This is a genomic window from Bradyrhizobium cosmicum, assembly GCF_032290525.1.
GTDB classification, from domain to species: Bacteria; Pseudomonadota; Alphaproteobacteria; order Rhizobiales; family Xanthobacteraceae; genus Bradyrhizobium; species Bradyrhizobium cosmicum_A.
This window is the reverse complement of the sequence record NZ_JASXTA010000016.1, coordinates 55,488-170,830: the sequence shown is the minus strand read 5'-3', so window position 1 is coordinate 170,830 and position 115,343 is coordinate 55,488. Positions and strand designations below refer to the sequence as shown.

General features: G+C 64.6%; 99 protein-coding genes and 6 pseudogenes (2 of these 105 cut by a window edge). 39 read left to right on the top strand and 66 right to left on the bottom strand.

The window, feature by feature from the left end; all coding sequences use genetic code 11:
- The 10 genes from QSV46_RS26885 to eno form a co-directional block, all read right to left on the bottom strand.
- Positions 1-1,300: the 5' portion of a pyruvate dehydrogenase complex dihydrolipoamide acetyltransferase gene (locus tag QSV46_RS26885; RefSeq protein WP_314958529.1), read on the bottom strand. Its footprint begins 47 nt before the window's first position; the window shows 1,300 of its 1,347 coding nt (coding positions 1-1,300); the start codon lies at positions 1,298-1,300; its stop codon lies beyond the left edge, outside the window.
- A gap of 58 nt (positions 1,301-1,358) precedes the next feature.
- The gene (locus QSV46_RS26880) at positions 1,359-1,811 is read right to left on the bottom strand and encodes a nucleoside deaminase (RefSeq protein WP_314958527.1); all 453 of its coding nucleotides are present in this window, start codon (positions 1,809-1,811) and stop codon (positions 1,359-1,361) included.
- Between the two features lie 2 nt (positions 1,812-1,813).
- Positions 1,814-2,116, bottom strand: a complete 303-nt coding sequence (locus QSV46_RS26875) for a DUF5076 domain-containing protein (protein ID WP_314958524.1) — start codon at positions 2,114-2,116, stop codon at positions 1,814-1,816.
- Positions 2,117-2,119: 3 nt separating this feature from the next.
- On the bottom strand, positions 2,120-3,520 hold the full coding sequence (locus QSV46_RS26870; RefSeq protein ID WP_314958521.1) for a pyruvate dehydrogenase complex E1 component subunit beta: 1,401 nt from the start codon (positions 3,518-3,520) through the stop codon (positions 2,120-2,122).
- 29 nt (positions 3,521-3,549) lie between these two features.
- On the bottom strand, positions 3,550-4,572 hold the full coding sequence (gene pdhA / locus QSV46_RS26865; RefSeq protein WP_314958519.1) for a pyruvate dehydrogenase (acetyl-transferring) E1 component subunit alpha: 1,023 nt from the start codon (positions 4,570-4,572) through the stop codon (positions 3,550-3,552).
- Between the two features lie 315 nt (positions 4,573-4,887).
- A complete protein-coding gene (locus tag QSV46_RS26860) occupies positions 4,888-5,205 on the bottom strand; it encodes a septum formation initiator family protein (RefSeq protein WP_314958517.1) in 318 nt (105 codons plus the stop codon).
- A 166-nt stretch (positions 5,206-5,371) separates the two neighbouring features.
- Entirely contained in the window at positions 5,372-5,923 is a 552-nt protein-coding gene (locus tag QSV46_RS26855; RefSeq protein ID WP_314958515.1) for an NADPH-dependent FMN reductase, read from the bottom strand.
- Between the two features lie 177 nt (positions 5,924-6,100).
- Positions 6,101-7,096 carry an MBL fold metallo-hydrolase gene (locus QSV46_RS26850; protein ID WP_314958511.1) on the bottom strand — a complete coding sequence of 332 codons (996 nt, stop codon included), beginning with the start codon at positions 7,094-7,096 and terminating at the stop codon, positions 6,101-6,103.
- A gap of 116 nt (positions 7,097-7,212) precedes the next feature.
- Entirely contained in the window at positions 7,213-8,346 is a 1,134-nt protein-coding gene (locus QSV46_RS26845; protein ID WP_314958509.1) for a zinc-binding dehydrogenase, read from the bottom strand.
- 34 nt (positions 8,347-8,380) lie between these two features.
- Positions 8,381-9,664, bottom strand: a complete 1,284-nt coding sequence (gene eno / locus QSV46_RS26840) for a phosphopyruvate hydratase (RefSeq protein ID WP_314958507.1) — start codon at positions 9,662-9,664, stop codon at positions 8,381-8,383.
- A gap of 174 nt (positions 9,665-9,838) precedes the next feature.
- Between eno and QSV46_RS26835 the strand changes: the two genes are divergently transcribed.
- From QSV46_RS26835 to QSV46_RS26825, 3 genes and pseudogenes are all read left to right on the top strand, one after another.
- The gene (locus QSV46_RS26835; RefSeq protein WP_314958506.1) at positions 9,839-10,816 is read left to right on the top strand and encodes a lyase; all 978 of its coding nucleotides are present in this window, start codon (positions 9,839-9,841) and stop codon (positions 10,814-10,816) included.
- A gap of 51 nt (positions 10,817-10,867) precedes the next feature.
- Positions 10,868-11,320 carry a preQ(1) synthase gene (gene queF / locus QSV46_RS26830; protein WP_314958504.1) on the top strand — a complete coding sequence of 151 codons (453 nt, stop codon included), beginning with the start codon at positions 10,868-10,870 and terminating at the stop codon, positions 11,318-11,320.
- Between the two features lie 16 nt (positions 11,321-11,336).
- Positions 11,337-12,123 (top strand): annotated as a pseudogene (locus QSV46_RS26825) (extracellular solute-binding protein).
- 26 nt (positions 12,124-12,149) lie between these two features.
- On the opposite strand, the gene QSV46_RS26820 reads toward QSV46_RS26825, so the two are convergent.
- The 3 genes from QSV46_RS26820 to QSV46_RS26810 all read right to left on the bottom strand — a co-directional run bounded on the left by QSV46_RS26820 (position 12,150) and on the right by QSV46_RS26810 (position 15,822).
- Positions 12,150-13,382 carry an HlyD family secretion protein gene (locus QSV46_RS26820; RefSeq protein ID WP_314958502.1) on the bottom strand — a complete coding sequence of 411 codons (1,233 nt, stop codon included), beginning with the start codon at positions 13,380-13,382 and terminating at the stop codon, positions 12,150-12,152.
- Positions 13,375-13,818, bottom strand: a complete 444-nt coding sequence (locus QSV46_RS26815) for a hypothetical protein (protein ID WP_314958499.1) — start codon at positions 13,816-13,818, stop codon at positions 13,375-13,377. The genes QSV46_RS26820 and QSV46_RS26815 overlap by 8 nt, the downstream gene beginning before the upstream one ends.
- A 249-nt stretch (positions 13,819-14,067) precedes the next feature.
- Positions 14,068-15,822, bottom strand: coding sequence for a winged helix-turn-helix domain-containing protein (locus tag QSV46_RS26810; protein WP_314958496.1), 1,755 nt, complete (start codon positions 15,820-15,822; stop codon positions 14,068-14,070).
- Positions 15,823-15,973: 151 nt separating this feature from the next.
- Here QSV46_RS26810 and QSV46_RS26805 point away from each other — a divergent pair, with 151 nt between their 5' ends.
- Positions 15,974-17,557 carry an amidase gene (locus QSV46_RS26805; RefSeq protein ID WP_314958493.1) on the top strand — a complete coding sequence of 528 codons (1,584 nt, stop codon included), beginning with the start codon at positions 15,974-15,976 and terminating at the stop codon, positions 17,555-17,557.
- A gap of 78 nt (positions 17,558-17,635) precedes the next feature.
- Here the strand turns inward: QSV46_RS26805 and glsA are convergent, their stop codons facing one another.
- The 7 genes and pseudogenes from glsA to tpiA all read right to left on the bottom strand — a co-directional run bounded on the left by glsA (position 17,636) and on the right by tpiA (position 25,286).
- A complete protein-coding gene (glsA, locus tag QSV46_RS26800; RefSeq protein ID WP_314958491.1) occupies positions 17,636-19,510 on the bottom strand; it encodes a glutaminase A in 1,875 nt (624 codons plus the stop codon).
- 102 nt (positions 19,511-19,612) lie between these two features.
- A pseudogene (locus tag QSV46_RS26795) lies at positions 19,613-20,820 on the bottom strand (MFS transporter).
- Positions 20,820-21,683, bottom strand: a complete 864-nt coding sequence (kdsA, locus tag QSV46_RS26790; protein WP_314958488.1) for a 3-deoxy-8-phosphooctulonate synthase — start codon at positions 21,681-21,683, stop codon at positions 20,820-20,822. Before kdsA ends, QSV46_RS26795 begins: the two are co-directional and overlap by 1 nt.
- A gap of 122 nt (positions 21,684-21,805) precedes the next feature.
- The gene (locus QSV46_RS26785) at positions 21,806-22,132 is read right to left on the bottom strand and encodes an NIPSNAP family protein (protein WP_314958486.1); all 327 of its coding nucleotides are present in this window, start codon (positions 22,130-22,132) and stop codon (positions 21,806-21,808) included.
- Positions 22,133-22,214: 82 nt separating this feature from the next.
- On the bottom strand, positions 22,215-23,846 hold the full coding sequence (locus QSV46_RS26780) for a CTP synthase (protein ID WP_314958485.1): 1,632 nt from the start codon (positions 23,844-23,846) through the stop codon (positions 22,215-22,217).
- Between the two features lie 166 nt (positions 23,847-24,012).
- On the bottom strand, positions 24,013-24,393 hold the full coding sequence (secG, locus tag QSV46_RS26775) for a preprotein translocase subunit SecG (RefSeq protein ID WP_314958483.1): 381 nt from the start codon (positions 24,391-24,393) through the stop codon (positions 24,013-24,015).
- Positions 24,394-24,530: 137 nt separating this feature from the next.
- A complete protein-coding gene (tpiA, locus tag QSV46_RS26770; RefSeq protein WP_314958482.1) occupies positions 24,531-25,286 on the bottom strand; it encodes a triose-phosphate isomerase in 756 nt (251 codons plus the stop codon).
- 224 nt (positions 25,287-25,510) lie between these two features.
- Between tpiA and QSV46_RS26765 the strand changes: the two genes are divergently transcribed.
- The 4 genes from QSV46_RS26765 to moaC are packed head-to-tail and all read left to right on the top strand — an operon-like array spanning position 25,511 to position 29,786.
- Positions 25,511-27,409, top strand: a complete 1,899-nt coding sequence (locus QSV46_RS26765) for a SurA N-terminal domain-containing protein (protein WP_314958480.1) — start codon at positions 25,511-25,513, stop codon at positions 27,407-27,409.
- 14 nt (positions 27,410-27,423) lie between these two features.
- The gene (gene trpD, locus QSV46_RS26760) at positions 27,424-28,437 is read left to right on the top strand and encodes an anthranilate phosphoribosyltransferase (protein WP_314958477.1); all 1,014 of its coding nucleotides are present in this window, start codon (positions 27,424-27,426) and stop codon (positions 28,435-28,437) included.
- Positions 28,438-28,444: 7 nt separating this feature from the next.
- Entirely contained in the window at positions 28,445-29,266 is an 822-nt protein-coding gene (gene trpC, locus QSV46_RS26755) for an indole-3-glycerol phosphate synthase TrpC (protein ID WP_314958475.1), read from the top strand.
- 1 nt (position 29,267) lies between these two features.
- On the top strand, positions 29,268-29,786 hold the full coding sequence (gene moaC / locus QSV46_RS26750) for a cyclic pyranopterin monophosphate synthase MoaC (RefSeq protein WP_314958473.1): 519 nt from the start codon (positions 29,268-29,270) through the stop codon (positions 29,784-29,786).
- Positions 29,787-29,795: 9 nt separating this feature from the next.
- Here moaC and QSV46_RS41450 read toward each other — a convergent pair.
- Positions 29,796-29,897, bottom strand: a pseudogene (locus QSV46_RS41450) (Flp family type IVb pilin); the annotation flags it as partial.
- Positions 29,898-30,050: 153 nt separating this feature from the next.
- On the opposite strand from QSV46_RS41450, the gene QSV46_RS26745 reads away from it, so the two are divergent.
- Positions 30,051-32,771 carry an EAL domain-containing protein gene (locus QSV46_RS26745; protein WP_314958470.1) on the top strand — a complete coding sequence of 907 codons (2,721 nt, stop codon included), beginning with the start codon at positions 30,051-30,053 and terminating at the stop codon, positions 32,769-32,771.
- A gap of 273 nt (positions 32,772-33,044) precedes the next feature.
- Here the strand turns inward: QSV46_RS26745 and QSV46_RS26740 are convergent, their stop codons facing one another.
- The gene (locus tag QSV46_RS26740; protein WP_314958468.1) at positions 33,045-34,382 is read right to left on the bottom strand and encodes a S41 family peptidase; all 1,338 of its coding nucleotides are present in this window, start codon (positions 34,380-34,382) and stop codon (positions 33,045-33,047) included.
- Between the two features lie 307 nt (positions 34,383-34,689).
- Here QSV46_RS26740 and QSV46_RS26735 point away from each other — a divergent pair, with 307 nt between their 5' ends.
- A complete protein-coding gene (locus tag QSV46_RS26735; RefSeq protein ID WP_314958467.1) occupies positions 34,690-35,823 on the top strand; it encodes an alpha-hydroxy acid oxidase in 1,134 nt (377 codons plus the stop codon).
- A 21-nt stretch (positions 35,824-35,844) separates the two neighbouring features.
- Here the strand turns inward: QSV46_RS26735 and QSV46_RS26730 are convergent, their stop codons facing one another.
- From QSV46_RS26730 to QSV46_RS26720, 3 genes are all read right to left on the bottom strand, one after another.
- On the bottom strand, positions 35,845-36,507 hold the full coding sequence (locus QSV46_RS26730) for a hypothetical protein (protein ID WP_314958464.1): 663 nt from the start codon (positions 36,505-36,507) through the stop codon (positions 35,845-35,847).
- Positions 36,504-37,253 carry a hypothetical protein gene (locus QSV46_RS26725; protein ID WP_314958461.1) on the bottom strand — a complete coding sequence of 250 codons (750 nt, stop codon included), beginning with the start codon at positions 37,251-37,253 and terminating at the stop codon, positions 36,504-36,506. The genes QSV46_RS26730 and QSV46_RS26725 overlap by 4 nt, the downstream gene beginning before the upstream one ends.
- A 147-nt stretch (positions 37,254-37,400) precedes the next feature.
- Positions 37,401-37,607, bottom strand: coding sequence for a hypothetical protein (locus QSV46_RS26720; protein ID WP_314958459.1), 207 nt, complete (start codon positions 37,605-37,607; stop codon positions 37,401-37,403).
- A gap of 136 nt (positions 37,608-37,743) precedes the next feature.
- Here QSV46_RS26720 and QSV46_RS26715 point away from each other — a divergent pair, with 136 nt between their 5' ends.
- The 7 genes from QSV46_RS26715 to QSV46_RS26685 all read left to right on the top strand — a co-directional run bounded on the left by QSV46_RS26715 (position 37,744) and on the right by QSV46_RS26685 (position 43,245).
- Positions 37,744-38,370: an HAD family phosphatase gene (locus tag QSV46_RS26715; protein ID WP_314958456.1), complete on the top strand. Its 627-nt coding sequence runs from the start codon at positions 37,744-37,746 to the stop codon at positions 38,368-38,370.
- A 158-nt stretch (positions 38,371-38,528) separates the two neighbouring features.
- A complete protein-coding gene (locus tag QSV46_RS26710; protein WP_314958452.1) occupies positions 38,529-38,750 on the top strand; it encodes a hypothetical protein in 222 nt (73 codons plus the stop codon).
- 227 nt (positions 38,751-38,977) lie between these two features.
- Positions 38,978-40,189 (top strand): gephyrin-like molybdotransferase Glp, encoded by a 1,212-nt coding sequence (gene glp, locus QSV46_RS26705; protein WP_314958450.1) that lies wholly within the window; start codon positions 38,978-38,980, stop codon positions 40,187-40,189.
- Positions 40,190-40,364: 175 nt separating this feature from the next.
- Positions 40,365-41,066, top strand: coding sequence for a transcriptional repressor LexA (lexA, locus tag QSV46_RS26700; RefSeq protein WP_158670475.1), 702 nt, complete (start codon positions 40,365-40,367; stop codon positions 41,064-41,066).
- Between the two features lie 188 nt (positions 41,067-41,254).
- Positions 41,255-41,455, top strand: a complete 201-nt coding sequence (locus QSV46_RS26695; protein WP_314958447.1) for a hypothetical protein — start codon at positions 41,255-41,257, stop codon at positions 41,453-41,455.
- Positions 41,456-41,645: 190 nt separating this feature from the next.
- Positions 41,646-42,080 carry a hypothetical protein gene (locus QSV46_RS26690; RefSeq protein WP_314958445.1) on the top strand — a complete coding sequence of 145 codons (435 nt, stop codon included), beginning with the start codon at positions 41,646-41,648 and terminating at the stop codon, positions 42,078-42,080.
- A gap of 223 nt (positions 42,081-42,303) precedes the next feature.
- Entirely contained in the window at positions 42,304-43,245 is a 942-nt protein-coding gene (locus QSV46_RS26685) for a GAF domain-containing protein (protein ID WP_314958443.1), read from the top strand.
- Positions 43,246-43,254: 9 nt separating this feature from the next.
- On the opposite strand, the pseudogene QSV46_RS26680 reads toward QSV46_RS26685, so the two are convergent.
- The 4 genes and pseudogenes from QSV46_RS26680 to QSV46_RS26665 all read right to left on the bottom strand — a co-directional run bounded on the left by QSV46_RS26680 (position 43,255) and on the right by QSV46_RS26665 (position 48,022).
- A pseudogene (locus QSV46_RS26680) lies at positions 43,255-45,533 on the bottom strand (ComEC/Rec2 family competence protein).
- A 95-nt stretch (positions 45,534-45,628) separates the two neighbouring features.
- Complete coding sequence (locus QSV46_RS26675) at positions 45,629-45,862, bottom strand: DUF2171 domain-containing protein (RefSeq protein ID WP_314958442.1); 234 nt, start codon at positions 45,860-45,862, stop codon at positions 45,629-45,631.
- An 89-nt stretch (positions 45,863-45,951) separates the two neighbouring features.
- Positions 45,952-46,338: a nuclear transport factor 2 family protein gene (locus tag QSV46_RS26670; RefSeq protein ID WP_314958439.1), complete on the bottom strand. Its 387-nt coding sequence runs from the start codon at positions 46,336-46,338 to the stop codon at positions 45,952-45,954.
- Positions 46,339-46,345: 7 nt separating this feature from the next.
- On the bottom strand, positions 46,346-48,022 hold the full coding sequence (locus QSV46_RS26665) for a glutamine--tRNA ligase/YqeY domain fusion protein (RefSeq protein ID WP_314958436.1): 1,677 nt from the start codon (positions 48,020-48,022) through the stop codon (positions 46,346-46,348).
- Between the two features lie 156 nt (positions 48,023-48,178).
- On the opposite strand from QSV46_RS26665, the gene gltX reads away from it, so the two are divergent.
- From gltX to QSV46_RS26615, 10 genes are all read left to right on the top strand, one after another.
- Positions 48,179-49,606 carry a glutamate--tRNA ligase gene (gene gltX / locus QSV46_RS26660; protein WP_314958433.1) on the top strand — a complete coding sequence of 476 codons (1,428 nt, stop codon included), beginning with the start codon at positions 48,179-48,181 and terminating at the stop codon, positions 49,604-49,606.
- A 156-nt stretch (positions 49,607-49,762) separates the two neighbouring features.
- Positions 49,763-51,067 (top strand): citrate synthase, encoded by a 1,305-nt coding sequence (gene gltA / locus QSV46_RS26655; RefSeq protein ID WP_314958431.1) that lies wholly within the window; start codon positions 49,763-49,765, stop codon positions 51,065-51,067.
- 156 nt (positions 51,068-51,223) lie between these two features.
- The gene (locus QSV46_RS26650) at positions 51,224-53,686 is read left to right on the top strand and encodes a CHAT domain-containing protein (protein ID WP_314958429.1); all 2,463 of its coding nucleotides are present in this window, start codon (positions 51,224-51,226) and stop codon (positions 53,684-53,686) included.
- Positions 53,687-53,750: 64 nt separating this feature from the next.
- Entirely contained in the window at positions 53,751-55,073 is a 1,323-nt protein-coding gene (locus tag QSV46_RS26645) for an alpha/beta hydrolase (RefSeq protein WP_314958427.1), read from the top strand.
- Between the two features lie 212 nt (positions 55,074-55,285).
- Entirely contained in the window at positions 55,286-56,458 is a 1,173-nt protein-coding gene (locus QSV46_RS26640) for an ROK family transcriptional regulator (RefSeq protein ID WP_314958424.1), read from the top strand.
- Positions 56,459-56,515: 57 nt separating this feature from the next.
- Positions 56,516-57,802, top strand: coding sequence for an ABC transporter substrate-binding protein (locus QSV46_RS26635; protein ID WP_314958422.1), 1,287 nt, complete (start codon positions 56,516-56,518; stop codon positions 57,800-57,802).
- A complete protein-coding gene (locus QSV46_RS26630; protein ID WP_314958421.1) occupies positions 57,799-58,722 on the top strand; it encodes a sugar ABC transporter permease in 924 nt (307 codons plus the stop codon). The genes QSV46_RS26635 and QSV46_RS26630 overlap by 4 nt, the downstream gene beginning before the upstream one ends.
- Complete coding sequence (locus tag QSV46_RS26625; protein ID WP_314958420.1) at positions 58,715-59,572, top strand: carbohydrate ABC transporter permease; 858 nt, start codon at positions 58,715-58,717, stop codon at positions 59,570-59,572. Before QSV46_RS26630 ends, QSV46_RS26625 begins: the two co-directional genes overlap by 8 nt.
- Positions 59,573-59,582: 10 nt before the next feature.
- On the top strand, positions 59,583-60,698 hold the full coding sequence (locus tag QSV46_RS26620; RefSeq protein WP_314958417.1) for a sn-glycerol-3-phosphate ABC transporter ATP-binding protein UgpC: 1,116 nt from the start codon (positions 59,583-59,585) through the stop codon (positions 60,696-60,698).
- Positions 60,695-61,459 carry an SDR family NAD(P)-dependent oxidoreductase gene (locus QSV46_RS26615; RefSeq protein ID WP_314958414.1) on the top strand — a complete coding sequence of 255 codons (765 nt, stop codon included), beginning with the start codon at positions 60,695-60,697 and terminating at the stop codon, positions 61,457-61,459. Before QSV46_RS26620 ends, QSV46_RS26615 begins: the two co-directional genes overlap by 4 nt.
- On the opposite strand, the gene lpxB is transcribed toward QSV46_RS26615, so the two are convergent.
- From lpxB to lpxA, 3 genes are read right to left on the bottom strand one after another with little or no spacing between them, the layout of a single operon-like run.
- Positions 61,456-62,637, bottom strand: a complete 1,182-nt coding sequence (gene lpxB, locus QSV46_RS26610; RefSeq protein WP_314958413.1) for a lipid-A-disaccharide synthase — start codon at positions 62,635-62,637, stop codon at positions 61,456-61,458. The genes QSV46_RS26615 and lpxB overlap by 4 nt on opposite strands.
- Positions 62,634-63,491: an LpxI family protein gene (locus QSV46_RS26605; protein WP_314958643.1), complete on the bottom strand. Its 858-nt coding sequence runs from the start codon at positions 63,489-63,491 to the stop codon at positions 62,634-62,636. The genes lpxB and QSV46_RS26605 overlap by 4 nt, the downstream gene beginning before the upstream one ends.
- A 20-nt stretch (positions 63,492-63,511) precedes the next feature.
- A complete protein-coding gene (gene lpxA, locus QSV46_RS26600) occupies positions 63,512-64,303 on the bottom strand; it encodes an acyl-ACP--UDP-N-acetylglucosamine O-acyltransferase (protein ID WP_314958411.1) in 792 nt (263 codons plus the stop codon).
- A 175-nt stretch (positions 64,304-64,478) separates the two neighbouring features.
- Between lpxA and QSV46_RS26595 the strand changes: the two genes are divergently transcribed.
- Positions 64,479-64,823 carry a KTSC domain-containing protein gene (locus tag QSV46_RS26595; protein ID WP_314958410.1) on the top strand — a complete coding sequence of 115 codons (345 nt, stop codon included), beginning with the start codon at positions 64,479-64,481 and terminating at the stop codon, positions 64,821-64,823.
- A 12-nt stretch (positions 64,824-64,835) separates the two neighbouring features.
- On the opposite strand, the gene fabZ is transcribed toward QSV46_RS26595, so the two are convergent.
- The 15 genes from fabZ to QSV46_RS26520 form a co-directional block, all read right to left on the bottom strand.
- Complete coding sequence (gene fabZ / locus QSV46_RS26590) at positions 64,836-65,297, bottom strand: 3-hydroxyacyl-ACP dehydratase FabZ (RefSeq protein WP_008131325.1); 462 nt, start codon at positions 65,295-65,297, stop codon at positions 64,836-64,838.
- Complete coding sequence (gene lpxD, locus QSV46_RS26585; RefSeq protein WP_314958403.1) at positions 65,294-66,361, bottom strand: UDP-3-O-(3-hydroxymyristoyl)glucosamine N-acyltransferase; 1,068 nt, start codon at positions 66,359-66,361, stop codon at positions 65,294-65,296. The genes fabZ and lpxD overlap by 4 nt, the downstream gene beginning before the upstream one ends.
- 149 nt (positions 66,362-66,510) lie before the next feature.
- On the bottom strand, positions 66,511-69,066 hold the full coding sequence (bamA, locus tag QSV46_RS26580; RefSeq protein ID WP_314958400.1) for an outer membrane protein assembly factor BamA: 2,556 nt from the start codon (positions 69,064-69,066) through the stop codon (positions 66,511-66,513).
- Between the two features lie 173 nt (positions 69,067-69,239).
- Positions 69,240-70,391, bottom strand: coding sequence for an RIP metalloprotease RseP (gene rseP / locus QSV46_RS26575; RefSeq protein ID WP_314958398.1), 1,152 nt, complete (start codon positions 70,389-70,391; stop codon positions 69,240-69,242).
- A 44-nt stretch (positions 70,392-70,435) separates the two neighbouring features.
- Positions 70,436-71,659 (bottom strand): 1-deoxy-D-xylulose-5-phosphate reductoisomerase, encoded by a 1,224-nt coding sequence (gene dxr / locus QSV46_RS26570; RefSeq protein WP_314958396.1) that lies wholly within the window; start codon positions 71,657-71,659, stop codon positions 70,436-70,438.
- A gap of 4 nt (positions 71,660-71,663) precedes the next feature.
- Positions 71,664-72,506: a phosphatidate cytidylyltransferase gene (locus QSV46_RS26565; RefSeq protein WP_314958394.1), complete on the bottom strand. Its 843-nt coding sequence runs from the start codon at positions 72,504-72,506 to the stop codon at positions 71,664-71,666.
- Positions 72,503-73,261: an isoprenyl transferase gene (locus QSV46_RS26560; RefSeq protein WP_314958392.1), complete on the bottom strand. Its 759-nt coding sequence runs from the start codon at positions 73,259-73,261 to the stop codon at positions 72,503-72,505. The genes QSV46_RS26565 and QSV46_RS26560 overlap by 4 nt, the downstream gene beginning before the upstream one ends.
- 122 nt (positions 73,262-73,383) lie before the next feature.
- Positions 73,384-73,947, bottom strand: coding sequence for a ribosome recycling factor (gene frr / locus QSV46_RS26555; protein ID WP_314958391.1), 564 nt, complete (start codon positions 73,945-73,947; stop codon positions 73,384-73,386).
- A gap of 63 nt (positions 73,948-74,010) precedes the next feature.
- Positions 74,011-74,727, bottom strand: a complete 717-nt coding sequence (gene pyrH, locus QSV46_RS26550; RefSeq protein ID WP_314958390.1) for a UMP kinase — start codon at positions 74,725-74,727, stop codon at positions 74,011-74,013.
- 58 nt (positions 74,728-74,785) lie between these two features.
- Positions 74,786-75,709, bottom strand: coding sequence for a translation elongation factor Ts (tsf, locus tag QSV46_RS26545; RefSeq protein WP_314958389.1), 924 nt, complete (start codon positions 75,707-75,709; stop codon positions 74,786-74,788).
- Between the two features lie 133 nt (positions 75,710-75,842).
- Positions 75,843-76,841, bottom strand: a complete 999-nt coding sequence (locus QSV46_RS26540) for a 30S ribosomal protein S2 (protein WP_314958386.1) — start codon at positions 76,839-76,841, stop codon at positions 75,843-75,845.
- 209 nt (positions 76,842-77,050) lie between these two features.
- A complete protein-coding gene (locus QSV46_RS26535) occupies positions 77,051-79,720 on the bottom strand; it encodes a caspase family protein (RefSeq protein WP_314958385.1) in 2,670 nt (889 codons plus the stop codon).
- Between the two features lie 170 nt (positions 79,721-79,890).
- Positions 79,891-80,628 carry a carbonic anhydrase gene (locus QSV46_RS26530; RefSeq protein ID WP_409997210.1) on the bottom strand — a complete coding sequence of 246 codons (738 nt, stop codon included), beginning with the start codon at positions 80,626-80,628 and terminating at the stop codon, positions 79,891-79,893.
- A 132-nt stretch (positions 80,629-80,760) separates the two neighbouring features.
- Entirely contained in the window at positions 80,761-84,264 is a 3,504-nt protein-coding gene (gene dnaE / locus QSV46_RS26525) for a DNA polymerase III subunit alpha (RefSeq protein WP_314958378.1), read from the bottom strand.
- Between the two features lie 472 nt (positions 84,265-84,736).
- Positions 84,737-85,459: an outer membrane protein gene (locus QSV46_RS26520; RefSeq protein WP_314958376.1), complete on the bottom strand. Its 723-nt coding sequence runs from the start codon at positions 85,457-85,459 to the stop codon at positions 84,737-84,739.
- Positions 85,460-85,712: 253 nt separating this feature from the next.
- Here QSV46_RS26520 and QSV46_RS26515 point away from each other — a divergent pair, with 253 nt between their 5' ends.
- Both QSV46_RS26515 and QSV46_RS26510 read left to right on the top strand, forming a co-directional pair.
- The gene (locus QSV46_RS26515; RefSeq protein ID WP_314958374.1) at positions 85,713-86,033 is read left to right on the top strand and encodes a DUF3551 domain-containing protein; all 321 of its coding nucleotides are present in this window, start codon (positions 85,713-85,715) and stop codon (positions 86,031-86,033) included.
- Between the two features lies 1 nt (position 86,034).
- Positions 86,035-86,291 (top strand): annotated as a pseudogene (locus QSV46_RS26510) (DUF3551 domain-containing protein).
- Between the two features lie 134 nt (positions 86,292-86,425).
- On the opposite strand, the gene QSV46_RS26505 reads toward QSV46_RS26510, so the two are convergent.
- Positions 86,426-87,424, bottom strand: coding sequence for an ABC transporter substrate-binding protein (locus tag QSV46_RS26505; RefSeq protein WP_314958372.1), 999 nt, complete (start codon positions 87,422-87,424; stop codon positions 86,426-86,428).
- 434 nt (positions 87,425-87,858) lie between these two features.
- Here QSV46_RS26505 and QSV46_RS26500 point away from each other — a divergent pair, with 434 nt between their 5' ends.
- Positions 87,859-89,181 (top strand): MFS transporter, encoded by a 1,323-nt coding sequence (locus QSV46_RS26500; RefSeq protein WP_314958369.1) that lies wholly within the window; start codon positions 87,859-87,861, stop codon positions 89,179-89,181.
- A gap of 14 nt (positions 89,182-89,195) precedes the next feature.
- On the opposite strand, the pseudogene QSV46_RS26495 reads toward QSV46_RS26500, so the two are convergent.
- A pseudogene (locus tag QSV46_RS26495) lies at positions 89,196-89,833 on the bottom strand (HD domain-containing protein).
- Positions 89,834-89,880: 47 nt separating this feature from the next.
- Positions 89,881-90,342 (bottom strand): carboxymuconolactone decarboxylase family protein, encoded by a 462-nt coding sequence (locus QSV46_RS26490; RefSeq protein WP_314958367.1) that lies wholly within the window; start codon positions 90,340-90,342, stop codon positions 89,881-89,883.
- 116 nt (positions 90,343-90,458) lie between these two features.
- Here QSV46_RS26490 and QSV46_RS26485 point away from each other — a divergent pair, with 116 nt between their 5' ends.
- Positions 90,459-91,865, top strand: a complete 1,407-nt coding sequence (locus tag QSV46_RS26485) for a PLP-dependent aminotransferase family protein (protein ID WP_314958365.1) — start codon at positions 90,459-90,461, stop codon at positions 91,863-91,865.
- Positions 91,866-91,914: 49 nt separating this feature from the next.
- Here the strand turns inward: QSV46_RS26485 and map are convergent, their stop codons facing one another.
- From map to QSV46_RS26470, 3 genes are all read right to left on the bottom strand, one after another.
- Positions 91,915-92,664, bottom strand: coding sequence for a type I methionyl aminopeptidase (gene map / locus QSV46_RS26480; RefSeq protein ID WP_314958641.1), 750 nt, complete (start codon positions 92,662-92,664; stop codon positions 91,915-91,917).
- 202 nt (positions 92,665-92,866) lie between these two features.
- The gene (locus tag QSV46_RS26475) at positions 92,867-93,154 is read right to left on the bottom strand and encodes a hypothetical protein (protein ID WP_314958364.1); all 288 of its coding nucleotides are present in this window, start codon (positions 93,152-93,154) and stop codon (positions 92,867-92,869) included.
- A gap of 73 nt (positions 93,155-93,227) precedes the next feature.
- A complete protein-coding gene (locus QSV46_RS26470; protein WP_314958362.1) occupies positions 93,228-94,001 on the bottom strand; it encodes a helix-turn-helix transcriptional regulator in 774 nt (257 codons plus the stop codon).
- A gap of 108 nt (positions 94,002-94,109) precedes the next feature.
- Here QSV46_RS26470 and QSV46_RS26465 point away from each other — a divergent pair, with 108 nt between their 5' ends.
- The gene (locus tag QSV46_RS26465) at positions 94,110-95,189 is read left to right on the top strand and encodes a zinc-binding alcohol dehydrogenase family protein (protein ID WP_314958360.1); all 1,080 of its coding nucleotides are present in this window, start codon (positions 94,110-94,112) and stop codon (positions 95,187-95,189) included.
- A gap of 130 nt (positions 95,190-95,319) precedes the next feature.
- Here the strand turns inward: QSV46_RS26465 and QSV46_RS26460 are convergent, their stop codons facing one another.
- The 8 genes from QSV46_RS26460 to QSV46_RS26425 form a co-directional block, all read right to left on the bottom strand.
- The gene (locus tag QSV46_RS26460; protein ID WP_314958357.1) at positions 95,320-96,024 is read right to left on the bottom strand and encodes an ABC transporter ATP-binding protein; all 705 of its coding nucleotides are present in this window, start codon (positions 96,022-96,024) and stop codon (positions 95,320-95,322) included.
- A 7-nt stretch (positions 96,025-96,031) separates the two neighbouring features.
- Positions 96,032-97,312 (bottom strand): lipoprotein-releasing ABC transporter permease subunit, encoded by a 1,281-nt coding sequence (locus QSV46_RS26455; protein WP_314958355.1) that lies wholly within the window; start codon positions 97,310-97,312, stop codon positions 96,032-96,034.
- 72 nt (positions 97,313-97,384) lie between these two features.
- Positions 97,385-98,704, bottom strand: coding sequence for a proline--tRNA ligase (gene proS / locus QSV46_RS26450; protein WP_314958353.1), 1,320 nt, complete (start codon positions 98,702-98,704; stop codon positions 97,385-97,387).
- Between the two features lie 152 nt (positions 98,705-98,856).
- Complete coding sequence (locus QSV46_RS26445) at positions 98,857-100,419, bottom strand: copper resistance CopC/CopD family protein (protein WP_314958351.1); 1,563 nt, start codon at positions 100,417-100,419, stop codon at positions 98,857-98,859.
- Positions 100,419-100,964 carry a YcnI family protein gene (locus QSV46_RS26440; RefSeq protein WP_409997211.1) on the bottom strand — a complete coding sequence of 182 codons (546 nt, stop codon included), beginning with the start codon at positions 100,962-100,964 and terminating at the stop codon, positions 100,419-100,421. The genes QSV46_RS26445 and QSV46_RS26440 overlap by 1 nt, the downstream gene beginning before the upstream one ends.
- 5 nt (positions 100,965-100,969) lie before the next feature.
- Complete coding sequence (locus tag QSV46_RS26435; protein ID WP_314958638.1) at positions 100,970-101,488, bottom strand: copper chaperone PCu(A)C; 519 nt, start codon at positions 101,486-101,488, stop codon at positions 100,970-100,972.
- Positions 101,489-101,628: 140 nt separating this feature from the next.
- Positions 101,629-103,836, bottom strand: coding sequence for a TonB-dependent receptor domain-containing protein (locus tag QSV46_RS26430; protein ID WP_314958348.1), 2,208 nt, complete (start codon positions 103,834-103,836; stop codon positions 101,629-101,631).
- Between the two features lie 85 nt (positions 103,837-103,921).
- Positions 103,922-104,296, bottom strand: coding sequence for a DUF2946 family protein (locus QSV46_RS26425; RefSeq protein ID WP_314958345.1), 375 nt, complete (start codon positions 104,294-104,296; stop codon positions 103,922-103,924).
- A gap of 481 nt (positions 104,297-104,777) precedes the next feature.
- Between QSV46_RS26425 and QSV46_RS26420 the strand changes: the two genes are divergently transcribed.
- The 4 genes from QSV46_RS26420 (at position 104,778) to QSV46_RS26405 (ending at position 108,895) form a co-directional block, all read left to right on the top strand.
- The gene (locus tag QSV46_RS26420; RefSeq protein ID WP_314958342.1) at positions 104,778-105,182 is read left to right on the top strand and encodes a globin; all 405 of its coding nucleotides are present in this window, start codon (positions 104,778-104,780) and stop codon (positions 105,180-105,182) included.
- Between the two features lie 140 nt (positions 105,183-105,322).
- Positions 105,323-106,345: a sugar ABC transporter substrate-binding protein gene (locus QSV46_RS26415; protein WP_314958340.1), complete on the top strand. Its 1,023-nt coding sequence runs from the start codon at positions 105,323-105,325 to the stop codon at positions 106,343-106,345.
- A 6-nt stretch (positions 106,346-106,351) separates the two neighbouring features.
- Positions 106,352-107,854, top strand: a complete 1,503-nt coding sequence (locus tag QSV46_RS26410) for a sugar ABC transporter ATP-binding protein (RefSeq protein ID WP_314958338.1) — start codon at positions 106,352-106,354, stop codon at positions 107,852-107,854.
- Between the two features lie 12 nt (positions 107,855-107,866).
- Positions 107,867-108,895: an ABC transporter permease gene (locus QSV46_RS26405; protein ID WP_314958335.1), complete on the top strand. Its 1,029-nt coding sequence runs from the start codon at positions 107,867-107,869 to the stop codon at positions 108,893-108,895.
- Positions 108,896-109,215: 320 nt separating this feature from the next.
- Here the strand turns inward: QSV46_RS26405 and QSV46_RS26400 are convergent, their stop codons facing one another.
- The 3 genes from QSV46_RS26400 to QSV46_RS26390 are packed head-to-tail and all read right to left on the bottom strand — an operon-like array spanning position 109,216 to position 111,223.
- Entirely contained in the window at positions 109,216-109,920 is a 705-nt protein-coding gene (locus QSV46_RS26400; RefSeq protein WP_314958332.1) for an L-2-amino-thiazoline-4-carboxylic acid hydrolase, read from the bottom strand.
- A gap of 45 nt (positions 109,921-109,965) precedes the next feature.
- A complete protein-coding gene (locus tag QSV46_RS26395; RefSeq protein WP_314958330.1) occupies positions 109,966-110,352 on the bottom strand; it encodes a RidA family protein in 387 nt (128 codons plus the stop codon).
- A gap of 1 nt (position 110,353) precedes the next feature.
- Positions 110,354-111,223 (bottom strand): VOC family protein, encoded by an 870-nt coding sequence (locus QSV46_RS26390; protein ID WP_314958327.1) that lies wholly within the window; start codon positions 111,221-111,223, stop codon positions 110,354-110,356.
- Between the two features lie 128 nt (positions 111,224-111,351).
- Between QSV46_RS26390 and QSV46_RS26385 the strand changes: the two genes are divergently transcribed.
- Positions 111,352-111,975 carry a LysR family transcriptional regulator gene (locus tag QSV46_RS26385; protein ID WP_314958325.1) on the top strand — a complete coding sequence of 208 codons (624 nt, stop codon included), beginning with the start codon at positions 111,352-111,354 and terminating at the stop codon, positions 111,973-111,975.
- A gap of 246 nt (positions 111,976-112,221) precedes the next feature.
- On the top strand, positions 112,222-112,917 hold the full coding sequence (locus tag QSV46_RS26380) for a hypothetical protein (protein WP_314958323.1): 696 nt from the start codon (positions 112,222-112,224) through the stop codon (positions 112,915-112,917).
- A 572-nt stretch (positions 112,918-113,489) separates the two neighbouring features.
- Here QSV46_RS26380 and QSV46_RS26375 read toward each other — a convergent pair.
- Entirely contained in the window at positions 113,490-114,533 is a 1,044-nt protein-coding gene (locus QSV46_RS26375) for an oligopeptide/dipeptide ABC transporter ATP-binding protein (RefSeq protein WP_314958321.1), read from the bottom strand.
- A protein-coding gene (locus QSV46_RS26370; protein WP_314958319.1) for an ABC transporter ATP-binding protein crosses the window boundary here: on the bottom strand, positions 114,526-115,343 show its 3' portion. It continues 163 nt past the right edge of the window; 818 of the gene's 981 nt are visible here — the last part of the coding sequence; its start codon lies off the right edge, out of view; the stop codon is at positions 114,526-114,528. The genes QSV46_RS26375 and QSV46_RS26370 overlap by 8 nt, the downstream gene beginning before the upstream one ends.

Genomic DNA, 115,343 nt, shown 5'->3' with positions numbered 1-115,343 from the left:
CGATCAGTTCGGCGCCGAGCGCGCCGTCGATGGCGCGGTGATCGCACGACAGCGTCACGCTCATCATGTTTGCGATCTCGATCTTGCCGCCGCGCACGACAGGCCGCTCCTCGCTGGTGCCCACCGCGAGGATGGTCGCATGCGGCGGGTTGATCACGGCGGTGAAGTGGCTGATGCCGAACATGCCGAGATTGGAAACGGCGGTGGTGCCGCCCTGGTATTCCTCGGGCTTGAGCTTGCGCGAGCGGGCGCGGGCGGCGAAATCCTTCATCTCGTTGGAGATGGTCGAGAGCGTCTTGGTCTCGGCCTTGCGGATGATCGGCGTGATCAGGCCGCCGGGCATCGCCACGGCGACGCCGACGTCGGAATGATGGTGCTTGAGCATGCCGCTTTCGGTCCAGCTGACGTTGCAGTTCGGGATTTTCTGGAGCGCAACGGCCATCGCCTTGATGACGAAGTCGTTGACCGAAATCTTGTAGAGCGCCTTCTTCTCCTTGTCCTTCGGAGCAGCCGCATTGATCTCCTCGCGCGCGGCGAGCAGCTTGCCGATGTCGCAGTCGATGGTGAGATAGAAGTGCGGAACGTTCTGGATCGACGCGGTCAGGCGCTGCGCAATCGTGCGGCGCATGCCGTCATGCGGCACGACCTCGTAGGAGCCGGGCTCGAACAGCGACAGGATCTGCTTGTCCGACATGGTCGGCGCGATCGAGGGTGCGCCGGACGGTGCCGCCGCGGGTGCCTTGAGGCCCTTGCCGGACTTGGCCTGCTCGACGTCGCGGGCGACGACGCGGCCGTGCGGGCCGGTGCCTGCCACCATCGACACGTCGATCCCGGCGTCCTTGGCGAGACGCCGCGCCAGCGGCGACGAGAACACGCGGCCGCCATGGCCGTTGCTCTGCGCGGCAGGTGCGGCAGCCTGCGGCGCTGGAGCAGCGGCAGGTGCCGGCGCAGCCTTGGGCGCGGCAGGCGCTGGAGCTGGAGCGGCGGGAGCCTCGGCAGCTTTCGGAGGTGCGGCCGAAGCGCTGGGCTTCGCAGCACTCGCCGCCTTCACATCCTCGCCTTCGCCGGCGAGCACCGCGATCACGTCGTTGACCGGCACGTCCTGCGTGCCCTCGGGCACCAGAATCTTGGCGATGATGCCTTCGTCGATGGCCTCGACCTCCATGGTCGCCTTGTCGGTCTCGATCTCGGCGATGACATCGCCGGATTTGACCTTGTCGCCTTCCTTCTTCAGCCACTTGGCGAGGTTGCCCTTCTCCATCGTCGGCGAGAGAGCGGGCATCAGGATGTTGATGGGCATGCTGACCTCAAGAAGAACTTTGCAAGAGACCGTCTCCGACAGCGAAGACGACCGGGGATTAGTTGCCGATGTCGCCCTGCCACAGGCGCTCATTGGCAGGATTGGAACGCCAATTCTTCATCATGGTGATGGAGCGGTCGTCGGTAAGGTCGATCCAGGGGATTCCGAACCTGTCGAGGATATCCTTGGAGCCCTCGAAGGTGACGGATTCTCCGATCACCACCAGCTTCACTTTGAACAGGGCGAGCGCCCCGGCGCACATCGAGCATGGCGACAGCGTGGTGTACATGACGGTGTCGTGGAACGTGATCGCGCCGGCCTCGCGCAGGCAGCTCATCTCGCCGTGCAGGATCACGTTGTTCTCCTGCACGCGGTTGTTGTGACCGCGCGCGATGATCTTGTTGTCGCGCGTCAGCACCGCGCCGATCGGCAGACCGCCCTGTGCGATCGAGGCCTCCGCCTCGCGGATCGCCTCGAGCATGAAATCGAAGTGATAGGATTCGATCGCCATGTTCAGTGTCCCTTGCCGCGCGGCGTCGTGGCGCCGGTGTCGGTCGGACGCTCGATCTCGGCCTGGAACATCTCGAGGATCCGGCTCAGTGCATCTTCCTCGGTGTATTCGCTCTCGCGCGCATAGGCGCGCGCGGCGTGGCGGGCGAGATCGACCAGCAGCAGGCCCCACATATCGGGCTCTTCGAAAGCCCGCTGGAACGCCATCGACAGCCCGCCATCCAGCACGAACACGCGCAGGATCTCGACCGCGTCCTCGCGGGTCATGACGTCGGGCGGCAGTGGCTGCTCCTTCGGGCCCGCCATGATCTACCTGTAGCAGACGGCTTTGGCGGCCTCGACGACTTCGGCGGCCGAGGGCAGCGCCAGCTTCTCAAGGTTCGCGGCATAGGGCATCGGCACGTCCTTGCCCGAGACGCGCGCGACGGGCGCATCGAGATAGTCGAAAGCGTTCTCCATGATGCGTGCGGCGATTTCGGCGCCGACTCCGCTCTGGGCCCAGCCCTCTTCAACCGTGACGGCGCGGCCGGTCTTCTTGACCGAGTTGATGATGGTCTCGGTGTCCATCGGGCGCAGCGTGCGCAGGTCGATCACCTCGGCCTCGATACCGTCCTTGGCGAGCTCGTCGGCGGCCTTGAGCGCATAGGTCATGCCGTTCGACCACGAGATGATGGTGACGTGGCTGCCGGAGCGTACGATGCGGGCCTTGCCGATCGGGATCACGAAATCGTCGAGCTTCGGCACCTGGCCGGTGTGGCCGTAGAGCATCTCGTTTTCAAGGAAAATCACCGGATTGGGGTCGCGGATCGCGGCCTTGAGCAGGCCCTTGTAATCGGCAGCCGAGAACGGCGCGACGACCTTGAGGCCCGGGATGTTCGAGTACCAGGCCGAGTAGTCCTGGCTGTGCTGGGCGGCGACGCGCGCAGCCGCGCCGTTCGGCCCGCGGAACACGATCGAGCAGCCCATCTGGCCGCCGGACATATAGAGTGTTTTGGCCGCGGAGTTGATGATCTGATCGATCGCCTGCATGGCGAAGTTGAAGGTCATGAACTCGACGATCGGCTTCAGCCCGGTCATGGCAGCACCGACCCCGACGCCGGCAAAGCCATGCTCGGTGATCGGGGTGTCGATGACGCGCTTGGCGCCGAATTCCTGGAGCAACCCTTGCGTCACCTTGTAGGCGCCCTGATATTCGGCGACTTCCTCGCCCATCACGAAGACGTCGGCGTCACGGCGCATCTCTTCGGCCATGGCATCGCGCAGCGCTTCGCGGATGGTCTGCGTCACCATCTCGGTGCCGGCAGGCACTTCCGGATCGGGCTCAGCGACGGCCTGCGGCGCCGGCGCGGCCTTCTCGGAAGCCTTGGGCGCGGGTGCCTCAGCCTTTGCAGCAGCGGGCGGAGCGGACTCCGCGGCCTTCTCCTGCTTGGCGGGCGCGGACGCCCTGGCAAGATCGGCGGCGCTTTCGCCATCGGCGAGAATGGTCGCGATCGGCGTGTTCACCGCAACGTCCGCGGTGCCCTCCGGGATCAGGATCTTGCCGAGCGTTCCCTCATCGGTCGCCTCGACCTCCATCGTCGCCTTGTCGGTTTCGATTTCGGCGATTACGTCGCCCGACTTGATCTGCTCGCCCTCTTTCTTCAGCCATTTGGCGAGGTTGCCCTTTTCCATCGTGGGCGACAACGCGGGCATCAGCACTTGAATTGGCATATCGACTCCAAAAGGAAGCTTGCGCGCGTTCAGCGGTAAATGTCGGTCCAGAGCTCGGCGGCTTCCGGCTCGGGATCATGCTGGGCAAAGTCGGCGGAGGCATTGACGATGTCGCGCACCTCGGCGTCGATCGCCTTCAGGTCCTGCTCGCTGACCTTGGCCGCCAGCAGACGGTTGCGCACCTGCTCGATCGGGTCCTGGTCGTGGCGAACCTTCTCGACCTCCTCGCGCGTGCGATATTTTGCCGGATCCGACATCGAGTGGCCGCGATAACGGTAGGTCTGCATTTCCAGGATGAAGGGGCCCTTGCCGGCACGGCACCAGGCCGCCGCCTCCTCGCCCGCTGCCTTCACGGCACGAACGTCCATGCCGTCGACCTGCTTGCCCGGGATGTTGAAGGACGCGCCGCGCTTGGAAAAATCCTGCTGCGCCGAGGCGCGCGAGACCGAGGTGCCCATGGCGTAGCGGTTGTTCTCGATGACGTAGATCACCGGCAGCTTCCACAGCTCCGCCATGTTGAAGCTCTCATAGACCTGGCCCTGGTTGGCCGCGCCATCGCCGAAATAGGTGACGCTGACATTGCCGTTTTCACGATAGTTGTTGGCGAACGCGAGACCCGTGCCGAGCGAAACCTGCGCGCCGACGATGCCGTGGCCGCCGTAAAAGTGCTTCTCCTTGCTGAACATGTGCATGGAGCCGCCCTTGCCCTTGGAATAGCCGCCGCGGCGGCCCGTGAGCTCGGCCATGACGCCGTTGGCGTCCATGCCGGTGGCGAGCATATGGCCGTGATCGCGATAGCCGGTGATGACCTGATCGCCCTGTTTCAGGGCCATCTGCATGCCGACCACCACGGCCTCCTGGCCGATATAGAGATGGCAGAAACCGCCGATCGCCCCCATGCCATAGAGCTGGCCGGCCTTTTCCTCGAACCGCCGGATCAGGAGCATCTCGCGGAGCGCTTTCAGCTCCTGCTCCCTGGTGAATTCCGGGGGCGAACCGCCGTCGGTCTTGTCCTGTGGAGTGCTTGCGGCGGCTTTCTTGGGTGCGGCCATGGGAATTCCGGGTCAGAGAAAACTTTCGACCTCTCTAACCCAGTTCAAATGCGCTTGGAAAGCACCACAGCGATGCATCGCAGGTTTGATTATGCCGCACTGCAACGTAGTCGAAATATTGCACAGTGTTTGGGTTCGATCAGGCAACTTTAGCTCCCTTCGCTCACGACGAGGTGTGTGGAGTGCCAGATTGCAGACATGCTGGCGCCATCAGCATGACGGCAACGCGCTCCGCCGATGTCTCGGTCGGCTCGGATCAACGGAATCAGTGAGGTGGCCGTGCTCGCGCAGGCGACAGCGGAGGCTGACGGCGTCCTACTTCGCCGGGGTCATCCGAACGAGATCGTGCGGATTGACATAGTCGAGCTGGTAGCGCGCCCGCTCGTCCAGCATGTCCGGATCGATCCGCGAGGTGCGCAGCAACGACACCCGCTGCTCGCTCCTGGCACGCTCACGCTTGAGCTGGGCCAGCTCGCTCGTCAGCGCGATGATCTCCTGGTCGAGTTCCTGGCGGGCGTTGAGGCCGTATTTGCCGGTGTAGGCGTTGACGCCGAAATAGCCGACGATGGCGGCCGCCATCGCGTAGAGGGCAAGGCCGGTCAGGATCGATTTCAGGCGCGCGCGGGAGACCATCCTGGGAAGATGGGATAGGTTGGTTAAGGGAGTGCTAATTGCCACCACCCCTGCCACCAATCGTCATTGTCATGCCCGGGCTTGTCCCGGGCATCCACGATCTTCGTCACCGTTGGCTAAGGCGTGGATGGCCGGGACGAGCCCGGCCATGACGGAGAGCGCAATCTCAGCCGTGGTGCTTCGCCACGTGCGCGGCGAAGGCTTCGATATAGGCCTGGAGCACGGGCTTCAAGGAATCCTTGGTCAGGTTACCTTCGGCATCGAAGGCGTCACCGACCGCATTCAGATAGGCTTCCGGCTGCTGCATGATCGGCCCGGCAATGCCCGGCAAAATGGTCTGCAGCGTCTTGGCGGCGCTGACGCCGCCGAGCGGGCCCGGCGAGTTGGAGATGATGCCGACCGGCTTGCCGTTGAACGAGCTCTTGCCATAGGGGCGCGAGGCCACGTCGATGGCGTTCTTCAGAACGCCCGGGATGGCGCGGTTGTATTCGGGGGTGACGAAGATCACGCCATCGGACTTCTGGAGCTTGTCGCGGAAGGCCAGCCAGTCCGCGGGCGGCGCGCCCTCGAGGTCCTGGTTGAAGAAGGAGATGCCCGCGGGCGTGATGGCCTCGAGCTTGAGCGAAGCCGGCGCGAGTTTGGCGAGCGCGTTGGCGATCTTCAGCGAGAAGCTGTCCTTGCGCAGGCTGCCGGCGATCACGACGATGTTGTAGGCCATGGGTGTCCTTGAGAAGCTTGAGCGGGGGTGCCGTAACGGCACTTAAGCGATCCGGCCCGATGGATGCAAGTGCATGGACCGGCACGATTTGGAAACGCTGAGTTTCTGAAACGGTTGCCCCAAACAATCAGGCCGCCATGCGGCGGCCCGATCTTTCGCGCAGACCCGCAAACCGGCTCAGATCGTCGGATTCCACGCCGACGGGATCAGGCGGTACTTGGCGCCGCCCTTCTCGACATGGCCGACCGAAGGGAAGGTGAAGTGGAAGCCGATCACGGTCGCCTTTTCGGCCGCCGCCATGTCGTAGAATTTGTGGCGCGTCTCCTGCGCCAGCGCGGCATCGGTGTCGAACATCACGTGCCAGTCCGGATTGCGCAGGAAGAATTCCGGGATGTTGGTGACATCGGACTGGATCAGGACCTTGGCATCGCCCGAGGCAACCGCGAACGAGGTGTGACCCGGCGTGTGGCCCGGTGTCGCGATCGAGGTGATGCCGGGCGCGACCTCCTTGCCCCATTCGTACTTCGTCACCTTGGACTCGAGGCCGGCAAAGGTCTTCTTCACGTTCGCAAAATTGTTCTTCATCATCGGGTTGGACTCGGCCTTGGCCGTGTTGTCCTCGCTGGTCCAGAACTCCCAGTCCTTGCCGGGCACCATGATCTCCGCATTCGGGAACGCGAGCGCACCGTCCGCGAGACGAATGCCGTTGGTGTGATCGGGATGCAGATGCGACAGCAGCACGACGTCGACGTTCTTGGGATCGACGCCGGCGGCCTGGAGATTTTGCAGCGTGCGGCCGACGGCCCCCTTGCTCGCCTCGAAATTGGCAATGCCATTGCCGGTGTCGATCAGCACGAGCTTGGACCCGGTGTTGATGAGCTGCGGGTTGAACGGAATGGTCACCATGCCCTTCGGCATGTAGGCCGCCTCGCCCGCGGCGAGCGCTTCCTCCTTCGGCGCATTGACGACGAACTTGTCCGGCATCGGGAAGGTGCGCGCGCCGTCGTTCATCGAGGTGCACTCGTAGCTGCCGACCTTGTAGCGGTAGAAGCCCGGCGCCTGCGTGCCGGCTTGCGGTACTGAGGCATTGGCGGTCGGTCCAAAGCCGGTCACGGCAGCCGCACCGAAGGCGGCGGCGCCTGCAAGCAAATGGCGGCGATTAAGATCGGTCATGAGGTCCCCTTCTGAGCGCCCCGCGGTTTTCCCGCGTGCAAATGGCGGCGGAATAATCCCCGGCTTCGCTCAGAAGGCAAGACCTTCTTTCAGTGACGTGCCGTCGCACATCACGATTATTTATTCGGGTTGATGAGGAATTTTTCGCCGGTGGCGCGTTTGGCGTAGACCGCGATATTGGCGGGATCGAGCGCCTCGGAAAGCGACACCACCTTGGTGTAGTGGCTGGCGAAGGTGGTCTTCAATTCGTCGACCACGCGCTGGCGCAGCCTGGCCCCGTCCGCCTGCCCGATCTTCATCAGGAACGGAAACAGCAGCCAGCCGCCGACACCCCAGGCCATGCCGAAGCCGCGCGGCAGCTCGATCGGACGAACATCGAGCCCGCCGTAGATATAGACCTGCTTGTGCACGTTGGAGCCGTAGCGGCTGTATTCCTTCGCGGTCTTGTTGATCGCGGCTTCCATGCAGTTGAGGATGTCGCCGGCGAGCTTGCCGCCGCCGATGGCGTCGAAGGCAATGGTGGCGCCGCTCTCGACCAGCGCGGCCGTGAGATCGTCGAGGAAGCTCGGTGCGGTGGAATCGACGACATATTTGGCGCCGATCTTGTGCAGGATATCGGCCTGCTCCTTGCTGCGCACGATGTTGACCAGAGGGATGCCGTCCTTGATGCAGATCCTGTTCAGCATCTGGCCGAGATTGGAGGCGGCCGCAGTGTGCACCAGCGCCTTGTGACCCTCGCGCCGCATGGTCTCGGTCATGCCGAGTGCGGTGAGCGGATTGACGAAGCAGGACGCGCCTTCCGCCGATGTGGTGCCTGCGGGGAGCGGCAGGCACTCGCGCACTTTCAGGGTGCGGTACTGCGCATACATCGCCCCGCCGATCATGGCGACGGTCTTGCCCATCAGCGCCTTGGCGGCATCCGACGAGCCGGTCCTGATGACGACGCCCGCGCCTTCGTTGCCGACCGGCATGGATTCGTCGAGCCGGCCCGCCATCGCCCGCATCGCGCCTTCCGGCACCTTCGCGGTGATGACGGGGGCGTCCTTGGTGCCCGACGCCTTCGCCGTGCTCATGTCGGCTGCGCCGATCAGGAGCCCGAGGTCGGACGGGTTGATCGGCGCCGCCTCGACGCGGACGACGACCTCATCCGCGGCGGGCTCGGGGGTCGGCACGTCCAGAAGGGAGATCTCGAGCTCTCCGCTCTTCCTGATCAGCGAACGCAGTTGCAGGCCGGTCTTGCCGTCGCTCATGTCGATCCTCCCCTGTCCTCGTTGAAGCGCCGGCTTATGCCAGCGCCTTCAGTGCCGCCTTGCCGCCGTAGAGCGCCTGCTTGCCGAGTTGCTGCTCGATGCGCAGGAGCTGGTTGTATTTGGCGGTGCGATCGGAACGTGCAAGGGAGCCGGTCTTGATCTGTCCGCAATTGGTGGCGACGGCGAGATCGGCGATGGTGGAATCCTCGGTCTCGCCGGAGCGGTGCGACATCACGGAGGTGTAACCGGCCTTGTGCGCCATCTCGACGGCGGCGAGCGTCTCGGTCAGCGTGCCGATCTGGTTGACCTTGATCAGGATCGAGTTGGCGCGGCCGGCCTTGATGCCTTCGGCGAGGCGCTTGACGTTGGTGACGAACAGGTCGTCGCCGACCAGCTGGCACTTCTTGCCGACCAGATCGGTGAGCTCCTTCCAGCCGTCCATGTCGTCTTCGGACATGCCGTCCTCGATGGTGACGATCGGATAGCGCGAGACGAGGTCAGCCAGATACTTGGCCTGCTCGGAAATCGAGCGGGTCTTGCCCTCGCCTTCATAGACGTATTTGCCGTCCTTGAAGAACTCGGTCGAAGCGCAGTCGAGGCCGATCACGATGTCGGAGCCCGCCTTGTAGCCCGCCTTGCCGATCGCGTTCATGACGAATTCGAGCGCGGCATCGGCCGACGGCAGGTTCGGGGCGAAGCCGCCCTCGTCGCCGACATTGGTGTTGTGGCCGGCCTTCTTCAATTCGGATTTGAGGGTGTGGAACACTTCCGCGCCATAGCGCAGGCCCTCGGCGAAGGAGGACGCGCCCACGGGCAGGATCATGAACTCCTGGAAGTCGATCGGGTTGTCGGCATGCACGCCGCCGTTGATGATGTTCATCATCGGCACCGGCAAGAGCCGCGCCGAGGTGCCGCCGACGTAGCGGTAGAGCGGCATGTCGAGCGAGTTCGCGGCCGCCTTGGCGCAGGCCAGCGAGACCCCGAGGATGGCGTTGGCGCCCAGCCGGCTCTTGTTCGCTGTGCCGTCGAGGTCGATCATGATCTGGTCGATCTGGACCTGCTGCTCGACGTCGAGGCCGCTCAACGCCTCGAAGATCTCGCCATTGACTGCCCCGACCGCCTTGGTGACGCCCTTGCCGAGATAGCGGGCCTTGTCGCCGTCGCGCAGTTCCACCGCCTCATGGGCTCCGGTGGAGGCACCGGAGGGCACGGCAGCACGGCCGAGCGCACCATCTTCCAGCACGACGTCGACCTCGACGGTCGGATTGCCCCGGCTATCGAGAATTTCGCGGCCGATGATGTCGATGATGGCGGTCATGATGTGCACTTCCGTTCGTTAGGGCTGATCGGTGCCGCGGGTCTTACACGGGCCGCAAGCAAATGTGAACGCTTGGACGCCTCGCCTCGACTGACGCGCGAAGGGGCCCGGACTATGCTTGAGGCCGCCTGCGCTGCGCGTCCAACCTCAATCTGAAACAGTCGGGGTAACGCCATGAATCGCCGCCAGTTTCTTGCCTCGAGCGTCGCCATCCTCGGCGTCCGCCCAAGTTTTGCGCAGGAAGGCCCGTTCCGGACAAGATATTTCCCTGTCAGCTCCGGCATCGGCCTGCACGACCTCGCCCCCGCCCCCGACGGCACGGTCTGGTTCACGGCCCAAGGCAAGGGCCTGCTCGGCAGGCTCGATCCCAAGGATGGCACCTTCAAGACCGTTGGCCTCGGTCAGGGCGCCGCCCCGCATGGCGTGACGATCGGCCCCGACGGCGCGCCCTGGATCACCGAGGGCGGCCAGAATGCGATCGCACGGGTCGATCCCGGCGATCTCAAGGTCACGCTGTTCCGCCTGCCCGAAAAATTCGCCTACGCCAATCTCAACACCGGCGTGTTCGACAAGGACGGCACCTACTGGTTCACCGGCCAGTCCGGCTATTACGGCCGGCTCAAGCCGAAGTCGGGCGAGATGGACGTGTTCAGGGCGCCCAAGGGCGTCGGCCCCTACGGCATCACGGTCACGCCCAAAGGCGATGTCTGGTACGCCTCACTCGCCGGCAGCTACATCGCGAAGATTGACCTTGTGACCGGCAATGCCGCTGTGGTCGAGCCGCCGACGCCGGGACAGGGATCGCGGCGCATCTGGTCGGATTCGAAGAGCCGGCTGTGGGTCAGCGAGTGGAACAGCGGCCACGTCTCGGTGCATGATCCCGCAGACGGCTCCTGGAGGACCTGGAAGCTGCCGGGCGAGCGTCCGCGCGCCTATGCGGTCTATGTCGACGACAAGGACAAGGTCTGGCTGACCGATTTTTCGGCCAACGCCATCGTGCGCTTCGATCCTGCCAACGAGAAGTTCACTGCCTTCGCGAGCGACAAGGCCAATGCGAACGTCCGTCAGCTCGACGGAAGGCCGGGCGAGCTCTGGGGCTGCGAGTCCGGCAACGACCGGATCGTCATGATCCAGACGCTCGCGGCTGGTTGACGACGAGCACAATTGCGTCCATCCCGGCATCCGAAACAGGATGTGACGACGATGGCGAAAAAATCCCTCCAGCTTGGCCGCGCGGTCGAGTGGCCGCACACGCCGGAAAAAGCCCAGCTCGACCGCGTGCCCAATCCGCAAAAGGACACGGACTATCTGGTCCGCTTCACGGCACCGGAATTCACCTCGCTCTGCCCGGTCACGGGACAACCGGATTTCGCGCATCTGATGATCGACTACGCGCCCGGCCCATGGCTGCTGGAGTCGAAATCGCTCAAACTCTACATCGCGAGCTTCCGCAATCACGGCGCCTTCCACGAGGATTGCACCGTGATGATCGGCAAGCGCATCGCCTCGGAGATCAAGCCGAAATGGCTTCGCATCGGCGGCTATTGGTATCCGCGCGGCGGCATCCCGATCGATGTGTTCTGGCAGACCGGGCGGGTGCCGAAGGGGCTGTGGGTGCCGGAGCAAGGCGTCGCGCCCTATCGCGGGCGGGGCTAGTTGGAGACGAACGCCAATGAGATCGACCACAGCAACATTCCGTAACCTTGCCTTGGGCCTTCTGGGCGTCCTGTGGCTCACTGGCGCATCCGACGCTGCCGAAGTCCGGGTGATGATCTCGGGCGGATTGACGGCTGCCTACAAGGCGCTCGTACCGGAGTTCGAAAAAAGCCACCGGCAACAAGGTGTTGACGGAATATGGCCCGTCGATGGGGACCACTGCCAATGCGATCCCGGTCCGGCTGGAGCGCGGCGAGCCCGCCGACGTCCTGATCATGGTGGGCTATGCCCTCGCCGACCTCGCCAGCAAGGGCAAGGTCGTTGCCGGCAGCCAGGTCGACCTGACGCGATCGCCGATCGGGGTTGCCGTGAAATCGGGTGCGCCGAAGCCGGACATCAGTTCGGCGGAGGCGGTCAAGCGGGCGCTGCTCGCGGCGAAGACGATCGCCTATTCCGACAGCGCCAGCGGCGTCTACGTCTCGACCGAGATGTTCGACAAGCTCGGCATTGCCCATGTCATGAAGGACAAGGCGCGCAAGATCCCGGCCACCCCGGTCGGCGAGATCGTCGCGCACGGCGAAGCCGAGCTCGGCTTCCAGCAGATCAGCGAGCTGAAGCCCGTGAAGGGCATCGATATCGTCGGGCCGCTGCCGAATGAACTGCAGAAGATCACCATCTTCTCCGCCGGGATTGCGACCGGCTCCAGGGAGCCCGAGGCCGGCCACGCGTTGATCAAGTTCCTCGCCTCTCCCGCAGCCCGCGATGCGATCATCGCGAGCGGCATGGAGCCGATCGGAAACTAGCGCTTGTGCCGGCGCGCTCGGGCGGATCAATGCCCGCTCAGCACCAGCGTCTTGACCGGCAGCAGCAGGGCCTGGATCCGCAACAGCATGGCGTGGACAAGTCCGGTCGCATCGACGACATGCAATGCGAAGCTCTTGAGCGCGCCGACCTTCCCCGACGAGATCAATTCGTGATTGCTGGTATAGGCGTTGGCGATGCAACTGCTGCCTGGCGTCACGCCCTGGAGACCGCCCTGGTATATCGGCTCCATGAACACCAGAATCGTGCCGGGTCGAACGGTATTCTGCACCTCGAGCAGTTGCTCTCCGCCCCTGAACTGGCCCGCCGCGATGTAATCCTGCACGTCGGTGATCACCATCGGAATGATCGTCCACGGCTTTGAGATGCAGGTGGCCTCCGCCACCATTCCCACCTTCATGACCTGCGCTTCGATCTGTCCGAACCCCGCCGATAGGGCGCGTTGCCCGGCGCCCTCGGGGATCAGCACGCCCGCGGACCGTATCATGGGATTGACCACATCGCCCGGCCGCAGCAGGAATTGCTCGACACGACCATTCACGCCGGCGCGAATGAAGGTCTTGTCCAGATCGACCTGCGCTTCGGCCAGCGCTGCTTCCGCGCTTGCCTTCTCTGCCGGAAGAAGCGCATTGACGCGCGTCGTCGCCGACTGTTTGGACGCGGTCGCGGCATCGACCGAGCCTTGCCGGCCGGCGACGACCACTTCGAGCTTTTCGATATCCCGCTGCGGCACGATGCCCGGATTGCGCTTCTGCAGTTCGCGCTTGACGTCGAGTTCGTCGTTCGCCTGTTGCAGCGCGCTTCTGGCTTCCTGAAGCTGGCCCTCCGATTTGAGAATATCGGCCTGCGCCGTCAGCATCGAGGCATCGACTTCGGCAATCTTGCGTTTCGCCGTCTCGAGTGACGCCTGCTGCTTGGAATTGTCCAGCCTGAAGATCACGTCGCCCTTCTTCACCGGCGCGCTGTAATCGACGTGAACCTCAGCCACGCGGCCCGTAATCTCGGGGACGATCGGGACGGTCCGATAGTACAACGTCGCCGAATTGGTCGACGGGTGATAATAGAAGATCATGGTGATCAGCGAGACCGTCAGCATCAGGCAGGCGATGATGCCAAATCGCAGTTCGAACCAGACCGAGAAAAGCGTGATCTCGCGCCCGATGCGCTTTCCCTGCCGATAGCGGCGGTAGAGGTAGTCAGGAAATATCGTCAGAAGCGAGCAGAGCAGCAGCTCAAGCATGGCTGGTCACCTCTCTCTTGGCCGTATCGCCGGCCACGGGAGGCTGCGCGACAACAGCTTCAGTCCGTGGCTCGGTGGGATCGCTCTCCGGCGCCACGCCTGCCATCTTCTCGACCGATCCGGCAATCTTGTGCAGCGGCGTGGTGAAGTCAGGCAGATCGATCATGGCGAGGAACAGGCCGATCACCCAGAACAGGTGATTGTGCGTGAACAGCGCCAGCAGTCCCAGCACGGCCACGATCTCGAACTGGAGTTTCTGCGACTTGTGGGCCATCCGCTCCGGCATCGTGTGCAGGTGCAGATAGAAGTTCCCGACCGCGAGAACGGCGCCGATCAGGACGATGCCGACGACGAGCATCAGGACATCGGTGTCCCCGGGCGCGGTGATGAAGGAAGGCAAATGATGCGGTGCAGCCGGATGAAGCGGCTCGCTCACGCGTCTCTCCCTGAAATTGTGTTGGGAGCCGACTGCTCCAAATTCATTCTTTCACGTTGCGCGAACTTGGCAAGCCCAAAACCGTACGCGTCGGCGCAGCCCGCCAGCTCTGATGCGTCTGAAGAGGTCGATTTTGGCATTCGCGAGCAACCGCTAGACCGCCGAAATGGGCAAGCGCACCGATCGGTCTTGGAGCAAGCGTCGCGCCGCACTGCTGAGAAGGCTAGCCTCGCCATGAGGCCATACGACTTATTCAGGCAAACCGGCCAGTCTCAAGCCCTCATAGAAGCGGTTGCGCTCCAGCCAGAACGTCGGGTCACGCGAGTACTCGGATGCTTTCAGGCCGCCGACGGTGTGACCCGGAATGCGTTTTTGATACTCGACCAAGTTGGCTTTGGCCTGTTCGCTGCGCCCGTGCAGGGCATCCATCGCAGCGAGCCATTGCCAGGCAAATCCGTTCTGCGGACTACTGATCGCCGCCTGGCGCATATGCGCGTAGGCCAGATCGTCGTGGTGCAGGTGAAATTCGGCCATCCCCAGCGTAAAGTAGCCCAGACTTACCTGCTCGGAGTTCAGCGGATCGAGGCGGAGCGAGAGCATGACCGGTCCGGCGACCGCTTCCGGACGGCCTTGCTGCAACCTCAGAAAGCCAAGTCGCTGCAGCGCCCGCGGCTGGTTCGGATGGAGCGCGAGTGCGCGCTGAACCGCGTGTTCCGCATCATCTATCCGGCCTTGAACAGACAATACAAGGCTGCGGATATAGTTTGCGCGAGCATCGTTGGGCTGGAGCGCCAATGACCGTTCGATCGCTTGCGCTGCAAGTGCGGTCTGGCTGTCGGGTGCCGTGCTCCACCTGTTCAGCACCTCCGTGACATGACTGAGCGCAAGACCCGCTAACGCAGAGGCGGAGGCGGGATCTATTTGCAGCGACTGTTCGAACAGGGCGCGCGCTCGCTGCGGCACGTCGCGCGTATGGATTCGTTTCAGCAAACGCCAGCCCTGGAGCGTCGGATCGATGGCGGCGAAGCTGCGACCGGCATAAGGCTTGTCGAGCGGTGTTTCGGCCTCGTCGATGCGGACCTTCAGCTCATTGGCGATGCGCGCGCTGACGTCCTGTCGCCAATTCCATCCGGCTTGTTCGGCGTAGTCGAACCGGCCCGACCACAACAGCACGTCGTCGGCACTCGCCTGCAATTTCAAGGCGATCGAGACCGCTTCGCCTCGGCGCAGCACGCTGCCGCTTAGGACATAAGCAACATCCAATCGGCGGCCGAGCTGCAGCGCGTCACCAGCGAGATGGGAATACCCGACCGGAGCTCCGATCACGAGCGTATCAGGAAGGCGCGAGATTTCGATCGTGAGATCTTCACCAATGGCCTCGGCGAGTTCGCCGGCGTTTTCGCCACCGACGCCAGCAAGGGGCAAGATGGTGATCGTGTTCTTGCTCATGAGGCTGCGGGTCTGTGCACGGTTCGGAATTCCGAACCAGAGCGCGCCGGCGATCACGACGGTGCAGGCGGCCCCCAGTGCAACCAGCCATGGCAATGATCGGGAGCGCATCGTCAGGGATGGTACCAATCCGGAGCGACTGGCGTGCTCCCTGGCGCCTGCCCCTTCAGAGACGAGCGACGCATCGATGCATCGAGCATCCAGCAAATAGCCGCGGCGAGGCACGGTCTTGATCACCTGTTGACTGCTATCCTCGAATGCCGCTCGCAGTTCGCTGATGCACTGCACCAGGGAATCGTCGCTGACCACCACGTCAGGCCAAACCGCCTCGATCAGCTCATCCTTGCTCAACAGCCGGCCGGGACGACGGGCGAGATAAACCAGCAGGGCAAAGCTCTTTGGACGCAAGGCAGTCACGGAGCCGCGGACGAGCAATTCGCCGCGCTCCACGTTGATGTCAAAATCCGCGAAATGAAGAACGGCTGGCGAAGCTGCCGCCGCCGCACCGCCAGCAGCGATACCCGGCTTGGTTTTCGTGCCAATTTCGGCGTTCATTCGGCACTCTTTCGGGTGTGCCGGCGCCAACGCGCCTAGCGTGTCCCAGATGGGCCGTGGCGGTACGGTCACTAGCCCGGTCCGGAATGCTAGTCCAAATCCATCGTCACGGGAATGGCAGTCGGAATCACAGCGGCCGCAGGAGGTCTCCATGGCCATAAACCGACGTATGTTTCTGGGTGCGGCTGCCGGGGCAATCGCGCCCTTGGCAGAGACATCGCGTAAGCCGGCTTTTGCCGAGGGAGCCGCGGCCCCGTCCCTTTCGGAGGAAGGTCTGGCTTACTCCAATGTAGGCGAGCTGCGCGCATTGCTCGATTCACGCAAGGTCTCGGCAACCGAGTTGCTGGAGCACGCGATCGGCCGGATCGAGACTCTCGACTCCCGCATCAATGCCGTGGTCGTGCGGGACTTCGAACGGGCCCGGACCGCGGCGCGCGAGGCGGACGCGGCGCTTGCGCGCGGCGAGCGCCGGCCGTTGCTGGGGATACCCATGACGGTGAAGGAATCCTTCAACGTCGCTGGCCTGCCGACCACGTGGGGTTTACCGATCGGCCGCGACTGGCGGGCTGCCGAGGATGCCATTGCGGTCGCCCGGCTGAAGGCGGCAGGCGCCGTGATCCTGGGCAAAACCAACATCGCCTTCTCCATTGCCGACTGGCAGAGTTCAAATCCCATTTACGGGACGACGAACAATCCATGGGATCTCAAGCGCTCAGCCGGCGGCTCATCCGGCGGATCGGCCGCAGCGCTGGCGGCCGGCTATGTGCCGCTGGAGCTTGGATCAGATCTCAGCGCTTCGCTGCGCGTGCCCGCGCATTTGTGCGGCGTGTTCACCCATAAGCCCACGTCCAATCTGGTACCACAGCGCGGCCATGCACCGCCACGCTCGCCCGCTTTCGCAACCGATTTGACCAATGGAATGGGCGTCTGCGGGCCGATGGCCCGCACTGTTGCCGATCTTTCGTTGGCGTTGGACGTCATCGCCGGGCCTGACGACAACGAGGCTGCTGCCTATCGGCTCCAACTTCCTTCCGAACGGCACGCCGTGCTGAAAAACTTCCGCGTTCTGGTTCTCGATAGTCATCCTTTGTTGCCGGTGGCGCAGGAGATACGGAATACGATTAACCAACTCGCGAACCGACTGGCGGCGACCGGCGTGATAGTTGCGCGATCCAGCCCGCTGCTGCCCGATCTCGCCGAGTCCGCGCGCTTGCACACGCGCCTGGTGCGCAATTTTGCCGCGTTCGGTCGCGGTCCCGAATTCTTCAAGGAGATTCAGGACAAGGTCGCAGCGTTGAAGCCGGACGACGACAGTCTGAAGGCCTGGCGGACGCGTGCGCCGCTGCTGAGCCACCACGAGGTGATGGCGGCGGAAATCGCCCGCGCCCGTTTGCGTCTGCAATGGGCCGGTCTGTTCAGGGAATTCGACGTCGTTCTCTGTCCCGCTTTTGCCGTGACCGCATTCCCGCACGACCACACGCCGGATCAGGAGCAGCGCACGATCGACATCGACGGTGAGATTCATGCGTATCTGTCCCTCGTCGTATGGGCGACGCTCGCGACGCCGCCGGGCCTGCCGGCAACGGTGATACCGGCAGGACGATCGAAGACCGGCCTTCCGATCGGCGTCCAGATCATGGGCCCGCTGTACGAGGACCGCACCACGCTTGCCTTCGCCCAATTGCTCGAAAGGGAGTACGGTGGCTTCACGAAGCCGCCCGAAATGGCTCGATAATCAGGCGGATTTCGCGTCGGCGAGCAGCGGAATTCAGGCCGGTGCTTGCGCGTATTGGAGCGCTCCGTAGCAGCAGGTCTAATACGCGCTGAGCAAATCGACCTTCGCATTTGCGAGCACCAGCCGCCGCGCCAGAATGGCGGCGAGGTTGCGCATGATCTTCAGCGACGTCTCGGGGTGCACGCGTCGATAGTCGGCAAAACTGTCGAGCGGCAGTTCGAGGCAGCTGACGGGCGCGTCGGCGAAGACGTCGGCGCTGCGGCTTCCCTCCAGGATCGCCATCTCGCCGAACGCCATGCCGGGTCCGAGCGAGGCGAGCCGCACGCCGCTGCGCAGCTTGACGCTGACCATGCCGCTCTGGAGGAAGAACAGCGAATTGGCGGGCTCGCCGGCAGCGACGATGCGCTGGCCGGGGGCGTAATGGCGTGTGGTGGACAGCTTGACGATGGCGGCGATCTCGTCCGCGTCGAGGTCGGCCAGCAGCGCCTGTTCGCCGAGATGTGCGCGCTCCTTCGCGTCGGTGAAGCCGCCGAAGCGGTAAATCACCTGATCCTCGGCCCATTCGATGGCATCGTCGAGCAGCGCAAACCGTCGCAGCCGGCGCGGCTCCGCTGTACGCGCCGAGATCGCCGCCCACACCGCGGCGGTCTCGTCGAGACCCGACAGAATGGCGACGACCCCGATATTGCCGAGCGCGGTCAACGTCTCACCCAAAAGCTCGGCGCCGGCCGCGGTGATATCGGGGACACGGCGGAAATCGATGATCAATAGCGGCGCATTCGGCGGCTCGCTGGCGAGCTTTCGCGTGACGTAGTCGATGGTGCCGAAGTTCATGGCGCCGACCAGCTCGAGCACCCGGATGTCGCTGTGGCGCTCGTCGAGGATCTGCTGCTCGTGCGGCTGGCGGCTGCGCCGCGAGGAGATGCCGTAGATGTCGTAATCCGCCATGACGCTGGTGCGGACGTCGGCGTTGCGGTTGAGCATGTGCAGGTCGAACCGCGCCGAGAGCGCCTCGCAGACCTTGAGACCGCGCGCGCTGTTGAAGTGGTCATCGAGCAGCGGAGAGAACGTGCCGAGCCCGAGCTGCGAGGGCAGCGCCGCGACGATACCGCCGCCGACGCCACTCTTGGCGGGAATGCCGACGCGATAGGTCCACTCGCCGGCGTAATCGTACATGCCCGAGCTCGTCATCACGGACAGCGTGCGCGCGACGATGAGCGGCGTGATCACCTGCACGCCGGTCACCGGATTGATGCCGCGGTTGGCGAGCGTTGCCGCCATCACGGCCAGATCGCGCGCGGTGACCAGGATGGCGCATTGGCGGAAATAGACGTCGAGCACGGCGTCGACGTCATCCGGCAGCACGGCGTAGTTTCGGAGCAGCCAGGCAATGGCGCGGTTGCGATTGCCGGTCGCGGTCTCCGAGGCGTGCACGGCCTCGTCGACGCCAAGCTCGCGGCCGGCGAACTGGCTGAGCTTTGAGCGGACGCGCTCGAAGGCGCCCTTCCCGTCCATCCCATAGATCAGGCCAGAACAGGCGATGGCGCCGGCATTGACCATCGGGTTGAAGGGGCGGTTGTCGTTGGTGAGCCGGATCGAATTGAAGGCCTCGCCGCTCGGCTCGACGCCGATGGTGGCGGCGACGCGCTCTTCGCCGACCATCTCCAGCGCCAGCGCGAACACGAAGGCTTTCGAGACCGATTGGATCGTGAACGGCACGGCGCTGTCGCCCACCTCGTAGACATGTCCGTCGATGGTGACGAGCGCGATGCCGAAATGATCGGGATTGGCGCGCTTCAACTCGGGAATGTAGTCGGCAAGCTCGCCGGACTTGTCGGTCCGGAATTCCTCGTGGCAATCCGTCAGGAAACGCCGCAGCGGTGGCTTGCTGGGATAGCCGGTCGATCGGGTGACGCCGGCTGCGCTGGGCGAACGGCTGGTCTGGGCGTCCACGATCTCACACCTCGATTTGCTCAAAATCAAAGCAAACCGCGTGCCATGCATGCGAGAGCCGGGCGTCGCGCGGTGACGTAAAGCGGTAGCCTGATACTTCCGTCAGGCCCGCGCGTCTGAGGGAGCCCGCTGCTTGAGCAGCCGGGCGCAGACGAGACCCAGCACCACCATGATCGCGGCGCTTGCGAGCAGCGTCGGCATCTTGCCGCCATGCTGGAGCCCGAGGCCATAAGCGAGCGGCCCGACCGTCTGCCCCATGAAGAAGAAAAACGAGTGCAGCGACAGCGCGGTCGCCCGGGCCTCGACTGAGAGCTCGCTGGCAAACACCTGCAAGCAGCCATGGGCCATGTAGAAGCCCCAGCCCATCACGATGAGATTCAGTGCCTTGACCTCCCAGCGCGGGCCGAATGCGACCGAACGAGCTGTGAGGCGACCAGCGTCATGCCCGCGATCATCATGCCCTTGACGCCGAGCCGGGGCAGCATGCGCGACACCGTCAGCGTGTAGAACAGGCCGCCGACCGCGAACCCTGCGATGACGAGACCGGCGATCGAGAGCGAGGTCTGCCCGAGTTCGAACAGGAACGAGGCGATGTAGGGAAACAGGCCGAGCACGCAGCAGCCTTCGACGAACACCGCCGAGTAGCACACATAGGCATTGGGATTGGTGAAGATGGTGCGATAGCCGGCCTTCAACGCCGACAGGCTCGTCTTCGGCGAATGCTTGACCTCGGCGCCGCGGAATCCGGCGGCGACCGCAATCGAGGCGGCGATCCCGAGCGCGCCGAGCACCGCCAGCACGCCGCGCCAGCCGAGGACATCGCCGATCAGGCCCGAGGCCGAGGCGCCGAGCAGATTGCCGGTCATCGCGCCGGCCAGCGTGCGGCTGATCGCGACCTGGCGTTTCTCCGGCCCGACCAGATCGCTGGTCAGGCTCAACGCCACCGGAAACACGCCGCCGGAGCCGATGCCGGCGAGGACACGCGTGGCAAACAGCACCGAGAACGACGTCGAGAGCGCGCCCAGGATGTTGGCAAGGCCGAGCAGCGCGAGGCAGCCGATCATCAGCCGCGTCTTGCCGAACAGATCGGCGGCGGCGCCGACGATCGGCTGGATGATCGAGAAGGTGAAGGCGAACACCGCGGCAAAGCCCGCAGCGGTCGCGATGCTGACGCCAAAGTCCTCGGCGACGTGCGGCAGCACCGGATCGAGCGCACGCGCCGAGAGCGCCGCGGCGAAACTTGCGCCGGAGATGACGTAGAGCGCGGCCGGCAGGCCGTGATCGTGCGGCCGCGCCTCGCCCTGCTGCATCAGCGCGGGTCTGCTTTGCTGGAATCCTTGGCGAGCGCGTCGAACGCCATCAGCCTGGCAATCAGCGCTTCGAAATCCCGCAGCGGCACCATGTTGGGACCGTCCGACGGCGCGCGATCGGGATCGGGATGGGTCTCGATGAAGACGCCGGCAACCCCAACCGCCACGGCCGCGCGCGCCAGCACCGGCACGAATTCGCGCTCGCCGCCGGAGGACGTCCCCTTCCCGCCCGGCTGCTGCACCGAATGGGTGGCGTCGAAGATCACGGGCGCGCCGGTGGTGCGCGCCAGGATCGGCAGCGCGCGCATGTCGGAGACCAGCGTGTTGTAGCCGAATGAGGCGCCGCGCTCGGTCACGAGCACGTTGGGATTGTCCGCGCTGATGATCTTGGTGACGACGTTGGCCATGTCCCAGGGCGCGAGAAACTGGCCCTTCTTGACATTCACGACCTTGCCCGTCGCGGCGGCCGCGAGCAGCAAATCAGTCTGCCGGCATAAGAAGGCGGGGATCTGCAACACGTCCACGGCCTGCGCCACCTCGGCGCATTGCGCGGCGTCATGCACATCGGTCAGCACCGGCAGGCCAAGCGAGGCGCGGATCTCGGCGAAGATCGGCAGCGACTGCGCAAGGCCAAGGCCGCGCGCAGCGGATGCGCTGGTGCGGTTGGCCTTGTCGAACGAAGTCTTGTAGACGAGGCCGATCTTCAACCGCGCGGCGATCTCCTTCAGCGCGGAGGCCACCTCCAGCGCATGCTGGCGGCTTTCGAGCTGGCATGGCCCGGCAATGATCGAGATCGGCAGATCATTGCCGAACTTGACCGTGCCTACGCCGACGAAAGGCGCCGCTGATGTCGAAGAGCTCAAGGCCAATTCCCTCGTTTCGCCGCGACCATAGCGGTGGTGAGAGGCGGATCAACCCCATTCGGCCCGGGCTGTCAGAATATCAGGGTTGCGCCGGGGTTCCCGGCGCGCCGTGACGGAAGCTGCTATTTGACCGAGGAGAAGGCCGTCGGCGCCAGAATCTGACTGACGATGTTGCCGACGATCTGGCCATCGGCTTCGCTCTCAGCGCGCGCTTTCATCCAGTCGGGGTCGGTCATGAACGCGCCCCACTTCTTCTCGCGCTCGGCGAGCGACTCCCAGGCCAGGAAATAGGTCAGCTCCTGGTGGGATTCGCCGATCAGCGTGGTGAAGAAGCCGGCCTGCTTGATGCCGTGCTTTTCCCAGATCTTCAGCGTCGCCGTCTCGAACCGCTTCAGCAGCGCCGGCAAGCGGCCGGGCACGCAGCGATACACGCGCATTTCGTAGATCATCGGAGTTCACTCTCTGCATTGTTGTTCTTGCGGCAGGGAGTTGTCGCAACAAACGGCGCAATCGTCAAAGGAAGAGAATGCGCTATACCAGCCGGCTCTGCACCATCGCGGCCTGGATGAACGAGGCGAACAGCGGGTGCGGCTCGAACGGCCGCGACTTCAGCTCGGGGTGGAACTGGACGCCGATGAACCAGGGGTGATCCTCGTACTCGACGATCTCCGGCAGCACGCCATCGGGCGACAGGCCGGAGAATTTCAGGCCGTGCTGCTCGAGGCGGTCCTTGTAGGCGGTGTTGACCTCGTAGCGGTGGCGGTGGCGCTCGGAAATCTCGGTGGCATCGCCATAGACCTGCGAGACGCGGCTGCCGCGGGTGAGCGCGGCGGGATAGGCGCCCAGACGCATCGTGCCGCCGAGATCGCCGGCCTTGGAGCGCTTCTCGAGCTCGTTGCCACGCAACCATTCCGTCATCAGGCCGACCAGCGGCTCGTTGGTCGGGCCGAACTCGGTGGAGTTGGCCTCCTCGATGCCGACGAGGTTTCGCGCGGCCTCGATCACCGCCATCTGCATGCCGAAGCAGATGCCGAAATACGGCACGTCGCGCTCGCGCGCGAACTGCGCCGCGCGGATCTTGCCTTCGGCGCCGCGCTGGCCGAAGCCGCCGGGCACCAGGATGCCGTTGACGTGCTCGAGGAACGGCGCGGGGTCTTCCTTCTCGAAGATCTCGCTCTCGATCCAGTCGAGATTGACCTTCACCTTGTTGGCGATGCCGCCATGCGAGAGCGCCTCGATCAGCGACTTGTACGCATCCTTCATGCCGGTGTACTTGCCGACGATGGCGATGGTGACGTTGCCCTCGGGATTTCGGATGCGTTCGTTGATCTGCTGCCAGCTCTTGAGCACCGGCGGGATTCGCGAGCCGATTCCGAAGGCGGCGAGCACTTCGTCGTCGAGGCCCGCGTTATGATAGGCTTCGGGCACGGCGTAGATGCTGTCGGCGTCGCGCGCCTCGATCACGGCGCTCTCGCGCACGTTACAGAACAGGCCGAGCTTGCGGCGCTCTTCCTTCGGAATCTCGCGGTCGGTCCGGCAGAGCAGGATGTCCGGCTGGATGCCGATCGAGCGCAGCTCCTTCACCGAGTGCTGGGTCGGCTTGGTCTTGAGCTCGCCGGCGCTCGGAATGTAGGGCAGCAGCGTGAGGTGAATGTAGATGGCGTGATCGCGCGGCAGCTCGTTCTTGAGCTGGCGGATCGCCTCGAAGAACGGCAGCCCCTCGATGTCGCCGACGGTGCCGCCGATCTCGACCAGCACGAAATCGTAATCCTCATTTCCGTCGAGGACGAATTCCTTGATGGCATTGGTGACGTGTGGAACCACCTGGATGGTCGCGCCGAGATAATCGCCGCGGCGCTCCTTGGAGATGATGTCCTGATAGATGCGCCCCGTGGTGATGTTGTCGGCCTTGGTCGCCGGACGGCCGGTGAAGCGCTCGTAGTGACCGAGATCGAGATCGGTCTCCGCGCCGTCATCGGTCACGAACACTTCGCCGTGCTGATACGGCGACATCGTCCCGGGATCGAGGTTGAGATAGGGGTCGAGCTTGCGGAGGCGGACCTTGTAGCCCCGGGCCTGCAGCAGGGCACCCAGTGCCGCTGAAGCCAGACCCTTGCCGAGCGAAGAAACCACGCCGCCGGTGATGAATATGTACCGCGCCATGGGACTTAACCTCTAATCCCTCGAATTCGATTCGCCAAAGCGATTCGTATTCCGCCCCAAAGATTCTGCGGGCCTGTGGGTGATCCGAAACTGAGAGTGGTGACAGAGCCTTGATGGGGATTGTTGATGCAGGACGGTAGAAGCCGCCCTGCATGGCCCCCCTGCTTTATTGCGAGCGCGGTACCTGCGGGCCGCTCGGAGCCGGCGCCTGCTGCTGCTCGTCCGCCTTCTTCAGCGAATCCAGGATGCCGCCCGAGGTCGGCGGCGCGACCGGCGATCCGGGCTGGCTTTGGGACGCGGGCGCGCCGATGAGCGATGACGGCGCGCGGTTGTACCCCGCATACCAGGACAGGAACAGGCTGGTCAGGAAGAAGCCGGCGGCGAGGACCGCAGTGGTCCGCGACAGGAGATTCGCAGTGCCGCGGCTCGACATGAAGCCCGCGCCACCGCCCATACCGAGGCCGCCGCCTTCCGACTTCTGGAGCAGGACGGCGCCGATCATGACGGCGACGATCATGAGGTGAATGACGATGACAACGGTCTGCATAATGTCCTTCCGTCACAAGCGGGCGGCGCCTGACGGCAGCCGATCGCGCTTCGCGGGTTTTCCTGAAGTTGCGCGGTGTTACACGATCGGAAACGGCATTGCCACCCCGATCGGGCCCGGTCGCGCTTGGCAATTAGCTAGGGGCAGCCCTTCGCAATGGCAAGGAAATCGGCCGCCTTCAGGCTGGCGCCGCCGACCAGCGCGCCGTTGACGTTCCTCACGGCCATTAGCTCGGCTGCGTTCGAGGGCTTGACCGAACCGCCGTAGAGAATGCGCATCCTTGAACCGTCGGCCTTGAACTTGGAGTTCAGGAACTCCCGGATAAAGCCATGAATTTGCTCGACATCCTGCGCCGTGGGGGTGAGCCCGGTTCCGATCGCCCAGACCGGCTCGTAGGCCACGATGAGATTGGCGGCGGTCGAGCCGTCCGGGAGCGAGCCGTCGAGCTGGCCGCGCAGGATATCCAGGGTCTGGCCGGCATCGCGCTGGCCTTGCGTCTCACCGATGCAGACAATCGCGGTGACGCCGGCCCGCCAGGCGGCTTCGGCCTTCTGCCGGATCAGGGCATCGCCCTCGCCGTGGTCGGCGCGGCGCTCGGAATGGCCGACGATGATGGCGCTCGCGCCGGCATCCGCGAGCATTTCGGCCGCGATATCGCCGGTATGGGCGCCGGAGCCCTTGGGGTGGCAATCCTGGGCACCTACCGCGACCTTCTTGCCGCGCGCCTTCTCGGCAAAGGCGGCGATCAGGGTCGCCGGCGGGCAGACCAGTAGGTCGGCCTTGGCGGCCACGTCTGCCGCACCATTGAGCATGGCGTCGAATTCGGCAGCGGAGCCCTTCAGCCCGTTCATTTTCCAGTTGCCGGCGATCAGCGGTCGGATGGCGTCGGTCATGTCAGTGTCCAGCAGAATGAGGGTTGTGCATGCGCTAGCAGAGGAGCCGCGGCAGTTCCAGAGACCCAGGGGCTTTTAACCGCAGCTTCGAGGGACCGCGTGACCTGAGGTTGCGGGGGGAAAGCCGCCACTTTATGATGATTGATCAATTTGGTGACGCGCTTTTGCGGAATCTGCATTAAGACGCGCTCCCGTTCCCCTCCTGACCAAACAAGTTGGACCAAATGCTTCGAGGAATGCGCAAGGCCTCATCAAACTGGCTCGGCAAGACCATCATGGCCATCGTGATGGGCGTGCTGATCATCAGTTTCGGCGTTTGGGGCATCGCCGACATCTTCAAGGGCTTCGGGCAGTCCACGGTGGCCAAGGTCGGCAGCACCGAGATTTCGCTGAATGAGTTCCGGCAGACCTATACCGACCGCCTGCAGCAGATCGGCCGCCAGGTCGGCCGGCCGCTGACGCCCGACCAGGCGCGGGCCTTCGGCCTCGACCGTCAGGTGCTGCAGCAGACGATCGCGGAGGCCGCCCTCGACGAAGAGTCGCGCCGGCTCGGGCTCGGCCAGTCCGACGAGCAGATCCGCCAGGTCATCATGAACGATCCCAACTTCAAGGGCGTCGGCGGCGGCTTCGACTCGAACCGCTTCCAGGCCGTGATCCGCAATTTCGGCTACACCGAGCAGCGCTATGTCTCCGAGCAGCGCAAGGTGTCGCTGCGCCGGCAGATCACCGGCACGATCAGCGCCGGGCTCGAGCCGCCGAAAGCGATGATCGACGTGCTGACGCGCTTCCAGAACGAGCAGCGCGCGATCGAATTCGTCAGGCTCGACGCCGCGCAGGCCGGCACCATCGAGGCCCCCTCGCCCGAAGCGCTCGCCGCCTATTTCGAGGATCACAAGGTCCAGTTCCGCGCGCCCGAATACCGCAAGATCTCCTTCGTCGTGGTCTCGCCGGAGGAAATCGGCAAATGGAGCGAGATCTCCGACGAGGACGCGAAGAAAGTGTTCGAGCAGCGCAAGGACCGGCTCGGCACGCCGGAGAAGCGCCAGATTCACCAGATCGTATTCCCCAACGCCGCCGACGCGCAGGCCGCTCGCGAGCGCCTCGCCGGCGGGATGTCGTTCGAGGATCTCGGCAAGGAGCGCGGGCTGACTGCCTCCGACGTCGATCTCGGGCTCGTGACCAAATCCTCGCTCGACCAGGCGGTTGGCGATGCCGCCTTCGCTCTTCCCGCAGGCGAGATCAGCCAGCCGATCCAGGGCCGTCTCGGCACGTCCATCGTCAAGGTCGACAAGATCGAGCCGGGCAAGGAGGCGAACTACGCGAGCCTCGCCGGCGACATCAAGCGCGAGATCGCGACCGAGCGCGCGCGCGTCAAGGTCAATGATCTCCGCGACAAGATGGAAGACGAGCGCGGCGGCGGCTCCAGCGTGATCGACGCGGCGCAGAAGCTCGGCCTCGCCGCCGTGACCATCGACGCCGTTGACCGTTCCGGCCGCGCCCCGGACGGCCAGCCAGTCACCAGCATCCCGCAGGGCCTCGAATTGGTATCGCAGGCCTTCAACTCCGATGTCGGCGTCGACAACGACTCGATCTCGTTCAAGGGCGGCTATGTCTGGTACGACGTGCTTGCCATCACGCCCTCGCGCGACCGCAACCTCGACGAGGTCCGCGACCAGGTCGAGGCGCGCTGGCGCCAGGACCAGATCGGCGCCAAGCTGAAGACGAAGGCGACGGAGATGGTGCAAAAGCTCGAACAGGGCGGCAAGCTCGCCGACGAGGCCGCCGCGATCGGCGCCAAGGTCGAGACCGCCACCGGCTTCAAGCGTGACGACTCGCCTGCCGGCGTGCCCGCCAACGTCGTCTCCGCCGCCTTCCGCACCGCCAAGGACGGCGTCGGACAGACGGCCGTGAGCGGCGGCAGCGAAGTGATCGTCTTCCGCGTCACCGACATCGTCGAACCCGCGGTCGATGCCGCTTCCGAGGCCGTGAAGAAGCTGAAGGACAGCCTCGACCGCGCGCTGACCGACGAGCAGGTCGCCTCCTACGTCAACAAGCTTGAAACAGACATCGGGACCACCATTAATCAGGCCGCCTTCGCGCAGGTGACCGGCGCGAACCAGTGAGTTGAAAGCACGCGATGGACGACCTGAAATCGATCATTGGAAAAGTGGCGACCGGCGCCAGCCTGTCGCGTGACGAAGCAGCGTCGGCCTTCGACGCCATGATGTCGGGCGAGGCCACGCCCTCGCAGATGGGCGGCCTGCTGATGGCGCTGCGGGTGCGCGGCGAGACCGTGGACGAAATCACCGGCGCTGTTGCGGCGATGCGCTCGAAGATGCTCACGGTCGACGCGCCCCCGGAAGCCGTCGACATCGTCGGCACCGGCGGCGACGGCTCCGGCTCGGTCAACGTCTCGACCTGCGCCTCCTTCATCGTCTCGGGCGCCGGCCTGCCGGTGGCCAAGCACGGCAACCGCGCGCTGTCGTCGCGCTCGGGCGCCGCCGACGTGCTGGCCTCGCTCGGCGTGAAGATCGACCTCAGGCCCGAGCAGGTCGGCCGTTGCGTGCGCGAATGCGGCATCGGCTTCATGTTCGCCCCCGCCCACCATCCCGCCATGAAGAACGTCGGCCCGACCCGGGTCGAGCTTGCCACGCGCACGATCTTCAATCTGCTCGGCCCGTTGTCCAACCCGGCCGGCGTGAAGCGCCAGATGGTCGGCGTATTCTCGCGGCAATGGGTGCAGCCGTTGGCGCAGGTGCTGAAGAATCTCGGCTCCGAATCCGCCTGGGTCGTGCACGGCTCCGACGGCCTCGACGAGATCACCCTCACCGGCCCGACCTTCGTCTCCGCGCTTCAGAACGGCGAGATCCGGAATTTCGAGGTGACGCCGGAGGAGGCGGGCCTGCCGCGCTGCGAGCCCGGCGCGCTCAAGGGAGGTGAGGCCGACGCCAACGCGATCGCGTTGCAGAGCGTGCTCGACGGCAAGCCGAGCCCCTATCGCGACGTCGCGCTGATCAATGCGGCTGCGGCGCTGGTCGTGGCCGGTCGCGCCGGAAATCTCAAGGAAGGCGTCGCGATCGGCGCGAAGTCGCTCGACAGCGGCGCGGCGAGCGCGCGGCTGAAGCATCTGATCTCGGTCTCGAACGGCTGAGCCTGACATGTCGGACATCCTGACCAAGATCGAAGCCTACAAGCGCGAGGAGATCGCCGCGGCCAAGCGCGCGAGGCCGCTCTCAGACGTCGAGGCCACGGCCAGGGCGCAAGGCACCCCGCGCGGCTTCCTGCGCGCCATCAAGGCCAGGCACGCCAATGGCGACTACGCCCTGATCGCAGAAGTGAAGAAGGCATCGCCGTCGAAGGGGCTGATCCGCGCCGACTTCGATCCGCCGCTGCTCGCCAAGGCCTACGAGGCGGGCGGCGCCGCCTGTCTTTCGGTGCTGACGGACACGCCTTCGTTCCAGGGCCATCTCGACTTCATGGTGGCGGCGCGCGCGGCAACATCGCTGCCCGTGCTGCGCAAGGACTTCATGTTCGACACCTACCAGGTCGCCGAGGCCCGCGCCCACGGTGCCGACTGCATCCTGATCATCATGGCCGCGCTCGACGATGCCACCGCCAAGGATCTCGAGGACGCCGCCCTCGCCTTCGGCATGGACGTGCTGATCGAGATCCACGACCACGCCGAGCTCGACCGCGCGCTGAAACTCCGTTCGCCGATGATCGGCGTCAACAACCGCAATCTGCGTACCTTCGAGACCACGCTCGCGACCAGCGAGGCGCTGGCGCCGCTGATCCCCTCGGAGCGGCTGATGGTCGGCGAGAGCGGCATCTTCACGCCCGCCGACCTCGCCGGGCTCGAACGCGTGGGCATGTCGACCTTCCTGGTCGGCGAAAGTCTGATGCGCCAGGCCGACGTTACCGCCGCCACGCGCACGCTGCTCACGCGCGAGGCGACGGCGCCCGCCACGGGTACGCGCTGACATGGCGCGCAAGCCCAGGGCGACCAAGCCGCCGAAAGCGAAAGCCGGCCCTGCCCTCACCCATATCGGCGCCTCCGGCGAGGCGCGCATGGTCGACGTGTCGGAGAAGCCCGCAACCGAGCGGCTCGCGGTCGCGGAAGGCCGCGTCATCATGACCAGGGCGACGCTCGACCTGATCGTCTCGGGCAACGCGAAGAAGGGCGACGTGCTCGGCACCGCCCGCATCGCCGGCATCATGGCCGCCAAGCGCACCTCGGAGCTGATCCCGCTTTGCCATCCCCTCGCGCTGTCGAAGGTCACGGTCGACATCGCGCCGGACGCAAAGCTGCCGGGCTGCCTCGTCCGCGCCAGCGTCAAGGTGACAGGCCCTACCGGCGTCGAGATGGAGGCGCTCACCGCCGTCTCGGTCGCCTGCCTCACCATCTACGACATGATCAAGGCGGTGGAGCGCGGCGTGCGGATCGAGGGCATCCATCTGGTCGAGAAGCTCGGCGGCAAGTCGGGCCATTACCTCGCCTGACCGGGCCGGTTATTTCAGCGACGTGCTGATCGATCCGAATTTCGCGCTGAGCCTGCTGCCCATGCCGTTCACGACGGTGATGATCGCGAGCGCGATACCCGCGGCGATCAATTCCTGCATGTCGCGCATCGATCGCTTTTGTGCGCGGCCATTCATGTCGCATTAACCGCGCTTGCTAACTTCGTCTCCACCCCGTCCCCGTAAACCAACGGATGTTTCCGGGGCCAAGAATTGACCCTGACGTGTGCACGGCAATGATCCAGCATGATGACGAGATTCGGCAGTCGCTTCCTTGACCAGGCCTTCGTGCGCAGCGGTCCGATCCGCTGGCTGGTGGTGGGCGGGACGCTGCTGATCGCCGCGATCGCCGTCGGCTCGGTGCTGATGGCGCAGAATTTCCGCGAACGCGCGCTGCGCAACAGCGGACGCGAGCTGGAAAACACGGTGTTGCTGCTCGCCCATCATTTCGACCAGCAATTGCAGGACTTCGCGGTCATCCAGAAAGATTTCGTCGATCACGTTCGCACGACAGGACTAGCGACCGCCGAAGACTATCGCAGGCGCCTCGCCGGCCAGGACATCCACCGGATGCTGCGCTCGAAGATCGAGGCGCTCCCCTACATGGGCGGCGTCAACATCTTCGATGCCGAAGGCAATTTGGTCAATTCGTCGACGACATGGCCGGCGCCGAAGGTGAACGTGGCCGATCGCGCCTATTTTCGCACCTTCAAATACGACCCCTATTCGCCCGACGTGCTGATCGAGCCGCTCCATAGCCGGGTCTCCGGCGCATGGACGATCCTGATCGTGCGCAAGATCGTCGGACCGAACGGCGAATTCATGGGCGTGGTCGGGCGCGGCATCGAGCCCGCCAATTTCGAAAAATTCTTCGCCTCCGTCGTGCTCGGCGAAGGCGCGACGATCTCGATGCTGCATCGCGACGGCACCCTGCTCGCCCGCTATCCCCATTCCAGCGAATTGATGGGCAGGAATTTCAAGAACGGTCCGTTCGAGCATCAGAGGGTCTTCGGGCTCGATCACTTCGCCGGGCGTTTCGTCAGTCCGGTCGACGGCGACGACCGGCTGATCTCCTCGCGCGCCCTGCCGCACTTCCCGATCCTGATGATGGCCACCACGACGCGCGCGGCGGCCCTGACCGACTGGCGCGAGCAGATCGGCCTCCTGCTCTCGGTCGCCGGCGCCTCCGCACTCGCCATCGCGGGCGTGCTGACAGCAATCGTGCGCAAGCTGCTGGAGCAGCACCGCGCCTCGCGCGAGCGGCTGACGCTGGAAAAGCAACGCCTCGACCGCGCCGTCAACAACATGACGCAGGGTCTTTTGCTGTTTGACGCCGAGCGGCGGCTCGTGGTCTGCAACCAGCGCTACATCGAAATGTACGACCTGTTGCCCGAGGTGGTGAAGCCCGGCTCCAGCTTCCACGACATCATCGCTCACCGCAGGGCGACCGGCTCGTTCGCCGGCGACGTCGACGACTATGTCGCCCGCGTGCTGCGCGACATCCACGTGCGCAATTCCATGGTGGTCAACACCGCCGACGGCCGCTCCATCGAGATTGTCAACGAACCGCTCGCTGACGGCGGCTGGGTCGCGACCCACGAGGACATCACCGAGCGGCGACGCACCGAAGAGCGCATCACCCACCTCGCTCATTACGACGCGCTGACCGACCTGCCCAACCGCACCATGTTCCACGAACATCTGCGTGCGGAGCTCGCCGCTATCGCCGATGGCGAAGAGATCGCGGTGCATTACATCGATATCGACGAGTTCAAGGGCGTCAACGACGCGCTCGGCCATCTCGTCGGCGACGAGCTGTTGAAATCGGTCGCAGCGAGCCTGCGCCGCTGTGCGGGTCCGGCGGACTTCGTGGCGCGGCTGGGCGGCGACGAATTTGCCATCGTGCAGAGCGCGGTGACCTCGCGGGACGCCGTCGACGATCTCGTCGCGCGGGTGTTCGAGACCATCCGCACTCCGATCGACTGCATGGGCCATCACCTCACCACCGATGCCAGCATCGGCGTCGCGCTGGCGCCGGGACACGGCACGGTGCTCGACCAGATCCTGAAGAATGCGGACATGGCGATGTACGCCGCCAAGGCGGCCGGGCGGCGCACCTATCGCTTCTTTGAGCCGGAGATGGATGCCAAGGTCCGCGAGCGGCGCCAGCTCGAGAGCGATCTGCGCCACGCTATCGCCCATGACGGACTCGAGGTCTACTACCAGCCCTGCCTCGGTCTGAAGGACGACCGCATCACCGGCTGCGAGGCGCTGGTGCGCTGGCGCCATCCCGAGCGCGGCATGGTCTCGCCTGCCGAGTTCATCCCGATCGCCGAGGACACCGGCCTGATCAACGAGATCGGCGAATGGGTGCTGGCGACCGCCTGCCGCGATGCCGCCGACTGGCCCGACGATATCCGCCTCGCCGTCAACGTCTCGCCGGTTCAATTCAAGAGCGGCACGCTGGCGCTGAAGATCATGGCCGCGCTCGCCGCCTCCAATCTGCCGGCGAGCCGGCTCGAGCTCGAGATCACCGAGGCGGTGCTGATCCGCGACGACGACACCGCGCTGGCGATCCTGCACCAGCTCCGCGCCATCGGCGTGCGCATCGCGCTCGACGATTTCGGCACCGGCTATTCCTCGCTGAGCTATCTGCACCGCTTCCCGTTCGACAAGATCAAGATCGACCGCTGCTTCGTCAACGACATCGCCGGTCCCGACGGCTCCGCCAGCATCGTCCAGGCCGTCGTCAACCTGGCGGCGGCCCGCCGCATGACCACCACGGCCGAAGGCGTCGAAACCGAGGAGCAGCAGCGCCTCTTGCGCGCGCTCGGCTGCTCCGAGATGCAGGGCTATCTGTTCAGCGCCGCGAAACCGGCCGACAAGGTGTTGGAGCTGTTCGCAGCTCATCGCAGCCGGCTCGCCCAGCGAGATGGCAGGGAGAGCCGCCGCCGCGAGGCGGGCTAGGTCTTCACCCGCGTTCTGACTTGACGGTCACGGCCGGGCCACACCCGGCACCAGAGCTATCGCATACGAAGAAAAGGCGCGGCGGGAGGCTTGCCTGTTAAAGCCTCATGGTGAGGAGCCCGCGAAGCGGGCGTCTCGAACCATGCAGGCCGGGCAGGTCCGCTGCGAGGCGACTTTTGTGGCATGAACATTAACTGAGACAGCGTCCACAAACGAAATCGCCCGGGAGCGGTGATCCACTCCCGGGCGATCGGTATCCCGAAGTCGTAAAGCCTAGTTCGGCACAGCAGCCTTCAGCGCGGGCTTGGCCGCCACCGCATTCGCGGTGACGCCGTGCAGGAAGTCGTAGGCCGCGTGCAGGGCCTTGTCGTCCTTCTCTTCCGGCGGGACGTAGGACTGCGATCCGGTCTGTTCGGTGCCGTCGGCGGCCTGCAGATGGCCGCGCATCTGGGACTCCGCCATGGTGTCCATCCGGCCCTTCAGCTCGGGCGGCACCTCCTGCAGGATCTCGATGTCGGGCGCGATGCCCTGGGCCTGGATCGAACGGCCCGAGGGCGTGTAGTAGCGCGCCGTGGTCAGCGCCAGCGCACCGTTGCGGGCGCCGAGCGGAATGATGGTCTGCACCGAGCCCTTGCCGAACGAGCGCGTGCCGATGATGGTCGCGCGCTTGTGGTCGTGCAGCGCGCCGGCCACGATCTCTGAGGCCGAGGCCGAGCCGCCGTTGACCAGCACGACCAGCGGCTTGCCCTTGGTGAGGTCGCCGCCATGCGCGGTGAAGCGCTGGGTCTCTTCCGGATTGCGGCCGCGGGTCGAGACGACCTCGCCGCGCTGGAGAAACGCACTCGACACCGACACGGCCTGGTCGAGCAGTCCGCCCGGATTGTTGCGCAGATCCACCACATAGCCGACCAGCTTCTCCGGCGGGACATCCCTGGAGATCGAGGCGATCGCCTTCTTCAGGCCGTCGGTGGTCTGCTCGTTGAACGAGGTGACGCGGATGTAGCCGATATCACCGTTCTCGACGTGGAAGCGCACGGGGCGCACATGGATGATCTCGCGCTTGATCGCGACGTCGAGCGGGGCGTCGGCGCCCTTGCGCACGATGGTGAGCTTGGTCTGGGTATCGACCGGCCCCTTCATCTTGTTGACGGCCTGCTCGAGCGTCATGCCCTGCACGGCATCGCCGTCGATCTTGCTGATGAGGTCGCCGGACATGATGCCGGCCTTGGACGCCGGCGTGTCGTCGATCGGGGAGACGACCTTGACCAGGCCCTCCTCCATCGTGACCTCGATGCCGAGCCCGCCGAACTCGCCGGAGGTGGTCTCCTGCATCTCGGTCCAGGCCTTGTCGTTCATGTAGCGCGAGTGCGGATCGAGCGAAGTCACCATACCGGTGATCGCGCCCTCGATCAGCTTGGAATTGTCGGGCTTCTCGACGTAGCTCGCCTTCACCCGCTCGAACACTTCGCCGAACAGATTGAGCCGGGAATAGGCATCATCCGCGCTCGCTGCCGCCCGTGCCGCCCATACTCCGCCGTGCGGGCTGGCTACCAGAAGGGTCAGACACGCTCCCGTGAGCGCGCCCAGGGGGAACAGCAGGGATTTCCGCATGGATAGGCTGGCCTTCTTGCTTGGAGCTTTGCTTTGGGCTGGGCAGGCGCCGTGCAAATGGCGATCCAGCCAACTGTTCACAATACCATTCTGGTTTCTTCAAGGCCGGGACGCCCGGTCGGCGGGGCCACCGTAAAAATCCCTTCGCCCGGACCTAAACTTTTGGCAACGTTCCAAAACCGTTTCGCGCCGCCAGCAGCATCGTCGGCCGGCCCACGCCTTGCAGCTATGCGATTTTAGGATGGTTTTGCAGGGCCGGACACGATAGGCGATGACAATAAGGCTTCAAATTCTCGGGAGGACAACAATGAACGAAGCGCCCCGCATCCAGCCGGAACGTAACGTCGAGCTCGGCGCCAGCACCGAGCCGTTCCAGAACCTGCACGAATTCGTCCGCAAGGCGCGCGCCAATCTCAACCAGAACGCCTGGGACTATATCGTCGGTGCCGCCGAGACCGAGACCACGATGCGGCGCAACCGCATGGCGCTGGACGAGATCGCCTTCCGCCCGCGCGTGCTGCGCGACGTCCGCAAGGTCGACGGCTCGGTCAAGCTGTTCGGACGCAAGCTGCGGCTGCCGGTGGTGCTGGCCCCTGTCGGCGCCCTGGAGATATTCGATCCGGATGGTGCGGCGAGCGTCGCGCGCGCCTGCGGCACTTTCGGTGCCGCCCACATGCTAAGCTCGGTCTCCGAACCCGGCCTGGAGAAGACCGCCGAAGCCGCTCCCGATGCGCTGCGGCTCTATCAGCTCTATGTGCGCGGTGACGACGACTTCGTCGCCGATGTCGTCAGCCGGAGCGAGAAGAACGCCTACGCCGCCTTCTGCCTGACCGTCGACACCGCCCATTACAGCCGTCGCGAACGTGACATCGCCAAGCGCTATGTTCGCGAGAGCCGCCTGCGCGCCACCGGCGGCGATTACCAGAAGGGCCTGGAGTGGCGGACCGTGAAGATGGTCAAGGACAGGTTCAAGATCCCGCTCATCCTGAAGGGTATCGCGACGCCAGAGGACGCGCAGATTGCGGTCGATCACGGCGTCGAGTGGATCTACGTCTCCAACCATGGCGGCCGCCAGCTCGATCACGGCCGCGGCGCCATGCATGTGCTGCCCGAGATCGTCGACGCCGTGAAGGGCCGCGCAAAAATCATGGTCGATGGCGGCTTCTGCCGCGGCACCGATATCGTCAAGGCGATCGCGGCCGGCGCCGACATGGTCGGCATCGGCCGGCTGCAGTGCTGGGCGCTGGCGGCGGCCGGCGAAGCCGGCGTGACGCGGATGCTGGAGCTGCTCGAGGACGAGGTGCTGCGCTGCCTTGGCTTGCTCGGCGCGACCTCGTTCGCCGAGGTCGACAAATCCTGCCTGCACCCGGCGACCGCGACCAATGCGCCGAGCGTGTTCAGCGCATTCCCGCTGTTCGACCACGAGCCGTACCGATACTGAAGGATACGATCACGCCCCTCGCTAGTCTCCCAAAATGCTCGCCATCGTGGCGCCCCCATCGAAGCTCGCCGCGAACATCGTGATCGTCGCCAGTGCTCCGCCGGCGACGATCACAATGACTGCGTTTCTAAACGCACCCTGCGCCACGAACAGAGTCTGCGACTGCACGTTGTTCGCCTGGTAATTCGAGACGGTGTACCGGAGGACCTTGCATGCGACCAGGCGGTCATACGGCGATGCCGTAGTATCGGCCGGATCCCGATTCACGATGGGCAGGTCGGATGGGTCGAGCGTGCTGCGGAAGACCTGGCCATGGATGGCGAAGAGCAGGACCGTCGTTCGGGTGAGGTAGACCAGGGCCAGCACGAGGGTCGCCAGGACGATCCAGCGGGCTCCCACGAAAATCGTCGCATCCTTGAGGATGGTGAAGCCGACGCCCGTCACAAGCGTAGCCGCAAGCCCGAGCGCGGGCATGAGCGCTGCCGCGCGCGCATCAATCGTGCCCCGGCGCGCGGCCTCGTTGTCGAACATCTTCCAACTTTGCGCCAGGAGCTTGGGGTCGTCGGCCGAAGGCTCACCGCGCTCGATCGCAATGATCGCGTTCTTGTATGTATCGAAGTACTCCCGGGGATTGATCGTCTCGGGAGCTCCCACCCTGCGCCACAGGACATCACAAAGGCTCATGCTGCTCCCCTCGCAAGGCTATCCACGATCGCTTCGGTAATTCGGGCCCCGGTGGCGTCCTCGATCCAGCCCCATTGGCCGGAGGGATTTATTTCGAGAAAGACATGGTCGCCATCGGGTGTGACGATGAAATCAAGAGCGCCGAACACCAGGCCGCTGGCCCGTACGAAGGCAATGCAGGCCGCCTCGAACGACGGCGGGAGCCGGTGCTGCTCATAGGTCACGTCGGCGGGATCTGCGGCTCGCCAATCCGGTCGGGCCTGATCGGATTTCGATAACAGGATTCGCGACGCAAACACGCGGGTGCCGACGACCGTGACGCGAAGGTCGAATTGCCTGTCGATGCGCTCCTGGTAGATCGCCGGCGCCGATTGAGCCGCGCCATCCGTGAGATCGGCAACCGTCACGGGACTTGTGTGGATGTCGTATGTGCGGCCGGATTCGACGAAGCTCCCGCCTGAAACCGGCTTGACGATGCTCGCCTGCTTGGCGACGAAGCTGCGCACTGCCGCCGCATCGTTCGAGACGATCGTCCGTGGCACACGAAATCCATGCGCATTCGCCAAGGCGAGCTGCCGCAACTTGTTCTCCGCGAGAAGCACTGCGGAGGGACGATTGATCCAGAACCAGGGCAATACATCCCAGAAGCCGAACAGAAACGCGGCTCGCTCGCGAAGAAGGAAATCGTCCCCGCTCTCCGTCGCCGACGCCCCATCGGACCTTGCCGCAGTCAATCCTGCCGCCATCGGTTTCGATCTCCGCCGCAGCATCGGCGTTCGGCCAGGTAATCCCGATCGAGCCCGGATAGTCCTCCAGGTTGAGGCGAACGAACGAAAGACCGCGGCGGCTCAAACTAAGAACGACGAGATCCGCCGTGAGATCCGACTTCGACGTCACCAGTATGACGCACAAGTATTGTCCTCGACCACACCTTGCGTCTTCAGGAGCGAGATTCCGGGCGTCATCAGCACAGGAATCCTCTGCTGATCGGTCACATTGAGCTGTTGGACCACATCGTAATGGTAACTCAAGCCGCTGAGGAGCTGCCGCTCCTTTGCATGGCGCAACAATAAAGGCCGAGACGCAGACGCATGGCCCATGGCGAAGCCTCCTTCCTCAATTGCAGTATCGGAGGATAGCACACCGCCAACGTCGCCGAAAGGTAGTACCCCTCCAGGACGCAACCGCGGCCCGATCGATTTGCGAGGGTCGTTCGCTTCGGGTAGAGAGACGCGGATGACATTCCTCTCTCCCGGCAGCGCGGACGCGCTTCTGTTCGATCTCGGGCGCGTGGTGCTCGATATCGATTTCTCCAAGGCGATCGCCTGCTGGGCGGGACATGCCGGCTGCAAGCCCGACGCCATCGTCGCGCGCTATGTGCGCGACAGCGAGGCCTATCGGCTGCACGAGGTCGGCAAGCTCAGCGACGAAGATTATTTCGCCTCGCTGCGCGCCTCGCTCGGGATCGATATTTCCGACGCGCAGTTCCTGGAAGGCTGGAACGCGATCTTCACCGGCGAGATGCCCGACATCGCCGAGCTGTTGCCACGCGCGGCAACGCAGATGCCGCTCTATGCCTTCTCCAATACCAACCGGCCGCACGTCGACCATTTCTCGAAGGAGTATGCTGGCGTGCTCGGACATTTCCGCGAGCTGTATTTGTCCTCCAGTATCGGACTGCGTAAGCCGGATGCGGAAGCCTTCGACCACGTCGTTGCCGCGATCGGCGCGCCGGCGAACCGTATCGTGTTCTTCGACGATCTTGCCGAGAACATCGAGGGAGCGCGGGCGCGCGGATTGACCGCGGTCCACGTGACCTCGCCGCGCGAAGTCGGAAACGCACTCAAGGCGATGGGCATCTGACCGGCCCTTTTGACGGGGAGCGGGCCGATTCCCGGTACCTATTTTGAGCAAAATTTGGAACCGGATCCCTTTGTACATTTTTATACAGAGTTCCGGGAACGGAATCCCGCGTCCGGACTCTACAGTCCGTTGGGATTTCTACAAACGGACGCATCATCGTGCTGGGCAAAACCTACCTCACCAAGCAGGCCTCTCTTCTTCTTGAATTCGCCAAGACCACCTCGGACTCGGAACTTTCTGCCAAGCTGGTGAGCAAGGCCGCCGACCTGAAATCCCAGGCCGATCCTTTGCCCGACAGGGATCAAGGCCTCAGGGCTCCCGACGTCACGGCTCCTGACGTCACACTGGGCATCGGTCCGGACCGGCAGACGGGGAGTTGACCGATGCTGGCCGCGAGCCCCGTCATTCTCATCCTCGCCACGGCGATCCCCGTGCCGGTCTGTCTTGCCTTCCAAACCATGCCCCGGCGGAGCTGATAATCCTTCACCATAGATCGGACGACGCAGGATAACCCTCTCGCGCGGCCGCTGCTTTGCCTCTGCGCCCGCGCTCGGCTAGAACTCTCGCCGCCGATTTGCCCGAACGGGCCCAGCAGGAGTTTTCACCCGTGGCCCTGATGCCGGTTTCTGACGCGCTTGCCGCTGTGCTGGCGGGTGCAGAGCCGCTGCCTGAAGAGATGATCGCGCTCGACGCGGCCTATCATCGCGTGCTCGCGCGCGACGTTGCGGCCCGGCGCACGCAGCCGCCGCAGGCGATGTCGGCGATGGATGGATATGCCGTGCGCGCCGCAGATGCGGCAAAGGTCGATGCCCAGCTCACGCTGATCGGCGAGGTGGCGGCCGGCCGGCCGTTTGCGGGAACGGTCGGCGCAGGCGAAGTGGTACGGATCTTCACCGGCGGTGTCGTTCCCGATGGCGCGGACGCGGTCGTGATCCAGGAGGACACGGTCGCCGACGGCAACCGCATCACGATCAAGGAAGCCGCCGTCGCCGGGCGGCACATCCGTCCCGCCGGCGTCGACTTCTCCGAGGGCGACGTGCTGCTGCGCAAGGGGACCCGGCTCACCGAGCGCGACATCGCGCTCGCCGCCGCCATGAACCACCCGCATCTCGCCGTCTGCCGCCGCCCGAGGGTCGCCATCCTCGCCACCGGCGACGAGCTGGCGATGCCGGGCACCACGCCCGGTCCCGGCCAGATCGTCTATTCCAACGGTTATGCCATGCACGCGCTCGCCCGCAGCGAGGGTGCCGAGACAATCGACCTCGGGATTGCCGCCGATACGCTGGAGGCCACCACCGCCGGCATCCGCCGCGCCCGCGACAGCGGCGCCGACATCCTGGTCACGATCGGCGGCGCGTCGGTCGGCGACCACGATCTGGTCCAGCGGGCGCTGAGGGACGAAGGCATCTCGATGGCGTTCTGGAAGATCGCGATGCGGCCGGGCAAGCCGATGATGAACGGGCAGCTGGGGGCGATGCGCGTGATCGGCCTGCCCGGCAATCCCGTGTCATCTTACGTTTGCGGTTTCTTGTTCCTGGTGCCGCTGATTCGCGCGCTCGCGGGTCGTTCAACGATTCATCACCGCCGCGAGCGCGCGGTGCTCGGCCGCGATATCGGTGCCAATGACCAGCGCGAGGATTACCTGCGTGCGCGCCTTGACGAGCGCGACGACGGTGCGCTGATTGCCCTTCCGGTCAATCACCAGGATTCCTCGCTGCTTGCGAATCTCGCTGCGGCACAAGCACTTCTCGTGCGCGCACCGTTCGCGCCAAAGGCCGAGGCCGGCACACCTTGCGAGGTGTTGCGACTGCCCGTCTGACCGCATCGTTCGCGTGCGTTCCGCCTACTTTGTCGCGTTCACGGTAAATTAAGCAGTTGCGGAACATGTATCGAACATATAGTGTCCGTTCATGATTTGTTTCGAGCGTGTAGCAGCTTATCGCTGGACTCACCGTCTCGGAATCGAACGACATCAACCGGGGGATTTGGTCGAGATGTTAACGCGCAAACAATACGAGCTCCTGCGGTTCATCAGCGAACGGCTGAAGGAAAGCGGTGTGCCGCCTTCCTTCGACGAGATGAAGGACGCGCTCGACCTGCGCTCGAAATCGGGCATCCATCGCCTGATCACCGCACTCGAGGAGCGCGGCTTCATTCGCCGCCTACCCAACCGCGCCCGTGCCATCGAGGTCATCAAGCTGCCGGAGCTCCAGGCGGCCGCCGGCAACCGCCGCGGCTTCACTCCGAGCGTCATCGAGGGCAATCTGGGCAAGGTGCGCGCGACCTCCAGCCCGCCTGCCGACGAGGGCGAGCGTCCCGTCGCGGTGCCCGTCATGGGCCGGATCGCGGCCGGTACGCCGATCGAGGCCTTGCAGACCCGCAGCCACACCATCAGCGTCCCGCCCGACATGCTCGGCTCGGGCGAGCATTACGCGCTCGAAGTGCGCGGCGATTCCATGGTCGAGGCTGGCATTCTCGACGGTGACATGGCGCTGATCCAGCGCAACGAGAGCGCCGACACCGGCGACATCGTCGTGGCGCTGATCGACGACGAGGAAGCCACCCTGAAGCGCTTCCGCCGCCGCGGCGCCTCGATCGCGCTCGAGCCTGCCAATGCGGCCTATGAGGTCCGCATCCTGCCGCCCAACCGGGTGAAGATCCAGGGCAAGCTGATCGGGCTGTACCGGAAGTACTGATACCGAAGGCACCTGCCAATCCGCGGCGATCATGATCGCTGTCAACGATCGGAGCGGACGATTGTCCGCTCCCGCTGGATAGTCTTTCTGGTTTCGCGCAGATTATCCGGCCCCTTCTCCGGCGCTACATCCTCGGCACGCCGCACCAGGCATCCATGCTTCGCGGCTTGAGAGACTGAGGAGACATCATGCGCAAGGTCATTCTGAGCACCGTCGCGGCGGCATTGATGGCAGCATCGGCGTCGCAAGCCTTCGCCGCACCTTCGCGTCACCATGTCCGCAAGGAGGCGGCGACCAGCGAGCAGGTTCGCAACGCGCGTAATGCGATCGATCGGCCCTCGCAGCCGGACTGGCGATACGCTGGTTGGTCGGCGCCGGCGGGGCGTTGACACGCGCGCCCCAAATGCTCGCGCGCAAGCTTTGTTCCTAAAGGATTCGGGAAAGATAATGTGATCGCGGCCTGCGGCGGCGAGCCGCAGATTTGCCTACAAGCGGGCAGAAGTTTTATGCTTCCACTCTGATAGAGGCCTGCGCCTCGACAAGAGGCGCGGGCCGCTATCGTCGCATGAGGAGCACCCGATGTGTGACTACAGCCTGCATGCCGTCGCGTCGCGTCCCGCCGAAGTCGGCGAGACGGTCGTCACGACAACCTTCCGCGGCACCTCGACGCGCGGCTTTGCCTCCGCGGCCGATCCGACCGTCGCGGTCTGCCTGCTGCCGGGAACGGAGCTCGCCTTCGCCGACAACGTGCGCTACGACAATCGCTGGATCTGGACGCGCACGGTCAACTCGCGTGTCGGCAAGTTCGGCAAGATCGATCCGCACATTCCCGACCGGCATCATGATGCGATCGAATTCCCCGATGGCAAATACGTGCTGGTGACGCAGCTCGTCGAAGGCCAGCGCGCGACCGTGCTGCAACTGCCCGTGACCCAACCGGTTGGCGAGCGCGAGCACAAGCCGCAGATCATCTCCGATAGCCAGCCGGCGAGTCCGCGCCTGCCGATCGGCTGACATAGCTCTCCGGCTCACAGGTCGGGACCGGGATTGAAATCGCCATCGCCGGCCGAGGCCGGCGAGGTGGATTGGTTTGAGTGTCCGGAATCCGGGCCGGCGGGATCAGCCCGCCACGTCTGCCCGCCGCACGAAGTTTGCGCTGTCCTGCCTGAATTTTGAACGTCCGTTCCGCAGCCAAATAGCCGATGCTGTTTGCGGCTCGAGGCGGCGGACACGTTCGATGAAAACCTTCATTCGCGTCGTTGAACTCTGGGTGCCTGACCGCACGCGCATGCGGCTGGAATTCGGCGGCGGCCTCTACGGCGAAGGGCTGTCCGCGTTCAAGGCCGTGAGCGAGTATTTGCGCTTCGGATATGACGAGGGCCTTCCCGGCAAGGCCTGGGCCAGCGGCCACCCCGTGATCCTCACCAAATTCGCCAATTCCTACTTCAAGCGGAGCGATCAGGCGCTCGCAGCCGGCCTCACCTGCGGCGTCGCGGTACCGGTGTTCGCCGGCGAATTCCTGCAAGCGGTGATGGTGCTGTTCTGCGGCGACGACGAGGCGCATGTCGGCGCGATCGAGCTCTGGCACAATGATGCCGAGATCTCCCACGAAATGGGACTCGTCGACGGTTATTACGGTGCGGCGGAGATGTTCGAATTCAACTCCCGCCACACCAAATTTCCGCGCGGCTTCGGCCTGCCCGGCCGCACCTGGAAAGCCGGACTGCCGCTGATCATCAAGGATCTGCACGATGCCAAAAGCTTTCTGCGCTGGGAGGACGCCGCCAAGGTCGGGATCAATCTCGGCGTCGGCGTGCCCTACCGGACCGGCACCGACCACACCTGGGTCCTGACTTTCCTGTCAGCGCAGGCAACCCCGATTGCGCGACGCTTCGAGATCTGGGTCCCGAACGAGGCCCGCACTGCGCTGGTATTCCGCGCCGGCGATTGCAGCGCGCAGACCGACCTCGCCGCCCTCTACGCAATCAAATTCATCACCAAGGGCGAGGGCAGCATCGGCGGAGCCTGGGCCACCGGCATGCCCGCGCTCAACGACGATCTCTCGGATGACGGCTCGATCGCGGGCTCGGAGGCCCGCGCATCCGGATTGACGCGGATGGTGGCCCTGCCGGTGATGGGGAGCGCAGCGTTGGACGCCATGCTGGTCTGGTATCTGTAGCCGATCCGCTCATTCCTCAGCTTGCAGGTCCGCCTCGGACGGTGTGGCGTCCCGGTTGCGGGAAGCGGCCGCCTGTGGCGCAAGGCTCGTCCCGAAATCACTCTCGCCGGCGGTCGCCGGCGACCACGGGCGGTCGGGGCCTTTCGCCTTCACCGCCTGGACGGCAAACCCGTTGCCACGCCGTGTCAGTGCCAGCGCGCCTTGCGCCGCCAGACGCGGCCGATCGATCACCATCGCCGCGCAATCCGGCGGCGCCAGCCTTGCCGTCACCACCAGCGCGGCCCGGCTGCAATCGTCAGCCAATGAATCGATGCGTAGGCCCAGCGCGACCAGACGGCCGTCGGCAAGCGGCGTCACGCAGCCGGCCTCGTCGCAGGACACGCCCTCGGCCAGCGAAGCACTGCCGGCATCGCGCGGATCGGCATCGGCAGCCAGCCACTGCTTCAGCAGAAAGCTGTCCTTGCTCGCCCGGATCAAATGCAGGCGCCCGTCCCCGCCACGCACCGCCACGCTCTGGCCGTCGCCGGCAATCAGGATGTCGGGCTGACGCGCCGACAGCCCCCACATGATCGCAACCATCAGCACCAGCGCGCCTGACCAGCGTAACGGTGTGCGCAACAAGCCCATCACGATGATTCCGAAGCTTGCCGCGATCAGCGGCGCGATGCCGAAAGCCGGGATGCGGCCAACTGCCCCCGGCAGCGATGCCACCCAGCGCGAGACCGCGATCATCCAGTCGATGCCGATCCCCATCAGCCACCAGAACACGCCATCGAGTCCGAACGGAGCTGCGAGCAGTCCGAGCAGCCCCGCCGGCATCACCAGCGCCGAGACCACCGGCATCGCGCCGAGATTGGCGAGCACGCCGAACGGCGTGACGCGATGGAAGTGGAACGCGGCATAGGGCGTGGTCGCAAGCCCCGCGATCAGCGAGGCCAGGAACAGCATCGCGATCTCGCGGCCGCCCCACATTGCGATCCGCGCGGTCGCCGAATGATCAGGGGATGCAAACAGGTTCGGCATGCCGATCTGCACCAGCGCAACCAGCCCCAGCGTCGCCGCAAACGACATCTGGAAGCTCGGATGCACCAGCGCTTCCGGCGCAACCGCCAGCACGATCAGGGCGGCCACGGCAAGCGTGCGGAAGGTGATGGCGCGGCGATCGACCATCACCGCGATCAGCACCACCGCCGTCATGAAGAACGATCTCTGCGTGGCGACCTCCGCGCCCGAGAGCAGCAGGTAGAACGCGGCCGCGACCAGCGCGGCGGCGGCCGACCATTTCTTGATGGGAAAGCCGACCGCCAGTCCCGGGACAAGGCCAGCAGCGCGCGCACCGCGAAGAAGACGACGCCGGCGACCACCGCCATGTGATAGCCGGAGATCGACAGCACGTGACCAAGACCCGAGATGAACATCGCGTCATTGACGGGCGTGGTGATGGCGTCGCGCCGGCCGGTCAGCAGCGCGGTCGCGATCGCGCGATTGTCACCCTCGAGCGTGGCGCGGATGCGCGCATCGATCGCATCGCGCAGGCCCTGCATGAAGGCGGCATAGCGCAGCCGCAAGCCACCGGGATCCGGCGGCACGGATGTCGCGATCGCGCCCATCACGAATCCTGACGCGCCGATACCCTGAAAGAACATGTCGCGCGAAAAGTCGTAGCTGCCGGGACGCACCGGCGAGATCGGCGGCATCAGCCGCGCCTTCAACTGCACGAAGCTGCCGACCTCGGGCGCCGTGCCCTTGCGCACCGACAGCCGGACACGCTCCAGCTTGACGTCGCTGCGCTGCGCCTCCATCGCGGTGACGCGCAGCACGAAGCGATCGGTGCGCTCGCGGATGTCGCGGGCCTCGACGAAGCCCGACAGAGAAACGGAATAGAGTGGCTTTGCCAGCACGGTGTGGGCGATGCGCGCCGTCTTCCAGGTCGCCACGGCAAAGCCGGCCGCCACCGCCGCAATCATGATTGCCGGGGCGAACAGCCGGGTCCTGCGCAGCACGAGGGCGCCAAGCATCAGCGCGACCGCCGTCGCGGCGACGACCCAAAGCACCGGCTCATGATCGGCGGCAAAGTAGAGCGCGATGCCGCCGCCGAAGGCGACCGGCACCCAGGGCAGCAGCCGCCCGGCACCGGTCTCGGCCCTGGCCCATTGGCGCAACGTCTCGACGATCGCGGGCCAGACGCCAAAGCCGGCCGGCACCAGGCCACCAGTCGGTGCGGCGCGGCCGACCGGCCACGTCCCGGCAACTCCCTGGGAGCGTACTGGCCGGCCTAACTCCGCCATTCCCCTGCACCTTACGATACGCGACGGGTGCAGAGGCTACCGGAACGTGCGGTTGCGCGAATAGCGGTACGGATCAGGAACGAAGCGATGCGCCCCTACTTTTCCTCTTCCATCGTCACGGCGACGTCCGCCTTGGCCGACAGCCGAACCTTGTTGCCCTCGACGTCGGCGACGAGCCCCTTGTCGATGAAGTGATGATGGCCCCTGTGGCTGCCCTCGCCGCTGTCCTTCTTGGTCAGCTTGATGCGGTTGCCCTCGACGCGGTCGACTGTTCCGACATGGACGCCGTCGGCGCCGATGACTTCCATATGCTCTGCGATGCTCTGCATGGTGGGATTCCCTATTGGAACCCCATCAACGCGCGGCGCGCACGTTGGTTCTCTCACGGCAATGACGAAGCTGTGTGCCGCCCGCCTGCTCAGATCAGCGGCGCTTTCGATGAAGCGTGGTGATTGACGATCTTCCAATCGCCATCCTCGCGGATGATGACCCAGCTCATCTTGACGACGAGATCGGGGCGTTCCCCGCCGAGATCGAACGAGATGGTTGCACCCATGTTGATCAGATCAGGACCGGCCTGCGCCATGTTCACCTCGGAAAACACAGCGCTCGGCCTATGCCAGCGCGGCAGGCCGTTGAAGTAGTCGGCGACGCCGTCCCTGCCCCGATAGAGCTTCGGGTTGGAGCCGAAGAAGAACGCGTTGTTCGAATAGAGCGACGACAGCGCGGCCGCATCGAGCGCCGCGAAGCCGGCGCACCATTTCGCGATGATGTCGGAAACGACGGCGTCGGATTCACTGCTCATGCGCGCATCAACCTTTCGCGACTTCCTTCGCGAACGTGTCGCGCAGGCCGATGGTGCGCGAGAACACCGGCTTGCCAGGCGTCGAGTCCTTGTCGCGCACGAAATAGCCCTGGCGCTCGAACTGCATCGGCTCGGTCGAATTGCTCTCGGCGACCGATGCCTCGATCCGTGCGTCCGACAAAATCTCAAGCGACTGCGGATTGAGATCGGCGGCGAAGTTCGCCGCGTCCGGGCTCGGGTTGGCGAACAGCTGGTTGTAGATGCGGATCTCGGCCGGCACCGAATTTGCCGCCGGCAGCCAGTGCATGGTGGCCTTGACCTTGCGGCCGTCGGGCGCGTTGCCGCCCTTGGTCGCGGGATCGTAGGTGCAGCGCAGCTCCACCACTTCGCCGGCATCGTTCTTGATCACGCCGGTGCACTTGACGAAATAGGCGTAGCGCAGCCGCACCTCGTTGCCGGGCGACAGACGGAAGAACTTCTTCGGCGGGTTCTCCATGAAATCGTCCTGCTCGATATAGAGCTCGCGGCCGAACGTGATCTTGCGCGTGCCGGCGCTGGGGTCGTCCGGGTGGTTGATCGCCTCGAGCTCCTCGGTCTGCCCTTCCGGATAATTCTCGATCACGACCTTGAGCGGCTTCAGCACGCCCATGCGCCGCTGCGCGGTGCGGTTCAGCTCCTCGCGGATGCAGAATTCGAGCATGCCGACGTCGACCACGCTGTTGGCCTTGGCCACACCGATGCGCTTGACGAATTCGCGAAGGGCCGCCGGCGGCACACCGCGGCGGCGCATGCCCGCCATGGTCGGCATGCGCGGATCGTCCCAGCCCGCGACATGGCCCTCGCGCACCAGCTGAGTCAGCACGCGCTTCGACAGCAGCGTGTAGGTCAGGTTGAGCCGCGCGAACTCGTACTGATGCGGCTTCGACGGCACCGGCAGTTTTTCGATGAACCAGTCGTAGAGCGGCCGGTGATCCTCGAACTCCAGCGTGCAGATCGAATGCGTGATGCCCTCGATCGCGTCCGACTGGCCGTGGGCATAATCGTAGCTCGGATAGATGCTCCACTTGGTCCCGGTACGCGGATGGTGCGCATGCAGGATGCGGTACAGCACGGGGTCGCGCAGGTTGATGTTGCCCGCCGCCATGTCGATCTTGGCCCGCAGCACGCGCGCACCGTTGGGGAATTCGCCCGCCTTCATGCGGCGGAACAGGTCTAGATTCTCGTCCACGCTGCGGTCGCGGAACGGCGAGTTCTTGCCGGGCTCGGTCAGCGTGCCGCGCGAGAGCCGGATCTCTTCCTGGCTCTGATCGTCGACATAGGCGAGCCCGTCGCGGATCAGCGTCTCCGCCCATTCGTAGAGGCGATCGAAATAATCCGAGGCGAAGAACAGGTTCTTGCCCCAGTCGAAGCCGAGCCAGCGCACGTCGGCCTGGATGGAATCGATGTATTCCTGCTCTTCCTTGACCGGGTTGGTGTCGTCGAAGCGCAGGTGGCAGCGGCCCGGAAACTCCTGGGCGATGCCGAAATTGAGCGCGATCGACTTGGCGTGGCCGATATGCAAATAGCCGTTCGGCTCCGGCGGGAACCGGGTCACGATCTCCTTGTATTTGGCCTGATCGAGGTCGGCCTGGATGATGTCACGAATGAAATCGCGCCCAACCTCAGTCGCCACCGGTTCTGTCATTACGAAAATCCTGTAGGGAAATCAGCGGCCCTTCTGCCAAATTCCCTTGGCTGAGCCAAGGGCTCAAGCAAGGCCTTAAGCGGTCCGCTGCCGGGGTTTAGTTATGCTCCGGTCCTGTTATATACCACCGCCTCCAATGCATAGGCCCTGCCAAGAATGACCTCCTCCGTCGTCACCCGCTTTGCTCCCTCCCCGACCGGCTTCCTCCATATCGGGGGTGCCCGCACGGCGCTGTTCAACTGGCTCTATGCGAAGAAGCACGGCGGCAAGATGCTGCTCCGGATCGAGGACACCGACCGGGAGCGCTCCACGGAGGCTGCGATCGGCGCGATTCTGGAGGGGCTGAAATGGCTGGAGCTTGGCTGGGATGGCGACGTCATCTACCAGTTCAGCCGCGCCGCCCGCCACCGCGAGGTCGCCGAGCAGCTGCTCGCCGACGGCAAGGCCTATCGCTGCTACGCCACGGCCGAGGAGCTCACCGCCATGCGCGAGAAGGCGCGCGCGGAGGGCCGCACCCGCCTCTATGACGGCCTGTGGCGCGACCGGGATCCGGCGACGGCCCCGGGCGACGTGAAGCCCACGATCCGCCTGCGCGCGCCTCAGACCGGCGAGACCGTGATCGAGGACCAGGTCCAGGGCCGCGTGGTCTGGCAGAACGAGAACCTCGACGACCTCGTCCTGTTGCGCGGCGATGGCAACCCGACCTACATGCTGGCAGTGGTCGTGGACGACCACGACATGGGCGTCACCCATGTGATCCGCGGCGACGACCACCTCATCAACGCCGCCCGCCAGAAGCAGATCTATGATGCGATGGGCTGGGCGCTGCCGAACATGTCCCACATCCCCCTCATTCACGGCCCGGACGGCTCGAAGCTGTCCAAGCGCCACGGCGCGCTCGGCGTCGATGCCTACCGCGCCATGGGATACCTTCCGGCCGCGCTCCGCAATTACCTCGTCCGGCTCGGCTGGAGCCATGGCGACCAAGAGATCTTCTCGACCGAGGAGATGATCGCTGCGTTCGACCTCGCCAGCGTCGGCCGTGCCGCCGCCCGCTTCGATTTCGCCAAGCTGGAAAACCTCAACGGCCACTACATCCGCCACGCCGACGATCAATCACTCGTGAAGATGTTCGAGGAAGTGCTCGACCATCTCGTGCCCAGCCGCGACGAGATCAAGGCCAAGTTGAATGACACCACGCGCGCGCAGCTTCTCAAGGCCATGCCGGCCCTGAAGGAGCGTGCCAAGACGCTGATCGAGCTGATCGACAGCGCCTATTTCATCTTCGCCGACCGCCCGCTGGCGCTCGATCCCAAGGCGGCAGCCCTGCTGACGCCCGAGAACCGCAAGCTGATCGGCCAGCTACATTCCGCGCTGGAGAAAGTCGAGACATGGAGCGGCGCCACCACGGAAGCCTCGCTGCGCGCGTTTGCCGAGGAAAATAGTCTCAAGCTCGGCGCGGTCGCCCAGCCGCTCAGGGCAGCGCTGACCGGACGAACGACGTCGCCTGGTATATTTGAGGTTTTGGACGTGCTGGGGCGCCAGGAAAGTTTGGGCCGGCTGAAGGACCAGGCTGAGGACTAGGCTAGACGTAAGTCGAGCATGCGCGGCGCCATCTTGCAGCGCACACAGCAATAATATACCCATCTCACCCGTACCTTCTGGAACATCCGGCCTGCCCCACCATGTCATCGGGGCCTTCCGGGTCCGGCCCGTTTCACCATACATCGGGGACCTCTGATGGACGCCAAACCAAGCAATAAGACCGCCACGCTGACGGTTGGAAACAAGAACTACGATCTCCCGATCCACAGCGGCAGCGTCGGGCCTGATGTCATCGATATCGGCAAGCTCTACGGCCAGTCCGGGCTGTTCACCTACGATCCCGGCTTCACCTCCACCGCGAGCTGCCAGTCCAAGATCACCTATATCGACGGCGACGCGGGCGTGCTGGAATACCGCGGCTATCCGATCGAGCAGCTTGCCGAGAACGGAGACTTCCTCGAGACCTGCTATCTCCTGCTCTACGGGAGCCTGCCGACCGCCTCGCAGAAGAAGGATTTCGACGATCGCGTGATCCATCACACGATGGTGCACGAACAGATGGCCCGCTTCTTCCAGGGCTTCCGCCGCGACGCCCATCCGATGGCCGTGATGGTAGCATCCGTCGGCGCGCTCGCCGCGTTCTACCACGACAGCACCGACATCAACGACCCGAAGCAGCGCATGATCGCGTCGATGCGCATGATCGCCAAGATCCCGACGCTGGCGGCGATGGCCTACAAATACACGATCGGCCAGCCCTTCGTGTATCCGAAGAACTCGCTGAAGTTCGCCGAGAATTTCCTGCACATGTGCTTCGCCGTGCCGTGCGAGGAGTACAAGATCAACCCGGTGCTGGCTGACGCGCTGGACAAGATCTTCATCCTGCATGCCGACCACGAGCAGAACGCCTCGACCTCGACGGTGCGTATCGCCGGCTCCTCCGGCGCCAACCCGTTCGCCTGCATCGCCGCCGGCATCGCCTGCCTGTGGGGCCCCGCGCATGGCGGCGCCAACGAAGCCGCGCTCGCGATGCTCGCCGAGATCGGCTCGGTGGACAAGATCCCCGAGTTCATCGCCAAGGTGAAGGACAAGAACAGCGAAGTCCGCCTGATGGGCTTCGGTCACCGCGTCTACAAGAACTACGATCCGCGCGCCAAGATCATGCAGAAGATGTGTCACGCCGTGCTCAAGGAGACCGGCCATGGCGACGATCCGATGCTGAAGGTGGCGATGGAGCTCGAGAAGATCGCGCTCAGCGACCAGTACTTCATCGACCGCAAGCTCTACCCGAACGTCGACTTCTATTCGGGCATCACGCTGAAGGCGATGGGCTTCCCGGTCTCGATGTTCACTGTGCTGTTCGCCGTCGCCCGCACCGTCGGCTGGATCAGCCAGTGGAGCGAGATGATCGAGGATCCGCAGCAGAAGATCGGCCGTCCGCGCCAGCTCTACACCGGCGTCACCCGCCGCGACTACGTCGCGATCAAGGATCGCAAGTAAGTTCGGACTCCATGGTCCTTGCCAACGGCGTCATCCCAACGGGTGACGCCGTTTTCATTGCGTGCGGTCCAGATCGCCGGCCGGCATCATTTTCTTTCTATTTACGCGAGTTTTCTGGCATCATGCATCCGTGGTCGCGAGCCCCGGAGACCGGTCATGTCCGCGAAGAGAGTAGCGCCCTCACGAGCGAAGGCCGGCAGCCGGAAAGCCAGGAGGCCCGCCAAGGCGCGAGCGCGGCGCCGCACGACCGACGCGACGGCCACCGACGCCGTCCAGAACCCGTCGCCCGCGCCCGCCGTCTCGCCTGAGTACGAGGTACGAATTCGCTATAGCGGCAACAGGGGCCTGGACGAGCTCGTCATTCCAATTGACGATCGGAAATTTTACCCGTCTGTCCAGCGCTGGCGCTACGTGATCGCCAACCGGCGACGGATCGTCCGTTCGACGCGCGACGACCTCAGCCGGGACCTTCAGAAGCTGATCAACGATCACGCTCGCATTTACGACGAAAGCCAGATCCTGTCGCGGATCAAGGAGATCGCAGCTGCCAAGCTCGTCGAGGTCAGAATCCCTTACAACGGGGAGAACGTCGGGTGGTCGGCAAGACTGTTCCCGTGGGAGAGCGCGCTGTGGTTGGCGACCGCGCCGTATCGCAGCGAGCCGAGCGAATTCGCCGTCGTCCGCCATCTCGTTGTTGAACCGCCATACAATCATCGGCTGACGCCTACGACAGCGCTCGCAGTTGACAGCGGCCCCGGAAAACTGCGCTCGCTCTACGAGTTCGCGCGAGAGATCGAGATGGTCACGGGCGCGCTGAAGGAAATTCAGACTGAGCCCCTTCGAGATCCCGACCGTCAAGGACTTCGCTCGAGGATCGAGGCTCTTTCTCCTTCGATCGTGCATCTTGTGGGTGTAGACCCAATGTCTCTGGTGGAGCAAAAGCTCATTGACCAACCGACCAACGAAGAGGACGGCTTTGTCCTCCGCGCGAGCCAGCAAGTAAGCCCCCAAGGAAACGCCCAAACTTATGACGCTGTGGGATCGGTCGACCTCGCCAATATTGTCACGGCCGGAGCGCGGAAACCCTTGCTGGTGGCAATCAGCAGCTGCTACAGCGCGCAGCGCATTGCTCCCCTTGCAACAGCGCAAGGCGCCCGGCACGCAATCGGTTTTGTCGATACCATTACCGATGCCGACGCCATGCTGTTCTTCAGCGTATTCTACCGAACCTTGACGCAGGACTGGAACGTCAAGGACGCTTTTCTTCGTGCCCGGCAACAGTGGATGTCCCAGGCCGGCAGCGACAACGAGCAGCGCTCGGGAGTCGCGCTTTGGAGTCAGGTTTCGCTCCTCGACAGCCCTCAGGCTGGAACGATCGCGGGGCGCCATGCGCCGTCGAAAAGAGCCGCGAGGGGCGGCGCGACCCACCGGGACCTCAAGCTCGACATCACTTTGGTCCAGGACAAGTCGATTCCTGGCCGCATGCGCAAAACCTCGAGCGCGAGCTTGAACTACTCGTTGCTTCATAACGACCGCCCGCCCTTCAGTATCTTCACGGTCCACAAGACCAAGGCGGGTCCGCTCGACCTGCTTCAAGTGGAAATCGTGCTGGAAGTCGGCACGGAATCATGCCGCTGCCGCTTCTCGGAGGAGCTGCCCGAGGAAGACGCCACGCTCGACCTTCTCGACAAGATCCGGCTTCCCCTCGTTGCGGGCATGCTGCGGCAGACAAGCGAGAGCTTGAGAAGCAATCTCTATATCAAGGTCCAATGCGGCGACCGGATATTGCGCGAGTCCAGCGAGCGCGTGACCGTGCTTCCGGCAGACGAATGGCGGGACGACGGCGAGGACCATCGCTGGCTGCCGAGCTTCGTTCTGCCTCGAGACCCGACGGTGCTGAAGGTCGTCGCCTGTGCGCAGCGTTATCTGCAAACATTGCTCGATGACTGTTCCGCCGGCTTCGACGGCTATCAGCAGGTGCTTGAAGACGACTCCAATGCGCCCAACGTGGTCGATCCTCAAGTGCAAGCGATCTGGGCGGCCCTCCAGCACGATCTGCCCGTCAGCTATATCAACCGGCCGCCATCCTACACGAGCCAGTCGCAGCGGCTTCGAACGCCGACTGAGATCTTTAAGGGAAATGCAGCGACCTGCATCGATCTTGCGCTTCTGTTCGCATCCTGCCTGGAATTCGTCGGCATCTATTCGTCGGTATTCCTGATTACCGGACACGCATTTCCGGCCTACTGGAGAAGCAACAAGGCCTGGTGGCGCATGAAGAGCTTCCGATTCGACCAGAACGAGCAGCAACTGCCTGGGCAGATCGGCCGAAGTCAGGATGGCTTCACCAGCACGGTCCAGTCGACGAATACCAAGGGCCAGACCGAGAGCTGGATGTTCACCGGTACCGACAATCTCGCGGAGCTCCTGAGCTACGTGCAGAAAGGTGAACTCGTGCCATTCGAGAGCACCTTTGTCACAGCGCGGAAGGGTTTCTTTCAGGCCCTGGAGCGGGGCGCGAGCAATCTCCATCCGCAGAGCTTCGACGCAATGATCGACATTCAATCCGCCCGCGGCGAAAGCGTTACCCCACTTCCCTTGCTGGACCGACTTGGCTAGCGCCGGCGACAAACACGGAGCCCGCATGACTACGCCCCCTCCTTTCGACGATTGGCTCGCCTCGATGCCGGAAATCGAAGGCGTCCGGCCGGTCGATCGGCTGACAGACGTGATGCGGATGCAATCCTACCGGCCGACTTATCGGCGCCAGCGCCCGCCGACCGATCCGACGGACCGGATGCCAGAGCAGCAGATCATTTCACTCGTGCGCGACGGCGGGATCCTGAGATGGCGCCTCGGCGCCGCCATTCCCATGATGTCCAGTCGCGCCGGATCGCGCGCCGCGCTCCCGACGGGACAAATCGTAAAGCAATACGCCTTTGAGACTCTCGAAACATCGCAGGTCTATGATGCGCTCCTCAAGCTCGACAGGACGCTGACACCGGATGCGTCCTATGCGGTCAAACCATCGACGGGCCTCAGTCGGCTCGTGCAAGGCCAGCTCCAGCCGCTGACACTGGCGGACGTGCCTCAAGTTGCAGGCAAGCGTGTATTGTTGCTGATCCATGGGACGTTCAGCGGATCTGCAGCTCTCATCAACAATGGACTGGCAAAGATTCCCGAGGGGCAACAGCTGCTGACGAGAGCGCAGGCGAAGTATGACTTCGTGCTCGCCTACGACCACCCGACGCTCAGCGTGAGCCCGGTGATGAATGCCTTCGATCTGGCCGCGTTGTTGCGACCGGCGCCGAAGGAACTCGACATCGTCTGCCATAGCCGCGGCGGGCTCGTGGCCCGTTGGCTGTGCGAAGGATTTTGCGAGCCAGCGCTGAAGCGCAGGGTGATTTTCGTCGGCTCGCCGCTGGGTGGCACCAGCTTGGCGGCTGCTCCGCGTCTGCGTAGCACGCTTGACCTCTTGACGAACATCGCAGACGTCCTGCGGGCTGGCGCGGATCTCGCCGCCGCCAACCCCTTCTTCCTCGCAGCGAGCGGATTGCTGCGGGTGTTCAGCACCGTCACTAACCTCGCCGCCAAGACACCGGTATTCGATGCCGCGCTGGCTCTCGTTCCCGGGCTCGATGCACAGTCACGGACCGGCAACAACGAGGAGATCCGCCGGCTGCGCATGAATACCGGGAGCGGCGAGTTTGGCGCCCTGCCGATCCAGTACTTCGCGATCAAATCGAATTTCGAGCCGACGGAGATCGGCTGGAATTTCCTCCGGATCTTCTCCAAGCCGATGCAACGTCTCGGCGACCTCGGAGCCGACATCATTTTCGAGGCCGAAAACGACCTGGTCGTCGACACCTCGTCGATGTCCGAAGTCGCGGACCTGCGCCAGGTGCAGATCGTCCATGATTTCGGCACGAACCCCAACGTGCACCACACCAACTATTTCGTTCAGAAGGAAACGGCTGCGGCTATCGCACAGGCGTTTACGATCTGACACGCGTGACGATATCGCGTCATCGCGGGACATCTTCACCGATTTTCTCACGTCATCGCAGCAGCTCGGAACAGACGTCGGCGAGCCCTAGCGACCGGTTTCGCTGCCACGCACAACATCAAGTCAGCGGATTTAACCGCAAGTGTCTTGACAGTCGAAACACTCCGCGCGCAAATTCTTACACTAAGTAAGAATGACGACAGGGATGGAAAATGCCGGAGCAGCCGAGAAGTCGGCGGCAGACGCGTGCTGCCATTTTGACTCATTTGCTCCAGTCCGGTGGCTCGTTCCGGCCGCCGCTGGCCAAGGCCGTTCGCCTGTCCGAGGCGAGCTTGTCGCGCATTCTGTTCGACCTGAAAGCCGAAGGCCTGATCGAGGAAGTCAGGCGCCCTGCCCCTTATGTCGGCGGCCCGACGGGCCTCGTCTCGCTCGACGGCTCGGTGGCGCTCGCGGCGCTCGAGCTGAACAGTCAGTGGCTCAGCGTCGGCGTGGGCGGCCTGTCGGGCGAGCTGCAGTACGCCGAGCGTCTGTCGCTGCCAAAGAAGGCGACCGTCGAAGCCGTCGGCCGGGTGTTTCGCGAAGCGCTCACCTTGCTGCGCGACTGGACGCGCCGCCGCCGCATCACGCTTGCGCAGATCGGCATCACCATTCCCGGACTCGGCCGCTTGAGCGAGCTTGGCAATCCGATCATTCCCTGCGACGTCGAACGTATCGGCGACATGTTCGGCGCGATGTTTGCCAGCGTGCCGATCGAGTTCACCAACTCGGTCGTCGCGCATGCCATTTTTCACCGCTGCCGCACGCAAGACTATCCATTCAGCGGCGCGCATCTCTTCGTCTTTGTCGGCCAGGGCGTTGCGGGCACGTGGATGGACGACCCGACTGAGACCGATGCCCTGCAGCCGGTCGAGCTCGGTCATATGGTGTTCAATACCGACGGCCCGCGTTGCCGCTGCGGTCATCATGGCTGCGTCGAGGCCTATACGTCGCTTCCGGCCCTCGCCGAGCTCCTTGGCGTGACCGAGGCCGAATTGCTCCAGCCCGGCAACGATTGGGGGAGCACGATCCCGCTGTCGTCGCGCGCGCGCCAGGAGTTGCGCGCTCGGCTGTTCAGGCTTGGTCTCGCCATCGGCAACACGCTCAACGTGAAGCCGTGCAACGGCGTTGCGATCAGCGGCTGGCCATCTCTTCTCGCTGAAGAGGATCGCAAGGCGGTGGTCGAAGGGATCGACGCCTGCCTGCTGGGCGGGCGGAAACTGGCGCAGGTGTCGCTTGCCTTCGTGCCGCCCTCGAACGGCAACGATCCGCAGGCCGCGCTCGCCTTCGCCGCGTTTTGTCTCGCCGGCCGTGGCGGCATGCCCGCGGCCTCAACGGAGGCCGCCTGACATGCGCTGAGCCGCGCGGCCTCGACACGCAAGAAGTTCACACCGGGAGGAACTGCCATGCCGATCACAACAACAAGGCGCCGTCTGCTCGCTGGATCTGCTGCCGCACTCGCACTGCCGGCGTTCGCCCGCGCACAAGGCGCGGTCAAGCCGCGCCTGACCGCGATCTCGCAATGGTCCGCGGGCAGCGATGGGGCGGCCATCACCGCGCTCGGCAAGAAGTTCGAGGAGAAAGGCGGAGTCTGGCAGCACTCGCCCGTCCCCGGGTTCACCACGGAGATGATGAACAAGCTGCGTGCCCAGATCATCGCCGGCGATCCGCCGGCCTGTTCGCAGCTCAAGGGCCCTGAGATTGCGGCGTGGTCGAAGATCGCCCCGACCGTCGATCTTGATGCTGTCGTCGCTGCCGCCGGTTACGAAAAGGTTGTCGCGCCAGACCTTGCAAAATTGCACAAGCCGGGCGGCAAGTGGATTGCGCTGCCGCTGCAGATCTACAGCACCAACATGCTGTTCCTGTCCAAACGCGCGATGGACAAGGCCAAGGCCGACAAGATCCCCGTCACCTGGGCCGAGTTCAATGATCTCGCCGACAAGATGAAATCAGGCGGCGTCGCATATCCCGTCGCCAACGGCGGCACCCGCCCCGACGATGGGCAGAAGTTCGAGGCCGCTTTGGCGGGCATCAGTCCCGCCGTATACCGCGCGGCCGTCATGAATCTCGACGACAAGGCCCTGAAGGCGCCTGAGATCAAAGCTGCGTTCGCGCAGGTCCGCAAGATCGCCGACTGGATGGACCCCAATGTCGGCGCCCAACATTTTTCGACCAACCTGAAGCGCTTCGTCGACGGCGACATGGGCATGATGATCATGGGGGGCTGGGCGCAGGGCGTGTTGCGCAACGCCGGCTTCAAGTTCGACGACTTCATGATCGCCCCGGGCCCGAGCGACAATGGCAAGCCGGTCTTCCTGTTGAATGCCGACGCCTTCATCTTCTGGCAGCGCAAGGAGCCCGACCTGCAAGCCGGCCAGACGCTGATGGCGCAGCTCGTCATGGATCCGGCGATTCAGACAATGTATTCGCAGATCACCGGATCGATCCCCGTGCGCACCGATGTCGATCTGTCCGGTGAAGGCTGGTCGGACGGTCAACGGCGGACCGCAGCAGCCCTGAAAGACGCGATCGCCAGCAATCAAGCCGTCCTCAGTCTCGCGCACAACATGGCGCAGGAAAACGGCATGACCGCAGCGATGATCGACGTGATCACGGAATACGTGAAGAACAAGACCATCAAGCCGGAGCAAGCGGCCACACGCCTCGCCGAGGCCGTCGAGAGCTCACGTTGACCATCGCCGCCTCGACAAGACCGGGCCGGCCGGCGGCCCCCAACTGGGTACGCCGGCTGCCCGAATATTTGACGATCTGGGTGCCGCTGCTGTTGTCCGCCGCGCATCTCATTGCGTTTACGCTGTGGACGATCTGGATATCGTTCACACCGTCCACTCTGGTCCCGGTCTCGGGCTGGGTCGGTTTACGCAACTATTCCGCGGTTGCGGCATCGCGAAACTGGCAGATCGCCTTGGACAATCTGCTGTTGTTCGGCAGCGCCTTCGTGTTGCTGAGTCTGGTGACTGGCCTCGTCCTTGCCATTCTGCTCGATCAGCGCATTCGCGGCGAGAACGTGCTGCGCTCGATCTTCCTCTATCCGCTGGCGGTGTCGTTCGTGGTCACCGGCACGGTCTGGAGCTGGCTGCTCAATCCCGGCCTTGGAATCCAGAAGCTGGTCCACGACCTCGGTTGGACCTCCTTCCGGTTCGACTGGCTGATCGACCGCGATATGGCCATCTGGACCATCGTGATCGCTGCGATCTGGCAGTCCTCCGGCTTCGCCATGGCGCTGTTCCTCGCCGGCCTCCGTTCCGTCGATGCCGACCTGATCAAGGCCGCGCAGATCGACGGCGCCGGACCTGTCAGGATGTACCGGCGTGTCATCCTGCCGACGCTTTGGCCGATCACCATTACCGTCATCGTCATCCAGCTGCAGTTCGCGATCTCGACCTTCGACCTCGTCCGCGCGCTCACCAATGGCGGGCCCGGTATCGCGACCCAGCTGCCTGCACTTGTCGTCTATGACCTGATGTTCCAGCGCAGCCTGCTCGGACGCGGAGCGGCGGCAGCCGTCCTCATGTTGGTCATTCTTCTCGCCGTGCTGCTGCCGTATGCAGCCTGGCGCTATGTCCGGCGGCGGCGGGCAATCCATGCGTGAGCGAACCTTCGCACCAAGCCGGATTCTGATCTATCTCATCGTTTCGCTGGTCGCTGTCGCATGGCTCGCGCCGCTCGCCGTCGTCGTGCTGAATTCGCTCCGCACCAACGAGGAGATCGCGCAGGGTTCGATGATCGGCTGGCCGCAACATCTGGCCTGGAGCAATTACGCAACGGCCTGGAGCGGATTCTGCGTCGCCGAGACCTGCGCGGGCATCCGGCCGTATATGCTGAATTCCGCGCTCGTGACCATTCCCGCAACGATCTTCTCCACCCTGCTTGGAGCGATCGCCGGTTACGCGATTTCGCTCTGGCGATTTCGCGGCGATAGCTGGATTTACGGGATCGTCACGCTCGGCATCTTCCTTCCGCAGCAGATGCGTTTGCTGCCCTGGACCATCGTGCTGCGCGATACCGGCCTGATGAACACGCTCACGGGCCTCGTCGTGATCCACACGATCCAGGGACTCTCCTTCACCACGCTGTTCTGCCGAAACTACTATGTCGCCATTCCACATGAATTGATCAGGGCTGCGCGCATCGATGGCGCCGGATTCTTCCGTATTTTCTGGCGCATCATCCTGCCGCTCTCGCCGCCCATCCTGGTCGTCACCGTGATCTGGCAGTTCACGCATATCTGGAACGAATTCCTCTATGGCGTGACGTTCACGACCGGCCAGCAGCAGCCGGTCACCGCCGCGCTGATCGCGCTCTCCGCCGCGGTCGCCGACATCCCGCAACATGGTGTGCAGAGCGCCGCGGTGATGATCGCCGCCCTGCCGACCTTGTTGATCTATCTGGTCGGCGGCAAGTACTTCGTACGCGGCCTGACCGCCGGCGCCGTAAAATGATGGATTTGTCATGGCAGCACTGAGCATTCGCGCCCTCTCGAAGCGCTACGCCAATCTGGAGGTGCTGAAAGGCATTGATCTCGACATCGAGAGCGGTGAGTTCACCGTGCTGGTCGGGCCGTCCGGCTGTGGCAAATCCACATTGCTGAATATCGTCGCCGGGCTCGATCGGCCGAGCGCAGGCACCGTGGAAATCGGCGGGCGCATCGTCAATGACATCCCGCCAAAGGACCGCGACATCGCCATGGTGTTCCAGTCCTACGCGCTCTATCCCTCGATGACGGTGCGCCAGAACATCACCTTCGGCATGGAATGCCGGCACGTAGCCAAGGCGGAGCAGGAAAAGGCGCTGGCGAACGTGGCCAAGCTGCTCCAGATCGAGCCGCTGCTCGCCCGCAAGCCGTCGCAGCTCTCCGGCGGCCAGCGCCAGCGCGTGGCGATGGGCCGGGCGCTGGTGCGCGATCCCCTGCTCTTCCTGTTCGACGAGCCGCTCTCCAATCTCGATGCCAAGCTGCGCGTCGAGATGCGGATGGAAATCAAGCGGCTGCACCAGCGGATCGGCGCCACCATCGTCTATGTCACCCACGACCAGATCGAGGCGATGACGATGGCGACGCGGATCGCCGTGATGCATCGCGGCGTGGTGCAGCAGTTCGCCGACCCCGACACCGTGTACCGCTATCCGGCCAATCTGTTCGTCGCTCGCTTCATGGGCTCGCCACCGATGAACACCATGCCGGCGCGGCTCGAGGCCGATAGCGACGGCCCGGTGGTCGTGATCGGCGCGGGACGGCCGGATCAGGTTCGTCTGCGCCTGCAGGACTACGGCGCAGCTTTGTCCTATCTCGGCCGCGAGGTGGTGCTCGGGATCAGGCCGGAATGCATCGCAGAGGGCGACCGCGTATTCTCTGGTGCCGCGGGCGCGCCTGTCATCGTCGCCGCGCCGGTCGAGATGGTCGAGCCCACCGGGGCCGAGACTATCGTCCTGCTGCGGCTCGGCGGCGAGCCGGCGCAGGCGCGCATCTCCCCGGACATCCGTCCGACACCGGGCGCCACTGCTTCCTTCGCGCTCGATACCCGCCGCCTTTGCCTGTTCGACCCCGAGACGGAGCGACTGATCGCATGATCCCGACCACCTATTCCAGCCTTGCCGGCCGCGTGGTGCTGATCACCGGTGGCGCCAGCGGCATCGGCGCCGCCTTCGTGCGCGCCTTCGCGGCGCAGAAGGCCCGGGTTGCGTTCCTCGACATCGATACGGAAGCGGGCAATGCGCTGGCAGCGGAAGTGGCGGGCACGTCGGGCTCCGCACCGCTGTTCGTGCCGTGCGATCTCCTCGACATCGACGCTCTGCGCGCCGCGATGGCAGAGGTGCATGGATCGCTCGGCGATGCCTCAGTCCTCGTCAACAACGCCGCCAATGACCAGCGCCAGGTTCTGGCCGAGGTGACCCTCGCCGAGTTCGACCGGATGATCGGGGTCAACCTCAAGCATGTGTTCTTCGCAGCTCAAGCCGTCGTGCCGCAGATGCAGGCGCGCGGCGGCTCGATCATCAACATGTCGTCGGTCGCATGGATGCGCGGCGCGCCGGCGCTGCCGGTCTACGCCGCGGCCAAGGCGGCGATCGTCGGCTTCACCAACTCGCTGGCGCGGCTGGTCGGCCCCGACCGCATCCGCGTCAATGCGATTGCGCCGGGCATGGTGATCACCGAACGCCAGCGCCGGCTCTGGTATCCGAACGAGCAGAACATCGCCGAGCTGCGCACCCGCCAGGCCATCCCCGATGCGGTGACGCCCGAGGACATCGCCAGCATGGCGCTGTTTCTCGCATCCGACGAGAGCCAGCGCATCACCAGCCAGTGCTTCCGCGTCGATGGCGGCTTGGCTTAGCTCCGCCTGCCCTTCCGCATCGTCGCCAGCACGATGTCGGCGGCAAGCACGCTCGGCGGTTTGTTGCCCGTGGACATGATGGTGTCGAGCCGTGCAAAGGCTTCGACCTGCCGCTTGCGCAGCGGCGTATCCGTGAGCAGCTCCGCCAGCGCGGGCGCCAGCTTTTCCGGCGTGCAGTCCTCCTGCAAATATTCCGGAATGACGTCCTCACCGATCACGAGATTGGCAAGGATCACCGAGGAGACGCGGATCGCGCGGCGCAGGATGAAGGCTTCGATCGCGCCGACACGATAGGCCGTCACCATCGGAATGCCCGACAGCGCGAGCTCAAGCGTCACGGTTCCGGATTTGGCCAGCGCCGCGCGCGCGGTTCGGAAGGCGGCGCGCCTCTCGTTTTCGCCGATCACGATCTGCGGCCTGACCGGCCAGCTCGCGATGCCCTCGCGCACACTGGCCTCGAGATGCGGCATGGTCGGCAGCATCAGTTCGAACGCGCGCCCCTCCGCCTGCAACCGGCCGAGCGTGGCGCCGAACACCTCGAGATGATGCCTGATCTCGCTGCGGCGGCTGCCCGGCAGCACCAGCAGAACCGGCGGTTCTCCATCGCGTCGTGCCTGCTCCTCCGCATCCGGCCGCAGCGCCGGCAATTGCTCGATCAGGGGATGGCCGACATAGCTGCACGGCGGGCCGCCGAGTTTGCGATATTCCTCCGGCTCGAACGGCAACAGGCCGAGTACATGGTCGACATAACCCAGCATGGTCCGCGCCCGTCCCGGCCGCCAGGCCCAGAGCTGCGGCGAGACATAGTCGACGATGGGAATCGCGGGATTCGTCGCGCGTACGCGGCGGGCGACGCGGTGGGTGAAGTCGGGACTGTCGATGATGACGAGCGCGTCGGGCGCAGCCTCGGCGACGGCATCCGCGGTCTCGCGGATCAGCCGCAGGATCTTCGGCAATTGCCGCACCACCGCCGCAAAGCCGACGATCGATAGCTCCTCGATCGGGAACAGCGTCTCCAGCCCCTCGCGCGCCATGGTGCGGCCGCCGACGCCGACGAACTGCACGCCGTCGCCGAGCCGCTGGCGCAGCACCTTCATCAACGCGCTGCCGAGCCGGTCGCCGGATTCCTCCGTCGCGATCAGAAAGATCTTCCGCTTGGGATCGCGGGTCTGCATCACGCCGGCAGACCGATCACGAAGAGATACTTTGCATCGGCGAACGCGATCATCGCCTGCGGCTCGGCGGCGATGGTGTTGCCGGCGACGACGGCGATGCCGGCAAGGCCCGCCTTGGCGACGCCTTCAAGCGTACGCGGGCCGATCGTCGGCAGGTCGAAGCGCAGGTCCTGGCCGCTCTTCGGCGCCTTCACCAGCACACCGCGGCCGCTGGCGGCGCGGATGCGGCCCTCCTCGCGCAGCCGCGCGACGCGTGCGAGCAGTGCGTCGGTGCCCTCGATATCCTCGACCGCCACCACATGGCCGTCGATCACGACCGCGGCCTGGCCGATATCGAACGGACCGAGCGCGTCCAACACCGCGCGTCCGCGCGCGATGTCCGTCTTGCTGTTGTCGCTCGGCCAGGCGCGGCTGATGCAGCCCTCGGGCATCAAGAGATCGGGCGCGACATCCTTGATGCCGACCATGCGAAAGCCGCCTTGTTCGAGAATGCGTCCGACGCCTGACAGCAGATGATCGTCGCCGCCGCGAAAGGCGCGGATGACGTTGCCGAGCAGCCGCAGCGTCGTGACGTCGAAGCGGATCTCGGACAGCGAGGGCCGCACCAGCGTGCCGATGAAGATCAGGTCGCGGCAGCCCTCCTCGTGGAACAGCCGCATGGCACGGCCGAGCTGGCCGACCGAGATCCAGCGATGGCGGAACTTCTCGACCCGCGCCGGATCGCAGGCACCGCGCAGCGGGAACAGCACCGGTGTGATGCCGCGCGCGGCGAGCGAGTCGGCGACCGCGAACGGCATCGCGCCGCCGCCTGCGACCACGCCGACCGGCGATGAAATCTCCGCTGCCGCCGATGTCATGTCCGCGGCCATTCCGTAAATCATTTCTCGATGGCGGGCAGACAGAGCGGGCGCTTGCCCTTGCCGATGAAGCCGAGGATCTCGGCGATCGCCGGATCCTCGGCGGCGAGCGGCCGCACCGTCTCCAGCCGCTCGGCGAACGTGCCGGCGCCGTGGAAGAGCTTTTGGTAGAACGCACGCACGGTGGCGAGCCGCTGCTTGGTGAATTTGCGCCGCTTCATGCCGATGATGTTCAGGCCCTCGAGCACCGCATACTGGCCGTTGACCAGCCCGAACGGAATGATGTCGTCGCGCACGCCACACACGCCGCCCACCATGACTTGCGGCCCGATGCGCGTGAACTGGTGCACGGCGGAGAGGCCGCCGATGAAGACGAAGTCGCCGATCTCACAGTGACCGCCGAGCGTCGCCGAGGTCGCGAAGATCACGTCGCTGCCGACATGGCAGTCATGGCCGACATGGCTGCAGTTCATGAAATAGTTGCGGTCGCCGACCTCGGTGATGCCGCCACCCGCGACGGTGCCGGCGTTCATGGTCACGGACTCGCGAATGGTGCAGCCCGAGCCGATCGTGAGCTTCGTCAGCTCGCCACGATAGCTGAGCGACTGCGGCGGCGTGCCGAGCGAAGCGAACGGATAGATGGTGCAGTCGTCGCCGATCGTGGTTTGCGCCGTGATGTGCACATGCCCGATCAGCTTGCAGTTGCTGCCGATCGCGACGTGCGGGCCGATGATGCAATAGGGCCCGATCTCGGTACCCTCGCCGATCACGGCGCCGTCCGCGACCCGTGCGGTGGGATCAATCTTACTCATCAAGCAATCTGACTCATCAAGAAGGGCTGCTTATGTGTTGAAGTCGTTCGAATTTCCGTGGTTAGCGCGACTATGCCCGATCTGTCCAGTGACGTATCATATCGGCCTGTTTCAGATGCCGGATGAGCCGGCCGGCACAGTTCTTCAACGCGTTCATGCGGAGCTTGAGGTCATCATGGTCAGGGCCCTGGCAATCCTGCTCGCACAGCTTGCGACCGCACCGATCGTGTCCGAGACGGTCGAAACCGGCGAGCGCCGTGTTGTCGATCTCGGGACATTCGAATGCCGAGACATCACCCGCAGCACGGTGCTTCAGCGGGTCTGTTACGACCGCGCGCAACAGGACCTCATCGTCGGCGTCGAGGGCGGCTATGACCGCTATTGCGGCGTGACGGCCGCCACGGTCGAGCGCCTGCTGGACGCGCCGTCCATGGGTCAGTTCTTCAACCAGAACATCAAGCGCGAGGTCACGGGCCACCGCTATGCGTGCGGGGCGCGTGAGCGTATCCAAAGGAGCTGATCCTGCTCCCGCTCAGTCCGTCAGCATGGCGCCGACGTCGGCTTCCGCGACGACCTGGCCGTTGACCTTGGCATCGCCGTGAAACCACCACATCGCCTTGCGGCGGCCGATCGAACGCATGTGATATTCGATGGTATCGCCGGGCAGCACGGGCTTGCGGAACTTGCACTTGTCGATGGTGAGGAAATACACCGCCCGCGGCTTCTCGGTGCCCTCGACCGAGGTGATGCCGATCACGCCCGCGGTCTGCGCCATCGCCTCGATCATCATCACGCCCGGATAGACCGGACGCTCCGGGAAATGCCCCTGGAAGGCGGGCTCGTTGAACGTCACGTTCTTGATGCCGATGCCGCTGTAGTCGGCGCGGATGTTGATCACCCGGTCGATCAGCAGCATCGGAAAACGGTGCGGCAGCGTCCGGAGGATCGCGTTGATGTCCACCAGCTCGAACTTGATTGGTGATTCCGCCGTCATTCCCGTCCCTCGTTCTTCGGATCGGCCTTGCTGTCGCGTACCAGGCGCTCCACCGCGATAATTTCCTTGAACCATTGCTTGGTCGGCTTGGCAAAAAAGCCGCCCCAGCGTCCGTTCGGCGGGATGTCGTCCTTGACGCCGCTCATCGCGGTGACCTGCGCCCCGTCGCCGATCTTGAGGTGATTGTTGATGCCAACCTTTGCTCCCAGCGCCACGTTGTCGCCGATCGTCAGGCTGCCCGCGAGCCCGATCTGGGCCGCCAGCAGGCAATTCCGGCCGATCGTCACATTGTGGCCGATCTGGACCTGATTGTCGATTTTGGTCCCCTCCCCGATCACGGTGTCGCGCAGGGATCCGCGATCGATGGTGGTGCCGGCGCCGACCTCCACATTGTTCTGGATCAGCACACGGCCGGTCTGGGGCACCTTCAGATGGCCCTCGGGGCCGAAGAAGATGAAGCCATAGCCGTCCTGGCCGATCGAGCAGCCGGGATGGATCAGCACGTTGTTGCCGATCAGCGTGCACTGGATGGCCGTACGGGCGCCGACATTGCAGTCCCGGCCGATCTTGACGCCCGGGCCGATGACCACACCGGAACCGATCACGCTGCCGCTGCCGATCTCGACATCAGGACCGATCACGGTCAGCGGCTCGACGACGACGTCGTCCTCGAGCCGGGCCGAAGGATCGATGACGGCCGACGGCGCAATGCCGTCATTGCCGAACCAGGACTGCGGGCGCAGCGCATCGCCGTGCCATTCCCTTGCGATCCCGACGAAGGCACGGAACGGCTGCGCCACCCGCAGCACGGCCACATGGGCGGGCACCTGGGCCTCGAAGCGCGGGCTCACGAGGCAAGCGCCGGCCTTGGTCGCCTTGAGCTCGTCGGCATATTTGAGGTTGTCGAAGAACGTCAGATGCATCGGGCCGGCTTCGTCGAGCGAAGCCAGGCCCGTGATGATCTGGCCACCCCTGGTCGGATCAACCAGCTGCGCCCTGGTCTGCGCGGCAATGTCGGCCAGCGCTGAGGCCGGCGGTTTTTTGAAGAAGGTCGGCTGCGCCATTCCACCCCGTCGCGGTCCGGCTTCGGCATGAAGCGATCAAGCCGCATCATGCCTTATCTCATGGATTGAGCACGATCTTTTTGGAAACCGGCCCCCAAGGGAAACCCAAGGGAAAACCCAAGGGGCCGGATCATGCCCTGCTGATCGAATTAGAACGAGGTACCGCCGCCGAACCGGAATTCCTGCGTACGGTCGTTCTTGCCCTTGGTAAGCGGCACGGCGTAGTCGAAGCGCAGCGGACCGAACGGCGACTGCCAGATCAGGCCGACACCGACCGAGGAGCGGACGACATTGCCGTTGTCATACACCAGGCCGGTACAGGTTCCAGCCGTGGGCGGATTGACGGTCGACGCCGTGCAGCCCGAATTGCCGGGTGTGGTCATTTCGTTGGTCACCGACCACGTCGTCGGGCCCTGATAGTCGAACAGACCGCCGGCGTCAGCATAGACCGCGCCCTTCAGACCCACTTCCTTCGGCAGGAACCAGAACGGCATCTGCAATTCGAGCGATGCGCCCCAATATTTGGTGCCGCCGAGCGCGTCCTGCGAGCCGAAGGGATTCAGGTCGCGCGGGCCGATGCCGTTCGGGGCGAAACCGCGGACGAGGTTCGGGCCCATCTGGAAGTGATCGAGCATGCGCAGATCGCTGCCCAACTTGTTCAGCATGCCGCCCTGCAGGCGGACCAGGCCGACGATGTCGGACACCAGCGGAGTGTAGTACTTCGCGTCGACGACGGACTTCATGTAGGAGACGTCGCCACCGACGCCGGCGAAATCCTGACGGAAGTCGACGAGCAGACCGTCGGTGGGGTTCTTGTTGTTGTCCAGCGTGTTGTAGGTCAGCGTGTAGCCGAGCGCCGAGGTCAGGGTCTTGCCGTTGGCAAGCTCCTTGCGCACCGGCAGCGAGGCTTCGCCGTCGACGTAGCAGCCGAGGCCATTGGTCGCGGCGAAGTTGAAGCCGCTGGATGCGATATCCGCAGCACCCTGCGCTGTGTTGGCGTACGCAGGTGACGGATTGAACGCCGGTCCCAGGTTGTTGTTACAGTTCGCCAGGTAGTACGGCAGCGTGATTTCCTGCCGGTAGATCGAGTAGCGCACCTGGAGCGCCAGATCTTCACGCAAGGAGAAGCCGAGGCGCGGCGAGAAGCCGAGCGTCTTGGTGCCGTAGGAGATGTAGCTGTTGGACTTCTGCTCACGCTGATAGAGGTCGAGACCCAGCGCGACGCGGTAGTCGAGCAGATAGGGCTCGACGAACGACAGCGAATAGCCGCGTGCATACTGGCCGTAGGTCACCGATGCCTTGGCGAACAGGCCGCGGCCGAGCAGGTTGCGCTCGGAGACCGAGACTTCGGCCAGCGCGCCGTCGGTGGTGGAGTAACCACCCGAGACCGAGAAGTCGCCGGTCGATTTCTCTTCGAGATCGACGATCAGGACCACGCGGTCGCTGGAGGAGCCCGGCTCCGTCGTGATCTTCACGGTCTTGAAGTAGTCGAGGTTCTTCAGGCGGCGCTCGGCACGGTCGACCAGCGCGCGGTTGTAGGCATCGCCCTCGGAGATGTCGAACTCGCGCCGGATCACGTAGTCGCGTGTGCGGGTGTTGCCGCGAACGTTGATGCGCTCGATATAGGTGCGCGGGCCTTCGTCGATGTTGAACACGACGGAGACGGTGTGCGCCTCGAAGTTGCGGTCGCCGCCGGGGCGGACCACGGCGAAGGCATAGCCGCGGCGCGACGCCTCGATCTGCATTTCCTCGACCGACTTCTCGACCGATTCGACGTTGTAGAGCGCGCCGACATTGACGCGCGAATAGGCGCGCATCGACGTGGGATCGAAGTTCGGAATGCTGGAGCGGAAGTCGACGGTGCCGACACGGTACTGCGAGCCTTCCTCGATCTTGAAGGTGACGAGGAAGCCCTTCTTCTCCGGATCGTATTCGGTCAGCGCGGCGACCACCTGGACGTCGGCGAAACCGTTCTTGAGATAGAAGCGGCGGATCAGGTCGCGGTCGGCCTCGACGCGATCCGGATCATAGATGTCATTGCTGGCGAGGAAGCTCAGCAGGTTGGATTCGTGCGTCTTGATGACGTCGCGCAGGCGATAGGACGAGAATGCGTTGTTGCCGACGAACTCGATCGACTTGACGCCGGTCTTGGCGCCCTCGTTGACCGTGAAGATCAGGTCGACGCGGTTGTTCGGCTGCTCGATGATTTCGGGCGTGACGCGCACGTCGTAGCGGCCGGAGCGGCGATAGATCTCGGCGATTCGCAGCGTATCGGACTGCACCATGGCGCGGGAGAAGGTGCCGCGCGCCTTGGACTGGACTTCAGTCGTGAGCTGCTCGTCCTTGATCTTCTTGTTGCCCTCGAAGGCGACGCGGCCGATCACGGGGTTTTCCACCACGGAGACGACGATCTGGCCGCCGGCGCCGCGGTTGATTCGCACGTCCTGGAACAGGCCGGTCTCGATCAACGCCTTGAGGCCGTCATCGATGGCGCCCTGATCCAGTCGGCCACCCGGGCCCGGCTTGAAATAGGAGCGGATCGTCTCCACCTCGACCCGGCGATTTCCCTCGACGGAAATCGACTGGACGGTCTGGGCAAGCGCAGACGAAGACACAAACACAGCCCCAACCGGGGCAAGCACCGGCGCGCCGAACAAGATCAGGGTTGCGAGCAAGCCCCCCCGGAGTCGCAGTCCAAACTTCATTGCGCAACGCGCCCTTATCAGTGCCAGACCCAACCCCAACGCCGGTCCGGAGATTCCCCAAGTTCGAAGCCGCTTGTAGCCAATTTCCTCGGTGCCGCAAACGGCAGCAGACACCGCAATTTCAATTTCATTCCAAGACGTTGCTGATCAGCAACGCCACAAAAAAGCCCCTATCAGGAAGCCGCCATCCGCAAGATGTCGTTGTAGGTGGCAAACACCATCAGCATCAGCACCAGACCGAGACCGATCCGGAATCCCATCTCCTGGGTCCGCTCGGACAAGGGCCGGCCGCGCACCACCTCCGCCGCATAGAACATAAGGTGACCGCCATCGAGCAGCGGGATCGGGAACAGGTTCAACAACCCGATCGACACCGACAGCACCGCACACAGGTTGATCACGAACTGGAACCCGGCGCTGGCCGCCTGCCCTGACATCTTGGCGATGCCGAGAACGCCGCTGACCTCGTTGGGATTGCCGTTTCCAACGAACAGCGAGCCAAGGAACTTGAAGGTGCTGGTGATGATGAACCAGACCTGCTCGACCCCGATCTTGAGCGCTTCGCCGACGCCGACCGGCGCGGTCGAGGCCTCGCCCGCCTGCGACTTGTGCTCGACACCGAGCACGCCGAGGCGGTGGCTGTTGCCGAATGGATCCTTGCGTTCGAGCAGCGCCGGCGTCGCCGTCAGCGAGACAATGGCGCCGTCCCGCCTGACCTGGAACGCAAGCGCCGAACCGGCATTCATCGCAACGATTCGCTGCATGTCGGCAAAGCTCTCGATCGGCTTGCCGTCGATCTGCACCACCACGTCGCCGATCTTGAAGCCGGCCGCGGCCGCAACGCCGTCGGCGACGACACCGTCGACGCGCGCGATCGTGCTCGGCTTGCCGTAATACAGCGCCATGGCGGCGAAGATCAGCGCGCCCAGAATGAAATTGGCGATTGGGCCGGCCGCCACGATGGCGGCGCGCGGGCCGACCTTCTTGTGATGGAAGCTGCCAGCACGTTCCTCGGCCGACATGGCCGCCAGCGCGTCGGCCGACGGGGTCGAGGCCTCGCTCTCGTCGCCGAAGAACTTGACGTAGCCGCCGAGCGGGATCGCCGAGATCTTCCAGCGGGTGCCATGGCGATCGTTGAAGCCGACCAACTCCGGTCCGAAACCGAGCGAGAAGGTTAACACGCGAACGCCCGCCCAGCGCGCGACCAGGAAATGGCCGAGCTCATGGAAGAACACGACGATCGTCAGGACGAATAGGAAGGGAACCGCGTACCCGATGAGCCCATGGCTCAACGTATTGAAACTATGGACAAAAAAGTCGATCATTGAATTCCCTCATCCAGCGCCGCAAGGCCCTGGCCCGGAGCCATCTAGGATGCCTTTAAGGCAATTTGAGGCAATAGGGCGGCAGCTCTATTTCGCGCAACATGGTCAACAGAGATTGCATCGTCGGCGGAAGTCAGGGGAGCCTGATTCCCGCCGCGGATCCAGTCGTCCAACGTCGCCTCGACCAGCCGGGCGATCGCGCCGAACCGGATCTTGCCGGCGATGAAGGCGGCGACCGCGACCTCGTTGGCGGCGTTGTAGACGGTGGTCGCTCCCTTCCCGGTCCGGAGCGCGTCAAAGGCCAGCCGAAGTCCCGGGAAGCGCTCGAAATCCGGCGCCTCGAAGGTCAGCTGGCCGATCTTGGCGAGGTCGAGCTTGGCTGCCGGCCCCTTGATGCGGTCGGGCCAGCCGAGGCAGTGCGCGATCGGCGTACGCATGTCGGGAGCGCCGAGCTGCGCCATCACGGAGCGGTCGGAGAACTCGACCATGCCGTGGATGATCGACTGCGGATGAACCAGCACGTCGATCTCGTCCGGGCTGAGCGCGAACAGATAGGACGCCTCGATCACCTCGAGGCCCTTGTTCATCATCGAAGCCGAATCGATCGTGATCTTCTGGCCCATGCTCCAGTTCGGGTGCTTCAGGGCTTGCGCGAGCGTCGCCTGCTCGATGTCGGCGGGCTTCCAGGTCCGGAACGGGCCGCCCGAGGCCGTGATGATGACGCGGACGAGCTCGTCGCGATTGCCCGAGGCGAGCGCCTGGAACAGCGCATTGTGCTCGGAATCCGCCGGCAGGATGCAGGCGCCCGCCTTCGCCGCGCGCTGCATGAAGAAGTCGCCGGCGCAGACGAGACATTCCTTGTTGGCGAGCGCGACATGGGCGCCGCGATCGACGGCGGCCAGAGCCGGCTTCAGCCCCGCGGCGCCGCTCACGGCGGCCATCACCCAATCGGCCGGACGCGCGCCGGCCTCGATCACCGCGCTTTCGCCGGCGCCGCATTCGGTGCCGGTGCCCGCGAGCGCGGCCTTGAGCTCGGCGAGCTTGGACGTGTCGGCGATCGCGACGTAGCGCGCGGAAAACTCCTTGGCGAGCTTTGCCAGCGCTTCGACATTGCCGTTCGCCGTCAAGGCCTCGACGCGGTAGCGCTCGGGAGAGGCGCGCAGCAGGTCCATCGTGCTGTCGCCGATCGAGCCGGTGGCGCCGAGAACCGTGACGCTGCGGACGGTCGACGCCGCAGCCTTGTTGTTACGCAATGGGACCGCGCTCATATCCTCACCAAACCATAAGACCGCTTCCGGCGCTATGCACGCCGTGACGGAGAAAGCCGATAATCCATGCCACCAGGATGGCGGCGACAAAGCCGTCCAGGCGGTCCAATAGACCGCCATGGCCGGGAATTAAGTGACTGGAATCCTTGACCCCGAAGCGCCGCTTCACCGCGGATTCGAACAGATCTCCGAGTTGCGACGCCACCGAGAGGACGGCGCTGACCAGCAGCAATGGAACCACCTTCCCAATTCCGCAAGCGGCAAAACCGGTGGCGACCACAAGGCTCGCGGCGAAACCACCAAGGGCTCCGGACCAGGTCTTCTTCGGGCTCACGCGCGGCCACAGCTTCGGTCCGCCAACGCTGCGCCCGGCAAAATAGCCGCCGATATCGGTCGCCCACACCACCAGCAGCACGAACATCAGTGCGGCGAACCCGTTCAAGAGATCCTGCCGTACCAAGACCGAAGCCAGCAGCGCCGCCGACGCATAGGCGAAGCCGGTCGCCGCCCAGATGAACTTGCCGCGCGCGATCAGCGTCACGATCGCACCGCCAATAAGGCCGGTGATGACCGCGGTCTTGAGCGCGCCGAAGGCAACGCACAAGCCCATCATGGCGATGACGATGGTCCCTGCCCCCGTCAGCGCGGTCGAGCCTGCGCCCACCACCATCAGCCATTCCGCGAACAGCCCGATCGACACCAGGGTAACGAGAAGCGCCCACAGCCAGCCGCCGGCATAGGCGAGCGCTATGGCGAGCGGCGCCAGCACCAGCGCCGCGAGGACTCGCATCACCAGATTGCTCGGGGCGGGCTTGGCGCCCGCCGATGCGGCGTCGGGCTCACTCACGAGGCGGTTTTCGCGACCAGGCCGCCGAAACGGCGCTCGCGCCTGGCAAATTCTGCGATCGCGTTTTCCAGCGCCGCCTTGTCGAAATCGGGCCAGTGGATCGGCACGAAGACAAGTTCGCTATAGGCAGCCTGCCACATCAGGAAGTTGGAGAGGCGCTGCTCGCCGCTGGTGCGAATGATCAAATCGGGATCGGGAATGTCGGGCGCATCGAGATGGCTGCCAAGCGTCTCGGCGTCGATCGTATCAGGGTCGCGCTTGCCGTCCGCAACTTCCTGCGCGAGCTTCTGCGCGGCTTTGGCGATTTCCTGCCGCGAACCGTAATTGAAGGCGACGACCAGCGTCAGGCGTGTGTTGTCGCGCGTCAGTTCCTCGGCCTCGTTGAGAAGCGCGCAGATGTCACCCTCGAGCCCGTCGCGCTCGCCGATGATGCGGACCTTGACGCCGTCGCGATGCAGGCTCGCCAGATCGTTGCGGATGAAGCGGCGGAGCAGACCGAAGAGATCGCCGATCTCGCTCGCCGGTCGCGACCAGTTCTCCGAAGAGAAGGAGAAGATGGTGAGATAGCGGATGCCGAGCTCGTGCGAGGCGCGCACCACGCGGCGCAGCGCCTCGACGCCGCGGCGATGCCCTTCCGCACGCGGCAGGCCGCGCGCAGCCGCCCAACGCCCGTTGCCATCCATGATGATGGCGACATGCGCAGGCGCGTCGGACCGGTCGGGTCCTTCCGTTGCTGGCGCGGCGGCGTTGGACATGAAAGCGGCCCTAAAGCATGATCCGGACCCGAAGGGCCGCATTAGCGCAAAGTGCGAAGCGGTTTTCCGGAAAGATCATGCGCGAACAAATAACCTGAAGAGCGATGACACTTCACCGCGCGTCAGACGGTGAGGATTTCTTTTTCCTTGGCGGCCAGCAACTGGTCGATCTCGGCGATGATGCCGTCGGTCGCCTTCTGCACCTCGTCGGCGTGACGCTTCTGATCGTCCTCCGACATCTCGTGATTCTTCTCGAGCTTCTTGAGAACGTCGAGGCCGTCGCGGCGGACGTGGCGGGCGGCGACCTTGGCGGCTTCGGCGTATTTGTGCGCGACCTTCACCAGCTCCTTGCGGCGCTCCTCGTTGAGCTCGGGGATACGCAGGCGCAGCACCTGGCCTTCGGTCGCGGGCGACAGGCCGAGATTGGAATCGACGATCGCCTTCTCCACCGCCTTGACCATCGACTTGTCCCAGACTTGCACCGAGATCAGGCGCGGCTCCGGCACACTGACGGTGGCAAGCTGGTTGAGCGGCATGTGGCTGCCGTAAGCATCCACCTGGACCGGGTCGAGCATCGAGGCCGAGGCGCGGCCCGTGCGCAGGCCGCCAAGCTCGTGCTTGAGCGCCTGAACGGCGCCCTGCATGCGACGCTTCACTTCGTTGAGGTCGAAATTACCCGTGGACATCACGTTTCTCCTTCAAAATCCCGGCGACCGCTCCCGCGCCCTCTCGGGCGCGACGACGAGCCGTCAGCCGGCGACGATGGTTCCGTGGCCGCCGCCACGCAATACGGCGCCGATCGACCCAGGCTCCGCGATCGAGAATACGATGATAGGCAGAGACGTCTCGCGGGCAAGCGCGAAGGCGGTCGCATCCATCACCTTGTAGCCGCCCTCGATCGCCTGGGAATGCGTCAGACGGTCGAACCGCGTCGCCGTCGGATCCGTCTTCGGGTCGGCCGAGTAGACGCCGTCGACATTGGTCGCCTTCAGCACGGCCTCGGCGCCGATCTCGGCGGCGCGCAGCACTGCCGTCGTATCGGTGGTGAAGAACGGATTGCCGGTTCCGCCGCCGAGCAGCACGATCCGGCCTTCGGCGAGGTATTTGTGCGCCGCGGTGCGGGTGAACAGCTCGGAAATCTCGGGCATAACGAAGGCCGACAGCGTGCGCGCCGGCGTGCCCTTGCGCTCGATCGTCGCCTCCAGCGCGAGGCAGTTCATCATGGTGGCGAGCATGCCCATGGTGTCGCCGGTCGGGCGCGACACGCCGCGCGAGGAGACCTCGACGCCGCGAAAGAGGTTGCCGCCGCCGATCACGACCGCAACCTCGGTGCCGAGCTGGCGGGCGGCGATCAGATCATCGGCAACCCGGTCGAGGGTCGGCTGATCGATGCCAAACCCCTGCTGTCCCGCGAGATATTCGCCGGACAGCTTGATCACGACGCGACGATAGACCGGATCAGTCATGAGCACTTTCCTTGTCCGGGCGCCGCTTCCGGCGGCACGCCGGAAGGAACGTTCCGGCTTACTTCTTGCCGCTGGCCGCCGCGACCTCGGCCGCGAAGTCGCTTTCCTGCTTCTCGATTCCCTCGCCGAGAGCATAGCGCACGAAGCCCGCGATCTTCACCGCGCCGCCGACCTTGCCCTCGGCTTCCTTCACCGCCTGCGCCACCGACTTGCCGGTGTCGTGGATGAAGGCCTGCTCGAGCAGGCAGACTTCCTTGTAGTAGGTCTTGAGGCCGGACTCGACGATCTTCTCGATCACGTTCTCGGGCTTGCCCTGCTGGCGATATTTGTCGGCGAGGACGTCCTTCTCGCGCTTGACGACCGCCGGATCGAGGCCGGACGGATCGAGCGCAAGCGGGTTGGTGGCCGCGATATGCATCGCGATCTGGCGGCCGAGGGCCGCGAGCTCGTCGGCCTTGCCGGGCGATTCCAGCGCCACGATCACGCCCATCTTGCCGGCGCCCTCGACGACCGCGCCGTGGACGTAACTCGACACGACGCCCTGGCTCACTTCGAGCGAAGCGGCGCGGCGCAGCGTCATGTTCTCGCCGATGGTGGCGATCGCATCATTGATCGCGGTTTCGACCGCGACGTCGCCGACCTTGGCGGCCTTGATCTTCTCGACATCGGCGCCGACGTCGAATGCGACCTGGGCGATCATCTTGACGAGGCCCTGGAACTGGCCGTTGCGCGCGACGAAGTCGGTCTCGGAGTTGACCTCGACCACGACGCCCTTGGTGCCCTTGGTGAGCGCGCCGATCAGGCCTTCCGCAGCGACCCGGCCGGACTTCTTGGCGGCCTTCGACAGGCCCTTCTTGCGGAGCCAGTCCTGCGCCGCTTCCATGTCGCCGCTGGTCTCGGTGAGCGCGGCCTTGCAGTCCATCATGCCCGCGCCGGTCGACTCGCGCAGGTCCTTGACCATCGCAGCTGTGATCGTTGCCATCGTTGAAAATCCTTCTTGCCTGCCGGTTCGCCGCGGCGTGGCATCGACTAGCCCCGCCGCGGTCCATCTCAGGAATTCGCGTCAACTGAAATGGTGGCCGGATCCTATCCGGCCAACCCGTCGCTCTTTTTGACTATTCCGCTTCCGCGGTCAGCGCCTTGGCCTTGGCCACCCAGGCGTCCGCACGGCTCGGCAGACCGACCTCTTCGCCGATCTTGTGCGCAGTGTCGTGGTCGAGCTCGGCGAGCTGCCAGAAGTGGAAGATGCCGAGGTCGTTGAACTTCTTCTCGATCGCACCCGACACGCCCGGGAGCTTCTTGAGGTCGTCGGCAGTGCCGCGGGGACCTGCAAGGCCCTGGAAGCCGCTCGACGATGCCGCCGGCAGCTCTTCGGCAACCACCGGACGGGCCGACGCACCGATGTCGATGCCCGAATCGCCCTGGGCGCGCGAGATGCCGTCGATCGCCGCACGCGCGATGAGATCGCAGTACAACGAAATGGCGCGGCCGGCGTCGTCATTGCCCGGCACCACATAGGTGATGCCCTTCGGATCCGAATTGGTGTCGACGATCGCGGCGACCGGGATGTTGAGCCGCTGGGCTTCCTGGATCGCGATGTCTTCCTTATTGGTGTCGATCACGAAGATCAGGTCGGGCAGACCGCCCATGTCCTTGATGCCGCCGAGCGAGCGGTCGAGCTTGTCGCGCTCGCGCTGAAGCGTCAGGCGCTCCTTCTTGGTGTAGGAATTGGCTTCGCCGCCCGCGAGCACGTCGTCGAGGTGACGCAGGCGCTTGATCGAGGCCGAGATCGTCTTCCAGTTGGTCAGCGTGCCGCCGAGCCAGCGCGAATTGACGAAGTACTGCGCGCAGCGCTTGGCAGCGTCAGCGACGCCATCCTGCGCCTGGCGCTTGGTGCCGACGAACAGGATGCGGCCGCCCTTGGCGACGGTGTCGCTGACCGCCTGCAACGCGGTGTGCAGCATCGGCACAGTCTGCGCGAGGTCGACGATGTGGATGTTGTTGCGAGCGCCGAAAATGAACGGAGCCATTTTCGGATTCCAGCGGTGAGACTGGTGACCAAAGTGCACGCCAGCTTCGAGCAGCTGACGCATGGTGAAATCGGGTAGCGCCATAGTTCTAGTTCTCCGGTTGGTTCCTCCGGAAACGTGTGAGCAAAACGGAGCGTTCTCGCCCCGGTTGCCACCGGACGGCCTTGTGAGCCATGTTTCCGTGTGAGATGGCGCGCTGTATAGCGCCATTTCGGCCAGAAGCAAGGAAATAAGGGCCTTTCGGGGGCGGTTTTCGCTGGCCCGAAGCCCGTTCCGTCAAGACCACGCTGCGCCTAGCACTTCGGCTGGTTCGGCGGGCACCTCTTTGCCGCAGGCGGCGGAGGTGCTGCCGGGCGAGGCGGTGGTGGCGGCGCGACCGCCATCCGGGGCGGCGGCGGTGGTGCCGGCCGGGCGACCGGCGGTGGCGGCGCGGGACGAGCCATTGGCGGCGGCGCAGGCCGAGCCATCGGCGGAGGCGCCGGCCGAGCCATCGGCGGCGGCGCCGGCCGGGCCATCGGCGGAGGCGCAGGCCGGGCCATTGGCGGAGGCGCGGGCCGAGCCATCGGCGGAGGCGCTGGGCGCGCGACCGCCGCGGGCGGGGCCACCCGCGCCGGCGGAGGCGATGCGACATGCGGCGGCGGCGCCGGGCGCGCGACGGCCGCCGGCGGCGGAGGCGCAGGCCTCGTCACGGTCTGGGGCCGCGCTGGTGGTGGCGCCGACGGGGCCGGCCGGGCGGCCTGGGCGGGCGCAGCCGAAGGTAAATTCTGTGGCCTGACCGGCTCGCGCGCGGCCGAGGGCGGCGGCGTGACCGGCCTTCCCGCGACGCCTGGAGGCGTTCCGGGCGGGCCCGCAGCGGGCGGCGGTGAGCCGGCCGGCTCACGCGTTGCGGACTTGGCACCATCAGCAGGCCCGGTCGCGGATGGGGTCTGGGCCACCGGCGGCTTCGGCGGTTGGCCGGGCGGAACGGCAGGGTTTGTCGCGGACGGTGCGACCGTCGCCGGAGCGGCAGCCGTTGGCGCACCGGGACGACCGGGCGACGGTGTGCCGGGAGCAGCCGCGGTCGGCGCGCCCGGATGCGTCGGCGGTGTCGCACCCGGTGCGGTTGCCGTCGGCGGCAAAGGCCTGCCGCCGGGGAGCGTCCCGGCCGGCGGCGGGCCGCCCCGAGCGCCGGGAACCGGAAGCGTATTGGCTTGAGGCAACCTCGCCGGCGGCGCGCCTGGCGGTGTGCCGGTCGGCACGGCGGTCGGCGCGACATTGGCCGGTGTCGCCGGAGGCGTCCCGGGCCTTGCTATCGGCTGCATCGTTGCGCTCGGCGGCATCGGCGCCTTGCCCTGCTGAATCAGGGCGGCGCGCTGTGCGACCGCTTGCGGCACGGCCGGACCCACCGGGTTGGCGCGGCCAGCGACGGCTGGCGCAAGGTTGCCAGGACCAGGTCCAGCACCAGGACCAGGACCAGGTCCGGGTCCTGGACCTCCGGGCCCGGCTCCAGCCCCCGCTCCCGGCGGCGGCGGCAACGGTGGCCGGTTAATCACGGTGTTGATGACCGTGGTGTTGTGGATGTTCTGGTAGATGATGTTATTCGGCGGCGGCGCGACATAGACCGGCGGCCTGACGAATACCGGGATCGGCACGAACATCGGCTGCGGCAGCACGAACAGGCCGACCACCGGCAGCGGCGGCTCCAGCACGACGAAATCCGGCGGCGGCGGCGGCAGATAGTAGACCGGCGGCGGCGGTGGCGGCGCGAAGCCAAAATCGGGATCGCTGAAATACAGCACGGGACGGTCGACATAGACCACCTCCTCCGGCGGCGGCGGCGGCACGTCATACTCGATCATGGCGAAGCTCGGCGGCGGCTCGGCCGGCGCAGTGAGGATGGCCAGGCGCCGGCGCGCGTCGGCCGCATGCGGCCCGCGCGGATAGCGGCGCAGATACGACCAGTACGCTTCCGGTGTGTCGGTGCGATAGGTCCGCCGCCAGGTGATCGCCTCGCGGCGCGCCGCGACGATCGCCATCACGCGCCTCGACAGCGGATCACCGGGATAGGCGGCGAGAAATTCCTCATAGGCCGGCAGCGTGTCGCGCTGCAGCGCGGCCGCATAGGCATCCTGCGCGCCGAGATCGCGGATCGGCTTGTTGCGGATCGCGGCCACCTGGTCGGGCGTGGTCTCCGGCGGCGGCGCATCGGGCCCACGCTCGAAGAACGCGAACTGCGCCGATATCTTTTGCTCGTTCCAGGGCACCTGCGCGCCCTTGCTGGCCTCGTTGACGCGCAGGCGAACGCGGTCGAACACTTCAGGCAGCGGCAGGCCGCCGGTGCGGATCATCTCGGCCAGCGACTGCGCGTAGATGCCGTACGGGCCGGGCTCTTCCGGCGCCACCGTGCCGGGCGCGGCGTTGAAGGCGATCAGCATGTTCGGATCCGGCTCGACCAGCGCCAGCCCACCCGCGATCGGCTGGCCGCCCTCGATGAAGGGCTGCGCGCGGGCCGCGTCGAGCACGACGATATTGGCCTTGAGCTGAATGGCCGCAAGCTGGCGCGCATAGTCGCTGATGCGCAAGGCCTCGGTCGGAATGTCGGTGTCGCGGCTGATGTTGGAATCGACCGGGATGAAATAGTTCTCGCCCGCAAGCTGCACGCCGTAGCCGGCCAGATAGATCATCGCGACGGTGCCGGGGCCGGAGGCCTGCGCCTTCTGGATGAAATCGCGAAAGCTCTTGCGCAGCGTGTCGCCGTCGAGATCACGCGCGCCGACCACGTCGAAGCCTGCCGCTTGCAGCGTCTGCGCGATCAGGCCGGCATCGTTCGCCGTCGTCGCCAGCGGCGACTTGGCATAAGCGCCATTGCCGACCACGAGCGCGATACGCTTTTCCTGCTGCGCGCGCGCGGCACCCGGCGCCGCCGCGGCGAAGGCCAGGATCGGCAAGAGAACGCAGATGAAGACTTTGAACGTCCCACGCATGGCTTGCTTGCCCACTATCGTTGTTGAGGTGCCACCACGCATCAGACGCGCGTCCGGCTGAACGGCACTTGAACGAAATGCTAGAATAACGAAAGGCTTGGATTGAGGCAGCGGCGTGGCGCCCGGCGCTAGCGCCAGGCGTCCGCGTCAGCCTCATGATCGACCATGGTTCAGCCCTGCGCAATCAGGTCGACCGTCCCCGTTGTGAGCCGGTAGATGCCGCCCAGGACCTTCAGCTTGCCCTGCTCCGCGGCCGCATTGAGGATCGGCGCCGCCGACTTCAGCTTCGCGACGTTGTCGATCACGTTCTGCCGGATCGCCTGATCGAGCACCTCCCCGCCCTGCTGCATTGCCGCCTTGGCGGCAGGCGCGATCGCATCCACGAGCGTGGGGATGTGGCCCGGCGGCGACTTGTTGTCCCTGATCGCCTTCAGCGTCGCATCGACCGCGCCGCAAGCGTCATGACCGAGAACGAGGATCAGCGGCGCGCCCAGCACCGCGACCGCATATTCCATGCTGGCGATGGTCTCGACGCCGGCGAAATTTCCGGCGACACGGCAGACGAACAGATCACCGCGGCCGGCGTCGAAGGCGTATTCGGGCGCGATGCGTGAATCGGCGCAGCTCAGCACCGCCGCGAACGGGTTCTGGCCGCCGGCCAGCGCCTCACGCTCGTGCTTGAAATCGTGTCGCAACGCCACGCCCTGGACGTAGCGTGCATTGCCTTCCATCAGACGCTTCAGGGCGGCATCCGGTGAAAGCACGTTCTGCGGCTTGGGCGGCGCTTTCGTCTCCTTGGCGAAGGCTCCGCCGGTGAAGGCCAGGCCCATCGCGGCGGCGCCAAAGAGCATCGCGGACCGCCGTGACGGTACGAGCTTGTCTTGGGATTCACAGCATTTGTGGCACATGTCTCGCTTCCTCCCGGTACGGTCGAAACTGTCGGCACACACAACCGACCAGGCCGCGATCGTAACCGCGATGACGTGGCAAAACCAGAACATCTGCTGTCCGAACCCGGCCCTGCCGGGTGCTGCGCTCGGTCAGAGCTGCTGCACGTCCACCACTCCCGCGACCGCCTTGATCGCGCCGGCGATCTGCGGCGAGACCTTGAAGCGGCCGGGCAGCTTCATCTCCACCTCGGTCTCGAGGTCGAGCATCATCACCAGCGAGACCTCGCCGTCGCCGTTCGAGCGTGGCGCAAGGCCGGGACTGCCGACCTTTGGGGTCGCGCCGTTCGACGCCGCCATGTCGGGTCCGGCCAGACGCTTGGCGATCGAGTCCAGCGGTTTGGTGTCGCGCACGAAGATGCGCAGGCCCTTCTGGGTCTTGGCGGCGGCGGCGTCGAGCGGCTCGGCGTGCAGCACGCGGGCGCGAACGTCCTCGCCCTGCAATTCCGCGCCAAGCTGGAGCAGCACGGCGGCGCCCGGCTCCAGCACGTCGCGATACTGCGCAAGGCCTTCGGAGAACAGCACCGCCTCGAAGTGGCCCGTGGGATCAGAGAGTCCCATGATCCCCATCTTGTTGCCGGTCTTGGTGCGCCGCTCCATGCGCGAGACCACGGTGGCCGCGACCTTGCCGGCGGTGGCGCCGGTCTTCACCGCCCGCGAGAACTCCGCCCAGCTCTGCACCCGCAGGCGCTTCAGCACGGTGGCGTAGTCGTCGAGCGGATGACCCGACAGGAAGAAGCCGATCGCGTCGTATTCGCGGCGAAGTTTTTCGGCCGGCAGCCACGGCTCGATCTGCGGCAGCATGATGCTGGGCGCATCCGCCGAGCCGCCGAACATGTCGTTCTGGCCGATGGTCTCGGCCTGATGCGCGCGCTGGCAGGAGGCGAGGATCGCATCCGCGCCGGCGAAGACGCGGGCGCGGTTCGGCTCCAGCGTGTCGAAGGCGCCGGCGGCGGCGAGACTTTCGATGATGCGCTTGTTGATCGCACGCGGATTGACCCGCGCGGCGAAGTCGGCGAGCGAGGTGAACAGACCGCGCCTGGTGCGCTCCTCGATGATCTGGTCGATGGCCTGGATGCCGACGCCCTTGAGCGCCGCAAGCGCGTAGTAGATCGTGTTCTCGCCGACCTCGAAGGTCGCGCCCGAACGGTTGATGTTCGGCGGCTCCACCTTGATGCCGAGACGCTGCGCCTCGGAGCGGAATTCCGAGAGCTTGTCCGTGTTGTTCAAATCGAGCGTCATCGACGCCGCGATGAACTCCACCGGATAATGCGCCTTCATGTAGGCGGTGTGGTAGGATACCAGCGCGTAGGCGGCCGCGTGGCTCTTGTTGAAGCCGTAGTCGGCGAATTTCGCCAGCAATTCGAAGATGGTGTCGGCCTGCCCTTTCGGCACGCCGTTCTTCACCGCGCCCGCGACGAAGATCTCGCGCTGCTTCTCCATCTCGGCGCGGATCTTCTTGCCCATGGCGCGGCGCAGCAGGTCGGCGTCGCCGAGCGAATAGCCCGACATCACCTGCGCGATCTGCATCACCTGTTCCTGGTAGATGATGACGCCGAAGGTTTCCTTGAGGATCGGCTCCAGCACGGGGTGGAGGTATTCCGGCTCCTCCTCGCCATGCTTGCGCGCGCAATAAGTCGGGATGTTCGCCATCGGACCCGGGCGATACAGCGCGACCAGCGCGATGATGTCCTCGAAACGGTCGGGGCGCATGTCGACCAGCGCGCGCCGCATGCCCTGGCTTTCAACCTGGAACACGCCGACCACCTCGCCGCGCGCCAGCATCTGGTAGCTCTCGGCATCGTCGATCGGGAGCGTCGCGAGATCGACATGGATGTTGCGCGGCTTGAGCAGCTTCACCGCGACGTCGAGCACGGTCAGCGTCTTCAGGCCGAGGAAGTCGAATTTGACGAGGCCCGCCGGCTCGACCCATTTCATGTTGAACTGGGTCACCGGCATGTCCGACTTCGGATCGCGGTACATCGGCACGAGCTCGCTGAGCGGGCGATCGCCGATCACGATGCCGGCCGCATGGGTCGAGGCGTGGCGGGTCAGGCCTTCGAGGCGCTGGGCGATGTCGAAGGCGCGCGCCACCACCGGATCTTCGTCGCGGAACGCCTGCAGCTTCGGCTCGCTCTCGATCGCAGCCGCGAGCGTCACCGGCGCGGCCGGATTCTGCGGCACCAGTTTCGTGAGCTTGTCGACCTGGCCGTAGGGCATCTGCAGCACGCGCCCGACGTCGCGCAGCACGCCGCGCGCCTGCAGCGTGCCGAAGGTGATGATCTGCGCGACCTGGTCGCGGCCGTAGCGCTCCTGCACGTATTTGATCACCTCGCCGCGGCGGTCCTGGCAGAAGTCGATGTCGAAGTCCGGCATCGAGACGCGCTCGGGATTGAGGAAGCGCTCGAACAGCAGGCCGAACCTGATCGGATCGAGATCGGTGATGGTGAGCGCCCATGCGACCAGCGAGCCTGCGCCGGAGCCGCGGCCCGGCCCGACCGGAATGCCCTGCCCCTTCGCCCATTTGATGAAGTCGGAGACGATCAGGAAGTAGCCCGCGTATTTCATGCGCATGATGACGTCGAGCTCGAACGCCAGGCGCTTGTTGTAGTCCTCTTCGGTGGTGCCCTGCGACAGGCCGTGCACGCGCAGGCGGTTGGCGAGCCCCTCCTCCGCCTGCCGCTTCAGCTCGGCCGCCTCGACCGCGGCGGCATCGGAGCTCGCGGCGGCGCCGACCGTGAAGAACGGCAGGATCGGCTTGCGCGTCATCGGACGGAACGAGCAGCGCTCGGCGATCTCGACCGTCGAGGCGAGCGCCTCGGGAATGTCGGCGAACAGCACCGCCATCTCGGCGCGGGTCTTGAAACGGTGATCGGGCGTGAGCTGCACGCGATCGGTCTCGGCGATCAGCCGCCCGCCGGCGATGCACAGCAGCGCGTCATGGGCCTCGTAATCGTCGGTCGAAGCAAAATACGGCTCGTTGGTCGCAACCAGCGGCAGGCCCTTCGCATAGGCGATATCGATCAGGCTGCTTTCGACGCGCCGCTCCCGGTCGATGTTGTGGCGCTGCAATTCGACGTAGAGGCGGTCACCGAACAAATTGGCGAGCCGCTCGCAGCGGGTCGCCGCAAGCTCGGTCATTCCGCCGGCAAGCGCCAGCGAGATCGGGCCGTCCGGACCGCCCGTCAGCGCGATCAGGCCTTCGGTCTCGCCTTCGAGCCAGTCGAACTTGATGTGCGACGCATGGGTGTCGGGTGTCTCCAGGAACGCGCGCGAGTTCAGCCGCATCAGGCTGCGGTAGCCGCGCTCCTGCGCGGCCAGCAGCACGATTCGCGAGGGCGGAAGCGCGTTGCGCGCATTGGGATCCTGGTCGCCGAAATCGATCGCAAGCTCGCAGCCGACGATCGGCTGGATGCCGGAGCCCGCCATCTTGTCGGAGAACTCCAGCGCGCCGAACATGTTGTCGGTGTCGGTCAGCGCCAGCGCCGGCTGGTGGTCTTTCTTGGCAAGCTCGGCGAGCTTGGCGATCTTGATCGAGCCCTTGAGCAGCGAATAGGCCGAGTGAACGTGAAGGTGGACAAATCCGGCGCTCGGCATGGTCGCGTGACGGCCTCTTGCAGATGAGATGGAGCGGTCGCCGGCCTTGGGGGATCGCCAAGAGCATTCTCCACCCGCCCGGCCGACTCGCCTCGCAATGGTGGGGCGTCACCGCTTCAGAGTCCACGCCGGAGCAGCCGATCGGCCGTGCCATCCCGCTTTTCCCCAAGGGGCTTCAAGGGGGCCTTGCGGCAGGCGGCCTCAGAGCTGCGGAATCACCTGCGCCCAGATCGCGATCATCCCGACGAACAGCGAGATCGAGGCGAGCGCGGCGGCTTCTTCAACGAAAATCCTGAACATGGCTTGCTCCATCACCAGAACGTATGAAGAACATTGTTCTTATTTCGTTCTCGGGAGTCAAGCGGTCTCAGCCGTCTCGAAAGTTGATGGTTAACTCGCTAAGTTCAAACAACAAAAAGCCCCGGCGCCAGGCCGGGGCTTTTCGACGATCGCTCGAAACGAGCGACCAGTCTCAGTAACGGCCGAGCATCGGGCCGCCGAACTTGTAGTTCAGGCGGACGAGGCCCATGTCGACGTCCTGCTTGACGTGGACCGGCAGAACACCGATGCCGCCGGTCAGGTTCCGATCGTTGCCGCCCAGGAAGATGTGGTTGTATTCGGCGCCAATCGACCAGTTCGGAGCGAAGCCGTACTCGAGGCCGGCGCCGATCGTGCCACCCCAACGGGTGTCGTTGCCGGATGCAAGCGACACGCCGCCGAAAGAGGCGTCGTACTTGGTGCCAACCACAGCCGCACCACCCTTGACGTAGAGCAGCACGTTGTTCCAGGCATAGCCGACCTGACCGGTGATCAGACCGAACGAATCGATCTTGGTGTTGTTGGTGAAGCCGGAGATCGCGCCAACGTGGCTGCCGGAGAAGTCAGCCCAGTTGCCCTGGCCTTCCACGCCGAAAACGAACTGGCCCGACTGCCAGCGATAGCCGATCTGGCCACCGACCGTGCCCCCGGTCGCGTCATGCGAGCCATCGCGGCCGAAACCGACCAGGTCCCAGGTCGCGTGCGACGAACCGCCGCCACCGTTGATGCCGATGTAGAAGCCGCTCCAGTCATAGATCGCCGCGACCATCGCGGGCGCCTTGGTGTAAGGACGCGCGGCGAGGTCAGCAGCCAGCGCCGGCGCAGTCGCGCTCAGCGCAACAAGGCTCACAGCGGCAAGCAACAGATTCTTGTTCATTTGATTCCCGTTCCAGTTTCGTCATTAGGCCCCCGGGCCGTGACGTCGTCATATCAGCGCTCGACGGAATTGCTGTAACCTTGACGCAACAGTCAGAGCCAAAGGCCCACGCTGCGTTAATGGATGTTTAGCAGCGCGCGCGGGAAACCCTTTGAAACAGGTGTTTTCATGAGTTCCAATGTCGACTACACGACTTGCACGGCATGCGCGCGTGCACACTGACGCACGCACAATCCCGTGATCGGAGAATCCAATGCGCGGACAAATCACCCTCCCCATTGTCGCCATATTTTCGCTCGCAATCGCCACATTCGCGTTCACGCTGGACACAAGCACGCCCGCACGTGCGTTCGGTACGCATCATGCATTCTGCCTCACCGGCGACGAATGGCCGGGCTTGAGCAATTGCACCTTCGACACCTACGCACAGTGTCAGGCGAGTTCGTCGGGCCGCGCGCTCACCTGCATCGCGAACCCGTATTTCGCAGGCCAGAGCGATGATCCCTATGCGTATCAGAACAGGCCGCGCGCGCAGACGCCCGGCTATTCGCTCGGCACCTACCTGTCGCGCTGAGATGCACAGCGCCTGCCTCACCCTCGTTGCGGCCAGCACGCTCCTCGTCGTCAGCGCGCCGGCGCGCGCACAGACCTATGATCCGAGCTATCCGGTCTGCATGCAGATCTACGGCCAGGTGGGCTATTTCGACTGCCGCTACACCTCGCTCGAGCAGTGCAAATACCTCGCCGTCGGCCGCTCCGCGACCTGCGTCGTGAACCCGCATTTTCGCAGCAGAGACCGCCGCCGCCGCGTAGGTCGAGGCGCTCCGACTAGAGCGTCTATCGTAAATTCCCATTGCACTTCGTACGAGGTCCGCTCTGCCTCTGACAGCGGCGCGTTGGCGCACCTCACTCCAGGTCCGAGTTGGGCCATCACCGGTCGTAGCAGCCGCGGCAACCCTTGGATCGTTATTCGATCACCTCGTCGGCGCGGGCGAGCAGCATGTCGGGCACCGTAAGACCGAGTGCCTTTGCCGTCCTTAGATTGATGACGAGGTCGAGCCGGGTCGGGAACTCAAAGGGTAAATCGGCCACGGGGGTGCCTTTGAGTATCTTGTACACGTAGGTCGCAGCGCGGTAATTGCATGCCCGAAGATCAATTCCATAGCTAATGAGCCCGCCCGCATCCACGAGTTCGCGGTATCCATAAAGGGTCGGGAGCCGAGTTGCCGCTGCGGCAGCGGCGATCTGAGCCCGATCCAAGAGTAGGAAGTTCGCCTGTAGAACGATGACGACATCAACGCGCTCCGCATTAAACCTTCTGAACGTGGGTTCAACATCCTCGGTTCTCTGAACATCCGCACCGACGATCTTGATTTCAAGTTTGGCGGCGGTGGCGTTGATTTCGTCCCACTGCGGAGCTGTCTTGATGTCGCTCGTGTCATTTACGATCCCAACCTTTTGCGCGCCGGGAACGATTTGCCGCGCGATCTCAAGCTGCTTTGCAGGCAGCCCACGCACGTAGGGCATGATGCCGGTCAGGTTGCCAGTTGGGCGGCGAAGATCGTTTTCCGACAATCCAAGCGCGGTCAGGTTTCCCAACGCTGCAACAACGATCGGGATGGTCGATGTTGCCTGCTTGGCGGCAAGAGCATTGGCGCTGGCGGCGGCAAATATGACATCGGGGCTGAGCTGAACCACCTCCCTCGCTACCTCTGGCAACTTCTCGGTAGACGCGGCAAGTCGGAACGTTATGTCGAAATCGCGCTCCTCGATGTATCCGAGTTCTTGCAACCCCCTCAAGAACGATGGCCACGCTGCGTAACCTTTGCGCTGAGCTGGTGTACCCGATCCAAATGTGCCGATAACGGGCCGTTTCCTCGGAGTCTGGGGAGCCTGGGCTTGTGCGACGTACGGCCACGCAATTGCTGCGCCGCCAAATAGCGTGACGAACTCGCGTCGTCTCATGTGTCCACTCCGGGCCCAGGAGAGGGAGACTTGTCACGACAGATCATAGCACGCTGAGAGGGGCGGGGCTACTTTCGTTAGATCTGTTGCGTAGCTGTCGAGGTCCGTTTCGGGTCACAGGCCGCAGATCACGCTCAAGTTGGGAGACTTCCGCTTTGCGTTGGTCAGCCGACGTTTATGAGTACACGCCCAAGCCAGGGTGGCGCGTTCAACGACGGCGCTCCTGTTCCTGCACAACGATGTGATTTGCGCGTTTGATGACCCGCACGCGCGAGCCGTGGCCACACGCAAATCGGGACGCTGATATGCGATCTGCCTTGCGTTTGAGCTTCAGTGTTGACGCGGACTGATCCGGGTTTAAGTACGACGGACAAATCTTGCAGGGATGGCGACGTTCGCTGGGCTGGTTCGTTGACGCCACCGATGCAGGACACATGACGACCTCACCTCTCGCGACCTCGCCAAGCGCGAACTCAGCGCCGGCTTCTGCGCCCCCTCATCTCGCCGTCCTGGTCTCGCTCGCGATGGGCGGCTTTGCGATCGGAACCACCGAATTCGCATCGATGAGCCTGCTGCCGTTTTTCGCCGCCGACCTGAAGGTCGACGAGCCGACGGCGGGTCACGCGATCAGCGCCTATGCGCTCGGCGTCGTGCTGGGCGCGCCGCTGATCGCCGTGCTCGGCGCGCGGTTCGCGCGGCGCACGCAATTGCTGGCGCTGATGGCCGTGTTCGCGGTCGGCAACGCACTCACCGCGCTTGCGCCCGGCTTCGGCTGGATGATCGCCGCGCGTTTGCTTTCAGGTTTGCCACACGGCGCCTATTTCGGCATCGCCGCGCTGGTCGCAGCCTCGCTCGTTCCGCAACATCGCCGTTCGCAGGCGATCGGCCAGGTGATGCTCGGCTTGACCGGCGCCACCATCATCGGCGTGCCGCTGGCCAATCTGATCGGCCAGGCGGTCGGCTGGCGCGCGAGCTTCGGCCTCGTGTCGCTGCTGGCGCTGCTCACGGTGCTGCTGTGCGTGATGTTCGCGCCGCGCGACCAGGCCGGCCGGTCGGACCCGCTGCGCGAGCTCGGCGCGCTCAGAAGCGGCCGCGTCTGGATCACGCTGGCGATCGGCGCCATCGGCTTCGGCGGCATGTTCGCCGTCTATACTTATCTGGCGACGACGCTGATCGAGGTCACCAAGGTCAGCCCCGCGGTCATCCCGCTGTTCCTGGCCGTGTTCGGCATCGGCGCCACGCTCGGCAATCTGTTCGTGCCGCGCTTTGCGGACCGCGCCTTGATGCCGACGGCGGGCATCATCCTGCTGTTCTCGGCGGTCGCGCTGCTGGCGTTTCCGCTCGTCGCCGGCGATCCCTGGCTGCTCGCCGTCGACATCTTCGCCATCGGCACCGGCGTCTCGCTCGGCGCCATTCTGCAGACACGCCTCATGGACGTCGCGGGCGACGCGCAGGCGCTCGCTGCCGCGCTGAACCATTCGGCCTTCAACACCGCCAACGCGCTCGGCCCGTTCCTGGGCGGTCTTGCCATTCGCGAAGGGCTGGGCTGGACCGCGACCGGTCCCGTCGGCGCCACGCTCGCCCTTCTCGGCTTCCTGATCTGGATCGTCGCCTGGCGCGACGCCCGGGCCGCTGCAGTCGCGGTCGCCTCAGGCGGCCGTGCTGCTTCGCTGAAGAACGCGACCGCACGACCGGCGCCGCCCCTGGCGCCGGATCACCGCAGCCGTACGGATTCCGCCAGGGATCCGGTCGCATAGCAGCTTACATCGGTTCAGCTTTGCCAGGGCGTGTTGCGGATGCGTGTGCACGCATTCGGCTTGCGGAAGCTGGGATCGTGATCCTCGATGTAGTCGAAATTGACCGTCCCGAACGTCGTCTGCGGCTTCTTCAGCGCCGAACAGGTCTGCACCTTCAAGAACTCGTTCTTGAAATCGCCGCGCGGAAACGCTGATATCACCTGATCGCGCTGCTCCGGCGTGTAATCGTCGTAGTCAACGCCGACCACATCCATCAGAACGCCCGCGTTGGTGAGCGCGATTTCCGGCCGCATATATTGCGGAATCCCGGGCGTGGTGTGCAGCGCGATTGCCTCCCACACAAGATCGGCTTGCGGCTCGGCAATGCCGCGCGCCCGGAGGAAATCGCGCGCAGCATCCGCCCCGTCGACCCAAATCGCTTGGTCTGCGTGTGGTAATGATCGACAAGGCCGAGGTCGTGAAACAGCGCCGCGACATAGAGCAGCTCGGAATCGAATTTCAGATTCTGCCGCAGCCCTTTCATCGCGCCGAACACGTAGACGCGAACCGAATGGTTGAACAGCATCTCGTCCTCGTAGCTGCGCACCAGCTCAGCGGCCTCGCGCGCCAGCTTGCTGTCGGGAATTTTGATGCCGGAAATCACGCTCGTCATTTTCAAGCTCCTGCTTTGCATTTCCGCTGACGAGATATGGCGGTCCGTCAAGCAGCCTTCTCAATGGCGGCCTGCGGCGTGTTTCGGAAGCTGATCGACATGCGATTGTATGCATTCATCAGGCTGATTGCGATCGTAAGATCGACCAGTTCGCGCTCGTTGAAGACCTTGCGGGCTGCCTGATACGCCTCATCCGGCACGCCAGTCTCGGCAACGCGGGTCACCGTGTCGGCCCATGCAAGCGCCGCACGTTCACGTTCGTCGAAAAGATGGCCCGCTTCGCTCCAGGCCTGCAGCAGTGCGAGCTTTTCGATCTTCACACCGCTCTTGAGCAGGTCGCGCGTGTGCATATCGAGGCAATAGGCGCAGTTGTTGATCTGCGAGACGCGCAGGTAAGCAAGAGTCACCAGCGTCGTGGGCAGTCCACTCTGCATGACATAGCCATACACGCCGCCCAGCGCCTTCGCGCCTGCCGGTGCGATGCGGTTGTAGTCGAGACGTTCACTCATCTGCATTCTCCTTGATGATCGAAAGGAGCGGAGCGCTCCCCTTTGCCTCCTCAGATGCCCCTCCTCTGGTCCACAAAAAAGCACCAAGAACGTACAAAATTCGTGTACCAAGAGGCATGACCAAACCGCTGCGGCTGGAGCTCGACCGATCCGCGAATACGCCGCTGGCCGAACAGATCCACAGAGGGATCAGGACCGCCATCGAACGGGGTGTGCTGGCCCCGGGCGCGCGCCTGCCGTCCTGGCAAGATCTCGCAGCCCAGCTTGGCGTTGCGCGCGGCACAGTGCGCTCGGCCTACGAAAAGCTCTCCGCTGCCCAATTGATCGTCGCGGCACGCGCGACCGGAACACATGTCGCGGACCGGCCGCCCTTCCCGATTCGGCGGGACCGAGCGCCGGACGCTGGCTCGTTCATGCAGATGTACCAGGAGCTCACGGCAGGCCCGGCCGTCTTCCAGATGGGAGTGCCGGCGCAGGAGACCTTTCCTGCCAAACTTATCGCGAGGATGCGCGCGCGGGCGGTTCGCGTCGAGGCGGGTGCGCCGGCAATTTATCCGGACCCGCGTGGCGAACTGCATTTGCGCCGCGAGATCGCGGCTTACCTGGCGTTGGCGCGCGGAATCGAGTGCGCGCCGTCCCAGATCATCATCACCGGCGGTTTCAGCGGCGGCCTCGGCCTGGCACTTCGTGTGCTCGGCCTCGAGCGGAAGAAGGTGTGGGTGGAGGATCCGGGCTTTCCGTTCACACGACACGGCCTCGAGCTTGCGCGCCTATCGCTCGCGCCGGTCCCGGTTGACGCCGATGGCATCGACATCGGCTACGGACTGCAACATGCCCCTGACGCCGCGCTGGTTGTCGTGACGCCCGGACAGCAGGCGCCGCTCGGATCGACACTCTCGCTGGAAAGGCGCTCACGCCTGCTCGACTGGGCCGCACAAAGCAAGGCGTGGGTGATCGAGGATGACTATCTCAGCGAACTTCAGCTCAAGGGGCGGGCCACGCCTGCGCTTGCCTCGCTCGACCGCGCCGGCCGCGTCATTCATATCGGCTCCTTCAGCAAGACCGTTACGCCTGCCTTGCGGCTCGGCTTTGTCGTCGCGCCCGCGGCTCTCGCATCGCGTTTTGCCGAGGCTGCGGCATGCCTTGCGCCGGCGCCCGGGCCCGCGGTGCAACTCGCGATGGCCGATTTTATACGGGAAGGCCATTATCTGCGGCATCTGAGGCGCACCAAGCGAGTCTACGCGGCGCAAGCCGACGCGTTGTTGAAATACCTTCGCCCGCGCGCCGCAAACGTTGCACTTGCCGGATTGGCGGCGGTCCTGCCATTGCCGAAGGGAGCACCGGACCTCTCGATCGCCAGGCAAGCCATGTCGTTCGGACTGGCGCCGACTCCACTCTCGCTCTGGTATGCCGCGACGGCTTCGGCCCAACCCGGTCTGTTGCTGGGCATCGCGACATCCTCACACAAGAGGATCGAAGCGGCATGCGACCGGCTGCTTCAGATCATCCACGACCTGACGTGACCAGGCGCTCTGACGGTCTCTGCCGCGCCTGCTCTGCCCCGGGGCGGCCTTAGCCGGCCAGCGTCACGATCAAAGGTCCGTTCCGGGTTGCGATCACCGTGTGCTCGTATTGAACGGTCGGCGCTTCGGGGCTGCTGTAGAGCGTCCACGGATCATCGCCATCCTGCGCCCACTCGGCGCCCAAGGACAGGAACGGCTCGACAGTGAACACCAGGCCGTCGCCCATTATGCGGCGTTCGGAGCGGTCGGGCCATGTTGCGATCTCCGTCGGCTCCTCATGGAGCGAGCGGCCGACACCGTGGCTGGCAAGATTCCTGACCAGGCTGTAGCCGTTCTTCCGCGCAAACGTCCCGATGGCCTTGCCGATGCCGGCAATCGGTTTGCCGGATCCGACCTGCTGAAGGCCCGTCCACATCGCTCGCCGGCCATCCTTGCAAAGGCGTTCGACCGCGCGGCTCACGGGCGGAACGGCGAACGAGGCTCCCGTGTCCGCAAAGAAGCCGCTCTTCTCGGCTGAAACATCGATGTTGACGAGGTCGCCGCGCGCGATCCGTCGGTCGCCCGGGATGCCATGGGCGATCTCCTCGTTCACGCTGATGCAGGTCGCTCCGGGGAAGTCGTAGGCCAGCTCCGGCGCCGAACGCGCGCCGGCGACCTCCAGGAGTTTTCGTCCGATCCGGTCCAGTTCGCCTGTGGTCATGCCGGGCTCGAGCGCCTTCCCCATCGCCTCGAGGGTATTGGCGACGATGCGGCCGATGTCTTTCAGGTGCGTGAGGTCGTTGTCATCAGAGATCGTCATGTCAGGGTTCTTTCCGAGGAAGCCGCAGATAGCGCGTGTCAACCCGGCTTGCAAACGACAGGCACGCAGCCGTTGCGCAGAAATGACATTCAAACGCTGCCTTCTGGAACGACTGCTCCACCAGAACCCTGGGGGCCGGATGCATTGGCGCCGAACGAAAGTCGCCACAAGCTCAGAAAGATCGGAAACTGAAAGACGACACTCATCGCAAAGCCGCCCACCAAGCCCATAATGCCGTGCGATGCGACCACTGCTTGGGCACCGCCCAAATCACGCTGAGCAGCTGATAGCCGACATAAATCACCGAGAACACTCTCCAAGATCCCTGCGAAAGGAAGTGCTTCTTGAAGGCGACCATGAAGAGGGCAGCCAACCCGCCCAGTCCGAGCGCAAATCCGACGACGCGAAGCGGCGTTTCGTAAAACGTGGGATCAAAGAGAGAAGCCGAAAAACAAACTGCATAAAAAATTGCGACGATCTTCAAGAGCATTCCGAACCCTCAGCGCGAGCAACAACCATAGATCGCGCTTAGGTCGCAGGCAAGGTTGCCGGCTCGGAGTTGTCTAGACCGGCGTATAAATCACCAGCTTCAGCGCGGAATCGTCATTGGCCTGAAAACTCGTGTGCTCGAAATTCAGCACGCCCAGGGTCGGATGCGACATGGCCTTGCGGCCCGAAATGGTGCTGCGGATCTCGTGCGCTTCCCACCATTTGACGAACTCCGGACTGCCCTGGCGCAGCCGCGTCAGCAATTCCGCGAAGGCGGGATCGCCGGCCCAGACGTCGTGAGTCGCGCGAAACATCGCCACCATGCCCTTGGCGATGTCCGTCCAGCTTGCACCGTAAAGTTTTCGCCGCTGCTTGTCGGTCATGATCAGAAGCAGCGTGTTGCGATCTCGCTCCGGCAATTGCCCGAATGCAAACACCTGTTCGGCCGCGTCGTTCCAGGCCAGCACGTCCCAGCGCCGCCCGGTGATGTAGGCCGGCTGATTCAGACTGTCGATCATCCGCCGAATCGAGGGCGGCACGATTTCGCGTGTGAACGTGCGCCTGTCGCCGTCGCGCGCGAGCGCCTTCAGATGCGCGTGCTCGGTCTTGCTGAGCCGCAGCGCGCGGGCCAGCGCATCGATGGTCGTGACCGACGGGCTGACCGTGCGGCCCTGCTCGAGGCGGATGTACCAGTCGACGCCGATGCCGGCGAGCTGGGCGACCTCCTCGCGGCGCAGCCCTGCGGTGCGGCGCCGGCTCCCTGCGGGCAGCCCGACCGTCTTGGGCGTCAGCTTTTCGCGGCGGGACCGCAGGAAATCGCCGAATTCGACGCGGCGCGGATCGGCCATGATGTCGGTTCCGGATGGAGGGCCAAATTAATACTAGGATAATACCAGGCCTTCTTGTCCCTTCAAGGGCGGCGCATATCGGTGTCACCTGACCTTGAGGTGACCATTATGAAAGCCGCGATACTCAAATCCTTTGGCTCCCTGCTTGCCATCGAGAGCGCCCCGGACCCGGTGCTCGGCACCGGCGAGGTCGTCGTCGACGTCGTCGCCACGCGCGTCCTCTCCTACATGAACGAGGTCTTCAGCGGGGAACGCAATTATGCGCTCGACCTGCCGATCATCCCGGGCCCAGGCGGCATCGGCCGGGTGCGCGCGATCGGGCCGGACGCGACCAGACTCGCGGTCGGCGACTGGGTGTTCTGCGATCCGACGGTGCGTTCCCGCGACGACGCCGTTGCGCCCGACATCGCGCTGCAGGGACTGACTGCCGCAGGTCCGGGCGGCATGCGCCTGCAAAAGCATTTTCACGGCGGCTCGTTCGCCGAGCAGATGCGGGTGCCGACGGAGAACGTCAAGCGCCTCGGCGCGATCACGTCCGAGGAAGCCACGCAATGGTGTGCGTTGGGCACGCTGCTGGTCCCCTATGGCGGCTTCCTCGCCGCCGGCCTTCGACCCGGCGAGACTGTGCTCGTGAGCGGCGCCACCGGCAATTTTGGCAGCGCGGCCGTGTCGGTCGCGCTCGCGATGGGCGCGGCCTGCGTGGTCGCACCCGGCCGCAACGAGACGATTCTGGCCGACCTCGCCCGTCGCTTCGGCGAACGCGTGAAACCAGTCAAGCTCACCGGCAATGAGGACCACGACCGCGAAGCGATGAAGCGAGCGGCGCCCGGCCCGATCGACTGCGTATTCGACATCATGCCGCCCTCGGTCGGCACGAATGTGGTGCGGGCGGCGATCATGACCGTGCGCGCCTACGGCCGGGTGGTGCTGATGGGCGGCGTCGGCATGGCGGGCGGTCCGGGCCTCGAACTGCCCTACCCCTGGATCATGCGCAACTGCATCAGCATCCACGGCGTCTGGATGTACCCGCCGGATGCGGCCAGCCGCCTGATCGCGCTGGTGCGCGCCGGGCTGCTGCGGCTGGACGAATACGAGACGACGGCCTTCGACCTCGACCACGTCAACGAGGCGGTCGAACACGCTGCGGCCAATGGCGGACCGTTCAAATTGACGGTGATCAGGCCGTAACGGCTCGTCCGCTGCGGCGATGCGCCGTCGCAACTGATATGCCCGAGGTGTCAAAGGGGTGGGAGACATCACCCCGCCGGCAGCCGACCAAGGCCGGCTACTGTGCATGGGGTTGTTTTCGCAGTTTTTATTATTCGAGCTCGACGACCTGGCCATTCGACAGCGAGACCCGCCGGTCCATCCGGCCGGCGAGCTCCATGTTGTGGGTCGCGATCAGCATCGAAACCTGGGTCGCCTTGACGAGCTGCATCAGGGCCTGGAACACGTGGTCGGCGGTGTGCGGATCGAGGTTGCCGGTCGGCTCGTCGGCAAACAGAACGCGCGGCGCGTTGGCGACTGCGCGCGCGATCGCGACGCGTTGCTGCTCACCGCCCGACAGCTCGGCGGGGCGATGGGTGATGCGGTCGCCGAGGCCGAGATAGCCGAGGATCTCCTTGGCGCGCTTGACGCTCTCGGACTTCTTCAGGCCGCGGATCATTTGCGGCATCATCACGTTCTCCAGCGCCGAGAACTCCGGCAGCAGTCGGTGCGACTGGTAGACGAAGCCGATATCGGTGCGGCGAAGCTGGGTGCGCTCGATGTCGGGCAGCTGCGAGGTCGGTGCGCCCGAAACATAGACCTCGCCCGAATCCGGAGCTTCCAGGAGTCCTGCGATGTGCAGCAGCGTCGACTTGCCCGAGCCCGACGGCGCCACCAGCGCGACCGACTGGCCCGCCCACAGCGCGAGCTTGGCGCCGTCGAGGATCGTCAGCGGGACCTCGCCCTGCAAGTACTGCCGCTTTATCTCGTGGAGATAAATGACCGGTACATCTTCAGCCCCCTGCTCCCGCTCCATCAGTCCCTCACTCGTACCGCAGCGCTTCGACGGGATCGAGGCGCGCGGCGCGCCACGACGGGTACAGCGTCGCCAGGAACGACAGCGTCAGCGCCATGATGACGACCGCCGTGGTCTCGCCGATGTCGATCTCGGCGGGCAGCTTCGACAGGAAATAGAGCTCCGGCGAGAACAGCTCGGTGCTGGTCAGCCATGACAGGAATTGCCGGATCGATTCGATATTGAGGCAGATCACGAGGCCGACGAAGAAGCCGACCAGCGTGCCGACCACGCCGATCGAGGCGCCCGTGATCAGGAAGACACGCATGATCGCGCCCTGCGAGGCGCCCATCGTGCGCAGGATCGCGATGTCGCTGCCCTTGTCCTTCACCAGCATGATCAGGCCGGAGACGATGTTGAGCGCGGCGACCAGCACGATCATGGTCAGGATCAGGAACATCACATTGCGCTCGACCTGGAGCGCGTTGAAGAAGGTCGAGTTGCGCTGCCGCCAGTCGACCAGGAAGACCGGACGTCCCGCAGCCTCCGTCACCGCCTTGCGGAAGGCGTCGATCCTGTCGGGGTTGGTGGTGAACACCTCGATCGACGTGACGTCGTTGCTGCGGTTGAAATAGGCCTGCGCTTCCGCAAGCGGCATGAACACGAAGCCGAGATCGTATTCGGACATGCCGATCTCGAACACCGCGACAATCTTGTACGGCTTGATGCGCGGCGTCGTGCCCATCGGCGTGACCGCGCCCTTCGGCGCCACCAGGGTCACGCTGTCGCCGGCATGCAGCGAGAGCTGGTCGGCAAGGCGCCGGCCGATCGCGACCCCTTGTCCGTCGTCGAAGCCTTCGAGCGAGCCCTGCTTGATGTTCTTGGCAATCGAAGTGAGGTTGTTGAGGTCGTCGGAGCGGATACCGCGCACCAGCACGCCCGAGGCGTTCCACGGCGAGGACGCCAGCGCCTGGCCGTCGACCACGGGCGCGGCGAGCCGGATGCCCTGGACCTGGCTGAGACGGTCGGCGACGTCCTTCCAGTCGGTCAGCGGCGATTCCAGCGGCTGCACCAGGATGTGGCCGTTGAGGCCGAGGATCTTGTCGAGCAGCTCCTTGCGGAAACCGTTCATGACGGCCATGACGATGATCAGCGTCGCCACGCCGAGCATGATGCCGAGAAACGAGAACCCGGCAATGACCGAGATGAATCCCTCCTTGCGACGCGCCCGCAAATAGCGCGCCGACAGCATCCACTCGAAGGGGGCGAAAGGCGCGGTTGGCTTGGTCTCGGTCATGGTCTCATCCATCGCTCGATAATCCCATGATTCGGGGTCAAATGTGGCCGGATTACCGGCCCGCTATCGCGCGATGAACACTATTCAGCCGACCAGCCGGGCGACTGCGTCCGCAGGCGACATCGTCTCGCGGGAGCCGTCACTGCGCTTCTTGATCTCGACCTTGCCCTCGGCCAGCCCCTTCGGCCCGATCATGATCTGCCAAGGGATGCCGATCAGGTCGGCTGCGGCGAACTTGGCGCCGGCGCGCTGGTCAGTATCGTCATAGAGCACGTCGACGGCCTTGGCCGTGAGCTCCGCATAGAGCTCCTCGCAGGCCGCATCGACCGCCGCATCGCCCTGCTTGAGGTTGAGAATCGACACGCGGAACGGCGCCACCGCCTCCGGCCATTTGATGCCGGCATCGTCATGACAGGCCTCGATGATGGCGCCGAGCAGGCGCGAGACGCCGACCCCGTAGGACCCGCCATGGATCGGCACGTCGACGCCGTCGGGGCCCGCCACCAGCGCCTTCATCGCCTCGGAATATTTGGTGCCGAAATAGAAGATCTGCCCGACCTCGATGCCGCGGGTGTTCACCCGCTTGTCCGCGGGGACTTCCTGCTCGAACCGCGCGGCGTCGTGGACATCCTCAGTGGCGGCGTAGACCGAGGTCCACTGCTTGATGATCGGCGTGAGGTCGCCGTCATAGTCAATGTCCTCCCCCGGCACCGGCAGATCCAGCACATCGCGATTGATGAACACGCCGGATTCGCCGGTCTCGGCGAGCACGATGAACTCGTGGCTGAGATCGCCGCCGATCGGGCCGGTCTCGGCGCGCATCGGGATCGCCTTCAGCCCCATCCGCGCAAAGGTGCGCAGGTACGCGACGAACATCTTGTTGTAGGCGACGCGTGCAGCCGTCTCGTTGAGATCGAAGGAATAGGCGTCCTTCATCAGGAACTCGCGGCCGCGCATCACGCCGAAGCGCGGACGCTGCTCGTCGCGGAATTTCCATTGGATGTGATAGAGATTGAGCGGCAGGTTCTTGTAGGATTTGACGTAGGCGCGGAAGATCTCGGTGATCATTTCCTCGTTGGTCGGCCCGTACAGCAGCTCGCGCTTGTGGCGGTCGGCGATGCGCAGCATCTCCGGCCCGTAGGCGTCGTAGCGGCCGCTCTCGCGCCAGAGGTCGGCGAGCTGGAGCGTCGGCATCAACAGTTCCAGCGCGCCGGAGCGGTCCTGCTCCTCGCGTACGATCTGCTCGATCTTCTTGAGCACACGGAAGCCGAGCGGCAGCCAGGCATAGATGCCGGCCGCCTCCTGCCGGATCATGCCGGCGCGCAGCATCAACCGATGCGAGACGATCTCCGCCTCTTTCGGATTTTCCTTCAGGATGGGCAGAAAGAACCGCGACAACCGCATGGCAATACTCTGGGAATCAGTGATCACCTGCAGTGAAACCGGATTGGGAGCGAAAACACAAGACCGGGAATGAGGAAAAGCCGCTAAGGCGGCGGAATTCCTGTCATTTTCCCGTCGACTTCAGATTCTGCATGAGCTGTACCGGTACGTCCTCACGGAGGCGCTATCTCGAGCTCATCCTCCAGCGTGACCATTTCGAAATCGGTCACAAGCGCGTCGATCCGCACATGCCAACGGCCGGCAAAGGGAAGCTCGACCTTGCGCACATGCCAGTAGCCGTCCGGCCCGAGTGAAGCGTCCCGCTGCATCGGCTCGATGCCGCGTTCGGGCAGGCTCAGGGTCAGCGTCACTTCCTTGGCCGTGAGCGGGGTCGCTTCGCCGGTCATGAGCTGGAGCACGAAGTCATCGACGCCCGCCTTGCCGGGCGAGACCAGGACCTGGAACATCGCCTTGTCGGTGTGGATATGGATCGCCAACGGCGTTTCGGGAACGATCGCCCGCGGTGGCGGCGTGAAGCGCCAGCCGGCGACGACGGCAAGGATCGCAAGTGCAATCGCGCCTTCAAGCAGGATAGAGCGCTTCAGCGCAGAAGCCGCTTTGTCGTCCCGCGCCAAGGCCGGTGTCAGCCGGAACCGATTGAGCGCGGCAAGCGCCAGCAATCCTGTGACCAATGCAAGCTTGATCGAGAGAATGAGCCCGTAGCGAGTCTCGACCAGCGCCACCGGCTTTTCGAGCTGCACGATCGCGAGCGCGAGGCCGGTCAAGGCCAGCACGCCGACCGCCAGCGCAGCGATGCGGGAAAAGCGATTCACGACGGGGAGCGTCGCGATCGTCGGCTTCGACACCAGCGTGACCAGCGGCGCGAGAGCGCCGATCCAGATGGTGACGCCGAGGCCGTGGAGAAAGATCGCCGGCCGGGTTAACGCCTCCGGCGGCGCCGTCGCAGCGTGCCCGGTCATGGCGAGCGACAGCCCGACGCCGACCAGTGCGATGATTGCAAGAGCACGCGCATACCATGCGCCGCGCAGCCCCATCGAGGCGAGCAGCATCGCAGCGATCGCAACCAGCAGCGCGGGGCCCGCGCTGGTCGCGAATGCGACCTTCCAGGGGGCAGCCGTCGCGAGAGCCCGTAGCGGCAGCCCGAGGAGATCGAGGCCCAACCCGCCAATGGACGCGGCGGCGCTTGGAAGTCCGATGGCGATTGCCACGCGCGGAACGGTCATGCCGGTCATCGACCATGCAACCCAGCGCGCAAAGAACACCCCGCCGACGCCGATGAAGAGCCCGACATAGAGACCCACCCGCGCCAGCCAGATCAGCGCCTTCAACCCGCCGTCCCGATTTGCGGGGGGCTGCGTCCCGGTCGGCTCGCCGATCGAGAAGATCACAGATCCTGCGATCGGATGGCCGTCCTGCGAGATCACACGGTAGCTGACGATCGCGGTGCCCTGCGGCAGGTCCGGCGGCATCGCGACCGAGATGGCCTCACCCGATGCCGTGACGCGCGCATCATCCCGTGCCCTGCCCGAGCCGTCGATCAGCCGAACCGCCCCCGGCGTCACCGCCTCATTGAAGCGCAATTCCACCGCCTTCGGCGCGCTCGCAAGCACACTGCCGCGCGCCGGCTCGACTGACACAAGCGCCGCATGCGCTGACGCTTGCGTCGAACAGCTGACGAGCACAAGCAGTGTCGCGAGTGCGGCGAGCAGGCGCATCAGGGCTTTGGCAAAAGCTTCACACCCGGCGCCGGCGACTTGCCCTCATGCGAATGTCCAGCGCCCTCCGCCGGAATCTCGATCCAGCGGCTGACCCCGGTCTCGCATTCCTGGACGACAGGGAAATACAGCGTCGTGTTCGGCTTGAGCGCGTCGGTGAGCACAGTATGCATGACGAACTCGTCGTAGTTCTTATCAGGCAGCTTGCCGCCGGACCATGTCACCTCCTTGACACCGGAGGAGAGCTTGTTGCCGTGATAGTCGTATTCACCGGCATATTCGCCTTCAACGACATCGACGCTCCAGCCCGCCTTCGGCATCGGCTTCACCGCGATCACCCCTTCCGGAATCTGCACGCGGATCTTCACCGTCGGCGACCCGGCGCAGCCGTGCGGCACGGCGAACACGGCCTTGTAGGATGCGCCGACCGTCGCCTGCTTGCCTTCGAGGAAGACGTGCGCACTCACCGGCGCTGCCGCAAGGACGCCCAGAAGAATCAGCCCGGTTCGCGTCGCGATGGTCGGTCTCCCGAAGGTCCAGATCATTCTCATCACATCTTCATTCCCGAATGATCAGGCATTTTCTTCATCATATGCCCGCCATCGCCTGGCGCCTGCGCGCCGACGCCCTGGACGTCGAGCGAGACGGCGACCTTGCCGGCCTTCTCGAACTGAAGTGTCACCGGCACTTTGTCGCCCTGCTTGAACGGGCCCTTGAGCTCCTGGAGCATGAGATGATTGCCGCCGGGGGCGAGCTTCACGGTTTTGCCGGGATCGATGACGAGCCCCTTGTCGAGGGCGCGCATCTTCATCACGCCTTTGTCCATCGTCATTTCGTGGACCTCGGCCTTCCCCGCGATATCGGCGGAAATGCTGACCAGCCTGTCGGCCGCCGTCCCCTTGTTCTCGATCGTGAGATAGCCGCCCGCGACCTTGGCCCCACCCGGCGTCGCCCGGCTCCACGCCTGCGAGATGACGAGATCGCCGGCCTTGACGTCGTCGGCCTGTGCGACGGCACAGCCGCTCAGCAAGAGTGAAATTGTAAGGAGAGTTCGTCCGACGTTCTTCATGTTGGTTGCCTCTTTCACGATTGATCGGGCCGAGCATGGCCCTGCATTCTTCTGCAACGCCCTTCCGCCGCCATTAGCATCGGCCTTCGGAACGAAGGCCTGCCGTGGAGCCGAGCATAAACTCAAGTGCCGTTTGCACGTCACCATCGATACCTCATTCCAGCGTACACTGCTCTTCCCGTACCCGGCTCAAACAATGCTGACGTCGGCGTCGCTCGATCGATGATGCTCGCGCTGGCTATGTAGGTCTTGTTGGTGAGATTGCGCCCCTCGATGTAGGCAGATATGGGGCCGCCATTGTCGAAGCCGGCTTTCAATCCCAACAGGGCGTAAGGCTCCGTCGTCAGCGTGTTCATGCTGTCGACGAAGTAGGCCTGTGGCACCCATTCGACGTTGGGTCCAACATAGAGACCGGTAGGGTGCTTGTAGAGAAGCTCCGCGCGCAAATAGTGACTTGGGGCTCCCGGCAATCGATAGTTTCCGAAGGTCGGATCTTTGTCGAAACGGAAGTCGTGGAAGGAGTAGGCGACATTCAGCCAGATCTTGTCCGGCGCCGGGCCATTGACGAAGATGTCACGAAAGATTGCGGCGCCCGCGCCGGCCTCGATGCCCTGATGGATGGTGCGGTCGGCATTGGTCACATTGCAATTGCCGAAAGCACTGTAGAGGCATTGCAATTCGTCGCGAATGTTGGCCCGATAGGCCGTCAGTTCCCAGGCGTAATCAGACCGCTTCATGCGAGTGCCGATTTCGTACGTGGTCGCAATCTGCGGGCGGATGCTGGTGAACGGGATCGTCGGAATGCCGGGACCCATCGCGCTTTCGCCGAAGCTCGGCACCTCGGCACTCCGCGAGACGTTGGCGAACGCCTGCCAGCTCGGATCGATTTGCCACAACAGGCCGCCTTTCGGCGACCAGAGATTGAAGCGCGTTGCCCCCGATTGATCTCCGTCGCTGAGGAAACGATCCTGCCGATTGCGGGTCGCATACAGAAACTGCGTGCCACCGATCAGTGCAACATTTGGAAGGAAGTAGAAGCTGTCTTCGACATAGGCAGAGGTATTCTCCGACCGGTCGATCGAGGACGAAAGCAGTGCACCCTTCTGCCCGCCAATGTTGGCGAACTGCTGGTTGTCGATGCTGCCGTTCAGCACATAGACGCCCGCGACCAACCTGTTGCGGAAACCCCCAATGATGCGGTCATCCGTGATCTTCGCGAATCCTCCATAGTCCTTGTAACGGTAGTCCAGCCACTGGAAGATCGGATGCATCAAATGGCGATCGACGCCAAAGGCGCCGAGTTCGACTTTGGTGTCATCGAAACGAACGGTGGTTTTGTTGGCGAGCCTGACGGTATCGATATTGCGCTGCTGATCCATCGCAATATTCGCGGGAGCAGCAGCTTCCGGAACGGTCAAAGCGGACGTCTTGGTCACGGTACCGGGGATTCGCTGCCGCACTGCGTTGGCGTTGAGGTAGAACCGTGTCTCGACATCCGGCGAGAACTGATAGCCGACATTGCCGCTCAAGCGGTTGCTTGACCCGAAGCTGTGATCGCGAAATCCATCTGCCGCCTGCGTGGAAGCGGTCACGAAACCATCCCATGGCCCGTTGGCGCCTCCAGCGTTCGCCTGAAGTCGTTTGTAGCCGAATCCTCCGACGTCGAACGACACACCATTCGGAAACGAGTCGCGGCCGGTGGGGGTCACGAAGTTGATCGCGCCTCCCAGCGAATTGGCGCCAAACTGAAGCGCGTTGCCGCCCTTGAAGACTTCGACATACTTGTAGGCGCTTGGATCGATCTCCTGGAAATCGCCATAGCCATCCGCCGTGTTGATCGGAATGCCGTCCATATACAGTTGCACCCCGCGCAGATGAAAATTGCGCGACAGGCCGGACCCGCGAATCGAAAGACGGGTGTCGTCGCCCCATTTGGGCTGGACGTACACGCCGGGCACGTAATCCAGAACATCCTTGATCGTGTTGGAGGGCGTCGAGTTCCTGTACGCCTCGGCCGACACGAGCGCCACGCCACCCGGAGTCTGGTTAATTTCCGCCAGCGCTTGTTGCGCGGTCAGAACCGTCAGGGCACCGGGAACCCGCGCACTCTGTTCGCTCGCGGTTTGCTGTAGCGATGGGCTCGTTCGCGGGCTTCGCGTGATGCGTGCCGATCGCGCAGAATTGCGTGGCGGTCGGACTGTCGACGCACGCTTCTGCTGAGGCGCCTCAACGGTAATTGGTGGCAGCACCGCGCTGCTGCTTTGGGCGAACACTCCACTCGGCGACGCAAGCAGCGCGGCCTGGATGGCAGCGACACTCACGCCACGGCGGGCATGATGACATAACATGAGGCATTCCTGACGCCGGCTTTCTTTCCCGGCTGTTCGACGGCTTCGATCGCCTGCGGACGGGCCGCGGCAATCACGAGGGTCGTCAGGAAAAGTGCGGGGGCGCGCGGGCCTGAGCGCCTGTGCTCCTATGGGTCGCGACGGCGGATCCATCCGCCGCGCGCCAAACCACGCGCGCGGCGTAGCGGGAGGGAACGGCAAGTGTGACCGGCGGCGGCGAATCGAGCGATGCGCTGGCCTGTGCCAGACAGCAGAGCGCGCAGGCACCGGAATGTGCCGTCGGCGTGCCCGTTCGGTCGTTCGGGCCGCCCTGCTCGACCGCGCTGTGGCAGATAACGCCGGCGGACAACGGATCGGCCGCGGCCTGGCCGGCCGCCAGACAGGCGGCAATCGGCGCCAGCACCTGCATCGCCAAGGCGAGCAGGACGAGAGGTAGGAATTTCTGCAGCCGTGCGCGCATCCACCGAACCGTTCGTTCGTGCACTAACTAAACACCTCAGCACGGGGCGAGTCGAGGCCAGTTCCGCCGGCTTCTTGGCCGAGCGCAAATTCGTCGAAAACTGTGGTCGAGCCGCCCCACCGAAGGAGACCTCCGGCATTTGAGGCAGTCGCACGACCCCGGCCCTTCCACATATTTCTTATATTTGTCATATACTTGCGCGGTAAGCAGCCCGATCATTTCGTCAACTGCTCTTATTTTGAACATTCGTTGCCGAAAATGATGACAAGTGAGAAAAGTTGATCTAGCATCCCTTTGCTCAGGCTTGACCGTGAGGTCGAAGCTTGGTGGTCCAAGTCTCGGGAGGAGCCCCTGGCGCGCAAAACGCAGCGTCGCCCCGTCAATCAAGAGCAAATCTTAGAATCGGGGATAATAGGGTCGACACAATTTTCGAGCGGGGCTAGGGCCCCGCTCTTTTTTTGTCTGCGTGGCTTCGATGCCGATGAGCGCTTCCTCTAATCCGATCGAAAACAGCTTCGAACGCGCGGCCTTGCGCTGCGCGGATCTGACGCCGCTCGTCTATCAACGTCTGTTCGAACGGCATCCCGAAACGAAGGCGATGTTCCGCACGCAGGGCAGCGAGCTCGTGATGGGATCGATGCTGGCGCTGACCATCGAGGCGATCCTCGACTTCGCCGGCGAGCGCCGCGGGCATTTCCGGCTGATCGCCTGCGAGGCCGCCTCGCACGATGGCTATGGCACGCCGCGCGAGCTGTTCATCGCGTTCTTCGCCGTGATCAGGGATACGCTGCGCGACCTGCTCGGCGACGAATGGTCGCCGGAGATTGCACAGGCCTGGGACCGACTGCTTGTCGAGGTCGAGGCGTACGCCGCCATTCAGGCCTGACGCTTTGCGCTGCACCAACACGGGCTGCGGCGATTCCGCGTTGATTGCAGATTGAGTGGCGTCACCTCTTGTGAGAGACTTTCGAAGATCGGTCGCGCAATCAATGACGGACCGACGATAAAATTTAATGGGAGCGAGCGATGTCCGGGACGAAAGATTTCTCGACGACGAGGCGCGATCTTCTTCAGGCGGCAGCGACCGCCGGCGCCGCAACTGCCATCCTCGGCAGCATGGGCATAGACCCTGCGCTTGCAGCCGAGGTCGGACGCAGCGAGAAGCCGCTCAAGGCGGCCTTCTCCAACGCGGGCCTCCAGGCCACCTGGTGCGCGCAGGGCAAGCAGGCCGCCGAATTCTGGGGCAAGCTGTTCAACGTCGAGGTCACCTGGTTCGACGGCCAGCTCGACGCGGTGAAGCAGCGCGCCGCGATCGACAACATGGCCTCGCAGAAATGGGACTTCGTCGCGATCCAGGCTTTCGGCATCGGCACCCTCACCCAGCCGGTGCAGAAGATGATCGACGCCGGCACGCCGGTGATCGACATGGACACGCTGATTGCGCCGCTCGACCAGATCAACGTCCACTCCTTCCTCGCTCCCGACAACGAGTTCATGGGCGCCTCGGTGACGCAGGCGCTATGCAACGCCATGGGCGGCAAAGGCAAGATCATCATGACCCAGGGCGCGCTCGGCCACACCGGCGCGCAGGGACGCGCCAAGGGCTTCAACAACGTCGTCAAGCAATTCCCCGGGATCGAGGTGCTCGACACCCAGCCGGCCGACTGGGACGTCTCCAAGACGGCGCGGCTCTGGGAAACCTATCTGACGAAATACCCGCAGATCGACGCGGCGTTCTTCCACAATGACGACATGGCGCTCGCTGCCGCCAACATCATGAAGGCACGCAATCGCACCAACATCCTGATCGGCGGCGTCGACGCGATGCCGCCGGCAATCCAGGCGGTGAGCGAAGGCCGCATGTTCGCGACCGTCCGTAATCCGTCCTGCCGCATCCATGGCGGCGCCATCATCGCGGGTGTTTCCGCGGTGGTCGGCGGCGAGAAGAGCGGACAGGGCATTCCCAAGAACGTCGTCACCGACGGCCCGGTCGTCACCAAGGCCAACGCGCCCGGCATGCAATGGATGGAAGACCACTTCCTGATCTAGTCCTCCATGCCTGAGGCTCGTCCGCCCATCCTGGAACTGCAAGGCATCACGAAGAGCTTCGGCGGCGTCGAAGCGCTTCGTGCCGTTGACTTCGCGCTTCTTCCCGGCGAGATCCACGGTCTCGTCGGCGAGAATGGCGCTGGAAAAAGCACGCTGATGAAGATCATCGCCGGCGTGCATACCGAGTTCTCCGGCCGCGTCCTGATCGACGGGAAGGAGACGCATTTCCGCTCCGCCCGCGACGCGCATGCCGCCGGCATCGCCATGGTGCATCAGGAGCTCTCTGTCGCGCCCGACCTCACGGTCGCGGAGAACGTATTCCTGGGCAACCAGCCGACCAACCGCCTTGGCCTGGTGCAGTGGCGGCGGATGGCGCGCGAGGCCGGCGAGCAGCTTGCCCGTTTCGGCATCGACGTCGATCCGATGAGCAGGCTCGGCGACCTCCCGATCGGGCTGCAGCAGTTGATCGAGATCGCGCGTGTGCTGTTCTCCGGCGCCCGTATCATCATCCTGGACGAGCCGACCTCCGCCCTCTCCCCGCCCGAGGTCGAGCGCTTGTTCGCGACGCTGCGGCGGCTACGCGAGCAAGGCACCGCCATCGTCTTCATCTCGCATTTCATCGAGGACATTCTTCGCGTGTCCGACACGGTGACGGTGTTCCGTAATGGCCGGAAGGTCGCGGAGACAGTGAGCGCCGCGACCAGCAAGGGCGCGCTGATCGAGGCCATGATCGGCCGCGGCGGCGAGGCGCTCGAGCATAGCTACACCGATGATCTGATGCTGCCTCAGCCGAGCGACGCCTCGGTGGTCCTGAGGGTCGACCAGCTCTCGCTCGCGCGCAGCCTGAAGGACATCTCCTTCGAGGCGCGCGCGGGGGAGGTGCTCGGCATCTACGGTTTCATGGGCTGCGGCCAGCAGGAGCTGTCGCGCATCCTGTTCGGCAAGCTGAAGCCGGACGGCGGCACGCTCGCCGTCGAGGGCAAGCCAAAGACCTTCGCCAGCACGGCGGCCGCGCGGCGCGCCGGCGTGGCGCTGGTGCCGGAGAGCCGGCGCGACATGCTGTTCCACCAGGAGCCGGTCTACAAGAACATCTCGATCAGCATTCTCGATCGGATCTCGGCGCTGCTGCTCAAGCCGGCGCAGGAGCGCGACATCGCAAAGCGGCAGGTCGAGCAATTGCAGATCAGGCCGCCGGTGGTCGGCCTCGATCTCGGCATGCTGTCGGGCGGCAACCAGCAGAAGGTCGCCCTCGCAAAATGGCTGACCTATCCGCCGAAACTGCTGGTGCTGTGCGAGCCGACCCGCGGCATGGATGTCGGCGCCAAGAACGACGTCATCAACATCGTCCGCGACCTCCGCGCCAAGGGGCTTGCGATCATCGTGCTGTCGACCGAGCCGGAAACGGTGCTGTCGCTGGCCGACCGCATCCTCGTGCTCAAGCGCGGCGCAGTGGTGCGGGAGTTTTCGAATGAGCCGGTCAGCAAGGACCGCCTGCTGGAAGCGGCGTGACGGAGAAGCACCATGGCGAGCAGTGAAACAGTTCCAGCGGCGGGTGCGCGGGCGCGGGGCCTCGCGCCGTTCCTGCGCTCGCAGATGCGCAACATCGCGCCGTTCCTGACGCTGATCTTCCTGTCCGGCTTCTTCGCTCTCGCCAGCCCCTCCTTTGCGACACTCGACAATCTCGGCAACATCCTGACCCAGGTGTCGGTCACGGGCATCATCGCGGTCGGCCTCACCTTCGTGATCCTGTGCGCCGAGATCGACCTCTCGATCGCCAGCATCGCCAACGTCACCGGCATCGCGGTCGCCTACTTCACGCTGCAGGACTCCTACGTCAACATCGCCAACATCCCCCTGCCCGGCGCGGTCGCGATCATCCTGTCAATCCTGCTCTGCGCGCTGCTTGGGCTCGTCAACGCGCTGGGGCTGACCGTGATCGGCATCCCCTCCTTCATCATGACGCTGGCGATGATGCAGATCGCGGCCGGCATCTCGGCGCTGCTGGTGCGCGGCCAGATCGCCTACAAGGTCCCTGGCCTGATCACGACGCTGGGCTCCGGCTCGATCGGCGGCATCCCCTGGATCGTCATCGTCGCGGCCATCATGCTGCTCTTGGGACATCTGGTGCTGACCTACACGCGCTTCGGCCGCTACGTCTACATGGTCGGCGGCAACCGCGAGGCGGCCGAATATTCCGGCCTCAACGTCAAGCTCATCCTCGGCGCGGTGATGGTGATCTCGGCGGTGTGCTCGGGCATCGGCGGCATGCTCGGCGTCGCCCATTTCGGCAGCGCGCAGCAGAACGAGTTCGACACCTACCTGCTCGACTCCATTGCCGCCGTCGTGGTCGGCGGCACCAGCCTGTTCGGCGGCCGCGGCGGCATCGGCAACACCATCGTCGGCCTGTTCGTGCTCGGCGTCCTCAACAACGGCCTCGACCACGTCAACATCGATAGTTTTTTGAAGATCCTGATCCGCGGCCTGATCCTGCTGGCGGCGCTGGTGATCAACGTCTATGCGCAGCGGCTGAGGGAGAAGGCGGTGGAGTAGCCCCCTCCAAAACAAAAACTGCGAAAACAACCCCATGCACAGTAGACGGGACCAGCAAAATCAACGGCTTGCTGCGCATGTTCTGATTTTTCGAATTCGCATTTGACGCATCGGGCAAAACAGGAGTAGGTTGTCATCATTGGCCCTGGGCGTCGGCGGGCTCAGGACCACGCCCCAGGCTCGGTCATTGCGAGCGCAGCGAAGCAATCCAGACTGCCGCCGCGGAAGGATTCTGGATTGCTTCGCTCCTCTCGCAATGACGATGTAGCGGCAAGTGAACAATCCAGGACCACCTATTTCGCAGAGTCAGCGCACGTGGATTAACTCTCCGCCTTCGCACCGCCCGGAAGCCGCGAGAACCGGAAATTGCAATGGCTCGCACCCCCCGCGAGCGTCTGTGTCCTTTCCAGGCGGATGCCTCGCGCTGCGTAGGCAACGAAATCGAGCCCGCAGATGTTCGGCAGGATTTCCTTGTCGCCATGGCGCGCCGCGAGCTTGCAGAAGCCGCAGGCCTTGTAGTTGATGCCGAATTCAAAGCTGTCTTTCGGACCCGGCTCGACAAAATCGTAGACGAAATCTTCCGGAAACTCGTTCTGATGGCCTTCAGTCACGCTTTCTGCCGCCTGCGCGCGCAGCAGGGCCTGGTTCTCCGGCGACATGAATTGACGCCCCGAGGCGAGGCGCTCCGCTTCCGGCACGGTCAGCAATTGCGCCTTGTAGGTGTCCCGCTCGATCTCGCCGATCACGGGCACCGGCACGCCGTGGCGCCGCAGCACCCGGCTGATGGCCATGAAACCCGTCAGGCGCATGAAGAAATCGCTCATGCGACTTGCCGCGCCGCCGACATAGGGCATCTGGGTGAGCACGATTTTGAATTCGTCCATCACCTCCCGCCTGATCCAGTCGATGTCAGTGAGATGCGTGCGCTCGCGCAACATCGCTTCGGCCAAATGGAGCCGATGGCGCATGGCAGCTTCCATTGCGCCGCGATGCGTTTCGTAAAAGGGATGGATGTTTTCAGCCATTGGAGACCTGATATGAGTGGGTCATTGCAAGATCGGAAGCCGGTTTCACTCCGCGGCGATCGCCTCGATCTCCAGCAGCCATTTGCCGTCGACGGTCTCGACGACCACGACCGTCAGCGCGGGCTGGTGTTCTCCGAGCATCGCGCGACGAATGGTACGGTTCGCCACGAGTTGATTGCGGTCGGTCAGGAACGTGGTGACCTTGACCAGATGCTCGACGCCAAGGCCGGCGGCGGCCAGCACCTCCTTGACGTTGCGCCAGGCCTGCTCGCATTGCGCCTCGAAGCCGTCAGGCACAGTGCCATCGGATCGCTCGGGCACCTGGCCGCTGATGAACAACAGGCGGCGATGCTGCGTCAATTCAAGTCCCATGCAGTAGCCGCCGGCGGGAGCGTGGACCGTTGCGGGATTGTGGCTGACGAGGTGAGCCATGTCAGTTTGCCTCCTGTTCGACGAATTCCAGCGCCAGACCATGCGCTGCGGCGGGTGGTACCAACAGCATGGCACCGGTCGTCTCGAAACCGACGCCGTTGTGTTTCAGCGTTCGTCTTGTCACATCCAGATCAGCGACCGCCAGACGCGCCGCGCAAAAGCGCGGCGAAGCGCTGTTCGCGAGGCCCGGTAGCCGGCGCGCCAACTCGGACGGGCCAAGCAGGGTGATCTGATCGCCGCGCTCACCAATCGTCAGCCGCCCGGGCGCAAGTTCGGCCGCGCCTTCCGTGAGGCGCTCGAGAAAGTCGCGATGGGCAGCCGGCTCCGCCGCCGACATCACCATTTCGACCACACGGAGGGCGCCGTTGGGATGACGCTGATACTGCGCCTTCCAGAACAGTTCCGGCGGGTGACGCTGCTGGCAGGTGAAGAACGCGATCCCAGGCATGGCCGGATCGGTGGCAAAGGCCAGCGAAAACGCGACGCGCGCCGTGGTGCCGTCCGGCAGCACCGCGTCACGGCCGAAATCGAATGGAGCGGAGGCGCCGATGCCATCGGCCCTGAAGCGCGCTGCATCGGCGTGGGCGTCGGTGCTGTGCAAGGCCAGCAACGACATCCCTTCGGCGCGACTAAGAAAATCGCGGTTGTGGGCCGCGAAGCTGAAGCGGCCCGGCGCGGTCGGCGGAACCAACGCATCGTGGGTGACGGCCAGCAACTCCAGGAAATTGCCGGCGAACTGCGCAAGGCGGTTGCTCGTTCCGAACGGATGCACCCCGGTCGGCGTGAGGTTGAAGCCCAGCGTCTGCCAATCCAGCGCAGCCTGTTCCAGATCGTGGACGCAAATGACGAGATGATCGATTCGGCGCGGCATGGGGTTTCTCCGGATTGCGGCCCGACCGTATCCGGCGGCATCACCGCGGCGCAAAGCATCATTCCTGCGGTTCAGCGCAAGAAAATCTATTGCAAGGCCACGGCCCGCCAGTGTCAAAGTGCGGCGCCATGACCTACGCCCTTCCCCCACTCAACGCGCTCCGCGCTTTTGAGGCCGCCGCCCGGCACCTCAGCTTCAAGCTGGCCGCCCACGAGCTGCACGTGACCCCCGCCGCGGTCGGACAGCAGGTGAAAGCGCTGGAGGCGCGCCTCGGCGTGCAGCTGTTCGAGCGGCTGCATAAGCAGCTCATCCTGACCGCGGCCGGCCAAGCCTATCTACCCGGCATCTCCGAAGGCTTTCGCCACATTGCGGAGGCGACCTCGCAATTGAAACCGGCAGGTGCGGTGCGGCTGCAATTGGGAGTCCATGGCGGCTTCGACCTGCGCCGCCTCGAATTGGAGAAGTTTCGCAACACGCATGCGGAGATCGGCTTGCGGGTGCTGCACCCGGCCGGCCTGCACGAACTGGTCGAGGGCAAGGTCGACCTGCTGATCGCCCGCGGTCTCGGCCACCATCCGGGCTATCGGTGCGACCGGATCGACGAGGGATCGGGTGTGGGCGATTGGCTAATTGCGCCTGAAGGCACCGCGGACTGCCTGGAGGTCGTCAGTTTTCGTGATTGGCTGAGTGGCCTGGCGGCAGAGAAACCGCTCGCGAGCGGCCGCCCTCGTCTGGTCGGCATCAGGCGATAGGTTCGACCGGCAATCCATAACCTTGCCGGGGCCCCGTTTGATGGGTCGGGCGAAACAGGAGCACGATCTCATCATGGCGGTTGTGGCGTCAGTGGCAGTTCCCCCTGAGGGAGTAGAGGTCCATTGTGATCTGAGGCCGGCCAAATTAGTTTTGATGCTATGTCCAAATTACCTCAGCAAGCGGATCAGGTCCGTCTAGTTGCCACCCGCCAATCCGCAGTCGGTTTACTGGAAGACCTCAGCTATATGCGGAAGATTGTCGCGACAACGGAGCCAGACCCGGCAGAGCTGAGGCGGCTGAGCGTCATCTTGCGAAAGCATCTGATCGAGAAATCCCTTATGCAGGTGGCAAGCCCTCGAATTGGACGCCTTAGACTCCAAGCCCTCGACCTTTCCAAGTTCTATTCTTACGGCCGTAAGCACCCATACAAGCTGTTTTGTGTGGCCAACGTCCAGGTGTACGGCGTCCGCATCTTTGCCATTGCAGCAACCCACGGCCCCGAACTAACTGATGCCGATGTAGATGCAAAGGTCAACCTCAGCATTGATAGCTTTTGCAAGCAGCGCGTGTTCTGCGTGGAGGGTCAACGATGGATAACCCGAGCAGACGCCATTAAATTTGTCGCCTACCTGCTTGACGGCGCTCACCCTGCTCGTCCTGCCAAAACTGAAGAGGAAGCTGTCCTCGAGTATATCCGGCGATCCATAAGGTACAGCCGCGACCCGAGCGGAAACTTGCTGGTTAATTTCAACACTACCCCTTTGACCCGACAACGTTCAGCGGAGACCTACTCGCCAACGGAATTTGATCCGACATTGGCCGAACTACTTTGCACCGCGAAACTCATCACAGAATCCGACGATGTTCGCCGCCTCGAGATATCGATACGCGAAGAGCTTGGGCTTGTCCCCGTGATTAGGTCTGCGCCGCAGCAAACTTGATCTGATGCTAACCTGAGAGGAGCGAACAGACGACCATCTCGCCATCCAGAATGGGCATCTGGAGCGGACCAGCCTCTGGGGACTTCAAAACCCGTAGTCCCGACCGAGGAAAGAGTCGAAATGACCTTATGTTTGGCGCTCATCTCCAACCGATTTTGCGTTGTCTGCGCCGACAGACGCATAACGGGGCGCAGGCGAGCTCCCTTCGAAGAGCATGACAAGACCATCATTCTCTTTGCGAGGAACGCTAGAGTGGCTGTGAATTTTTCGGGCCTTGCTCTCGCCAGCGACCCGGCAAGTGGTTTCCGTACTCACAACTGGCTAGTGCGAACGCTGCCTCCGCATTGCCGCGATGAACGCCGCTTGGTCAGCGAAAAGTGAAAAGCAGGTTGCCATACTCGTAGCGGGAATTGACGAAGTCCGCATCAACAGTCGCGCCGGGCTACCACCAGTTCGCTGTCTCAAGGAGTTTGAGCAACGGCGCCATTCCGGCGCAACAGAGAAGTCGTGATCGCTGGGGGACGAAGCGAGCAATGCGAATGCACCTCATCCGGAGCTTCGAAGCGGCCACCTCAAGGTGACGGTGATAGAGTGGCGCTCGCTGCACCAATCTCCTCACTCCGCCAACACCTCACCGAATGTCCATCGGGCCGCGTTTCCAGCACCGGCCCTGGCTCGCTCCGACACACGTCCACGGCATACCGGCAGCGCGGGCTGAACGCGCATCCGTTCGGCGGATTAAGCGGGTTGGGAAGATCGCCCCCTGTCGTCGCGAGCGGAGCATGGCGCAGCGGATCGGGGATGGCTGCGATCAGGGCCTGCGTATAGGGATGCGCGGGACGTTCGAAGATTTCGCGCCAGTCGCCGTTTTCGACGATGCGGCCGAGATACATCACGGCGACCTTGTCGCTCATGTGCTCGACCACGCCGAGGTCGTGGCTGATCATGATGTAGGAGAGACCGAGCGTGTCCTTCAGTTCCAGCAGCAGGTTGATGATCTGGGCGCGGATCGAGACGTCGAGCGCCGACACCGGCTCGTCGCAGATGACGATTTTGGGGTTGAGGATCAGGGCGCGGGCAATGCCGATACGCTGGCGCTGGCCGCCGGAGAATTCATGCGGGTAGCGATCGGCCTGCTCCGGCCGCAGGCCGACATGCCGCAGCATGGTCGCGACGCGATCCTCGATCTCGCTCTTCGCGGTTACGCCGTGCACGCGCAGGGGATCCTCCAGCGTGCGGCGAACGGTCTGGCGTGGATTGAGCGAGGCGTAAGGGTCCTGAAACACGATCTGCACGGTGCGGGCCAGGGCCTTGCGATCGCCGGACGACCTGTTCGTCACGACCTGCCCGTCCAGCACGACGCGGCCGCGCGTCGGCGTCAGCAGGCCGAGGATCGACAAGGCCACCGTCGACTTGCCGGAGCCGGACTCGCCGACAAGGCCGAGGCATTCGCCGCGCTTCAGGGTGAGATCGACACCATCCACGGCGCGGAGAACCCGCCGGCCGCGGCCCAGCAGGCCGCCGCCCATCGGGAAATGAACCGCGAGATCCTCGACGCTGAGAATGACGTCGTCGTCTCGGCTCGCCTTATCGAGCCTGTCTTGCGGCTTATGCATGGTGGTGACACCTCACCAAGCCGCCCGCCTCCAGCAAATCCGTCGCCGGCGCGACGGTCCGGCAGATCTCGGTCGCCTGCGCGCAGCGCGGGTTAAACCGGCAGCCATCGGGGAAATTCGTGATCGCCGGGACGACGCCCGCGATCTCCTTCAGCCGGTTGCGGCCAAGCGCGGCGCGGCTGCCGAGCCGTGGCAGCGAATCGACGAGGCCCTGCGTATAGGGATGCGCCGGCGCGCGGAAAATATCGGCCGAGCCGCGCTCCTCGACGATGCGCCCGGCATACATGACGGCAACGCGCCGGCAGACATTGGCGACGAGGCCGAGGTCGTGGCTGATCATCAGGATCGCCGTGCCCCGCTCGGCGCAGAGATTGCGCATCAGCTCGATGATCTCGGCCTGCACGGTGACGTCCAGCGCGGTGGTCGGCTCGTCGGCGATCAGAAGATCCGGACCGCAGGCGAGCGCGATGGCGATCATCACGCGCTGGCGCATACCGCCGGACAGCTGATGCGGGTAATCCTTGACGCGCCGCTCGGGCGCGGGGACGCGGACGCTCGCCAGTGCCTCGACTGCCAGCCGGTTGGCTTCCCGCCAGCTCTTGCCCTTGTGCAGCACGAACATCTCGGCGATCTGCCGGCCCACCGGCGAGACCGGGTTCAGCGCCGTCATCGGCTCCTGGAAGATCATGGCGATGCGATTGCCGCGCAGCTGGCGCTGTTTGGCCGCCGAAAGATGCTGGATCTCCCGCCCCTCGAACCGGATGACGCCGCCACCGATCGACAGCGGCGGCCGCAACAGGCCGATCAAGG

Bases quoted from the DNA above. Each gene is read 5' to 3' on its own strand.
- QSV46_RS26380 (WP_314958323.1), top strand. From the start codon at position 112,222: ATGCGGAAGATTGTCGCGACAACGGAGCCAGACCCGGCAGAGCTGAGG.
- tpiA (WP_314958482.1), bottom strand. From the start codon at position 25,286: ATGACCGACGCCATCCGACCGCTGATCGCCGGCAACTGGAAAATGAAC.
- QSV46_RS26530 (WP_409997210.1), bottom strand. From the start codon at position 80,628: ATGTGCCACAAATGCTGTGAATCCCAAGACAAGCTCGTACCGTCACGG.
- QSV46_RS26685 (WP_314958443.1), top strand. From the start codon at position 42,304: ATGAAAACCTTCATTCGCGTCGTTGAACTCTGGGTGCCTGACCGCACG.
- QSV46_RS26670 (WP_314958439.1), bottom strand. From the start codon at position 46,338: ATGAGCAGTGAATCCGACGCCGTCGTTTCCGACATCATCGCGAAATGG.
- tsf (WP_314958389.1), bottom strand. From the start codon at position 75,709: ATGGCAACGATCACAGCTGCGATGGTCAAGGACCTGCGCGAGTCGACC.
- QSV46_RS26720 (WP_314958459.1), bottom strand. From the start codon at position 37,607: ATGGGCCATGCGTCTGCGTCTCGGCCTTTATTGTTGCGCCATGCAAAG.
- proS (WP_314958353.1), bottom strand. From the start codon at position 98,704: ATGCGGTTGTCGCGGTTCTTTCTGCCCATCCTGAAGGAAAATCCGAAA.
- QSV46_RS26485 (WP_314958365.1), top strand. From the start codon at position 90,459: ATGACCAAACCGCTGCGGCTGGAGCTCGACCGATCCGCGAATACGCCG.
- secG (WP_314958483.1), bottom strand. From the start codon at position 24,393: ATGCAGACCGTTGTCATCGTCATTCACCTCATGATCGTCGCCGTCATG.
- frr (WP_314958391.1), bottom strand. From the start codon at position 73,947: ATGTCCACGGGTAATTTCGACCTCAACGAAGTGAAGCGTCGCATGCAG.
- QSV46_RS26420 (WP_314958342.1), top strand. From the start codon at position 104,778: ATGAGCGCTTCCTCTAATCCGATCGAAAACAGCTTCGAACGCGCGGCC.
- QSV46_RS26390 (WP_314958327.1), bottom strand. From the start codon at position 111,223: ATGCCGCGCCGAATCGATCATCTCGTCATTTGCGTCCACGATCTGGAA.
- bamA (WP_314958400.1), bottom strand. From the start codon at position 69,066: ATGAAGTTTGGACTGCGACTCCGGGGGGGCTTGCTCGCAACCCTGATC.
- QSV46_RS26715 (WP_314958456.1), top strand. From the start codon at position 37,744: ATGACATTCCTCTCTCCCGGCAGCGCGGACGCGCTTCTGTTCGATCTC.
- QSV46_RS26735 (WP_314958467.1), top strand. From the start codon at position 34,690: ATGAACGAAGCGCCCCGCATCCAGCCGGAACGTAACGTCGAGCTCGGC.
- QSV46_RS26455 (WP_314958355.1), bottom strand. From the start codon at position 97,312: ATGGATGAGACCATGACCGAGACCAAGCCAACCGCGCCTTTCGCCCCC.
- QSV46_RS26395 (WP_314958330.1), bottom strand. From the start codon at position 110,352: ATGGCTCACCTCGTCAGCCACAATCCCGCAACGGTCCACGCTCCCGCC.
- QSV46_RS26780 (WP_314958485.1), bottom strand. From the start codon at position 23,846: ATGGCGCGGTACATATTCATCACCGGCGGCGTGGTTTCTTCGCTCGGC.
- QSV46_RS26810 (WP_314958496.1), bottom strand. From the start codon at position 15,822: ATGAACGCCGAAATTGGCACGAAAACCAAGCCGGGTATCGCTGCTGGC.
- lpxD (WP_314958403.1), bottom strand. From the start codon at position 66,361: ATGGCGCAGCCGACCTTCTTCAAAAAACCGCCGGCCTCAGCGCTGGCC.
- QSV46_RS26620 (WP_314958417.1), top strand. From the start codon at position 59,583: ATGGCAGCACTGAGCATTCGCGCCCTCTCGAAGCGCTACGCCAATCTG.
- queF (WP_314958504.1), top strand. From the start codon at position 10,868: ATGGCGAAAAAATCCCTCCAGCTTGGCCGCGCGGTCGAGTGGCCGCAC.
- QSV46_RS26665 (WP_314958436.1), bottom strand. From the start codon at position 48,022: ATGACAGAACCGGTGGCGACTGAGGTTGGGCGCGATTTCATTCGTGAC.
- lpxA (WP_314958411.1), bottom strand. From the start codon at position 64,303: ATGAGTAAGATTGATCCCACCGCACGGGTCGCGGACGGCGCCGTGATC.
- QSV46_RS26540 (WP_314958386.1), bottom strand. From the start codon at position 76,841: ATGGCGCTACCCGATTTCACCATGCGTCAGCTGCTCGAAGCTGGCGTG.
- pdhA (WP_314958519.1), bottom strand. From the start codon at position 4,572: ATGGCCGCACCCAAGAAAGCCGCCGCAAGCACTCCACAGGACAAGACC.
- QSV46_RS26635 (WP_314958422.1), top strand. From the start codon at position 56,516: ATGCCGATCACAACAACAAGGCGCCGTCTGCTCGCTGGATCTGCTGCC.
- QSV46_RS26675 (WP_314958442.1), bottom strand. From the start codon at position 45,862: ATGCAGAGCATCGCAGAGCATATGGAAGTCATCGGCGCCGACGGCGTC.
- pyrH (WP_314958390.1), bottom strand. From the start codon at position 74,727: ATGACTGATCCGGTCTATCGTCGCGTCGTGATCAAGCTGTCCGGCGAA.
- QSV46_RS26845 (WP_314958509.1), bottom strand. From the start codon at position 8,346: ATGAGCGACGGCAAGACCGGCCTGCAACTGCGTTCGCTGATCAGGAAG.
- QSV46_RS26560 (WP_314958392.1), bottom strand. From the start codon at position 73,261: ATGTCCAACGCCGCCGCGCCAGCAACGGAAGGACCCGACCGGTCCGAC.
- QSV46_RS26605 (WP_314958643.1), bottom strand. From the start codon at position 63,491: ATGACATCGGCGGCAGCGGAGATTTCATCGCCGGTCGGCGTGGTCGCA.
- trpD (WP_314958477.1), top strand. From the start codon at position 27,424: ATGGACGACCTGAAATCGATCATTGGAAAAGTGGCGACCGGCGCCAGC.
- QSV46_RS26745 (WP_314958470.1), top strand. From the start codon at position 30,051: ATGATGACGAGATTCGGCAGTCGCTTCCTTGACCAGGCCTTCGTGCGC.
- QSV46_RS26820 (WP_314958502.1), bottom strand. From the start codon at position 13,382: ATGCTTGAGCTGCTGCTCTGCTCGCTTCTGACGATATTTCCTGACTAC.
- QSV46_RS26415 (WP_314958340.1), top strand. From the start codon at position 105,323: ATGTCCGGGACGAAAGATTTCTCGACGACGAGGCGCGATCTTCTTCAG.
- QSV46_RS26375 (WP_314958321.1), bottom strand. From the start codon at position 114,533: ATGCATAAGCCGCAAGACAGGCTCGATAAGGCGAGCCGAGACGACGAC.
- QSV46_RS26870 (WP_314958521.1), bottom strand. From the start codon at position 3,520: ATGCCAATTCAAGTGCTGATGCCCGCGTTGTCGCCCACGATGGAAAAG.
- moaC (WP_314958473.1), top strand. From the start codon at position 29,268: ATGGCGCGCAAGCCCAGGGCGACCAAGCCGCCGAAAGCGAAAGCCGGC.
- QSV46_RS26460 (WP_314958357.1), bottom strand. From the start codon at position 96,024: ATGGAGCGGGAGCAGGGGGCTGAAGATGTACCGGTCATTTATCTCCAC.
- QSV46_RS26465 (WP_314958360.1), top strand. From the start codon at position 94,110: ATGAAAGCCGCGATACTCAAATCCTTTGGCTCCCTGCTTGCCATCGAG.
- gltA (WP_314958431.1), top strand. From the start codon at position 49,763: ATGGACGCCAAACCAAGCAATAAGACCGCCACGCTGACGGTTGGAAAC.
- QSV46_RS26805 (WP_314958493.1), top strand. From the start codon at position 15,974: ATGGCCATAAACCGACGTATGTTTCTGGGTGCGGCTGCCGGGGCAATC.
- dnaE (WP_314958378.1), bottom strand. From the start codon at position 84,264: ATGCCGAGCGCCGGATTTGTCCACCTTCACGTTCACTCGGCCTATTCG.
- QSV46_RS26860 (WP_314958517.1), bottom strand. From the start codon at position 5,205: ATGGTCTCCCGCGCGCGCCTGAAATCGATCCTGACCGGCCTTGCCCTC.
- dxr (WP_314958396.1), bottom strand. From the start codon at position 71,659: ATGAGCGCGGTCCCATTGCGTAACAACAAGGCTGCGGCGTCGACCGTC.
- QSV46_RS26470 (WP_314958362.1), bottom strand. From the start codon at position 94,001: ATGGCCGATCCGCGCCGCGTCGAATTCGGCGATTTCCTGCGGTCCCGC.
- QSV46_RS26435 (WP_314958638.1), bottom strand. From the start codon at position 101,488: ATGAAGAACGTCGGACGAACTCTCCTTACAATTTCACTCTTGCTGAGC.
- QSV46_RS26445 (WP_314958351.1), bottom strand. From the start codon at position 100,419: ATGCGCCTGCTCGCCGCACTCGCGACACTGCTTGTGCTCGTCAGCTGT.
- QSV46_RS26520 (WP_314958376.1), bottom strand. From the start codon at position 85,459: ATGAACAAGAATCTGTTGCTTGCCGCTGTGAGCCTTGTTGCGCTGAGC.
- QSV46_RS26385 (WP_314958325.1), top strand. From the start codon at position 111,352: ATGACCTACGCCCTTCCCCCACTCAACGCGCTCCGCGCTTTTGAGGCC.
- QSV46_RS26535 (WP_314958385.1), bottom strand. From the start codon at position 79,720: ATGCGTGGGACGTTCAAAGTCTTCATCTGCGTTCTCTTGCCGATCCTG.
- QSV46_RS26400 (WP_314958332.1), bottom strand. From the start codon at position 109,920: ATGGCTGAAAACATCCATCCCTTTTACGAAACGCATCGCGGCGCAATG.
- rseP (WP_314958398.1), bottom strand. From the start codon at position 70,391: ATGATCGACTTTTTTGTCCATAGTTTCAATACGTTGAGCCATGGGCTC.
- QSV46_RS26490 (WP_314958367.1), bottom strand. From the start codon at position 90,342: ATGAGTGAACGTCTCGACTACAACCGCATCGCACCGGCAGGCGCGAAG.
- QSV46_RS26690 (WP_314958445.1), top strand. From the start codon at position 41,646: ATGTGTGACTACAGCCTGCATGCCGTCGCGTCGCGTCCCGCCGAAGTC.
- trpC (WP_314958475.1), top strand. From the start codon at position 28,445: ATGTCGGACATCCTGACCAAGATCGAAGCCTACAAGCGCGAGGAGATC.
- QSV46_RS26855 (WP_314958515.1), bottom strand. From the start codon at position 5,923: ATGGCCTACAACATCGTCGTGATCGCCGGCAGCCTGCGCAAGGACAGC.
- QSV46_RS26645 (WP_314958427.1), top strand. From the start codon at position 53,751: ATGCCGGAAATCGAAGGCGTCCGGCCGGTCGATCGGCTGACAGACGTG.
- QSV46_RS26440 (WP_409997211.1), bottom strand. From the start codon at position 100,964: ATGATCTGGACCTTCGGGAGACCGACCATCGCGACGCGAACCGGGCTG.
- QSV46_RS26625 (WP_314958420.1), top strand. From the start codon at position 58,715: ATGCGTGAGCGAACCTTCGCACCAAGCCGGATTCTGATCTATCTCATC.
- QSV46_RS26650 (WP_314958429.1), top strand. From the start codon at position 51,224: ATGTCCGCGAAGAGAGTAGCGCCCTCACGAGCGAAGGCCGGCAGCCGG.
- QSV46_RS26405 (WP_314958335.1), top strand. From the start codon at position 107,867: ATGGCGAGCAGTGAAACAGTTCCAGCGGCGGGTGCGCGGGCGCGGGGC.
- QSV46_RS26730 (WP_314958464.1), bottom strand. From the start codon at position 36,507: ATGAGCCTTTGTGATGTCCTGTGGCGCAGGGTGGGAGCTCCCGAGACG.
- map (WP_314958641.1), bottom strand. From the start codon at position 92,664: ATGACGATCTCTGATGACAACGACCTCACGCACCTGAAAGACATCGGC.
- QSV46_RS26785 (WP_314958486.1), bottom strand. From the start codon at position 22,132: ATGATCTACGAAATGCGCGTGTATCGCTGCGTGCCCGGCCGCTTGCCG.
- QSV46_RS26880 (WP_314958527.1), bottom strand. From the start codon at position 1,811: ATGGCGATCGAATCCTATCACTTCGATTTCATGCTCGAGGCGATCCGC.
- QSV46_RS26615 (WP_314958414.1), top strand. From the start codon at position 60,695: ATGATCCCGACCACCTATTCCAGCCTTGCCGGCCGCGTGGTGCTGATC.
- QSV46_RS26595 (WP_314958410.1), top strand. From the start codon at position 64,479: ATGGTCAGGGCCCTGGCAATCCTGCTCGCACAGCTTGCGACCGCACCG.
- QSV46_RS26835 (WP_314958506.1), top strand. From the start codon at position 9,839: ATGAATCGCCGCCAGTTTCTTGCCTCGAGCGTCGCCATCCTCGGCGTC.
- QSV46_RS26505 (WP_314958372.1), bottom strand. From the start codon at position 87,424: ATGAGACGACGCGAGTTCGTCACGCTATTTGGCGGCGCAGCAATTGCG.
- fabZ (WP_008131325.1), bottom strand. From the start codon at position 65,297: ATGACGGCGGAATCACCAATCAAGTTCGAGCTGGTGGACATCAACGCG.
- QSV46_RS26725 (WP_314958461.1), bottom strand. From the start codon at position 37,253: ATGGCGGCAGGATTGACTGCGGCAAGGTCCGATGGGGCGTCGGCGACG.
- QSV46_RS26500 (WP_314958369.1), top strand. From the start codon at position 87,859: ATGACGACCTCACCTCTCGCGACCTCGCCAAGCGCGAACTCAGCGCCG.
- QSV46_RS26695 (WP_314958447.1), top strand. From the start codon at position 41,255: ATGCGCAAGGTCATTCTGAGCACCGTCGCGGCGGCATTGATGGCAGCA.
- QSV46_RS26410 (WP_314958338.1), top strand. From the start codon at position 106,352: ATGCCTGAGGCTCGTCCGCCCATCCTGGAACTGCAAGGCATCACGAAG.
- QSV46_RS26515 (WP_314958374.1), top strand. From the start codon at position 85,713: ATGCGCGGACAAATCACCCTCCCCATTGTCGCCATATTTTCGCTCGCA.
- QSV46_RS26875 (WP_314958524.1), bottom strand. From the start codon at position 2,116: ATGGCGGGCCCGAAGGAGCAGCCACTGCCGCCCGACGTCATGACCCGC.
- QSV46_RS26765 (WP_314958480.1), top strand. From the start codon at position 25,511: ATGCTTCGAGGAATGCGCAAGGCCTCATCAAACTGGCTCGGCAAGACC.
- QSV46_RS26430 (WP_314958348.1), bottom strand. From the start codon at position 103,836: ATGTTATGTCATCATGCCCGCCGTGGCGTGAGTGTCGCTGCCATCCAG.
- QSV46_RS26740 (WP_314958468.1), bottom strand. From the start codon at position 34,382: ATGCGGAAATCCCTGCTGTTCCCCCTGGGCGCGCTCACGGGAGCGTGT.
- QSV46_RS26850 (WP_314958511.1), bottom strand. From the start codon at position 7,096: ATGACCGATCTTAATCGCCGCCATTTGCTTGCAGGCGCCGCCGCCTTC.
- QSV46_RS26640 (WP_314958424.1), top strand. From the start codon at position 55,286: ATGCCGGAGCAGCCGAGAAGTCGGCGGCAGACGCGTGCTGCCATTTTG.
- gltX (WP_314958433.1), top strand. From the start codon at position 48,179: ATGACCTCCTCCGTCGTCACCCGCTTTGCTCCCTCCCCGACCGGCTTC.
- eno (WP_314958507.1), bottom strand. From the start codon at position 9,664: ATGACCGCCATCATCGACATCATCGGCCGCGAAATTCTCGATAGCCGG.
- lexA (WP_158670475.1), top strand. From the start codon at position 40,365: ATGTTAACGCGCAAACAATACGAGCTCCTGCGGTTCATCAGCGAACGG.
- QSV46_RS26475 (WP_314958364.1), bottom strand. From the start codon at position 93,154: ATGCTCTTGAAGATCGTCGCAATTTTTTATGCAGTTTGTTTTTCGGCT.
- QSV46_RS26425 (WP_314958345.1), bottom strand. From the start codon at position 104,296: ATGCGCGCACGGCTGCAGAAATTCCTACCTCTCGTCCTGCTCGCCTTG.